Below are 113,515 nucleotides of genomic sequence, written 5' to 3' on the forward strand. Positions count from 1 at the left end.
GCGTCGGAACCGGCGAAGAAGGGGCCCGTGAGGTTGACGACGGCGTCGACTCCCGTCAGGTCCACCTCGCCCTTCGACACGTCGGCGATCCGCCCGGTCACCCGCTCCGGTGCCAGCGATTCCGCGTGCTCGACCGCCTCCTCGGACCGGTCCAACGCCACGAACTGTGCGTCGGGGAGCCGGTCGAGCAGGATGCCGAGAGCGCTGCGGCCCATCTGTCCCAGCCCGACCACCGCGACGGTGCGCGTCATGTGTGTCTCCTTCGATTTCAATGCAGTGGATGTCCCTGCTGGTGCGGTCGTGTGCCGGCTGCTCGTTACGCGAGAGCGCCGGGCGTGACGTAGTTCTGCATCGGCAGCGCCCGGTAGCGGAGCGGGGGCAGCTGGTCCGGGGTCACGAAGCCGGCCGGGGCGTTGATGACGTCCGGGATGCGGTTCACCCACTGCGTACAGGTCGTCGTGTAGCTGGGGACCCGGCCGTTGTCGAGGTAGAGGTCGGGCTCGCCCTTGACGACCCACTGGTTCATGTCGCTCTCGCCCTCACCGAAGACGTAACCCGACATCTCGAAGGTGAAGGTGGGCCCTTCGACGGTGGTCATCACGTCGATGTCCGCGTAGCCGATCACCGTCCCCTTGGAGAGGGTGACGCCGATGCTGTTGGAGTGCCGGTCCTCGTCCGCGACGACCGGGCTGATCTCGGTCTTCCGCTCCTTGGGAGTCAGGCCGGTGGCCTGGGCCAGTGCCGAGAGCAGGTTGCCGCCGAAGGTCGGTGGGCGGTGTTCGGACGCGATGGACTCCTGGAACTGCTCGAGGGTCTCTCCGACGTGTTTGCTCTGGATGATGGCGGCGCCGTATTCGTCGGCGTTCCAAGTGGCCTTCCCGTAGACCGAGTCGATGCGGTGCGCGGTGCCCAGGAGGGCGCTGACCTGGTGGAGCCAGAAGGAGTCCTGGTGGCCGGAGCCGGTGATCGTCACACCGTTCCGCTTGGCCAGCGCGTCCAGTTCGGCGGCGATGCCGGGGGAGGAGGACCAGGGATAGAGGGATTCCTCGGAAATCGTCACCACGTTCGCGCCGCTGCGGACGCACAGCGCCAACTGGTCCTTGATCTCCGGCAGGAAGCTCTGCGTCGCGTGCAGGACGACATCCGGCCTGCGGGTGGCCAGCACCTGTTCCGCGTCCGCCTCGATCGGGACGTTGAGCCGGCCGATTCCGGCGAACTCCCCGAGATCGCGGCCGACTTTATCGGGATTCCGCGCGATGGCGCCGACGATCTCGACGCCCTTCTCGGTCATGAGCCTGGTCGCCAGGGCACCCATGGCGCCGGCGCCGTACACGACCGCTCGAATTCTCCGCATACCGAACTCCTTGGGAATACCGGGGATTTCAGGGGGACATCAAGGGGATTCAGCGCGCGAGACGCACGAGCATCTTTCCGAGGTTGGCACCCCGGAAGACATCGAGAAGTGCGTCCACGGCATTTTCGAGACCGTCCACGTAGGTCTCCTGGTAGGTCAGTCGGCCGTTCGCCAGCCATTCGGCGGCCCGTGCCTGGAATTCCCCGGCCAGGTCGTCGTTGTCGTACACGATGAATCCCTGGAGCTTCAGCCGTCGCACGATGGCGAGTCCCAGATTGCGTGGCCCGTGGATCGCGCTGTCGTCGTTGTACGACGCGATGGAGCCGCACAGGGCGAGCCGGCCGAAGTCCCGCATGTGGGTGAGCGCGCCTTCGAGGTGCTTGCCGCCGACGTTGTCGAAGTAGACGTCGATGCCGTGCGGGGCGTGCCGGGCGAGTTGTTCGGCGACCGGTCCGTCGTGGTAGTCGAAGGCGGCGTCGAAGCCGAGTTCGTCCAGGAGGTAGCGGACCTTCGCCGGGGATCCCGCCGAGCCGATGACCCTCGCGGCGCCCAGGTTCTGGGCGATCTGGCCGACCGCGCTGCCCACCGCGCCCGCGGCCCCGGAGACGAAGACGATGTCGCCCGGCTCCAGTTCGGCGACACGCACCAGGCCCGTGTACGCGGTGAGGCCGGTCATGCCCAGCACCCCGAGGAAGGCCGACGCGGGCGCGCGGCTGATGTCGATCGACGTGGCCCGTACGGCATCGACCACGGCGTGCTCGCGCCAGCCGTAGTCGTGGACGACCATGTCGCCCACCGTGAACGCGTCGTCGGAGGACTTGATCACCTCACCGACGGCCCCGCCCTCAAGGGGCGCGTCGACCGCGAAGGGCGGGACGTAGGACTTGCCTGCGTTCATCCGGCCCCGCATGTACGGGTCGACCGACATGACGGTGTTGCGGACGAGGAGCTGCCCGGGGCCGGGATCCGGCAGTTCGGTCTCGACCAGGCGGAAGTTGTCGTGGGTGGGCCAGCCGTCCGGCCGGGAGGCCAGCTGGATCTCACGGGTCACGAAGGTCATCCGGCCCTCCCGAGGACCTCATGGGTGACGGCCAGCGACCTGTCACCGAGCCCGGCGGCCTGCGCCGCCCGGAGGTTCGCCAGGAATCCGGCGCCGATGTGGGCGGGCTGGCCGATGGCACGGATGGTGTCGGTGATCATCGCCATCGCCGCCTCGTAGGTGTCGACCGCGGCCTGATCGGTCTTGTAGGAGCCGGACTGGATCTGCTGAGCGCCGCCGAGGATTTCCGTGCGCAGCAGATCGAGCCACCGCAGCGCGTGGACGGCGAGCCGGTCCGCCGGAACACCGTGGTGGGAGGCGTAGGCGCTCGCCTCGTAGAAGGCACCGAGGGCGGTGCAGAAGAAACTGCCCGTGGCGGCGGTGTCGATGACATTCGCCTCGTGGATGGCCTCCGAGGTGTGGACCGTTCCCGCACCCATCGCGGCGAGGACGTCGCGGTACCTGTGCCAGGCTGCCTCGGGGCCGGAGACCAGGATGTCCGCCGTGGTGCCGACGTCCTTGGGGTACGCCAGAACCGCCCCGTCCAGGTAGGTCATGCCCGTGGACGCGAAGGCCTTCTCCATGTCCGCCGCCGCGGCGGCATCCCCGGTGGTGAGGTTGAGGAACACCGTTCCGGCAGCCGCGCATCCCGGGGCCACCGACGTCACGACCTCCTCGACCGCCCGGTAGTCGGACAGCACGGCGACCGTCACTTCTCCCCAGGCAACGGCCTCACTCGGCGTCCATACCGTCCGGGCGCCCTGGTCCGCGAGTGCCACGCACTTGGCCGGGGTGCGGTTCCACACGGCCACGTCGTGTCCGGCGTCGAGGAATGCCTTCGCCACCGCCGATCCCATGAGGCCCATGCCGAGCACGCTCACCCGTGTCGCGGTCACAGCGCGATCCAGGTCGTCTTCAGGGCGGTGAACTTCTCCAGCCCGTGCACGCTCTTGTCCGCGCCGTGGCCGGACAGCTTGCGCCCGCCGAACGGGACCGAATAGTCGCCCTCCTCGAAGCAGTTGACCCAGACGAGACCGGCCTCGATGGCCCGCGACATCCGGTGGGCGCGGCTCAGATCCCCGGTCCACACCGACGAACCCAGGCCGTAGTCCGAGTTGTTGGCGATCGAGACGGCCTCGGCCTCGTCGGAGAAGGTGAGAACGGACAGGACCGGTCCAAAGATCTCGTGCTGGGCGAGCCGGTCATCGGGCCGGACGTCGACGAACACCGCCGGTTCGACGTACCAGCCGGGCCGGTCGAGCGGCTCGTCGGTACCGAGGACGAGCTTGGCGGAGGTCTCCGCCCCCTTGGTGATCTCGGCCAGTACGTCGTCACGGTGGCGCCTGCTCGCCAGCGGGCCGAACTGCGTGGCCGGGTCCAGCGGGTCGCCGATGCGGAGAGCCTTGAGGTGCTCGACCACACCCGCGACGACCTCGTCCCGTACCGACTCGTGGACGATGAGCCGGGACCCGGCCGTACACATCTGACCGGAGTTGAATGCGATCGCCCAGGCGGCCGTCCTGATCGCCTCGTCCATGTCGGGGGCGTCCGGGAAGATGATGTTCGGCGACTTGCCGCCGAGCTCCAGCCAGACCGGCTTGGCGTTGGACTCGCCCGCGTAGGTGAGGAGTTGCTTGCCCACGTCGGTGGAGCCGGTGAAGGTCAGCGTGGCGATGTCCGGGTGCCGGCCGAGGGCGGCGCCGGTGACCGGGCCGCTGCCGGTGACGACCTGGAGCACTCCGGCCGGAACGCCGGCCTGGTGGGCGAGTTCCGCCGCGCGGAGCATCGACAGGGGCGACTGGCTGGCCGGCTTCAGCACGACGCTGTTCCCGGCGACCAGGGCCGCGGGCACCTTGAACGTCGACAGGGTCATGGGGAAGTTCCACGGGGTGATGGCCGCGATCACCCCGAGGGGTTCGCGGGTCACCAGCGCCAGCGAGTTCTCCCGGCCGCGCGGCGACTCGTCCATGACCTTGTCGGCGAGTTCCCCGTACCAGCGGATGAGGCCGATGACCGTGCGCATCTCGACGGCCCAGGCGTCGGTGACCGGCTTGCCCATCTCCAGTGCTATGAGGAGGGCGAGTTCGTCGCGGTTCTCCTCCAGCAGGTCCGCCCAGCGGATCAACACCTCGCCCCGTTCCCGGGGTTGGAGGCGTGACCAGTCGCCGCGGAGGAAGGCCTTGCGCGCGCTCTGGACGACAGCGTCTATGTCGGCCTCGTCGGCGGCCGGAAGGTGTGCGACGACCTGGCCGTCACGCGGCGCGGTGAGAGGAGCGGTCGCCCCACTGCGGGCACCTGCCCATGCGCCGTCCACCCACATTCCCTCGGGAACGCGCAGGGAGCCGAGCAGGGCGAGCCATTCGTCCTTCGTCGTGGGTGCGGGCTTGTGTGTGCTGCTCATGGGTATCGCTTTCCTCTCGACGAGCTCAACGGGCCGTGACGGGACCGGCGTTGGGGTGTGTGCCGGATGCGGCTGCCGTCAGCCAGCCGAAGGCGGGGTCGGTGGTCTCCTGCCATTCGGGATGCCACTGGATGCCCAGGACGGGCAGGCCCGGCAGTTCGATCGACTCCACGACACCGTCGGACGCCCGTCCCGAGACGACCAGCCCGCTGCCGAGGGCGTCCACCGCCTGGTGGTGCCAGGAGTTGACCCGCGCGCTCCCGCCGTACACCGACGCGGCCAGCGAGCCGGGCGTGAACGTCACCACGTGGTCGGGCTCGCCGTCGGTCAGGGCCGCGTTCGGCGAGTAGTGCTCGACGGCGCTCGGCGGGAGGTCGGGCACGAGGCGGCCGCCGAGCGCCACGTTGAGGAGTTGGTGCCCCCGGCAGACCCCGAGCACCGGAACGCCGCGGTCGATCGCGGCGCCGATCAGCGCCGCCTCGTACGCGTCGCGCTCGACGTCGTGGGCCATGGTGGCGCAGCGAGGGTCGGCGTCGGCAGGCACCGCGCTCTCGTCCCCGCCCCAGCGACCGGGGTGGACGTCCTGGCCACCTGTGATGATCAGGCCGTCGAGACGCTCCACCGCTTCCGCGCTGCCCGCCTCGAACGGCAGGTGGACGGGGATGCCACCGGCTTCGGCGACACCGCGCGCGTAGTCGGAGAAGAACGAGTCGTAGTGACGCCCGGCGAACCTCTTGTCCATGCCGTGGACCAGGCTCGCGCTCAGCCGGCGCCCGGTGATGCCCACCAGTGGTCGCATCAGCTCTCCCCGATGTCGGCGACCACCCGGGTCGCGCTGCCCGAACTCAGCGTCGCGAAGCCGCTGTTGATGTCGCGCAGGGTGACGCGCTCGGAGACCATCTCGTCGAGCAGCAGCCGTCCCTGCAGATAGAGGTCGACGTACCGGGGCACGTCCACCTTGAACTGGTTCGATCCCATGAAGGAGCCCTGGAGCCGCTTCTCCTGGAGATAGAGCTCCGAGCCCTTGATGGCGATGGGCACGGTGTCCGGCACCATGCCCACGACCGTGGCGAGGCCGCCGGGTCCGAGCATCGAGAACGCCTGCCCCGCCGTGACACTGTTTCCCACGGCTTCGAAGCTGAAGTCGGCGCCGCCGCGCGTGAGTTCGCGCACCGCCTCGACCGGATCCACGTCCCGTCCGTTCACGGTGTGGGTCGCGCCGAACCGCTCCGCCGCCTTCAGTTTCTCCGGGACGATGTCCACGGCGATGACCTGGGCGGCGCCGGCGATCTTCGCGCCCTGGATGGCGGCCATGCCGATGCCACCGGTGCCGATGACCACGACGCTGGTTCCCGGCTGGACCCGCGCACTGCGGAAGACCGCGCCGAGTCCGGTGGTCACCGCGCAGCCCAGAATGCTCGCGGTGGCCAGGGGCATGTCCCGGGGGATGGCCACGAGAGCGTTCTGGTGGACGACCATGGCCTGGGCGAAGGCCCCGATCCCCGCCGTCGGACGGACCGGGTGGCCCGCCGCGTTGAGCAGGCGTGGCCGGGGCCGGTCGTGCGACAGCCCGTTGCGGTTCTCGCACAGGGTCAACTGGCCGTTGGTGCAGTACCGGCACCGCCCGCAGAACACGGACAGGCAGGTCACGACGTGGTCGCCGGTACGCAGCCCGATGACGTTGGAGCCGATGGCCTCGACGACCCCGGAGGCCTCGTGGCCCAGGAGGATCGGCGGTTCGGTCTCGAAGGTCCCGTCGATCTCGTGCAGGTCCGAGTGGCACAGACCCGCGTTGACCACCCGGACGAGCACCTCGTCGGGTCCGGGGTCGTCCAGCTGGAGCCGCTCGATCTCCAGTGCTCCGGGTGCGGTGTTGAGGACCGCCGCCTCGATCGTCGCCCCCATCACGGCAGCTCGAAGTAGCGGTTGGACTCCCACTCGGTGAGACCTGTGTCGGGGTCCCCGCCGGTGGTGTGGAACTGCAGCCATTCCCACCGCCTGGTGCCGAGCCAGTAGTCCACGAGTTCCTGGCCCAGCACACCGGTCAGGAGCGTGTCGGCCCGCAGTGCCTCGGCGGCCTTGCTGATGGTGTTCGGGATCTTCGGCATCCCCGGCGGAAGGCACCAGGCCATGTCGTCGAACGGCTCGGGCGGCTCGATCTTGCCGTCGAGCCCGGCGACTCCGCCGGCCAGCACCGCGGCCAGCACCAGGTAGATGTTGGCGTCGGCGCCGGGCGTCCGGTACTCCAGGCGCGAGTACTTCGGATGCCCTACGACGGCACGTACGGCCGTGCTCTTGTTGGCGACGCCCCAGGCGACCGTCGTCGGCGGTCCCTCCAGTTCCTGGAGGCGGCGGTACGACGTAATCGCGGGCAGCGCGAACGAGGTCGCCGGTGCCAGGGTGGCCATGACACCGCCCAGGAAGTGGGTCATCACCTGCGAGGGGCCGAACTCGTCGTAGAAGGCGTTCTCGCCGTCCCGCTCCAGCGAGACATTGATGTGCGAGGCCTGTCCGTACTCGTCGCACCACTTGGCCATGAACGTCACACAGCGGCCCTGCTCGAAGGCGACCTCCCGCATGACCTGACGGGTCCGTGCCCAGTAGTCCGCGGCCGTCACCGGGTCGGCCGGTGCGACGTTGAACTCGATCTGCCCCGAAGCGGCTTCGTCGCCCCAGGCCTCCCACGGGATGTGCAGTTCCTCCAGCCGGCGGGCGACCGCCAGCATGTAGTCCTCCCAGTCCTTGGACTTGGCGAGGTGGTAGGCCGAACCGGCGTTCCCTCCCAGCGGGGTGAGGTCGCGGTAGCCCTTGCTCCGGGCCTCCTGGATCGACTCCTCGAAGACGGTGGCCTCGATCTCCACCGCGACCTTCGCGTCGTAGCCCCGATCGGCGAGCAGCTTCGTCATCCGCTGCAGGGCGTTGCGCGGACACGCCGAGACCGGATCGCCGTCCGGGGCCCAGAATCCGCCGATGACCGAGGCCCTTCCCGGTGACCATTCGACGAGTGTCGACAGGTCGGCGTGCAGGAAGATGTCGGCCAGGTCGCCCCGCCAGGAGGGCATGGCGAACCCGAACTGCGGCGCGTTGCCCAGATCGAGCCCGAACGCCACGTCGGCGAAGGCGAATCCGGACCTGAGCCCGGACGCGAACTTCCGCGGCGAGACGTTCTTGCCGATGAACGCGCCTTCGAGGTTCGTCCCCTCGATCCGGACGCTCTCGATGCGGTGTTCCGCGAGCCAGCTGTCGATGTTCTCAGGCATGGAACCTCACCTTCAGCGCAGCGCCCGCCATGACGGACAGCTGGGTCATGGTGCCGCGGACGGCGAGCGAGCCCGTGTAGACCTCGTCGAGGAACACGTCGGTCCCCGACAGCACCCGGGCGAGCTTCTCGGCCTCACCGCACAGGACGTAACGCGGCAGACCGCCGCCGAGGACCAACTCCTCCTCCTCGCATACGACGACCAACTCCCGTGGCATTCCGGGGTCCTGGGAGGTCAGCTCCCAGAAACGCGTGGCCGCGTTCCGCCAGTGGGGCAGGGGCGGTCGCAGGACGCGCAGGACGTCGGTCACGAGCGGTGCGTCGGGCTCGGCACCGGCGACCGACCCGACGGCGAAACGGTCGGCCAGGTCCACGGTGAGGACGAGGTCCGCATCGGACGCGCTGCCATGACCGACCCGCACCCGGTTCTCTCCGAACCGGATCGTGACCGACTGCGGGTCGTCCTTCGACCTGACGACGACCGTCTCCCGGAGGGACGCCAGCAGACGACGGGACTCCGGGTCGCGGGCGCCGTCCCGCAGCGTGCGGCCGACCGTCAGCACGAGCGGGGTCGGATCGTCCTCAAGTACCACCGAAACTGCGGGGTCGGGCATGGCCGACTCTCCAATCGTGTCGCTCTCTTGGCGCCTGTTGCCGACGAGAGGAGTCAGAACTTGAGGTACTCGGCGAGCTCGGTGTAGTCGACCTGCCACAGGCCCGGGGAGCCCGTCGGGTACTGGGAGCGGAAGCCGAGGAGACGCTGCACGTGCTCGGGCAGCGACCGGGCGAGCTCGCGGTCGACGATGAAGGGGTAGGCCTCTTCGGGCGTGAGGAACCCGGGCTGGAGAGCGAACGCGACACCACGGCGGTAACAGTCGGTGGTGCGGTTGGCTCCGCCGCCGTGGGCGACCTTGCCGTTGATGAACAGGACGTCACCGGCCTGCATCTCGGCCGGGATGGTCATCTCAGGGGTGCCGCGGTCCTCGTAGTCGGGCCAGTGGTTGCTGCCGGGGATGACGCGGGTGGCGCCGTTCTCCTCGGTGAAGTCGGTCAGCGCGATCAGGAAGTTGATCATGACCATCGGGCCGGCCGGACCCATCCCGACGAACGGGTAGTTGTTCTCCAGGTCCCGGTGGAGCGGCTGCGCCTTGTTCCCGGGCCCGATCTCGATGACCTGGGCCGTCGTCATCCAGTACGAGCCGGACTCCTCGTTGAAGATGGCGTCGGCGAGGGGCTTGACCAGCTCGTGATCGACGATCTCCTCGCGGAACGTCCTGCTCAGGGTGACGAGGTTGGTCAGCCGCTTGGTGTTCGTCCCGTGGAAGTCGGCGATGCCTTCCATGTCGTTCTTCGTGCCGGGGCTCAGCGCCTGCATCGCGGGCTCGACCTCGGCGTTGAACCGGCTGACCTGGTCGGGGGTGAGGAACTGCTTGATGATCACGCCGCCGTCGTCGGCCACGATCGCGAGGATTTCCTCGATCGGGGTGCTGTTCGGCACCGACCGCAGTGTGACGTTCGTGGTGGTAGCACTCATTGCTGATCATCCCTTTTCGAGCCGAGATGGGTGTGTTCGACGGGTGTGACAGGGGGGTGCGGGCCCCGGCCGGCCGGGCACGGCCGCGCTGTCGCGACGGCGCCGGCAGCTTGCGCCGACGGCTTCTGATCAAATGACCAGATCGTATGACCAGAATGATTCACGGCCTTGGACGTGTCAATGGCCCGCCGCGATTCGCCGACGGCGGTCCGTACGGAAGATGAAGTCCACGGGTCCTGGTGGAGGTTTCGGGCGCGTTTCCGACCTCTCGGGACGGCGGGGACCGCCTCCAGCGCGACCTGCGGGAAACGGCGAAGGGCCACCCCCGCCGATGCGGGGGTAGCCCTTGGTGGATCAGTGGTCCGACGGTCGGTTACACGGTGAGTTCCTTGGTGATGCGGTCGAGCATGAACGCCGAGGACTCGCGGGCGCGTTCCTCCCAGGCGAAGACGCAGGCCGTGGCCACGCCGTCGAAGTTGAGCTCCCGGAGGGTGCCGAAGAAGGCGTTCCAGTCGACCTCGCCCTGGTCGATGTCGAGGTGCTGGTGGATGCGGGCGGTGGTGCCCGGCGGGTTGAGGATGTAGCGCAGACCGCTGGACCCCTTGTGGTTGAAGGAGTCCGCGATGTGCACGTGCTGGAGCTTGTCGCCGGCGTAGCGCATCATCGCGGCGATGTCCGCCGTCGGGTCGGAGCCCGAGAGGTGGAAGGAGTGCGGGGCGCAGTAGAGGTAGTTCACCCAGGGCTTGTTGATGGCGCGGACGAGGTCCACGGCGGGGGTGTTCTCCTCGCAGAAGTCGTCCGGGTGGGCCTCCAGGTTGAGGGCGATGCCCTCGCGCTCGAAGACCGGGAGCAGTTCCTCCAGCGAGCGCCAGAAGGCGGCCTCGCTCTCGGCTGCGCGCTCGGGTCGGCCGTTGAACTCCGAGTTCATCAGCGGACATTCGAGCTCGGCGGTGATCTCGATCATCCGCTTCCAGTACCGTACGGCGGTCTGTCGCTCGGTCTCGTCGGGCGAGGACCACTTGTACAGCGGGAGTACGGAGGACAGCTTCACCCCGTGCGTACGCAGCGAGTTCTTCAGCTCCGCCACGCGGTCGTCGTCCGCACGCGGGTGCAGGAAGAACGGCATGAAGTCGTCGCGGGGCGACAACTCGATGTAGCCGTAGCCGAGTTCGGCGACCGTGCGCACCATGTCGTCGATGGGCAGGGCGCGGAACATGTACGGGTCGAGGGCGATCTTCACACGGCACCTCCGTAGAAGGCGGGACGGGGCTTGAGGTCGGTGGCGACGACGTGGCCCGACTCCAGGGCCTCGACGGTAGCGCTGGTGATGACGGTGGCCGCGTAACCGTCCCAGGCGGAGGGGCCGGTGGGCTCGTTGCCGACGGCGATCCCCGCGATCCACTCGCGGAACTCCGTGTTGAAGGCGTCCGCGAAGCGGCCCACCCAGTCGGTGAGCACCTCCGTGCTGTGCTGTCCCGCGGTGCGCACGCCGACGGCGGCCGGGTCGGGCAGCCGGACGAGCCCTTCCTCGCCCACCGCCTCGCACTGGATGTCGTAGCCGTACTGGCAGTTGACGAAGACCTCCAGGTCGATGCGGACGCCCTTGGCCGTCTCGAAGAGCATGATCTGCGGGTCCTTGAGGTGCGCGAACCGTTTGCTCGTGGCGCGCGGGGTGACCACCTGGGTGGAGACGATCTCGTCGTCGAGCAGCCAGCGCAGTACGTCCACCTCGTGCACCGCCGTGTCCAGGGCAGCCATGTCGGACGTATACGACTCCGGGACGGTCGGATTGCGGTGGGCGCAGTGCACGATCAGCGGCTGGCCGATACGGCCGGAGTCGATGACCTGCTTCAACTGCCGGTAACCGACGTCGTAGCGGCGCATGAAGCCGACCTGGACCAGGCGGCGGCCGTGTGCCGTCTCGGCCTCGATGATCCGCAGGCAGTCCTCGGCGTTGGTGGCCAGCGGCTTCTCGCAGAACACCGGCTTACCGGCGGCTATCGCGGCCAGCACGTGCTCGGCGTGGGTCGGACCCCAGGACGTCACGAGCACGGCGTCCACGTCGTCCGCCGCGATCACGGCGGCGCCGTCGGGCAGCACCCGGGCACCGACCGGCGCCGCCGCCTCCTCGGCACGGGCGGCGTCGATGTCGGTGACCGCGGTGACGCGGGCGCCTGTCACGGTGTGGGTGAGGCGCTGGATGTGTTCCTTGCCGATCCAGCCGGCGCCGATGACTCCTACACGTACGGTCATGGTCATTCCTTATGCAGACGAGGTCAGGAGAAGCGCGCCCGGAGTTCGGCTTCGAGGGTTTCGAGGGTGCGGCCCTTGGTCTCGGGGACGTAGAGCTTGACGAAGGTGAACGAGAAGACGCCCGCCACCACGAAGAGGAAGAAGGTGCTGGAGACCCCGATGGCGGAGACCAGGGACGGGAAGACCAGCCCGATCGCGAAGTTGGTCAGCCACAGCACCACGGCCGCGACACCCATCCCGAAGCCGCGCATCCGCATCGGGAAGATCTCCGAGAGCATCAGCCAGGTCACCGGCGAGATCGCCCCCTGCTGGAAGGCGAGGAAGGTGACCGTCATCGCGAGCACCGCGAACGCCCGGCCGTCACCGGAAGGCAGCAGCAGCGAGAAGACACCGATCAGCAACAGGGCTGCTGTCGTACCGATCTGACCGGTCATCAGCATCGGGCGACGGTTGACCCGCCCCAGCAGCCAGATGCCGACGAAGGTGGCGAGCACCGAGATGACGCCGTTGGCGATGTTGGCGGTCAGGGCGCTGTCGGCGGTGAAACCGGCGTCGGTGAGGATCTGGGTGCCGTAGTACATGATCGTGTTGACGCCGGTGATCTGCTGCACGATCGCGATGCCGAAGCCGACGAACATGAGCTTGCGCAGCCACGGCGTGGACTTCATGTCCTGCCAGCCGCCGAGCTTCGCCTGGTCCTCCTTGACGGCGAGCGCGGAGACCTCGGCGAGTTCGGCCTCGGCCCGCTGCTGGGACCGGACCTGCTTGAGCACTTCCAGGGCTTCGGCGAAGCGGGTCTTGGAGGCCAGCCAGCGCGGGCTCTCCGGCATGACCAGCATGCCGAACCAGAGCACGACGGCCGGGATCGTGGCGAGCACGAGCATGTAACGCCACACTCCGCCGGATTCACCGCCCACCCGCGCGATGACGGCGTTGGAGGTGAAGGCCAGCAACTGCCCGCTGACAATCATGAGTTCATTGCGGGTGACCAGTGCCCCGCGCCGCTCGGCGGGCGAGATCTCGGCCAGATAGACCGGCACGGTCACCGAGGCGCCGCCGACCGCGAGGCCCAGCACGAAGCGGGCCACCACCATGACGGCGGTGTTCGGTGCGAGCGTGCAGCCGAGTGCGCCGACGAAGAACACCACGGCGAGGACGAGGATCGTACGGCGCCGTCCGCGCGCGTCCGAGAACCGTCCACCGGTGACCGCGCCCACCGCCGCGCCGAGCAGCAGCGAGCTGGTGACCATGCCCTCGGTGAAGGGGGTCAGGCCCAGGTCGTCGGTCATATAGGGCAGGGCGCCGTTGATGACGCCGGTGTCGTAACCGAAGAGCAGCCCGCCGAAGGTGGCGATGACGGTGATGAGCCGCAGCCGTCGTGACACCGCCAGAGGGGCGTCGTCCGCGAACGCGGTGGCCGGGGCTGTGGTCGTGTCGTCCCTGACGTCCATAGCCACCGCCTCCTATCGGTCGAGGTGCGGGCGGCGGGTACCCGTCAGCCCGCAACCGGCCAGGTGCTCACGGGTGCTGACCGCGATGGGCAAGGGCACCTCGGGAGCGCACGGGTACAGGTCCTGCTCGACGATGACGAACAACTCGGCGTCCAGCCGCGCGAGTTCGGCCACCACGTCGGCCGGATTCGGTACGCCCGCGGGAGGTGACACGCACACCCCGCGCTTGACCGCCTCCCCGAACGACAGGTCCTCGACCGCGACTTGGGCCAGCACCTCGGGATCCATCTGCTTGATGTGGACGTAGCCCACGCGCTCGCCGAAGCGGCGGATCAGGTCGAGGTTGTCGCCGCCGCCGTAGGCCACGTGCCCGGTGTCCAGGCACAGGTTGGTGTAGCGGGAGTCCGACTCGTTGAGCAGCCGCTCGATCTCCGGCTGGGTCTGGATGTGGCTGTCGGCGTGCGGATGGATGACGAGCCGTACGTCGTACTCGTCGAGCAGCAGCTTGCCCAGCCGGTCGGCGGACCGGCCGAAGCCCGCCCACTGGTCGGCGGTCAGCTCGGGCGACTCGGTGAACGCGCCGGTCTTCTCGTCCCGGTACATCGGCGGGATGAGGACGAGGTGGTGCGCGCCGGCGGCCGCCGTCAGTGCGGCGACCTGCCGGACATGGGCGAGCATCTCGTCCCACGCCTCCGGACGGTGCAGCCCGCCGAACGCGGTACCGCCGGAGACCTGGAGCCCACGGGCGTCCAACTCCTCCTTCAGGCGCTGCGGGTCGGTGGGGAGATAGCCGTACGGTCCGAGCTCCAGCCACTGGTAGCCGGCCGCGGCCAGCTCGTCGAGGAAGCGGGTGTACGGCACCTGGTGCTCGTCCTCGGGGAACCAGATGCCCCAGGAGTCGGGAGCGGAGCCCAGGCAGAGGTTGCCCGCGACGGTACGGAGGGGAGTTGGCGCCGTTGCCATGGTCGGTCCTTTGCGAAGGGGGGAGGGGGAACTCTGTGGATCAGCTGGAGGTGGGGAAGTTGAAGCCGGCGGCGACCTGCTGGGCGGGCTGCGGCCAGCGGGTCGTGACGACCTTGGGCCGGGTGTAGAAGCGGATGCCCTCGGGGCCGTGGATGGGGGAGTCGCCGATGAGGGAGTCCTTCCAGCCGCCGAAGGAGTAGTACGACATCGGCACGGGGACCGGCACGTTGACGCCGATCATCCCGACGGTGACCTTGCGCTGGAAGCGGCGCGCTGCCTCGCCGGAGGCGGTGAAGAGGGCGGTGCCGTTGCCGTAGGGGTTGGCGTTGATGACGGCGATGGCCTCGTCGAGGGTGTCGACGCGGACGATCGCGAGGACGGGGCCGAAGAGCTCGTCCTTGTAGGCGTCCATCTCGACGGTGACGTGGTCGAGGAGGGAGGGGCCGGTGAAGAAGCCGTCCTCGTGGCCCTCGATCTTCAGTCCGCGCCCGTCGACGACGACGGTGGCGCCCTGCGTGGCGGCGGTGGCGACGGCGTTCTCGACGCGTTCCTGGGCGGCCTTGGTGATGAGCGGTCCCATCTCCGTGCCCGGGGCGTCACCGGGGCCGACCTTCACCTCGCGCGCCTTGCGCTCCAGCACCTCCACCAGGCCGTCCGCCGCGGCACCCACGGCTACGGCGACGGAGACGGCCATGCAGCGTTCGCCGGCCGAGCCGTAGGCGCCGGCGGTGATGTGGTTGGCGGTGAACTCCAGGTCCGCGTCGGGGAGGACGACGGCGTGGTTCTTGGCTCCGCCGAGGGCCTGTACGCGCTTGCCGTGCGAAGTGGCCTGCTCGTGCACGTACTTGGCGATGGGGGTCGATCCCACGAAGGAGACGGCCTGGATGCCGGGGTGGGTGAGGATCGCGTCGACGGCGTCCTTGCCGCCGTGCACGACGTTGAAGACCCCGTCGGGGAGCCCGGCGCGCTGGTACAGCTCGGCGACGAAGTTCGCGGCCGACGGGTCCCGCTCGCTGGGCTTGAGGATGAAGGTGTTGCCGGTCGCGATGGCGATCGGGTGCATCCAAAGAGGCACCATGGCAGGGAAGTTGAAGGGCGTGATGCCGGCGACGACGCCGAGCGGCTGACGGAAGTTGTGCACGTCGATGCCGCGGGAGACCTGGTCGGAGAAGGATCCCTTGAGTACGTCGCCGAGGCCGCAGGCGAATTCGACGACCTCGCGGCCGCGGGTGATCTCGCCGCGTGCGTCGTCGACGGTCTTGCCGTGTTCGGCGGAGATGATCCGGCCCAGTTCCTCCTCGTGCTCGACGAGCAACTGGCGGAAGGCGAACATCACTTGGGTGCGCTGGGTGAGCGAGGACTCCGACCAGGTCTCGAAGGCGGCGGAGGCGGCCTGGACGGCGGTGTCCACGTCGGCCGGGCCACCCAGGACCACCTGGGCCTGCTCGGCGCCGGTGGCCGGGTCGAACACGGGCTGAGTGCTGGGGGCGGAGCCCTGGGTGGTGCTGCCGTTGATCCAGTGCGGGATGGTCTTCACGTGAGGGTGTCCTTACAGGTAGTGCCGCTGGGCTTGCTTGTGGGCGGCGTACGTCTCGTACGCGGTGCGCGTGGACTCCAGCGCGGAGGTCTGGCTGACGGGCACGTCCCACCAGCCGTGGCCCGGCGGGTTGGGCCCGTAGAGGTCGGTCTCGACGTGGACGACGGTGGTGCGGGTCGCGGCCTTCGCCTTCTCCATCGCGGTGCGGAACTCGTCGACGGAGGTGGCGTGCAGGACGTCCGCGCCCAGGGACGAGGCGTTGGCGGCGAGGTCGACGGGGAGGACGTCGCCGTCGAGCAGGCCCGAACCACCGTTCCGGAAGCGGTAGTTGGTGCCGAACCGCTGTGAACCGAGCGACTCGGACAGGGCGCCGATCGAGGCGAAGCCGTGGTTCTGGACCAGTACCACGATGACCTTCAGGCCCTCGGAGACCATGGTCACGATCTCCTGGGCCATCATCAGATACGAGCCGTCGCCGACCAGGACGACGACCTCGCGCGAGGGGTCGGCCATCTTGGCACCGAGGCCGGCGGCGATCTCGTAGCCCATGCAGGAGTACGCGTACTCGACGTGGTACGCCTTCGGATCCCTTGCCCGCCACAGCTGTTGGAGATCGCCGGGCATGGAGCCGGCGGCGTTGATGACGACGTCACGGTCGCCGAGAACGTCGTTCAGCGCGCCGAGGATCTCCGTCTGCGCGGGGAGCGGGCCGTGGCCCACGGTGAAGCAGCGGTCCTCGATCTCCCTTGTATGGGCGATGAGTTGACGGGTCCGCTCGCGGTACTCCGGGGTGACCTCCCAGCCCTTCAGGGCTGCCGCGAGGGCTTCGATGCCGAGCCTGGCATCGGCCACCAGCGGCTCCGCGGAGTGCTTGACGGCGTCCAGGCGGGCGACGTTGAGGTTGACGAAGGCGACGTCCGGGTTGGCGAAGACGGTGTGGCTGGCGGTGGTGAAGTCGCTGTAGCGGGTGCCGATGCCGAGGACGACGTCGGCCTCCTTCGCCAGTTCGTCGGCCGCGTAGGAGCCGGTCGAGCCGATGCCGCCGACCGCGCAGGGGTGGTCCCAGGGGACGGCGCCCTTGCCGGCGTGGGTGTCGGCGACCGGAATGCCGGTGGCCTGGGCGAAGGCCCGAAGCGCCGTCTCGGCGCCGGAGTAGACGGTCCCGCCGCCCGCGACGATCAGCGGCTTGCGTGCCTTGCGCAGCAGCCGTACGGCCCGCTCGACGGCGGCGGGTTCCGGCACCGGGCGGCCGATGTGCCAGACCCGGCGCCGGAAGAAGGCGACCGGCCAGTCGTACGCCTCCGCCTGCACGTCCTGCGGCAGGGCCAACGTCACGGCACCGGTTTCCACCGGGTCCGTCAGCAGCCGCATCGCGGCCAGCGCGGCGGGGATGAGCTGTTCGGGGCGGGAGATCCGGTCGAAGTACTTCGAGACCGCGCGGAAGGCGTCGTTGACCGTGACGTCCCCGCCCCGGGTGTCCTCCAGTTGCTGGAGGACGGGGTCGGCGGCGCGGGTGGCGAACATGTCGCTGGGCAGCAGCAGGACCGGTATGCGGTTGGTCGTGGCGAGGGCCGCACCGGTGATCATGTTGGTGGAGCCGGGGCCCGTGGAGGCGGTGCAGGCGAAGGTGGCCAGCCGGTCGCGCATCTTGGCGTAGGCCACCGAGGCGTGGACCATGCCCTGCTCGTTGCGGGCCAAGTAGTAGGGCAGATCGGCCTCTTGCGTGACGGCGGCCTGGAGCAGTGCCTGGCCGATGCCGGCCACGTTGCCGTGTCCGAAGATGCCCCAGACGCCGGGGATCAGGCGTTGTTCCTGGCCGTCGCGCTCGCTGTACTGGTTCGCGAGGAAGCGGACCAGGGCCTGCGCGGTGGTGAGTCGGACGGTGTTCATTACTGCGTGAGCCCTTCGAAGGGAAGCCGGTCGTCGACGTCCTGGGACTCCCAGGTCCCCCGCACCCACCCGTGGGCGGGGTCGTCGCAGATCAGCCAGGCGCGGTCCTGTCCAGGGCCCGCCATGACGTTGAGGTAGTAGAGGTCGTATCCGGGCGCCGCGATCGACGGCCCGTGCCAGCCGTGCGGGATCAGCACGGTGTCGCCGGAGCGGACTTCGGCGAGCACGTCGATCGGCCGGTCCTCAGTGCCGTAGACCCGCTGGTAGGCGAAGCCGTCCTCGCCCGCGACCTGGAAGTAGTAGATCTCCTCCAGCTCCGACTCCTGGCCCGGCCGGGCCTCGTCGTGCTTGTGGGGCGGGTAGGAGGACCAGTTGCCGCCAGGGGTGAGCACCTCGCACACCAGCAGCTGCTCGGCCTCGAACGTGCCCGGCAGGCAGTAGTTGTTGACCTGCCGCGAACACGCGCCGGCGCCGCGCAGTTCGACCGGCACGTTCTTTTGGGGCCCGTACCGAGCGGAGAGTGAGCTCCGCTCGGTACGGGCGGAGGGCAGCGCGAACGTCCCGCCGTCCGCGCTGCTGATCAGGGCCACCGACTCGCGGGGGAGGTAGGCGAAGTCGGTGGCGGAGGCGAACACGCCTGTCCGGCCGGTGAGTTCGAGGGCCGTGCCGCCCGTGGTGACGGTGCAGGAGCCCGTCAGCGGGAGGACCAGGAACTCGGAGTCCCCGGTGGACAGGGTGTGTGCCTGGCCCGGGCCCAGGGTCAGGATTCTGAGGCCGGAGTGTCCCCAGCCCGCCGATTCGGGCGTGACCAGGAGGTCGTAGGGGTCGTCGGCCGAAGTCCCTTTGGGCAGGTGGTACTTGCCGGTGTCGCTCACAGCAGGCTCACCGCCCGGTCCACGGCGCCGGCGACGTCGCCGTCCGAGGGGTAGAGCAGGGAACGGCCGACCATCAGGCCCTGTGCGGTGGGGAGTTTGAGGGCTTTGCCCCAGGAGGCGAAGGCCGCTTCGGCGTCCCTGACCTCGCCGCCCAGCAGTAGTGCGGGCAGTGTCGAGGAGGCGAGTACCCGCTCCATGTCCGCCACGACCGGGACCTTCAGCCAGGTGTAGGCGGTGCGGCGGCCGAGGCCCGAGGCGACGGTGACCGACTTGACGACGGCGTCCGTGGAGAGGTCGTTGCGGATCCTGCCGTCGTGCCACTCGGACATGAACGGCTCGATCATGGCGATGAGTTGACGGTCGTTCAGCTCGTTGACGGCGCGGGCGGTGTTCTCCAGGACGGAGGGTGTTGCCGGGTCGTCGAGGGCGATACGGGTGAGCATTTTGCCGCCGTCGAAGCCCATCGCGGCGATGGTCTCGGCGTCGTAGCCGGTGAAGCGGTCGTCGATCTCGAAGACCGAACCGGCAAGGCCCGCGCGGTTCATGGAACCGAAGACACTCTTGCCGTCCAGGACGCCGAGCAGCAGCAGGTCCTCCAGGATGTCCGCGGTGGCCAACACCCCGGTGACACCGGGCCGTTCGAGCGCGCCGCACAGGCGGTCGAGGAGTTCGAAGCGGTCGGCCATCGCGGTGGGGTCGGCGCCGACGCCGTTGGCGCCGCGGGCGGGGTGGTCCGCGGCGACGATCATCGCCTTGCCGTGGGCGCCGAGGAGCGAGGTCGCTTTCACACGGCGTGCTGCCGCCGTCGCGATGGCGCCGGGGTCGTTGACCCGGGCCCCCACGATCCGGCTCACAATGTCGGACGGCACGTCGTCACGCCTTTCGTTCGGTGGAAGCGGTGGTGGCCTCGCGGAGCTTGGCGTCCACCTCGGCCTCGGTGGGCATCGCGTCGGAGCAGGAGAGCCGGCCCGCGACCAGGGCGCCGGCCGCGTTGGCGAAGGAGACCGTGCGGCGGGTGTCCCAGCCGGAGAGCAGACCGTGGCAGAGCGCGCCGCCGAAAGCGTCACCGGCACCGAGCCCGTTGACCACGTCCACCGGCACCGGCGGAATCTCGACGGCCGAACCGTCACGGTCGACGGCCAGGACACCCTTGGGGCCCCGCTTCACCACCGCCAGCTCCACCCCGGCGGCGAGCAGTGCCTTCGCCGCGGCGTACGGCTCGCGCTCACCCGTCGCCACCTCGCACTCGTCGAGATTGCCGACGGCCACCGTGGTGTGACGCAGGGCCTCGGCGTAGTACGCCCGCGCCTGACCGGCGTCGGTCCAAAACATGGGCCGCCAGTCCAGGTCGAACACCGTCGTCCCGGACTTCGCCCGGTGTGCCAGCGCGGCGAGGGTGGCCGAGCGGCTGGGCTCCTCGCTCAGCCCGGTGCCGGTGACCCACAGGATCGAGGCCTCGCGCACCACGTCCAGGTCCAGCTCCTCCGGGCGCAGGTCCAGGTCGGGGGCCTTGGGCAGGCGGTAGAAGTAGAGCGGGAAGTCGTCCGGCGGGAAGATCTCGCAGAACGTCACCGGCGTCGGCGCGATGTCCGACGTACCGACGAACCGGCTGTCGACGCCATACCCCTCCAAGGCCGTGCGGACGAAGTCGCCGAACGGGTCCCGGCCCGTCTTGGTGACCACGGCCGCGGAGTGCCCGTACCGGGCCGCGGCGACGGCGACGTTGGTGGGGCTGCCGCCGAGGTACTTGCCGAACGTGGTGACCTCGGCCAGCCCCACACCGGTCTGGAGCGGATATATGTCCACCCCTACGCGGCCCATGGTCAGCACTTCGAACGGCATCACGCTGGTTTCCCTTTCGTGGCGGAGACGGAGGCGTTCAGGAGATTCACTGCCGCGCTCTACTAGCGCGCTCTAGTCTGTGTACGATGACTCCTGTCCAAATGTCATGTCAATACCTTGTTGCCAGGAGATTTCGAGAGGCCCGTAGGGTTGGCCGCGGCGGAAGGTGGATTCACAGGTGGATGCGTCAGGAAAGCAGCGGCCCACGATGGCGGACGTCGCTGCGAAAGCAGGCGTGTCGCGGGCGCTCGTCTCGATCATCTTCCGCGGCCAGCCGGGCGCGAGCGACGAGACGCGGCAGCGGGTGCTGCGGGTGGCCGACGAGATCGGCTACCACCCCGACAGCGCGGCCAGGCTGCTGGCCCGCGGCCGCAGCCGCACGCTCGGCGTGATGTTCACCGTGCACCAGACCTTCCACGCGGACCTCATCGCGGGGATCTACCCCGAGGCCGAACGCCTCGGCTACGACGTCCTGCTCTCCGCGGCCACCCACGGCCGCAGCGAGGCGAAGGCGGCCGAGGCGCTGCTCAGTCACCGTTGCGAGGCACTGATCCTGCTCGGCCCCGAGTCGGAGGCCACTTATCTCGACGAGCTTGGACACAGAGCGGTGACAGTGTCGGTCAGCCGCCGAGTGCCGCGCGCCCGCGTGGACTTCGTCCACAGCGCCGAGGGCAAGGGGATGCACCAGGCCATGGAGCATCTCGTCGAACTGGGGCACCGTCGAATCGTGCACATCGACGGCGGCCGGGGCCCCGGGTCGGTCGATCGGCGGCGCGCCTACCGGGCCGCGATGCGCCGGCACGGACTGGAGGCCGAGGTTCGGGTCATTCCCGGGGAGCACACGGAGGAGTCGGGCATCGAGTCGGGCCGCCTGTTCCTGGCGGAGCGCGATCGGGGGCAGGACCTGCCGACGGCGGTCCTCGCGGGCAACGACCGGTGTGCGTGGGGCCTGTTGATGGCCCTGACGCGCGCAGGCGTCGACGTCCCGCGTGATGTGTCGGTTGTCGGTTACGACGACAGTCACCTCTCCCATCTCATGCCGATCGGCCTGACCACCGTCCGTCAGGACGCGGCTCTGATGGCGGAACATGCGGTGCGGTTCGCCGTCGAACGGCTGGAGAATCCGGAGCTGGAAGTCCGAGAGGCCGTACTGGATCCGAAGCTCGTGGTGCGCGGTACGAGTGGCAAGGCACCGGAGACGTCGGCCTGAAGCATCGGCGACCGGGCAAGTCCCCCAGCAGTTGGGGCTTTTGGCCTTGCCTGCTGGGGACATGCCGCTACAGCGCTGTCAGGTCTCTCGCGTCGGGGAGTTCTTCGACGTCGACGCCGCGTACCTGGGACAACTCGTGCTTGAGTGCGGCGAGTTCGGTGCCGCCCGCCATGTGGTTGGTCAGCTCTTCCAGCGTGATCTCGCTGCGCTCCGCCGACAACTCCATGGTGCCCAGGCGCAGGACGCTGAAGTGGTCGCCGACCATGTAGGCGTGGTGCGGGTTGTGGGTGATGAAGATGACCCCGAGACCGCGTTCGCGAGCTGCGGCCACGTACTTGAGGACCACGCCGGACTGCTTGACGCCGAGGGCTGCGGTCGGCTCGTCCAGGATGAGGACGCGGGCGCCGAAGTAGACGGCGCGGGCGATGGCGACGCACTGGCGCTGGCCGCCGGAGAGGGTGCCGATGGGCTGGTCCAGGTTGTCCAGGACGATGCCCATGTTGCGCAGTTCCTCGTCCGCGGTCTTCTTCATCTTCTCGATGTCGAGACGGCGGAACGGCCAGGGGCCCTTGGTCATCTCGGAGCCGAGGAAGAAGTTGCGCCACACCGGCATCAGCGGTACGACGGCCAGGTCCTGGTAGACGGTCGCGATGCCGCGGTCCAACGCCTGGCGCGGGGTGGTGAAGTGGACCGGCTCCCCGTCGACGAGGAACTCGCCCTCGGTGTGCTGGTGCAGCCCGGAGATGATTTTGATGAGCGTCGACTTGCCCGCGCCGTTGTCGCCCAGCACGCAGGTGACCTGGCCCGGGCGGACCGCGAGGTCCACGCCGTGCAGGGCACGGATGTTGCCGTAGGACTTGCCCGCGTTGCGGAGTTGGACGATCGGAGCGTCCGCTTCGCTCGGCGCCTTGTCTTCGAGGATGGCGCCGTGAGTGCCGGATTCGTTGCTTGCCATGAAGGTCACCTCCGGGTCGCGGTGCGCTGGACCCACAGATTGATGAGGACGGCGCCGAGCAGCATCACGCCGAGAAACGCCTTGAACCAGTCGGGGTTCCAGCCGGCGTAGACGATGCCCTGCTGCACCATGCCGAACATGAACGCCCCGAACACCGGGCCGATCGCGCTGCCCGCGCCACCGGTCAGCAGACAACCGCCGATCACGGCCGCCGAGATGAAGATCAGCTCCTGGCCGACGCCTTCACCGGACTGCACGGTGTTGAAGGAGAACAGCTGGTGCATCCCGATGAACCAGGCGCCGAAACCGACCAGCATGAACAGCGAGATCTTCGTGAACGCCACCGGCACACCCACGGCCCGCGCGGAGTCCTTGTTGCCGCCGACCGCGAAGATCCAGTTGCCGTACTTCGTGCGCAGCAGCACCCAGGTGGCGATCGCCGCGAACACCAGCCACCACACGATGGTGATCTTCACTTGCACGCCGCCGACGTCAAAGCTCGACGCGAAGACCTTCTTGGCCTGGCTGAAGCCGTCCATGGTGCTGATGTCGTCGGTGGCGACGTTGCCGGTGACCAGCTTGGTCACCGCGAGGTTGACGCCCTGGAGGATCAGGAAGCTGCCCAGGGTGATGAGGAAGCTGGGCAGCCCGGTCTTGACCACCAGCCAGCCGTTGAGGAACCCGATTGCCAGCGACACCAGCAGGGCGGCGATCACACCGACCCATACGTTCATGGTCAGTTGGTAGCTGAGCATGCTCGCGGTGAGCGCGGAGGTGATCACCGCGACACCGGCGGAGAGGTCGAACTCCCCGCCGATCATCAGCAGCGCGACCGGCAGCGCCATGATGCCGATGGTCGACGATCCGTAGAGGATGTTCGCCATCGAGGCGCCCTCGCGCACCGGCGGGGCGGCGATCAGGAAGAACACGTACACCGCGGCCGCACCGAGGAAGACGCCCACCTCGGGGCGGGCCAACAGCCGTAGCGCCTGCGGGCGTTCGGCCGTGCGGCCGTCGACCTCCTTGGGGCCGGGGGCCGGCGGTGAGGTCACCGCCGGCTCGGCGTGCTGGGTCACGCTCATCACCGGGTTCCGTTGGCGGCGAACTTGGCGACGCTGTCGACGTTCGTCTTGTCGATGAAGGCCGGTCCGGTGAGGACGGGCGCGGTGCTGCCGCCGCTGAAGTTGCCGTTGGTCTTGTAGAGCCACAGCGAGTCGACCGCCAAGTAGCCCTGGAGATAAGGCTGCTGGTCCACGGCGAACTCGATCTTGCCGTCCTGGACGGCCGTCACCAGGTCCTTGCTGAGGTCGAAGGTGGCGAGCTTGGCCTTGCTGCCGGAGTCGGACAACGACTGGATCGCCGTCAGCGCGATCGGGGCGCCGAGGGTGACCACCTGGTCGATGGAGGAGTCCTGGCTGAGCTTCGCGGTGATGGTCGACTTCACCGACGGCATGTCGGTGCCGTTGACGTAGAGGATGTCGGTCTTGCCGCTGAAGCCCTTCTTCAGACCGGCGCAGCGGGCCTCAAGGGCGACCTGACCCTGTTCCTGGATGACACAGAGGGCGTGCTTGGCACCGAGCTTGTTGAGGCGTTGGCCGAAGGCCTGGCCGGCGATGTTCTCGTCCTGGCCGAAGTACTCCAGCATGCCGAGCTTCTTCCAGTCGCTTACACCGGAGTTGAAGCCGACCACGGGGATGCCGGCCGACTTGGCCTTGGCCACCACGTCCTTCATGGCGTCCGGCTTGGCCGCGGTGAGCGCGATGCCGTCGACCTTCTGGTCGATCGCGTTCTGCACGAGGTTGGCCTGGTTGCCGGCGCTGGGATCGCTGGAGTAGACGAGCTTGACGTTGTCCTTGGCGGCGGCGGCCTGGGCGCCCTTGCGGACCAGGTCCCAGAAGGTGTCGCCGGGGGCGGCATGGGTGACCATGGCCACCGTCATGCGCGGGGTGGTGGCCTTGCCCGCCGAGGCGTCCGCACCTCCTTCCTCGGACTTCTTGCCGCCCGAGCTGCTGGAACAGCCGGCGGCGAACAGAGTGCCGACCAGAACGGTGGCGGTGAAAACTGCGGCTCGGTGGTTTCTGCGCATGTCCCTTGCACCTCGCTGTGCTTGTCAGGGTGGAGTCTGTGGCGGTCGGAAGCGCGTCCCGCGTCGGCGGCCGATGGATGTTCACCGAGTGGCGACGTGGTGCGCGAGTGGTGTGTATGTGCCGTGCGTGGCGGCTCGTCTTCTGCGGCGGTCGTTGGTGTAGACCGCCTGTTCAGCGACTGGAGCGCTTTAGTAGCGCGCTCTAGTTGGAGAGACTATGAGGCCGTCTCTGCGGGGATGTCAACAGGTATGTCAGGACGTACCAACAAAGTGTTCGGAATGAAATTGAGTCCCGGATCCGGTCATGGGGTTGGCTGTACCGGCCACCTGACCGGCCTGGGCGAAGTGCTGATCGACGCCGGACGGACGGCCAGGGCTCATGGCCTCCGGATCAGAGGTGCGTCGGTGCGGTCGGCGATGTCCTCGGGGGTGACGCCTGGCCCGCATGCCGCGAGGGCGAGGCCCTCCGGTGTGACGTCGAGGTCGGTGATGATGTGGTGGACGCACCGTTCGCCGGTGAGTGGGGGAGTGCACTCCTTGAGGATCTTGGGGGTGCCGCCCTTGGCGGTGTGTTCCATGAGGACGATGACCCGGCGGGCGCCGTGGATCAGGTCCATCGCGCCGCGGAGCCGTCGGTGAGTCCGGTGGCGGCGCGGGCGGCCGTCTGTTCGCGGGTCCAGGCCATCAGGTTCGCACCGTCCACTTCTCGATCTGCTTGTCGGCAGCCTGAGCAGCGGACAACTCCACGACGCGCTGTACGAGCTGCCCGGCAGGTGCACCTCTTCGGGGCTCAACTCGCCCGGTTCCAGGAGCTGTTCGACCTCGGCCACCGTCACGCGCCGGGCCGTCGCGGCGAGTGGGTCGAAGGTGGTGACCGACTTGTGGAGGACGAGGTTGCCGTGGCGGTCGCCGCGTCAGGCGCGTAGGAGGGCGAAGTCGGTGGTGATCCCGTGTTCCAGGACGTACGTACGGCCGGAGAAGTCGCGGGTCTCCTTGGGCGGGGATGCCAGTCCACCGCGGGCGACCTGGGTGCCCACACCTGCGGGGGTGCGGAAGGCGGGGATGCCCGCGCCGCCGGCGCGCAGCCGTTCGGCCAGCGTGCCCTGCGGCACCAGTTCCACTTCCAGTTCGCCCGACAGGTACGGGCGGGTGAACTCCTTGTTCTCGCCCACGTAGCTGCCCGTCACGCGGGCGATGCGGTTCTCGGCAAGCAGGACTCCCAGCTCGTGACCGTCCACACCGCAGTTGTTCGACACGACCTTCAGGCCGGTGGCGCCCTGGGTGTACGGGGCCTGGATGAGCACGTCGGGGAGGCCGATGCCGCCGACGGCCTCCCCGACTCTTGCGCGGATCTCGTCCATGGCGGAAGGGCCCTTCCGTCGTGCGCTGTCGCTGGTTCAGGAGTCCGCGTGCAGGGCGTTCGAGATCGGCTTGGTGTCGCCGTGCGAGGTGGGACCGTCGTCGAACGGAATCTCCGCTCCGGTGATGAAGGACGCGTCGTCGGGCAGCGGGAAGACCACGAGCGGGGTGATGCCGTCGACGGTCCCGGTGCGGCCGAGCGGTGTCTCGCGGAGGTTCGCCGCACGGAACGCGGGCGCGGTGGAGGCGGTCATGTCCGTGTCGATGAACCTGGGGTTGATGGTGTCGACGCGGATCCCGCGACTGCCCTGGCCGCATGCACCCGGGCCATGTCCTCGGGGTGTATGTCGTCGATCCGGACCTACCAGGTGACGCCCGCGTTGTCGACCAGGCCGTGCACCTGGCCGTACGACTCCCTTGGCTCGGCGGCGAGTTGGGCCCACTCCTTGCCGTTGGTGACGTCGAGGCGGCTGCAGCCGGGCGTCTCGGTCGCGTCGGTGGCGATCACCCGGGTGCCCTCGCGGGTCAGGGCGTCGGCCGTGCCCGTCACCACGACGACCTTGCCGAAGAAGCGCTTGGTCATGGCCTCTCCCGGGAGCGACGCCGCGCGGTCGCGACCGGCACGGGATCAACGCCGCTCACCACGGTGTTGGAGACGGACCCGATGCCCTCCACGGTCAGGGTCACCGTGTCGCCGGGTTTCAGCGGCGCCGGGTCCTGCCTGCCGCGTACGCCCCACAGTTCGGCGAGGCAGCCGCCGTTGCCGCAGGTTCCGGAGCCGAGGACGTCACCGGGGCGCACGACGGTGCCCCGCGAGGCGTAGGCGACCATCTCCTCGAAGGTCCAACTCATGTTGGAGAGAAGGTCCTTGCCGACCACCTCGCCGTTGATCTCGGCGGTCAGCGCGAGGCGCAGGAAGCCGTCCGCGTCGCGGTACCTCTCCAGCTCGTCGGCGGTGACCAGGTACGGTCCGAGCGTGGTGGCGGTGTCCTTGCCCTTGCAGGGGCCGAGGCCGACCTTCATCTCGGCGGACTGCAGGTCGCGGGCGGACCAGTCGTTGAGGACGGTGTAGCCGACGATGTGGTCGCGTGCCTGCTCGGGGGTGAGGTCGCGGCCCTCCTTGCCGATCACGGCGGCGACTTCGAGCTCGAAGTCGAGCACGCTCGACCCCGGGGGCACGGGGATGTCGTCGTGCGGGCCGTACACCGCGTAGGGGTTGGTGAAGTAGAACGTCGGGGCCGCGTACCACCGCTCGGGCACACCGGCGGCCCCGTCCACGGACCGTCGTACGCCCTCGACGTGTTCCTCGAAGGTGACGAAGTCCCGCACGGTGGGCGGCTGGAGCGGTGGCAGCAGTCGTACGTCCGAGACGTGGGGGCCGGCCGGGACGTCGAGCGCCGCGGAGCCCGCGTCGAGCAGGCCGGGCAGACCGCCTCCCTCGGTGAGCAGGCCGGTGAGGGAACCGACGCCGGGCAGGGGGTGGAGCGTGCCGTCCTCTTCGACGACGGCCACCTGGCGCCGATTGCGGTACTCGTACGTGGCGAAACGCATGGGAAGGGTCCTGTCGGCGGGAAGGCGGGCGGAACGAGACCGGGGACGCGGCGGGGAGTCAGGGCATGAGGGCATGAGGGCTGCCGCGTCCCCGGTGGACCGGGGGCCCCGGCGGATCAGACCGGCGGGGCGACGAAGCAACCGCGGTCGGGGTCGTTGAAGGACTCCTTGGCGACCAGTTCGTTCATCGGGTTGGCGGTACCCCACTGGTCGGTGATCTCCGGCTGGGAGAAGTCGTAGACGTGGGGGTGCCAGGTGTCCTCGTCCAGGTCCTCCAACTCCGTCGAGTACTCGACGGTGTTGCCGTGCGGGTCGAGGAAGTAGGTGAACGTGTTGTTGCCCGCCAGGTGCCGGCCCGGACCCCAGACCTTCTTGACGCCGGCCCGCATCACGCGACCGGAGCCGCGCATGTACTCGTCGATGCCGCGCATCTCGAAGGAGACGTGGTGCAGCGACGTGTGCGGACCCTTGGCGATGGCCATGGAGTGGTGCTTGCTGTTGATCCGCATGAAGTGCATGACCTCACCGACGTACGGCGAGCTCAGCGTGTCGGAGTGACGGAAGCCGAGGTGCTGCTCGTACCAGGCGCGGGTCCTGTCGATGTCCGGCGAGTTGAGGACGACGTGTGACAGCTTGACCGGGATCGACTCCTTCTCCTCGATCTTGCGGTGCTGCCGTACCTCCACGTCGGCCGAGACCTCGACGGTGCGGCCGTCGACGTCGAAGAAGCGGAAGCCGTAACCGCCCCCGGGGGTGTCCACCTTGCCCGGCTGGGAGATCAACCGCACTCCTCCAGCGAGGAGTTGCTCGGCGAGGGTGTCGACGTCAGCCGCTGAAGCGGCCCCGTAGGAGACCAGGTCGAGGCGCTTCTCGTCGTCCTTGCGCAGCCGTACGACGTACTGCTCGGGGCTGCCCTCGGCGGCGAGGAAGGAGATGCCGGAGTCCTCGGAGACCTTGGTCAGGCCCCAGACGCCGGAGTAGAAGTCGAGCTGCTTGTCGTAGTCGGGCACGGCGAGGTCGACGTGCCGGAGGTGGGTGAGGAGACGCATGGTGTCAGTCCTTCCGGAGGAGGGCGGCGGCGTTGCCGCCCCGTACGGCGTGGAAGTCGTGGTCGGTCAGGTCCGCCGCCCGCAGCGCGTCCAGCGGGTCGTCGGTGCCCATGTCGAAGGGGAAGTCGGAGCCGAGCAGGACGTGGTCGGCGCCGGCGGCCCGGACCAACTCCCGCAGTACGTACGAGTCGTGGACGAGCGAGTCGAAGTACAGCTGCCGCAGGTAGCTGCTCGGCTCTCGTGCGCAGCCGTGTGCGTCGGGGCGGGCCCGCCAGGCGTGGTCGGAGCGGCCGATGTGGGTCGGCAGATAGCCACCGCCGTGTGCCGCGATCAGCTTCAGGCCCGGGTGGCGGTCCAGTACGCCGGAGAAGATCAGGTGGGAGAGGGCCACCGCGTTCTCGGTGGGCTGGCCGACGGTGTTGGACAGGTACCACTGGTCCAGGCGCTCGTCGAGCGTGCAGCCGAACGGGTGCAGGTGGAGGAGGGCTCCTGTCTCCTCCGCCCGGGACCACAGAGGTTCGTACGCCGGGTCCGACAGCTCAAGTCCGGGTGCGTGCGAGGAGATCTCCACGCCCCGCAGCCCCTGGTCCAGCGCGTGGTCGAGCAACTCGACCGCGAGATCCGGGTGTTGGAGCGGAACCAGGCCGAGGCCGTCCAGTCGGTCGGGGGCCTTCGCACAGTGTGCGGCGGTACCTTCGTTGGCCAACTGGCAGATGCGCTCGGCCAGTTGGGCATCGGCCCAGTAGTGGTAGTGCGACGGGGACGGGCTGACCAGCTGGATGTCCACGCCCTGGTCGTCCATGGCCGCCAGGCGTACGGCGACGTCCGTCAGCTTAGGCACGCGTGCGCCGACCATCGGACCGCTCACGGCCAGGGCGGCCGGGCCGTTGCGGCGGGCGTCGAGGGCGCGGGCCGCGGCGAGGCCGGGGCGACCCGCGACGGCCTCCTCGACCTCCGGGAGCAGGAGGTGGGCGTGGACGTCGATCGTCGGTGTCGACAAGGGGTCGATGAGGTCGGTCACGGAAGTTCCTTCAGCGCGCTCAGGGTGCGGCCCATCAGCCCGGGCACGTCCGCGTCGCGCACGCCGTCGAGCAGCCACTGGCCGAGCTGGACGGAGGCGTCGACGACCATGCGCACGCGCGGCAGTCGTCGGGAGTGGTAGTCGGTGAGGAGCCGGTCGAGGGACTGCGCGTCCCAGTCGTCCGGGCCGGCCAGCAGTTCGGCGAGGACCTGGGCGTCCTCCAGGGACATCGCGGCGCCCTGGGCGAAGGTGGGCGGGCAGGCGTGGGCGGCGTCGCCGACCAGCACGATCCGGCCGCGATGCCAGGGGCCCTCCACCAAGTGCCGGTCGAACCAGGCGTAGTTGACGGCCTTCGGGTCGGTGAACGCGGTGCGGAGTTCCGGCCACGCGCCGCCGTAGCCCTCGCTGAGCGCCCGCATCTCGTCGGCGTACGAGTCCGGGTCCAGCGTGGCCCGGTCGCGGGCCCGTTCGGCGAGGTAGACGTAGACCGTGTCCTCGCCGGTCGGGCAGTAGCCGGCGATGAAGCAACGGCCGCCGTAGATCATCTCGGTGCGGTGGACACCGGCCGGGCGGGGTGCGGGGGCACGCCAGATGCCCATGCCCGTGGGTTCGGGTGAGTCGGTGATGCCGATCATCGAGCGGGTGGCGGAGGACAGCCCGTCGGCGCCGGCGACCAGGTCGTAACGCCGGTGTGTGCCGTCCGAGAAGGTGACGTCCACGCCTTCGTCGTCCTGCTCGAACTCCGTTGCCGTGGTGCCGAGTCGGACGTCGGCGCCCGAGGCGCGCACCTTCTCGATGAGGAGTTGCTGGAGCCTGGGCCGTTGCATCCCGACGTGGGAGGGCAGGTCCTCGCCGCCGGTGCGGAGTTCGGGGTGGGCGTGCAGCACGGTGCCGTCGGGGGCGAGGACGGCGACGCCGTCGGCGGCGTATCCGTCCTTCTGGACGCCTTCGAGGACTCCGACCTCGCGCAACACGCGCAGGGCGTTGCCCTGCAGGGTGATGCCGGAACCGGCGGAGGCCTTCCAGTCGGGGCTCACCTCGACGAGGTCGACGGCGATCCCGGCCCGGCGCAGCAGGACGGTCAGGGTGTTTCCGGCGGTGCCGCCGCCTATGACGAGAACGGAACGGGTGGGGTTGTGTGCCACGTCGGGGATACCTCCCGGGTCGGGCCGCGCGGCTTCGGGCGGCGGGGTGCGGGCCGTGCGGCTACTTGACGGCGATCGGGTTCACGGGGGAGCCGACGGCGCCGGTGATGGGGAGGGGAGCGGCGGTGAGCCAGAACTCGTACACGCCGTCCGCCGCACAGTCGGCGGCGAGGGCATCGAGGTCCCACATCTCGCCTATCAGGAGGCCCATGTTGGGGATGGCCACCTGGTGCAGCGGCTGGAAGGCGTTCTCGAACTCGTTGGGCCGCACCTCGAAACCCCAGGTGTCGGTGGCGATCGCGGCGATCTCGGTGCCGTGCAGCCAGCCCGCGGTGGTGAACGACAGCCCGGGCGCGGGGCCGCCCGCGTAGTCGCCCCAGCCGTCCCGCCGGGCGCGCGCGAGCCGTCCGGTGCGGACGAGGACGATGTCGCCGCGGCCGACACTCACCCCGTGGGCTTCGACGGTCGCGGTCAGATGCTCCTCGGTGATCGCGAAGCCGTCGGGCAACTCGCCCTGGTCGCCGACGACTTGGCCGACGTCGAGCAGCACCCCGCGCCCGGCGACGTACGGTGCCATGTGCTCGATGCCGGTGACGAGGTCGCCGTCGGAGGTGACGACCTTCTCGGCCGCCCGTCCGTTCCACGCCTTGCCGTGGTCGAAGATGTGCCCGAGCCCGTCCCACTGCGTGGAGCACTGCAAGGGCATCGATATCACGTCGTCGGCGCCGCCGATGCCGTGCGGGAAGCCCTGGTTGCCGAGGGCGGCGTCGGTGCCGGTGTCGAGCATGGTGTGCACCGGGTTGGTGCGTCGGCGCCAGCCCTTCTGCGGGCCGTCCATGTCGAAGGACTGCGAGAGCGAGAAGCTGACGCCCCGGCGGACCAGTGCGGCCCCCTCGCGGCGCTTGGCCTCGTCGAGGAAGTTGAGGGTGCCGAGCACGTCGTCCTCGCCCCAACGCCCCCAGTTGGAGAACGACTTGGCGGCCTCGGCGATCGCGCCCTCCGGGTCGTGCCGGTCCAGGCTCATGCCGACGCCTCCGCCACACAACGGGTGCGCTGCGCGCCCAGGCCGGTGATGGAACCCTCCATCACGTCACCGTCGCGCAGCAGCCGTCCCCAGTGGATGCCGTTTCCGGCCGGGCTTCCGGTCAACACCAGGTCGCCGGGGAGGAGTTGGGCGCTCTGGGAGGCGTACGACACCAGCCGCGCGACACCGAAGAGCATGTCCTTGGTGGACTCGTCCTGCATGGTCTCGCCGTTGAGCCTGAGGGTGACCCGGAGGTCACCGGTGTCAGCGACCGACTCCGCGGGGACGAGCCAGGGGCCGAGCGGGGTGAAACCGGGCGCGTTCTTGCTGCGCAGCCAGTCGGTGCCGATGGCCTTCATGTCCCGGCGGAAGACGGTGGCGCGGTCGGTGAGGTCGTTGGCGATCGTGTACCCGGCGACGTACTCCAGCGCCTCCTCGACGGACACCCGATGAGCCGGCCTGGCGATGACGACCGCCAACTCCAGCTCCCAGTCCGGCTGTTGGGCCCATGCGGGGAGGACGACATCGTCGTAGGGGCCCGTGATCGCGCTCGGCAGCCCGATGAACACGTACGGAAGGTCCTCGGCGGCCCGGCGGTCCATGACCGCGGCGATCTCCGCGCGTGCCTCCTCGACGGTGCGCGGGTCGTCGGGGGAGCGGTGGGCGACCTCCAGGTCGATCACGTGCTGGCGGTAGTTGGCGCCGGACTGGAAGATCTGGCGGGGCTCGATCGGGGCGTGCACGCGCAGACTGTCCAGCGGTCGCCAGTCGAGGGTTTCGTCGTCCGCGAGGGAGTGCAGGACGGGGAGGGTCTCCTCCCATCGCTCGACCACGGCACGCATCCCGGACGGTGCCCAGCCCAGGGCACTGCTCAGGTCGAGTACACGCTCCTGCACGAGGAGGCCGGGAAACGGATCCCCGTCCTGAGCGGAGAACGTGCCGAGCGCGAACGGGCCGGCAGGTTGCGCATGCGTTGCCATCAGATTTCCTCCTGCTGGGTTGCGGTCTACTCTGACCCTGCTCGGCCAATCACGGAAATCAATCCTGTGGATGCGCCACATCCATGGCGTGGATGGCTTTCGCTTGTATAGGTGGTGCCTGGTGAACCTGTCCCGACTCGACCTCAACCTGGTCCTGGCGCTGCGCGCGCTGCTGGAGGAGCGCAACGTCACCCGGGCCGGCGAGCGCGTCGGGCTGAGCCAGCCCGCGATGAGCGCGGCCCTGTCCCGGCTGCGCCGCCACTTCGACGACGAACTGCTCGCCCGCACCGGCAACAGCTACGAACTGACCCCGCTCGGTGTGGCCCTGCGGGACCGCAGCGCCACCGCGTGCGACCTGCTGGAGCGGGTCTTCGCCAGCCAGGCCGACTTCGATCCGGCCGCCGAGAGCCGCGAGTTCACCCTGCTCGCCTCCGACTACGGGGCGGCCGTGTTCGGCGCCGCGCTCTCCCGCGCCCTGCACCAGGAGGCGCCCGGCATCCGGCTCACCTTCCAGCACTCGACGCCCGCGGCGGTGGAGAACACCGCCACCGTGCTCAGCACCGTCGACGGCCTGCTGCTGCCCCACGGCATCATCGACGGCTTCCCCGCCGTCGACCTCCACCAGGACCGCTGGCTGTGCCTGATCGCCGACGACAACCCGGACGTCGGCGACGAACTCACCCTCGACCAGCTGTCGAGCCTGCCCTGGGCGGTCTACCAGCGTCCCTACGACGCCCCAGCCGCCCGCCAGCTCAGCATGATCGGCATCAGCCCCCGGGTGGAGGTCTCCGTGCAGACCTTCCAGCTGCTGCCCCACATGGTCGAGGGCACCCGCCGGGTCGCGATGATCCAGGAGCGCCTGGCACGCAGAGCGGTCCGCTCGGCCGCGGTACGCGTCCTGCCCTGCCCCTTCGAGGCCGTACCGGTGCAGGAGGCCATGTGGTGGCACCCCGTGCACGCTCAGGACGCGGCCCACATCTGGCTGCGGCAGAAGGCCGCGGAGGTGGGGGCGACGCTCGTGGACGACGGCAACTGAGGGGCGCCGTAAGGGAATTGAGGCCGTGTAGCTGTGCGGCTCCGCCGCGCAGTTCCCCGCGCCCTTGGGTGGGCTCAGGCCAGTTGCTCCGGCAGCGCCCGGGGATCGACCGTGCCCACCCGGCGCCGGGACGCCCACAGCCCCGCCGCGACGAGGGCGGCGACCAGCCCCAGTACGCCCACCGCACCGGCCAGAGTGCCGACCGCCGACTCCCCGGCGAGCAGCACCAGCGGACAGACGAACTCGCCGCCGAAGAACGCCGCCATCCACAGTCCCGTGCCACGACCGCGGTCCTCGAATGCCAGGCGGGACATGGCACTGGTCAGAAGGGCGGGCAGTAGCAGACCGGTGCCCACGCAGTTGACGACCGCGCCCACGACCAGCAGCGGGGCGTTCCCCGCGAGGAACATCAGCCCGAAGCCGACCGCGCAGATCGCGAGAACGGCGGGCAGCATCGGGTCGGGGGAGCGCTTGAGGCGGGCGAAGGTGATCGCTCCGCCCACGGTGGCGGCACTGGCGATCGCGGTGGCCAGGCCGATCACTCCGGAGTTCTTCACGCCGAGGTCGTCGAGGAGGTACGCCATCTCGACCGGGACGGTGTAGAAGACCATCGCTCCGAAGAAGGTGAGGGCGCAGATGCCCGCCAACGGCCGCCAGGGGAAGGGGTGTTGGCCGGGGGCCTCGGTCGGGTTCTGCTTCGCGACCGCGCGGGGCGCCGGGTTGGTCAGGGCGGTGGCCATCAGCGGGGCGAGCACCAGGCTCACGGCGTAGACCCAGAAGGGCACCCGCCAGCCCGCCGATCCGGCGGCGCCGCCGAGCACGAAGAACACGGTGGCGGACGCGGAGGCGCACATGGTCTGCAGGGCTAGGTACTTCACTCGCCGGTGACCGGAGTAGTAGTCGGCGATCAGGGTGGTGCAGCAGGTCATGATGGCGGCCTCGGTGACACCGACCAGGGCGCGGCTGGCGATGATGGCGCCCAGCGAGTCCAGCCAGAGCGGCGCCGTACCGAACACGGCGTACAGGAGGGTCGCCACGATCAACAGGCGTTTGCGGCCCAGCCGGTCCACGATGACACCGGCGAACGGGGCGAGCAGTGCCAGTGCCAACGCCGGAACGGTCAGCGCGAGAGGCACCAACGCCTTGGCCCCCGGGACCGAGGCGAAGTGGTCCTGCATCTTCGGCAGCACCGGGGCGATGAGCACCGCCCCCAGGATCGGCAGACAACTGCCCGTCATCAGCAGGGTCACCCGCAGCAGATGGGCCGGACCCGAGACGGCCACGGACGACGGAGCGGGTTCGTCGACCAGGGCGGGAGACGGCGGCGGAACGGAACCGGGCATGGCGACTCCAGGGACGGTGTACGGGAGCGGGCATGCCTGTCACTGGCGCCGACGGCGCACGGCATGCTGAGGACGGCCGCACGTCGGCGGCTGGTCCGGACAGCGGCGTGCGGGTAGGGACGACTATGGGTCGTGGGGCGTCCGGTCGCCATCCTCCGCGCGATCCGAATCCTCTATCCCGCTCATCCACCCCGTGGATGCGCTTCGCCCGCACCCCCGGTGTCACGCGGGCATGCCGCTGAGCGGGCCCGCCGCAGCCGGCACGGCGGACCCGCTCCTGGATGTCGTGGCCGACGGTCAGAAGGCTCCGGGGCTACGGCCGAGGGTGTTCGTGGGGTCGCCGGGGTCCACGCCCTTGACCTGGCCGAAGTAGAGCTCGACCTGGGAGCGGAAGAGGTCGACGGCGGCGCGGGGGCCTGTTTGAAGATGGCGCCGCGCTGGGCCCAGGAGTTGAAGGTCTCGGTACGGGAGAAGACCTGGTGCCGTTGGGGCTGGCGTCGCCGCCGACTGCGATGGAGGCGAGGTAGTCGCCGCTCGCCACTCCGGCGGCGGATCCGGGCACCCTGCGGATCAGCTTGGGGTTCTGCGGGACCAGCTTGGCCAGCTAGTTCCAGCCGTACTTGTCGACGACTGTCACTGGGCTGAAAGTCCCTGCCCACACAACGAGGTCGCCCGCTCGTGTATCGCATCTCCGCAGCAGGGCAAACCGCAGTCAAGCGACCAATAAAGATGCCGTGGGTCAGATCTCGTTGTTCCACATGCGGAACACGGTGCACTTGCCGCTCTTGTCGAACGTCACCGTCCAGAGGTTGGCGAAGGTGCCCAGCTCCTTGTAGCGGCCGGTGCCTTCGATGGCCGCCGTGTCGCCGTTGATGGTGAGGATGGACCAGTCGAAGTCCCAGCCGCCCTCTTGCCACGGCGCGCGGCCCTGCCAGCCCTCGACGATCGCGTCGCGGCCGATCCAGTCGGTCTCGTACGGCCACTCGTGGTACTCGGCCCGCGGTGTGAACAGTGCGGCGATGTCCTTCTTGCTGTTGGTGGTCCACGCCTGTACGTAGCGCTCGACCCAGGTGCGTACCTGGTCCTCCGTGACCATCGCGGCTTCCTTCTCTCGGCTGGGGGCGTGCGGCTCACCCGTGGGCGCCCAGGCGCTCGACGCGTCGGTCGACCGTATCGGCGACGGGCAGTGCGATGCCTTCAGCATGGGCCCGATCCCGCGGTGTCGGCAGGCAGGAGCTTCCTGGGTGCCGCACTCCTAGGAAGCGGCGACGTACGATCGAGGTATGAGCGGCAACGAACTGGGGGAGTTCCTGCTGGCGCGTCGCTCCCGCCTCAGTCCGCAGGAGGTGGGGTTTCCCCGTTCGGAGGATCGCCGGGTCAGCGGGCTTCGACGCGAGGAGGTCGCCGTGCTGGCCGGGGTCAGCGTCGACTACTACGCCCGCTTGGAGCAGGGCCGCGAACGGAAACCGTCCGGCCAGGTCATCGACGCTCTCGCGCGGGCGCTTCGGCTGGACTCCGACGCCTGCTGGCATGCCTACCGTCTGGCTGGGCTGGTACCGGGACCGGAAGCCCCTGACCTTGATGAGGAGCGCGTGGCGCCCGGACTTCGGCGGCTGATGGACGGCTTCCCGGCGGCCGTCGCCTACGTGGTCAACCGGCGGCTGGAAGTTCTCGCCTCGAACGCGTCGGCCGCCGCCCTGCTCTCCCCGCTGACCGACCCGCGCCACATGGTCCGCTCCCTCTTCTGTGACCCGGCCGCCCGCACGCTGTTCGCGGACTGGGGCACCGTGGCTCGCGACACCGTCGCCGCCCTACGGCTCGCCTACGGCCAGGAGCGCCACGATCCCCGGCTCGCCGCCCTGATCGATGAACTCCGCGCGGAGAGCGACGAGTTCGCGGAACTATGGGGGCGCCAGGACGTCAATCGGCTGGGCAGCAGGGACAAGACCTTTGACCACCCCGTGGCGGGACGGTTGACCCTCTGGTATCAGGCCTTCGAGGTACAGGACGCGCCGGGCCAGTGCCTGCTCGTGGGCACCGCCGAACCGGGCAGCAAGGACGCCGACCGCCTGGCTCTGCTCTGTCCTCCGCAACCGCTCGATGATCGGCAGGCTTCCACCGCCCTCCTGTAACGGAAACTACCGTTTGCGTTTAGGGTGAGGGCATGCCCCGTCTGAGCGAGGCGCTCCGGGAAGAACGGCGGCGCCACATTCTCACCAGTGCCTGGAGTTGCTTCTCCCGCAACGGTTTCCACGCCACGTCGATGGACGACGTCATCGCCGCGACCGGGATGTCCTCCAGCGCCGTCTACCGGTATTTCCGCAGCAAGGACGACCTCATCGACGCCGCCGCGGACGAGGGCCTGACCCTGATCGGCGACCTGTTCCGCCGACTCCTGGAGCGTCGTCCCGCCCCTTCGCCGTCCGAGGTGCTTGAGGCGATGGCGGCTGAGGCCCGCGACCGGGGCGAGGGAGAGTCGTACGACCTGAGCCGCATCGCGATCCAGGCGTGGGGCGAGGCACTGCGCAGTCCGGAACTCGAAGGACGCACCCGGACCTTCTACCTGAGCATGCGGGACAACCTCGTCGAACTGGCCCGCCGCTGGCGCGACGAGGGGCAGGTGCCGCCCACGGCGGACCCGGCGCAGATCGCGGCCGTGCTGATGACGCTCATGCCCGGGCTCCTGGTCGGTCGGCACCTCGTGGAGCCCGTCGCCACCGAGCAGTTGATCGGCGGCCTCTCGTCCCTCGCCTCGGCCTTCGACGACGCGGCGACGTGAGGGCGGAGTCAGATCCGGGTGCAGGGGACGAGAGGTTCCGGGGACGGTGCCACGGCCATGAGATCCGCCGCGCCGGAGCGGAAGGCGTTCACATGGGGCGTCGTGTGATGGGCGTCCAGGGCCTCTTGGCCGGTCCATTCCTCGTAGACGACGAAGGCGTCCTGCTCCTGCCGGCTGCGGTGCACCCGGAAGGCCAGGCAGCCTGGTTCACGGCGGGTGGCGCGCGCCAGGGTCACCAACCGCGACTTCAGCAGATCGCCTCGGCCGGGCAGAGCCGTGCACCTCGCCGCCAGACAGAGTGGCTCACCCCCACTGTTGGTCGCGTCTTCGTCGTCCGGACGAGACTCGGGGCCGGTGCTGAGCCAGGGTGAGGCGTACTCGATCCGGTCGGCGTCCAGTCCGTGGGGCGCGGTGGTGTAGAAGCGCAGGCGCTGTCCGTCGGGGTCGGGGATGACCAGCACCCAGCCCACCAGAGCGACGACCGGTGGCGAGTGGGTGATGCCGAGGCTGTCCAGGTGGGTGATCCAGCGGTCCAGGGCCGCGCGGTCGTCGACGGCCAGGGTGAGGAATTCATACCCCGCCAAGGCGGTCGCGGTCGCCGGATCCAGCCGCAGTTCGAGGCGGGTGCCCAGCCCGGGGACGTCGAGGATGACGGCGAAGAGAGTGCCGTCGGGGCGACGGTGGTCCAGCTGAGTCAGACGGCTGGCGCCCAGTACCGCGCCGTACCACTGGGCACTGCGCTCCAGGTCGGTGACGGGCAGCTTGATGTGGTGGATGCCCGAGAACGCCGGAGCCGCGTAAGGGTGGGCGATGGTCATGGTCACTCCTGACTCTGCGTGGCGAGGTGGGCGGAGCGTTCGACGCGGGCTCCACGACGCCACAGGGCGGTGATGTCGCGCAGAGCGGTGATGTCCCGAGTGGGGTCGCCGTCGACGAGCAGCAGGTCGGCCCGGAGTCCGGGGGCGATCCGGCCTCGGTCGGTGAGGCCGAACGCGTCGGCGGGCGCGGCGGTGGCGGCGGTCAGGGCCTCGGCCGGGGTGAGGCCGGCGGCGATGAGCAGGGCCAGTTCGCCGTGGTAGCTGATGCCGTGGGTGGTGGGGTGCCCGTGGCCGCTGGTTCCGTCCGTGCCGGCGAGCAGTGGTACACCGAGGCGGAACATCCGTACGGCGGCGTCGGCGGCGTGCCGAGGGTCGACCCCGACGGGCCCCACGCGCTGTTCAGGGGCGATGGCGCGGATCTTCTCCAGGTCCGTCAGCCACTGCGGGTCGGCGTAGGGGCGGAGCCTGGGGTCCTCGGCGAGTTCGTACTCGGCCGGGGTGGCGGTCATCCCGGTGAGCGTGGTCAAGGTGGGCACGACGAACACGCCGTTCTCCGCCGCCGCTTCGATCAGGGCCTGGTCGCTGGTGCCGTCGGCGGGGGCGTGGGCCAGGCCGTCGATGCCGCTGGTGATCGCCTGGCGTGCCGCCGTGCGGGTGAGGGTGTGGGCGACGGTCCGCAGCCCGCGATCGTGGGCTGCCCTGATCAGGGCGAGGAGCGTCTCCGGAGACATGAGGGGCAGGGGCTTGCCGATGGCGGTGCCGTCCTCGATGAAGATCTTGAGATGGTCCGCGCCCTCGGCGACCCGGGCCGCGACGAACGCTTCGGCGTCGTTCGGTCCGGCCACGGTGGGGAAGGGCTCGATCATGCCGAGTTCGACCAACTGGCAGGGGTGTCCGCCCGGGGCGGTGGCGCCGGTGGTGGCGACGCGTACGTCGGCCAGGTCGTCCCGTTCGTCGGCGGCGGCGCGCATCCGTCGGGCGGTGTCGGGAGCGCCGCCCATGTCGAGTTCGGTCGTGATGCCGAACACCAGCGCCTGACGCAGCTGCGCCGTGTCGGTGGTGTGGGTGTGGGCGTCGATCAGGCCGGGCAGCAGCGTGCGGCCGATGCCGTCGAGGACCGTCGATCCCGCCGGTGCGACCAGATCCGTGCCGACGGCGGCGATCACGGGGCCGTCGATCAGGACGTCCTGCATCGGCTGCGGTCGACGACCGTCGAAGACGGCGACCTGGCGGATGAGGGTGGGGGAAGCGGTACGAGGGGTCATGTCCGTGTCTCCTTGAACTCGCTGTCTTTCAGGGGGACTTACTGGGTTACGCATTGACCGAGCAGGTCGGTGACGTCGCTCTGGTCCGTCGGGACTCCAACAGCGGCCAGGTAGCCGTCGGGGCGTACGAGGAGCGTGGTCGGCAGACCGGGGACGTGCCGGACGGTCAGTGGCCCGCGCCGGCTCACCTGGTGGTCGGGCTGCGGAGCGCTCGAACCGGGCAGGGCCAGGGTCCAGCGCAGGCCGTCCGGGGGGACGGTCAGGGGCGAGACGCGGGTGCCGATGCGTGGGGCGCCGAGGTCGGGTTCGCGGGTGTAGCTGATGTCGAGCTGGGCGAGGGTGTCGGCCAGCCAGTCGGTGATGCCCGGGGTGGCGGCCGCCGCGGACAGCAGGGCGTTGCGGCGTCGGCCCGCGGCCGGGTCGGCCAGGGTGGCGATCCGTGCGAACTGGCTTGTGGAAGCGACGAGTTGGGCCGCGACCGGCTGCCGCTCGCGGTGATAGCTGTCCAGCAGTTCGTCCGGTGCGGCGCCGGTGAGGACGGCGTGCAGCTTCCAGGCGAGGTTTCCGGCGTCCTGGATTCCGGTGTTCATGCCCTGGCCTCCGGCCGGGCTGTGGGTGTGGGCGGCATCCCCGACCAGGAAGACCGGCCCGGAGCGGAAGCGCTCGGCCAGCCGTTCCTGGGCCCGGTAGGTGGCGGCCGCGACGACCTCGTCCACGGCCGCGCTCTCGCCCGCGGGACCGCGCGCGGCGAGCAACGCTTCGACTTCTCCCGCATCCGGTGCGGCCGAGCCGGGCGGCACCGGTGCGACCAGGCGGTGCAGGCCCTGCATGAGCGGGGACAGGAGCAGCAGCCCGGCGTCGGACAGGAAGAACGTGGCATCCTCGGACGCCGCCGCCAGCGATCCCGGCTTCAGGCGTACGTCGGCGATCGCGAACAACTGCTCAGGAGCGTCCCCCGGGAAGCCGATGCCGGCAGCGGTGCGCACCGTGCTGTGCACGCCGTCGCAGCCGACCAGATACCGGGCCGACACCGCACGCAGTGTCCCGTCCGGCGTGGTGACCGTGGCGGTGACGCCGGGAAAGTCCGGGGCGAAGCCGAGCAGCCGATGCCCTCGGTGGACAGTGCCGCCCAGGTCCTCCAGCCGCCGCGTCAGGTGTTCCTCGGTGGTCTGCTGGGACGCGAGCAGCATGTAGGGGTGCGGCGAGCTCAACCGGTCGTAACTGGTCCGCAGGAGCGCCTTTTCCCGGTCGTGCAGACAGAACCCGCGGCCCTTCTTTCCGCCGTCGACCAGGTCCGCGCTGACACCGATCCGGTCCAGGTACTCCAGTGTTCGCGGTTGTACGGCGGCGGCCTTGGAACCGGGCTGGATCTCGGCGTTCCGGTCGATCAGCACATGGTCCACGCCCAGCTGGGCCAGGCTCGCCGCGAGGGTCAGTCCCGTGGGGCCTGCCCCGGAGATCAGGACATCCGTGCGGCACCGGAGAACAGGGGCAGTTGGCGACTTCGGCATGACGCGCTCCTCGCCGTCCGGTGCGGCGGCGCCCGAAGAGGCTTCGAGGCGTCGGCATCACCAAACGAAAACGTTCGTTTGCGTTTCATGCTGAAAGTAGCACTCGGCAACTCATAGTGCAAACGATCGTTTCTCTTTGGGTGTCGGAGGGCAGACGCCTTGCTGATCGCCGGGACAGTGCCTCAGTACGTCAGATACCGGCGCTGTGCCGTCACGACCTCGCCCAGGGCGGCGGCTGTTTCGCCGAACAGATGGGGGACGTTCGCGAAACCGTGCACCATGCGGGGGTAGTCGAACACGTCCACCGGGACGCCGGCCTGCCGCAGGCGCTCGGCGTACATGGTCCCTTCGTCGTGGAGTGGATCGTGGCCGGCCACGACGACTGTCGTGGGTGGGAGGCCCGCGTGATCGGCTGCGTGCAGAGGGGAGATCCCCGGTTCCAGGGGGTTGGCGTCCTTCGGCAGGTAGTGGTGGTAGGCGTTGCGCACGCCGGCGGCTGTGAGCCAGGGGGCGTTCGCGTTCGTGCGGTACGAGGGTGCTGTCATCGAGGCGTCGGTCGCCGGGTACAGGAGCCCTTGATGGCGGATCGTCGGGCCGCCGCGGTCCCGGGCGAGCAGGGAGACGGCCGCGGCCAGGTTGCCGCCGGCGCTCTCGCCGAGCAGCCCGAGGCGTGTCGGGTCGCCGCCGAGTTCCGCGGCGTGCCCGGCCACCCAGACAAGTGCCGCGTAACAGTCGTCGAGTCCCGCCGGGTAACGGTTTCGGGGAGCGAGGCGGTAGTCGACCGACACGACGAACGCTCCCGTTCCCTCGGCGACTGTCGAGCAGATGAAGTCGGCTTCGCGGGGGCTTCCCGACACCCATCCGCCACCGTGGAAGTGGACGACGACGGCGTGCTTGTCCGGGGCCTCGGTGCTGGGGGTGTGGATGCGCAGGGTGATGTCACCGGCGGGCCCGTCGATGACCCGCTGATGTGTCGAGGGCCCCAGCCGGTCGGCTCTCGCCCGCGTCCGTTCCTGCTGCTTCTCCAGCTGCGCGGCGGTGGCTGTGGCCAGTCGTGGTCCGGCGATGAGCGGGATCTTCCAGATGGCGCGCGCGATCAGCGGTGGCTTGGGGCGAGGACGTGTGGTCCCTGACATGCCATTTCCTCTCTTCGTGGGTCAGGCGGAGCGCAGGTCGAACGTCACCTGGACCGGGACGGAGGCACCCGCGGCCGGCATGCCGACGACCACGCCCTCGCCGGTGATCGTCACGGAGGCCGGTGCCCCGTCGGCGAAGCGGGCGGATCGCGGGTCCACGCGGGCCGTGTCCACGGTGAGCGCCGGGGCGGTTTCGGTGGTCCGGACGAACGCGTGGAGTTGGTCGCCGGTCCGCGTCCAGCGGACCCACGGCGTTTCGCCGGGCTTGGCGAGCTCGGCGGCGACCGGGGTCGAGCCGAAGACGGACGGGCCGTTGGCCGAGTTCCACTCGGCCAGTTCGACGAGCGTCCGCCGCTGCAGGTCGGGGACGGTTCCCTCGGCGGTCAGGCCGATGTTGAGCAGGAGGTTGCCTCCGCGGGAGACGACGTCCACGAAATGGCTGATCGCCTCGGGTCCGCTGAGGGAGGTGCTTTCGTCGTCCAGTTGGTTGTAGCCGAAGGAGTAGCCGATGCCGCGGGTGTTCTCCCACATCTCGCCGCCCTCGACGGCGCCCCCGTGCTGGTATTCGCTCGTCCGGAAGTCCCAGTGCGTCTCACCCCACCGGTCGTTGACGACACCCTCGGGGTTCGCGGCGTAGAAACTCTCGAAGAGGCTCACCAGGCTCTTGGGGCCCTCGGCCTTTCCGGCGTCCGGCCACTCGATGTCGCCCCAGAGCACGTCCGGCCGGTAGCGGGCGATGAGGTCGGCCACGTGGTCGTGGGCGTAGTCCGCGTACGCCCGGTCGACCGGGCGTACGCCGAAGCTCTGGACGTCGACGATGGGTGGCGTGCTCCCGACATGCCAGTCGAGTCCGCCCGAGTAGTACACGCCGAAGCGGACTCCGGCCGCGCGGGCCGCGACGCCGAGCTCGTCGACGAGGTCCCGGCGCGGTCCGCGGTGCACCGTGTTGCGGTCGCCGGTGCCGGGGGCGTCCCACAGGGTGACACCGTCGTGGTGTTTCGTCGTCGGGACGAAGTAGCCGGCGCCGGTGGCGGCGACCAGTTCCATGAGATCGGCGGCGTCGAAGTCCTCGGCCGTCCACTGGTCGAGGAAGTCGTCGTACGGTGCGTCGCCGTACACCTCGCGGTGGTGTTCCGCGGCGGGGCTGCCGGCGATGCGGATGGTGTTGAAATACCACTCCGCGTAAGGGTTGTGGAGGAAGAACCTGTCCGGGTCGATCGTGCCGGAGGTCCCGGTCGGCTCGGCCCAGGCGGGCACCGAGTACGGTCCCCAATGGACGAAGACGCCGAGCTTGGCGTCACGGAACCAGCCCGGTGTCTCCCGCTCGAACCTGCGGTACTGCTCCGGTCGCTGCGGCGCTTCTTGGAACATGGCCACGGAGTGAGCCTCTCAGTGTGTGGTGGGATGCGCCGAACCGGCTTGGAGCCGTTGCCTGAGCAGGAAGCGCTGGGTTTTTCCGCTGGGCGTCCTGGGAAGTTCGGGCACGAAGTGGATCGCACGGGGATAGGCGTGGGCGGCGAAGCCGGTCTTGACCGCTTGCTGGAGTTCGGCGACGAGCTCGTCGCCGGGCCGGGCGTTGGGACGCAGCACCACGAAGGCCACGAGCACTTCACCGCGCAGCTTGTCGGGGGCGCCGACGACAGCCACCTCGGCGACGGCCTCGTGGGCGGCCAGCACGCTCTCCACGTCGAACGGCCCGATGCGGTAGCCGCCCATCAGGATGACGTCGTCGTCGCGGGCGGCGAAGAACAGATATCCGTCCTCGTCCTTCGTCGCGACGTCGCCGGTGTAGTACCAGCGCCGGTCGGGACTGAACCGCTCCGCCGTGCGGCCCTCGGCGTCCTGATAGCCGGTGAACCACATCAGCGGGCTGTGGGCGCAGTCGATGGCGACCCGGCCGGTCACGCCGGTCCCGGCGGGGACGTCGTCGTCCGGCCGGAGGATCTCGACGGTCCAGCCCGGCAGGGCGCGTCCCATGGACCCGGGTCGCACCTCGCCGCGCAGCTCCGGGTGCCAGGCGTTGGCGACCGCCATACCGAGTTCGGTCTGGCCGTAGTGGTCGAGGACCGGGACGCCGAGCGTGCGCTCGGCCCAGGGGATCACATCCTGCGTAAGGGGCTCACCCGCGGACGAGCAGTGCCGCAGGCGCAGGTTCCCGGGGACCGGCGTGTCGGCGTGACGCAGGGCGCGGTACACGGTCGGCCCTGCCGCGAAGTTGGTGACGGCGAACCGCGACAGCACCGACCAGGTCAGCGCGGGGCTGAACCCCGAGTGCAGGAGGACGGCGGTGCGGCCCAGCGCGAGCGGGGCGACGAGCGAGAAGTACAGGCCGTAGGCCCAGCCCGGATCGGCGGCGTTCCAGAACACGTCCGAGGGCCGGTGGTCCAAGCCGTACTCCTGGTACATCGCGAACGCCGCGACGGCACGCAGCGGCACCGGTACGCCCTTGGGCGATCCGGTCGTGCCGGAGGTGAACAACTCGATGACAGGCGCGTCGCCGCCTGCGGCCACGGCGCGTTCCAGCGGTGGATACGCCGCGATCAGGTCGGCGAAGGTCGGCGTCCCGTCGTCGGTCGGCCCGGTCGTGATGATCCGCCGTCCGGCGTCCGCGGGGAACGCCGGGGAGGGGGCGAGCTTGGCACGCTGATCGGCGTCGACGAACACCACCTTGGTGCCGTTGCCGGTGATCCGGACCCCGATCGCCGGCGGCGCGAAGGCCGTGAACAAGGGGACGTGCACCGCGCCGAGGCGCCAGATGGCGAGCAGGGCGATGACCAGCTCGGCGGACTTGCCCATCAGCGTGGCGACTCGGTCGCCGGGGCCGACGCCCAGGTCGGCCAGCGCGCTCGCCATCCGGCCCGAGGACTCCGTCAGCTCTCCGAACGTCAAGTGCCGGGCGGTCAGGTCGGGTTCGACGAGTGTGAACGCGACGGCGTCGGCCGGGTGCCGGTCGCACAGCAGCTCCGCCGTGCACGCCGCCGGCGAACCGAAGATCGCGAGCAGGTCCGCCATGTGCTGTTCCGGGCTGGTCATCTTGCTCCTTGATGGGGGCGTTGATCGGCGCGTACCGTTAACGCGATGTTTCCTCGGACCGCCCCGAGTGCGGCACCCCCGGATGAGGGGGGCGCCGCGGACAGCGCCGCACCGTTTCGAGGAGGCGTCATGACCACCAGACCGACCTCTGTCACCGAGGACAGCAGGCTGATCGGCCGGGCCCTGGCCGAGTTGCGTGACGCCACCGGGCTGGGCCTCGCCTTCGGCGGTGTGGTGACCGCCGAAGGGCAGGTGCGGCTCGACGAGTTCGCCGGAGTCACCAAGGGCGCGCTGCGCGGTGTCGGCCTGGCCTTCGGTCAGGGACTCGGCGGCAAGGTGGTCGCCCTACGGCGCCCGATGGCGGTCAACGACTACGTCGCGAGCGAGCGGATCAGCCACCACTACGACCGGGTGATCACCGCCGAGGGTCTGCGCGCGATGGTGGCGGTACCGGTGGTGGTGTGCCGGACGGTGCGCGGGGTGCTGTACGGGGCGGTCCGCCAGGTCGTGCCGCTGGGAGACCGCGCCGTACAGGCGGTGGCCGACGCGGCCCGCGACCTGGAACGGGAACTCGCCGTACGCGACGAAGTGGCCAGGCGCCTGGCCTGGTTGAGCGAACGGGCGGCTGCGGCGGAGCCGGCGCCGGGGCCGATGACGCCCCAGTGGGAGCTGGTCAGAGAGGCGTACGCGGATCTGCGGAGCCTCGCGGGACAGCTCACGGATTCCGAGGCCAGGCAGCAGTTCGATGTCGCGTGCGAAAAGCTCGCCGCCGCAGGGCATTCGGTTCGCGGGGTTTCCCACGCACCGGTGCTCTCTCCCCGGGAGCTGGACGTCCTGGCGTGCGTCGCCGTCGGGCGGAGCAACGCCGACGCGGCGATCGAACTCGGCATCGGTGTCGAGACGGTGAAGAGCTACTTGCGCAGCGCGACACGCAAACTCGGATCCCGCTCGCGTCTGGAAGCGGTCGTGGCCGCTCGCCGCCTGGGCCTCCTGCCGTGAGATGCGTCGAGTCCTGACGCAGCGGCCTCGTGAGGGTCGAGAGGCGACTGGCCTGCGTGTGAGCGGTGGCCGCAGCAGCTGCCGCGAACCGGGCGCGCCGTTGGGACCTCGCTCACCAGGGTCGGTCGTAGGGTTCGCTGACTCCCGCGTGGACGAACGCCGGGATTTGTTGCACCAGGCCGGTGAGTTGTCCAGCCGTCCTCTCAAGCCCGGAGATCCGTGATGCCGGCCGACGCCGCCAGGCGCGGAGGCGTGCGTCGGCGGAGCGGCCGATGTCCTGATCGATTCCGGCCGCCGCCTGTTCCGGCTCCAGCTCGCAGCGACCCGTGTGGGCGCGGCCCGTTAGCGGTTGTCGGCTGTCCCGTTGAGGGCCCGGTGTCGGCGGATCTCGCCGTGGTGGGTGATGGCCCATTCGATCAGGGAGGCCACGATGTCTTTGAGGCTGGCGCCGAGCGGAGCGAGGGCGTATTCGACCCGTGGCGGCACCTCGGCATAGGCGGTCCGGGTGATCAGGCCGTCATGGTGGAGCTGGGCCAGGGTGCGCGAGAGCATGCGCTGAGAGATGCCGGGGATGGCGTGCAGCAGTTCGGTGTAGCGCATCACGCCGTCCTGCAGGGTCGCGATCACCATCAGCGTCCACTTGTCCCCGACCCGGTCCATGATCTGGCGGACGAAGTCCGCGTCCTCGACCGGGATACGGGAGCAGGGCCCCGGGAGCGCGGCTGTTTCCTCCTGGGCTGCGACGGCGTCCATTACGGACATCCTCCTTCGGTAGCGGACACGGATGTGTGTTTTGTAGGCCCTCTCATACTGGCCTATCGTGGCGCTACATACTAATCGTATGCATCGAGGTCACGCTGTTCTGCCTGGCGCAGGCCAGTCCTCGATCGTGCGCCGCGGCGGCGCCCTGACCCACCATGGAGGCACCACATGACCGGATCCGTACCGACTCCTGCACAGCAGGACGAAACGCCGCTGACGAGTAGCTACCGAGTGGTCGAGACCGGGGTGACCGCGACGGGCCTCTCGACGATCGCCCGGGACAACGTCGTGCCCGTCAACACCGTCCCGGACGGGCGCGGCCTCAGCCGGCTCTGGGAGGCCGACGGGGTGCTGCCGGGCGGTGACGCGGCGACATCAGGGGACGATGCGGGCGAGTCGCCGTTCTTCCCCGAGGCGGGCGGAGTGCGGTTCTGGTCGGTGACCGTGCCCCCTGAGACCCCGGGCACTCCGCCGCCCGCGGAGTTCCACCAGACCTCTTCGCTCGACGTCGGGATCGTCCTCTCCGGACGGATCGTGCTGGAGATGGAGGACGGTACGTCCGCGGAGTTGTCGGCGGGAGAGGCGTTCGCCCAGCTGGGCACCCCGCACAACTGGCGCAATCCGTACTCCGTGGATGCCGTCATCGCGGTCGTCATGATGGGCCGGGACAAATGACGGAACGCCGACGGCCGTCCGTGAGTTGATGTCCGTTGCCAAGTGATTCGGGGCGGGGGTGCGGACCGCGATGCCGCGTACCGCACCCCCCTGTCGACGGTGCGGATGTCGGCTTCGATCAGGATGCCGAGCTACGACAGGGGCCACGCGCCATCGGCCCGTCCGGCATTGCTGCAGTCGTATGAACAGTTCGTGCCAGGACTCCCGCAAGGGCTCCGTGCCGTGCACGATCCATGATCAAGCACGGTCAGTCCGAGGAGCCCGCCATGTGTGCACAGCAGGACCCATCACTGCCGGAACACGCCTTCGCGGCGCAGCCGTTCACCCGGCGTCGGGTCCTGGCACTCGCTCCGGCCGGAGCCGCGGCGCTCGCCCTGGGGGCCCCGGCCCCCGCCGCGTCGGCGGCCGGCACGTCGGCGGCCGGCACGGATCGGGCGGCGTTGGCGCAGGAGGCGTACATATGGGGCTTTCCGCTGGTGATGATGGAGACCTATCTCGCCTCTGCGCGTGAGCAGAAGGTCCCGGTCAACCGCCTGTTCGTCGCCAACTCGCTTGCCACGCCGGCCACGAAGGCCGGCGGCCCGAACAACGACACCCTGTTCGGCTCGGCCTGGCTGGATCTGTCCAGGGAACCGCAGGTGGTGATCGTCCCGGACACCGACGACCGCTACTACTCCATACAGCTGCAGGACGTCTACACCAACACCTTTGCCTACATCGGCCGCCGCACCACAGGGACCCGCGCCGGCGCCTACGCGCTCACCGCACCAGGCTGGAAGGGCAGGCTGCCGCGCGGTGTGACCCGCATCGCCGCGCCCACCGCCCAGGTGCTCGCCCTCACCCGCACCCTGGTCGAGGGCGAAGCCGATCTGCCCGCGGCACGGGCCGTACAGGCGAAGTACGCGCTGGCGCCGCTCAGTTGCTATCCGGAGCGCGCCGTCCCGGCGGAGGCGGTCGACGAGCCGCTCAAGTTCCCCATCCTCGACCTCGGCGCGCAGGGCGCCGCCTACTTCGACAAGCTGTGCCAGGGGTTGGTGGCTGCCCCGCCGCCGCCCAGTGACCGGGCCCGGCTCGCCAGGTTCGCGAAGATCGGCATCGGTCCGGGGCGCAAGCCGACGCGGAACGCGGCCGCCGTCCCCGTCCTGGCCCAGGCGGCGCTCGACGCCAACAAGCGCATCACCCAGTACGTCTTCGCCGTCGGCGTCAACGGCTGGACGGTCGCCACCGGCATCACCGGCTTCATCAAGGACCCGCTGTACCGCGCCGCGATCACCCAGTACGGCCCGGGGACGCATGTGTCCGAGGAAGCGCTGTACTTCACCGCGCACAACGGCCCGGACGGCGAGCCGCTGAACGGTGCGAACCGCTACGCCCTGCGCTTCGCGGCCGGTGAACTGCCGCCGGTCGACGCGTTCTGGTCGCTCACGCTGTACGGCCAGGACTGGCGCCTCGTGGAGAATCCGATCCAGCGCTACTCGATCGGCGACCGCACGGCAGGCCTGGCCTACGGCACCGACGGCTCGCTCGAACTGCTCATCCAGAACGACGAGCCGTCGGAAGGCCGGGCCAACTGGCTTCCTGCGCCGACTGGTTCCTTCATCCTGGTCCTGCGCACCTATCAGCCCGGCGCGGCGCTGCTCGACGGCAGTTATGAAATGCCGCCGATCACGACGGCCGGCTCCCTCTGACGCCGGGATCAAGAAGCCCAGACGCGCTCCGCGTAGTCCGCGAAGTTCTTGCCGAGGATCTTCTCGATGCGTTCCGAACGGTAACCGCGCTTCTCCAACAGCCGGATCAGCTCGCGGAACTGGTCGACACCGCGCAGGTCGACGACGAACGGGTAGACGTCGTCGCCCTCGCCCGTCGCGCTGACTCCGGCCTCGCGGCGCCGGGCGACCTGCTCGGCGAGGTCGGCCCGATAGGCGTCGAGGTCGTCTATGGCGGTGACGGGACCGTCGGTGCCGATGCCGACATGGTCCTCGCCGCAGACGTTGACGGCGTGGTCGATGTGCTCGACGACATCGGCGGCGCGGGCATGGCCGGAGGAGTGGAGGAACGGCATGAAGTAGATGCCGACGAACCCTCCGCGCGAGGCGACCAGGCGCAGTTCCTCGTCCGTCTTGTTGCGCGGAAGGTCGGTGAGCGCGCGGCAGCCGGTGTGGTTGATGGAGACAGGCTGCCGGGAGATCTCGGCTGCCTCCAGGCAGGTCTGCTCCCCGCTGTGGGAGAGGTCGACCATGAGGTGACGGTCGTTCAGGCGCTGGATCACCTCGCGGCCGAAGGGCGTCAGGCCGCGGTTGCGCGGCTCCATCGAGCCGTCGCCGAGTGCGTTCGCCTGGTTGTACGTGAGCTGGACGACGCGGACGCCGAGCCGGTCGAAGGTGTCGACGCGGGTCACGTCGTCGCCGATCGCGACGGCGTTCTGGAAGCCGTAGATGACGCCGATCCGGCCGTCGCGCCGGGCCTGGTGGAGGTCGGCCGCCGTGTGCACCTTGACGAGGTCGTCGGCGTTGTCCCGCAGGATGGTGTCCCAGACCGCTATGTCGTGCAGGGTGTGCTCGTAGGGGTCCATGCCACCCATCACGTATCCGAGCGTGATGTTCACCGCGGTCAGCCCCGAGGCGTGCGCCTCGGCCAGCGTGCGCGCGTCGACGGTGATGTCCTCGCCGGTCTGGACGAGGTTGCCGGCGGTCGCCGACGAGCGGGGCGCGTTGGGGTTGTCCAGCACCCCCAGCGCGTTGATGATCATGTAGTCGTGTGTGAACTGGTCTGTGTCCGCAGGGGGATTGGCGGTCATCGGGCGTCGTGTCCCTTCGGGGTGCGCATGTCTCGTGGCCGGGGTCCGACGGCTGTCAGCGGCTGGGGGCGGCCGGCTGGTAGTCGCTACGGTCGTAGCGGCAGCCGCGTTTGACGACGAACTCGATGTCGGCGAGATGGGCCATGTCGTCGAGCGGATTCGCCGACAGGATCGCGAAGTTCGCGAGCTTGCCTTCCTCAAGCGTGCCCATGACGTCCTGTGCTCCCATGCTCATGGCGCCCACCAGAGTGGCCGAGCGAATGACCTGCGCGGCGGGAATGCCGCATTCCCGCACGAGGAAGGCCATCTCGTCGTGCAGTGCGGGGAAGGCGTGCTCGGGGGCGGTCTCGTAGTCGCTGCCCGCGGAGACGGGGACGCCGACACGGTACGCGTGGGCGGTGATCCGGGCGGCCATACGCGAGTTGGCCCGAACACGCGCCTGTGACTCGGGATCCGTCGCCTCGGCGGCGAAGTAGTTCGCCCACATGCCGGCGGTCGCGTCGAGAATCGTGCCCTGCCCCAGCATGCTCTCGAACAGCCTCTGCAAGTGAGGGTCGTCGCCGTCCGCGAACCGGTCGTACTCGAAAGGCGGCTTGTCCTTGTATGTGGTCAAGGGGTGCCGGGTGCCCTCCTGCGCGAGCGCCGAGGAGTGCGAGACCGTGTCGACGCCGGCGTCGACGACCTCACCGGGGCTCGCGGGATAGACCGTGCCGTGCGCCCAGGCGGCGAGCCCCTGCCGGTGGGCCTCAGCCGTGAGCGCGGCGACCGTGTCCCCGGTCAGGTCTGCGTAGATCTTGACCGCCCGTGCACCGGTGCCCCGAGCCATCGCGATCGCCAGGGGCAGATCGGTCTCGTCGGTGATCGCCTGCATCCACGGCACGGCGCCGGGCGTTCCGCCCTGTGACACCTGCTGGGTGCGGGGGTCGTCGAAGAAGGTCGGCCCGGCCATGAGGGCGGCGAAGTGGATGTCGGGTCCGGGGATCTCGCCGACCAGCGCTGCGCGGGCGAGTTCGGCCACCTGGCGGAGGTCGTCGGCCATGTCCCGGATCGCCGTGACACCGCCGTGGACCTGCCGGCGCAGCACGGCCTCGGCGGCGGCGCGATCGGGCGGCGTCGCGATGTGCTGATGGGAGTCGATCAGGCCGGGGATGACGAAGCGTCCCGTGAGGTCGACGACCGTCGCTGTGCTGTCGGCGATCTCGGCATCGGGGACGACCGCCCGGATGGTCGCGCCGTCGGTGACGATCGACGTCGCCGTCCGCGCCGGACCACCCGTTCCGTCGATCACCGTCGCCCCTCGGTAGACCACCACGGCGCCCGTCGCGGGCGGGGCCCAGGGAGTGGGCGCACCGAGAACCTCATGACCCATCGAATTGACCTCTCCGTGGTGGGGACGTGAGCAGTGGTGTTACGTCAGGCGTAACGTGTGTATCATCACGTGCAACATCGAAAATGTAGCACCGGAGTGTGACAAGGGGCGCCGCGCATGCCGAAGCCAGCCAGTTCCGCTGTCGACAAGGCACTGGACCTGATCGAGGCACTCGCCCGGTCCGACCGCCCACTCCGCCTCAGTGAACTCGCGGTCGAGGTCGGCCTGCATCGCGCGACCGCCTACCGCGTCCTGATCGACCTGATCCGCCGAGGCTGGGTACTGCGCACCGACGACCACTACCTCCTCGGGGCGGCAGCGCTCCAGTTGTCGCACTCGGCGGCACGCAACTCCCTTGTCGCGGTGGGCCGTCCGATGCTGGAGGCACTCTCGGAGCGCACCGGCATGATGGTGAACCTCCAGGTACTGGAGGCCGACCGCTCGCGTGTGATCGACGTCGTACGACCGCTTCGGCTGGAGATGATCAGCCACCTGAGGGACGAGATGCTCCCCGTCCACAGGTTCGCCGGTCCAGTGGCACTTGTGGCACTCCTCGACAAGGACGCACGGCGCCCCTATCTGCGCCTGGCGGAGGAGGCCGGTCATCCGCTCACCGGTCCGGAAGGTCTGCTGGCGGACATCGAGGAGGCCGAGCGCACCGGTTACGCCTTCGAGCGCGGTCGTGCCGAGCACCTCGTCGCGTCGGTGAGCCGGGCCGTGGTCTCCGCGAAGGGGTGGCCGATCTGCGCGCTCACCCTGGTCGGGCTCGACGCCGAGTTCGACGAGCCGCACCTGTCCGAGCTGAAGCGGCAGCTCCGCGACGCGACGGACGCCTTGCAGGACGTGCTGACGGGCCTTTCCTCGTCGCTTCAGGCGGATCCCGCGTGAGCGGCGTACTGGTCCTCGACCGCTCGCAGACCCGGGCTTGCCTCGATCCCGCGCGGGTGCTGACAGCGGTCACTCAGGCGCTCGTCTCGATCAGCCGCGACGAGGTCTCGGCCCCTGCCCGGATCGCCGCGCAAGCACCCGCGGGACTCCTCGGCGCGATGCCGGGATACGTGCCGGGCCTCGGTCTGGCCGCCAAGCTGGTGTCGGTCTTCGCCGTGCCCGGCCGGACGGGCGGCAGCGCGCACCGCGGCGTCGTAGCCCTGTTCGACGAACACGACGGCCGCCCGCTCGCGTTGATGGACGCCGAGCCGGTCACCGCCGTGCGCACCGCCGCCGTCGCGACCATCGCCATGCGCGTACTGGCACGCCCCCACCCGGACCGGATCGCCGTACTGGGTACGGGAGTTCAGGCCCACGCCCAGGTCGAACTGCTCGCGACGATCGACGCCGACGCCCCTCTCGTCGTAGGCGGGCAGGACCGTGAGCGTGCCCGGCGGCTCGCGGAACTGCACCCGAACGCCGCCGCGGGCTCCATCGAGGAGGCGGCCCGCGGAGCCGACGTCGTGTTCTGCTGCACCAGCGCCCGCGAACCCGTGCTCGATCCGTCGTGGCCTGCCGAGGGCGCCCACATCAGCTCCGTGGGCGGTTCCCACGGCCACGAACTCGCCCCTGACACCGTCCGCGCCGGATCCCTCTTCGTCGAATGGCAGGGTGCCGCCGCCTCGGCTCCGCCGGCCGGGGCCCACGAGCTGCAGGGCATCCCGCCGCACCGGATCACCCTCCTCGGCTCGGTCCTCGACGGCCGTCATCCCGGCCGTCGAGGACCGACCGAACTGACGGTCTTCAAGTCGACGGGCCATGCCGCGCTCGATGTCGCCGCGGCGGCGGTGGTCCACGACGTGGCTCGCGCCCATGGCCTGGGTACGACCCTGGAGATGTAGCGGCCATCGGTGCCCTGTGCCGCGACCTCGTCAGCAGGCGTGGAACCTCGTCGGATACGACCTTGGGATGCGTGCGGAGCTGGTCAAGTGTCGGTCCCCCCATAGTCCTTGACCGGACAGTGGGTGCGGCGGCTTCGGCAACAACAGTTCCTCCGCCCTGTCGCGGACACGCCGTCGTGACCGTGGCCGGACCGAGAGGCCGTGGTCCGTTTGTAGTCCGTCTATGAACGCGGGCCCCCGGACCACTCAACAACTTCACATTGGCGGCGGAAAGGCAGACCGCGCCCCGCTCAACTGCCATGCTCACAAGCCTCGATGGAGGTGGCTGTGACCTCGACTGCGGAAACCCTGGGATCGCCCGTGCCTGTGCCTGTGCCTGTGCCCGCGCCCGCCGCACGGAGCACGGCGGCGCGGCTCGCGGATCTCTCCGTCCGGCACCGGCAGGCCCTGGCGGGTGGCTCCGCGTCGGCCGTCGCCCGGCAGACAGCGCGTGGTCGGCTCACGGCCCGTGAACGCGTCGCGAGGTTGCTGGACCAGGGTTCCTTCGTCGAGACCGGCGCGTTGGTACGCGCTCGCACTGGTACCGACGACGCGGCGTACGGCGACGGTGTGGTCACCGGTTCCGGCACCGTCGGAGGGCGTCAGGTGTGCGTCTTCGCGCAGGACGCGACCGTGTACGGCGGCAGTATGGGCGAGGCGTGCGGGGAGAAGGTCGTCGGCACGATGGACCTCGCTCTGAAGATCGGCTGCCCGGTCATCGGTCTCAATGACTCGGGTGGCGCCCGCATCCAGGAGGGCGTGGCCTCGCTCGCCCTCTACGCCGAGTTGGCTCGCCGCAACGTCCAGGCCTCGGGTGTCATCCCGCAGATCTCCGTGATCATGGGCCCGTGCGCGGGCGGTGCCGCCTATTCGCCGGCCATGACCGACTTCACCGTGATGGTCGACGGCACCTCGCACATGTTCGTCACCGGCCCGGACGTCATCGAGGCCGTGACGGGGGAGCGTACGACGGCCGAGGAACTGGGTGGCGCCCGCGCCAGCAACTCCGGGAACGGCAACGCCCATTTCCTCGCCGAGGACGAGGACGACGCCCTGGACCTCGTCCGCGTCCTGCTCGGCTACCTGCCGGCGAACAACCGTGACAGCCCACCCGAGTACGCCTTCACACCCCGCACCCTCGAACCCACCCCCGACGACCTGTGCCTGGACGGTCTCATCCCCGACCGGCCCGAGACGGCGTACGACATGCGCGAGATCCTGCGCACGGTCGTCGACGACGGCGAACTGCTCCAGGTGCACGAGCTGTTCGCGCCCAACATCCTCTGCGGGCTGGCCCGGATCGAGGGCCGTTCCGTCGGCGTCGTCGCCAACCAGCCCCTGCACAGCGCCGGTGCGCTCGACATAGACGCCTCCGAGAAGGCAGCGCGCTTCGTGCGGTTCTGCGACGCGTTCGGCATCCCGTTGCTGACCTTCGCCGACGTGCCCGGCTACCTCTCGGGCACCCGGCAGGAGCAGACCGGGATCATCCGGCGCGGCGCCAAACTGCTGTACGCCTACGCCGAGTCCACCGTGCCCAAGGTCACCGTCGTGGTCCGCAAGGCCTACGGCGGCGGATACGCCGTCATGGGCTCCAAGCACCTGGGCGCCGACGTCAACCTCGCCTGGCCCAGCGCCAGGATCGCCGTGATGGGGTCCGAGGGCGCGGTCACCGTCCTGCACCGCCGTGAACTCGCCGCGGCGGCCGCGGTCGGCGAGCAGAACGCGGCGGACCTGAGGGCGAAGCTCGTAGCGGAGTACGAGACGGCCTGGGCCACGCCCTACACGGCCGCCGCACGTGGCTACATCGACGCCGTCATCGCGCCGAGCACCACCCGGGCGCACATCACCCGGGCCCTGCAGACACTGCGCACCAAACGTGCCGCCGTGCCCGACCGGCGGCACGGCAACATCCCGCTGTGAGTGAAGCGAAGCCCTGACCGCATCACTCCGGACGGGGACACCACCTGTGACGTGAGGAGTTCCCCCATGCCCGCGCGTGCCCTTCCGCATGCCCCCGGCACAACCTCGGCAGCACCGGACCACCCGAAAACGCTCCCCGCCTACCTCGCACACTGGGCCCAACACGCCCCCATCCGGCCCGCGTTCACCTTTGTCGACCACACTTCCTCCGGGGTACGGGGCAGCCACCGCACCCTCACCTGGCAGCGCGTCGACGTACGGACCCGGGCGGTCGCCGCCCGGCTCGCGGACACCGTGGCTCCCGGCGAGCGCGTCGCCGTGCTCTGTCCCCAGGGCACCGAATACGTCATCGGCTTTCTCGCCGCGCTGACCGCCGGCACCGTCGCCGTACCGATGTTCACCCCCGACCTGCCCGGCCACGGCGACCGCTTGGCCGGAGTCCTGGACGACGCGCAGCCCTCGGCCGTCCTCACCACGAGCGCCGCGGCCGAGACCGTAGGCACCTTCCTGGACGCGCACGGCCTGCGCCACCGCCTGATCGTCACCGACTTCGTCTCCGACGACCAGGCCGACGCGTGGCAGCCGCCCGCTCTGGACGAACAGTCGACCGCCTACCTCCAGTACAGCTCCGGATCGACCCGGTTCCCCACCGGCGTCGAGATCTCGCACGCCAACGTCGTCGCCAACGCCGGCCAGGCGCTCACCGCGTACGGCGCCGACGACCGCCGCCTCACCATGGTCGGCTGGCTGCCGCTCTACCACGACATGGGACTGGTGCTCAGCGTCGCCACTCCCGTCGTACGCGGACTGCTGTCCGTCCTGATGGATCCCCTCGCCTTCCTCCAACGGCCCGCCCGCTGGCTGCACTTGCTGTCCGAGCACCCCAACGTCCTCAGCGCCGCACCGAACTTCGCGTACGACTACTGCGCGGCCGTCGTCGCGGAGAAGGACAAGGCCGGGCTCCGGCTGGACCGGGTCGCCGCGCTCGTCAACGGCAGCGAACCGGTGCGGCCCGAAACGGCCGACCGCTTCGGGGCCGCCTTCGCCGGGCACGGACTTCCGGCCGACGTCCACTGCCCGTCCTACGGGCTCGCCGAAGCCACCGTCTTCGTCAGCGCCCACCGGCCAGGGCAGCCGTTGCGCCGATACGCCCTGGACCGCGAGGCACTGGCGGCCGGCAAGGCCCTGCCCGTCCCACCCGGTGACCCCACCGCCGTGCTGCTCGCCGCCTGCGGTGAACCCGTCGGCCAGGCGGTTCGCATCGTCGACCCCGCCACCGCCACCGTCCTGCCCGCGGGGGAGGTGGGCGAGATCTGGGTGCAGGGACCCAACATCGCGTGTGGCTACCTGGAGCGCGGCCCGCAGACCCGCAAGACCTTCCAGGCCCGACTCGCGCACGCCACCGGCCACTGGCTGCGCACCGGTGACCTCGGGACGGTGCTCGACGGTCAACTCGTGGTCACCGGGCGCCTGAAGGACCTGATCATCGTCGACGGACGCAACCACTACCCGCAGGACATCGAGAACACCGCACAGGCCGCCCACCTGGCGATACGCCCCGACCGCCTGGCGGCCTTCGCGGTGCCCGCCGGGCACCTCCCCGGCGCCGGGGCCACCATCGCGGCGGAGAGCGCCGTGATCGTCGCGGAGCATGTACGCGGTCTGGACGCACCGGCCCGTGACCCCAAGGAGGTCTCCGCCGCCGTACGCGCCGCCGTCTCCGCCCGGCACGGCCTGCGACTGGCCGACGTGCTGCTCCTCCCACCCGGCACCGTGCCCCGCACGACCAGCGGCAAGATCTCCCGCACACTGACCCGCGCGCAGTACCTCGACGGCTCCTACGACCGCCCCGAGCGAGGCACGGAATGAGCCCGGTCCCGTCCGACGCCACCGGCCTGCGACGCCTGGTCGTCGAACGGATCGCCCACTGGTCCGGGGTACCCGGCGCCGACATCGCCGCCGACCGGCCGCTGGCGGAGCTCGGGATGTCCTCCCGCGACGCGGTCGCGATCGCTGCGGAACTCTCCCGCACGCTCGGCCGGGAGCTGCCCGCGACCCTGCTGTGGGAGACGTCGACCGTCGACGGTCTGGTCGCCCTGCTCGGCGGGAGTGCGGAGCCCGTTCCGGAGAGCGCGTTCGTCCCGCGGGAGATCGCCGTCGACGACGACGAACCGGTCGCCGTGGTCGGCGTCGGCTGCCGCCTCCCCGGCGGCGTGCGCGGACCCGGTGACTACTGGCGGCTGCTCGTCGAGGGCACCGACGCCATCGGCCGGGTGCCCGAGGGGCGTTGGCGGGACTTCGTCACCGAGGCCCCGGCGGACGCCAACCCGTGGGGCGGATACCTCGACGACGCGACCCTCACCGGGTTCGACTCCACCTTCTTCCGCATCTCCCCGCGCGAGGCCGACGCGATGGACCCGCAGCAGCGCATGCTGCTGGAGGTCGCCCAGGAGGCCCTCGACCACGCGGCCATCCCCGCCGCATCCCTGGCCGGGACCGCCACCGGTGTCTTCGTCGGCATCTCGGCCCACGACTACGGCCACCTCACCGCCGCCGACCCGGCGACCGTCGACCCCTGGGCGACCACCGGGGCCGCCACCTCGGTCGCGGCGGGCAGGCTCAGTTACGTGTACGACCTGCGCGGCCCGAGCGTCGCCGTCGACACTGCCTGCTCGTCCTCCCTCGTCGCCGTCCACCAGGCCTGCACCGCCCTGCGCGGCGGCGAATGCGACACGGCGCTCGCCGCCGGCGCCAACCTGCTGCTCTCGCCGGCCGTCACCGTCGCGTTCGGCCGCGCCGGGGCCCTGGCGCCCGACGGCCGGTGCAAACCGTTCTCCCAGTCCGCCGACGGCATCGGCCGCGCCGAGGGCTGCGCCGTGGTGGTGCTCAAGCGGTTCAGCGACGCGCTGCGCGACGGCGACCGGGTCCTCGCCGTCATCACGGCCACCATCGTCAACTCCGACGGCCGCTCCAACGGCCTCATGGCACCCAGCCCGGCAGCCCAACGTGCCCTCCTGGAAACGGCCTACGCGCGAGCGGGCCTCGATCCGGCGACCGTCGACTACGTCGAGGCGCACGGTACCGGCACGCCCCTCGGCGACCCCATTGAGGCGGGCGCCCTGGCCGACGTCCTGGGCCGCGAACGCCACCCGGACCAGCCGCTGTTGCTCGGCTCGGTCAAGAGCAACCTCGGCCACCTGGAGGCAGCCGCCGGAGTCGCGGGCCTGGTGAAAGCCGTCCTCGCACTCCACCACGGCATCATCCCCGGCTCGTTGCACTGCGCCCGGCCCGCCCTGGACGACGAGCGGCTGCGCGTGGTCACCGAACCCGAACCCTGGCCCCGCTACGGCGGAACCGCGACCGCCGGAGTCTCCGCCTTCGGCTTCGGCGGCACCAACGCACACGCCGTACTGGAGGAGTGGCAGCCGAGCCGTCCCGCCGAACGCGCCCTCAACACCTCTGTGTCCGCAGGCCTGTTGCAGCTCAGCGACGCCGATCCGGCCCGCGTCCGGCATACCGCCGCCGAACTCGCCGACTGGCTCGACACCCCCGCCGGGAGCGCCGCCCGGATCCACGACATCGGCCGCACACTCGCCGGACGCACCGGCCGCGGCCCCGCCCGCGCGGCCGTCGTCGCCCACGACCGCGACGGCCTCACCACCGCACTCCGCGCCTTGGCGGCCGGCCGGCCCCACCCACGCGTCAGCACCGGCGACCGGAACAAGCTCGGCCCCGGCCCGGTCTGGGTCTTCTCCGGCTACGGCACCCAGTGGACCGCGATGGGCCGCCAACTCCTCGGCTGCGAGCCCGCGTTCGCCGCCGCCGTGGAGAAACTGGAGCCGGTGCTCGCGACCGGCTGCGGCATCTCCCTGTACGACCTCCTCGACGACTGCACGGACGACGACCTACGGCATGTCGAAATAGCCCAACCCCTCGTCTACGGCACCCAGTTGGCGCTCGCCGAACTCTGGCGCTCCTACGGCGTGGAACCCGCCGCCGTCATCGGGCACTCCATGGGCGAGGTCGCGGCGGCCGTCGTCGCCGGGGCACTCGATCCCGCCGACGGCGCCCGCGTCATCGCCGTACGGTCCCGGCTGCTCGCCACGTTGCGCGGTGGGTCGATGGCCGTCGTGGACCTGACCGACGACGAACTCGGCGACCTGGAACGGGACTTCCCGGGTGTGTACCTCGCCGTGGACTCCTCGCCCGGGCAGAAGACCGTCACCGGCGAGGCACCCGCCGTCGCGCGGTTCGTCGAACACCTCACCGCGCAGGGCCGAACGGCCCGCGCCATGCCCGTCCGGGGCGCCGGACACTCGCCCCAGGTCGAACCGCTGCTGCCCGAACTGACCGGCGCCCTCGGCGGAATCGGGGGCCGGACCGGCGGCACCGTCCGCGCCTACTCCACCGTCCACGACGACCCCGGCCACCCCTGCACCTTCGACGCCGGGCACTGGGCGGAGAACCTGCGCCGCCCCGTCCGGCTCGCCGGTGCGCTGGCCGCCGCCGCGGCCGACGGGCACACCGCGTTCATCGAGATCTCCCCGCACCCCGTGCTCCTGCACGCCCTCACCGAGACCCTGCCCGACGCCCTCCACCTGCCGACCCTGCGCCGAGGCGACGACCCCGCCCTCACCTTCCGCCTCCAACTGGCCGCCCTGCACGCGGCAGGCCATCCCCTCCCGGCCGACCCCCTCCACCCGCACGGCGAGGTCGTCGACGTTCCCTTCCCGGCCTGGCGGCACACCCGCCACTGGTGGACGAGTGAGCAGCCCCACCTGGACGGCGGGCGCAGCCTCCCCGAACTGCCTGACGTACCAGCCTCGTTGGCCATTGACGGCACTGTCACCGAGCGGCTCATCCGCCATATCGCCGCCGTCGCGGGCCACTTGCCGGAGCGGATCACCCCCGACACCCCGCTCACCGACCTCGGCCTCGACTCACTCATGGCCGTCCGCCTGCGCGCGGCCGTGGAGCGCGAGTTCGGCGCCGCGCCCTCGACAGGCGACCTGATGCGGGCCGACACCGTCCAGGCCGCCGCCGACGCGATCACCCGCGTCGCCCAACACGACTGGCAGCAAGGCCTGTTGGAGTCTCCGGTGACTCCAGTGGTCCCCAGCCCGGCCGACCGGCGCATGCCCTACCCCTTGCGTGCGCTGCGCTCGGGCGGCGACCGTCCGCCGCTTGTCCTGGCCCACGCGGCCGGCGGCACCCCGGACGTCTACCGGCCCCTCGCCGGGCTGCTGGCTCCCGGGGTGCCGGTGTACGGACTGGACCGGGTGGAGGAGGCGGACACGGTCGCCGCGAAGGCGCGGCTGTGCGCGGAGGCGATCCGCAAGGTGTGGCCCGACGGCGGCTATTGCATCGGCGGTTGGTCGTTCGGCGGTTTCGTGGCTCAGGAGACCGCCCGACTCCTGGCCGCCGAGTTCGCACCCCCGGACGCGGTGGTGCTCATCGACGCCGTACGCCCGCTGCCCCGCCCGCCGGGACGGACCGCGTGGGACGTGGCGCGGGAGCACTTCGAGGGCTTCGCCGCGTACGCCTCCCGCACCTATGGCGCGCAACTGGACCTGCCCTACGCCGAGTTGGCCGGGCTCGACGACCGGGCCCGCATCAACCTGGTACTGGAGACCCTGAGCAAGGTCGCCGACGTCCCGCCCGCCGCGCTGCGCCACCAGCGCGACTCGTACCTCGACCTGCGGACCGGCGAGGCGCACACCCCCCGCCCCTACGACGGCCGGGTGATCCTCTACCGCGCCACCGAACCCGCGCCGCACACCGTGCGCGATCCGGCGTACGAGCGCACGGACGAGGCCCTCGGCTGGGACGAGCTGTGCGCGGACCTGGAGATCGTGCGCGTCCCCGGTCACCACCTGTCGCTCCTCGACCCGCCGCACGCCCAGGCCATCGCCGACCACCTGAACCGGGTGCTCGGCTGAACACCCCGCTCCCCGCCGCCACTTCACAAGGAGCCGCCCGCCATGTCCGACCACCCGTCCGTTCCCCGCCGCGGTCCGTCCCGTCGCACCATCGCCAAGGCAGCCGCCCTCGGTGTCGCGGGCATGCTCGTCGGCGCCGGGAGAGCCTCGGCCGCCGACGTCACCGTCACCCAACTGGGCCCGCGTACCTACGACTTGGGCATCCCCTCGGCCGCGCTGGGCCGCACCGCACCCGTACGGATCATCCTGCCGACCTCCTACGCGGCGTTCCCCGGCCGCACTTGGCCGGTGCTCCACCTCCTGCACGGCGCACACGACGACTACAACTCGTGGACCCGTGAGACCGACATCGAGGCGTTCACCGCGAACCGGGACCTGATCGTCGCCATGCCGGACGGCGGGCCCACCGCCATCCCCACGCACTGGCGGACCGGCCTCGACTACGAGACCTTCCAGCTCCAGGAGGTTCCGGCGGTCCTGCGCAGCGGATACCGGGCCTCCACCGTCCAGGCCGTCGCCGGCGTCTCGACCGGGGGATACGGCGCCATGGCGCACGCCGCCCGCCACCCGGGAATGTTCGTCGCGGCGGCGTCGTACAGCGGAATCCCCGACACCACCGTGACCAACATGCCGACGATCATCCAGGGGATCGTCAGACGGGAGAACCTCGATCCCCTGACGTTGTGGGGCGATCCGACGACGGACGCCGCCACCTGGCAGGACTTCAACCCCCGGGCCCGCGCCGCCGCCTTGCGGGGTACCGCGCTCTACGTCTCCGTCGGCAGCGGCAGTCTCGACGGCGGAATCGGCACCATCCTCGCGCTGCTGCAGATCATCGTCAGCGGCACCGCGAATGTGCTGCCCGGAGTCCTGGAGAGCCTGGTCGCACCCGCGACACAGGCCTTCGTCACCGCACTCGGGCAACTGGGCGTCCCGGCCACCCAGCACCTGTATCAGGGCGGCGGGCACCAATGGAGCGACTGGAAGCGGGAGTTCGCCAACTCGTGGCCGGTTCTCGCCGGTGCGCTCGGTCTACCGGCCTGAACCGTACGGATTTGTCGCGCACGGACAAAATCAAAGCTCCGCCCTATAGTCCACGGACAGTCCGACAGGGTCCTGAGGGAGATATCGTCAGCGTCCGGACCGCCTTGACCGAGCGGTTAGGAGCAAGCCGTATGGACCCGTTCGCCGCCGTCCCTCACCGACTGGCAGACTTTTTACGCCCCCATCTCGACGACATGGCCGCGGAGGTGGCGCGCGAGGTACAGCTTCAGGTACCCGAGTACGCGAGACCGGCCGACGACGCCTACGTGCGGACGATAAGAGCCGGCGTCAGGCAGGCCCTGGCCCTGTTCGTGGACCGCATCGCCGACAACGGCCGGGCGGGGGAACACGTCGTCCACACGTACCAGGCGATCGGGCGGGGCGAAGTCGGTGAAGGGCGCGGCCTCGAAGTCCTCCAGGCCGCGCTCAGGCTCGGCGGGCGCGCCGCCTGGCGGCGCATGATGAAGGCCGCCGAAGAACTGGAGCTGGACTCCAGCGAGGTGGCCGCGCTGGCGGACGCGGGCTTCACCCACATGCACGAGATCATGCAGGCGGCCACCGAGGGCCACACCGAGGCGCAGCTGCGCAGCACCGGCGAGTTGCAACGGCGCCGTATGCGGCTGCTGGACCTGCTGTTCGCCGATCCGCCGGCCTCCCCGGAGGTGGTCGCCGAACTCGCCCGCGCCGCGGCCTGGCCCCTGCCGCAGCGGGTCGCCGTCATCGCGGTGGGGGGCACCGAGCAGCAGCAGGGTGACGAACTGCTGTTGCCCACCGCGGTGTTGGCCGACATGACCGCCCGCCCGGCACGTCTGGTCATCCCGGACCCGGACGTGCCCGGCTCCTCGTGGGCACACGCGCTCGCCTCGGCGCTGCGCGGCCGGCCCGCGGCCGTCGGGCCGACGGTCCCGCTCGCACAGACCGCGGACTCGTTACGCCTGGCCGCCCGAGCCCTCTCCCTCATGCGGCGCGGTGTCCTGCCCGGCGAGGGTGTGCTCCGGTGCGCCGACCACCTCACGACGCTGATCCTCCACGCGGACGAGCCGCTGCTCCGGGCGCTGTCGCACCGGGCCCTCGCACCGCTGGCCGGAATCCCGGCGCCACAGCGCGACCGGCTGGCAGAGACACTGCTGGCGTGGCTGCAGTGCGAGAGCAGTGTCAACAGCACGGCCCTGCGTCTGCATATCCATCCGCAGACGGTGCGTTATCGCATGCGGCAGTTGGAGAAACTGTTCGGCGAGAGCCTCCAGGATTCAGAGACCCGTTTCGAACTGGAACTGGCCCTGCGGGCGAATGCCGTCCCCGGCTCACCCCATGAACCCCCTTCCCGTCCGGCGCCGGAATCCGTCCGCCCCTCGGTATCTCCTTTGCGATCCACCGAAGGCTGATTCTCTCGCGCTTACATTTTCCTCGCCCCTTACTCCTGGCCGGACAAGAACCGGGCCTGACTTTGTCACTCCGCTGACTAACGTATGCATGATGGCTCGCCGGTCCATCCGGCGGGCCGTTTCTGCTGTTCAGGGGCCATGCAGTGAAAGCGCGAGGCCAATATCAAGCCGGTTCTGGACACTCTTTTGCGGTATGGACCTTTGATATTTGGCAGGGGTAGCCGGCGGGCTTGCCGACCCATGCAATAGCGCGCTGACCAGCATTCGAATCACTCGCGCCCACCCCGTCCCATCGGCGCCCCTGGCGCGAAAACATCCGAATTGGTTTCCGGCCGATCCGTCGAGCACCGGCGATTTTTCGCCATGGTTCACAGAATGGACACAGGGGCCGCACAAGCTCTCCACTACATTGGCGCACCAGAAAGCGGTTGCGACCGGCCCCTTCGCGGGATGCCGGCGTCCCGTGAGCGAGTACGTCCGCTCCCCGAGAGCCGTACTCACCCCCCATGCCCGGAGAGGGAACTGCACCGCATGAAGCGGACCACACGCACTGCCGTACTGACGGCGGGCGCGCTCGTCGCCGCGCTCGGCCTCCCCGCCGGTACGGCGCACGCCGCCCCCACACCCCGAGTGGACCTGCGGGTTCTCGTGGTGAGTGACGGAGGACCGGCGACCGACGCCATCACGGCGGAACTCGACACCGACGGCACGCCGTACACCGAGATAGACCTCGGTGCGACCGGCCGGCCGACCATCAACGCGGCCTTCCTCGCGGACACCGTGCTCGGCGTACCGCGCGCCAGGTTCCAGGCCGTCGTCCTGCCCAACGACAGCCCGTTCGCGGCCGGTTCGGCCGAGATGGCGGCGCTCGCGGCCTACGAGCAGACGTACGCGATCCCCCAGGTCGACGCGTACACCTACGCACGCCCGGCGGCGGGACTGCAGGACGCCGCCCAGGGCGGCTACTCCGGCGGTGTCGACGGCGTGCGGGCCGCGGTGACCGCCGCCGGCAGGGCGGGCCCCTTCGGCTACCTCGACGGCCCGGTCCCCTTCGAGGACAACGACCCGGCGGTGGGCGAGAGTTACGCGTATCTGTCGACCCCGGCGGCGGGCGCCGACTTCACGCCGTACGTGGACGCCCCGATCCCCGGGAAGACGACGCGGGGCTCGCTGGTGGGGGAGTACCGGCACGACGGACGGCGCGAGCTCGTCGTCACCTTCGTCTACAACCAGTACCAGCAGCAGTTCCGGCTGCTGGCCCGCGGCATCGTGGAGTGGATGACCGGAGGGGTCCATCTCGGCGCCACCCGCAACTACTTCGCCGTGCATGTGGACGACGTGTTCGCGTCCGACGACCGCTGGAACAGCACCCTCAACTGCACGCCCGGTGACGTCGACTGCACCGACCCGAACGCCACCCCCGACCCGATCCGTATGACCCCCGCGGACGTCACCTACGCCACCGACTGGGAGACCCGGCAGGGCCTCACCCTGGACCTGGCCTACAACGCGGTCGGCACCGTCGACCAGCGCGCCGACAACAACGGCGCGGACCCGCTGGCCGACGCGCTCCTCACCAGGAAGAACCAGTTCCGCTGGATCAACCACACCTACACGCACGCCTTCCTGGGCTGTGTGCAGAACATCACCGTGGTGCCGTGGAAGTGCGACACCAACGTCAACGGCACCACCAAGTGGGTCAGCACGGCCGACATCTCCACCGAGATCGCCGACAACCGCGCCTGGGGCCAGACCAACGGACTCCCGCTGAACACCAAGGAGTTGGTCACCGGCGAGCACTCCGGCATGAAGGTGCTGCCGCAGCAGCCCGTCGACAACCCCAACCTGGCCCTCGCCCTCAGCCTGAACGGCATCACCTCGCTCGGCTCGGACAACTCCCGTGAGCCCGCCCAGCGTCAGCTCGGCCCCGCCCTCACCGTCCCGCGTTATCCCGTCAACGTCTTCTACAACGCGGGCCGCGCCGCCGAGCAGGTCGACGAGTACAACTGGATCTACACCAAGCGCGCCCAGGGCGGCAGCGGCATCTGCGAGGACAACCCGGCGACCACCACCTGCCTGCCGGCACCGCTGAACACGGCCACCGGCTACGCCGACCGCATCGTGCCGCTGGAGACCCGCGCCGCGCTCGGGCACGTGCTGTCGGGCGACCCCAAGCCGCACTTCATCCACCAGTCGAACCTCACCGAGGACCGCCTCGCCTACCCGATCCTCGACGGAGTCCTCAACGGCTACCGCGCCCTGTTCGCGGACAACACCCCCGTGGTGAACCTGCGGATGGAGGACATCGGCATCGAACTCCAGCGCAGGGCCGCCTGGCAGAAGGCCCTCCAGGCCGGCCAGGTGACCGCCTACCGCATCGGCAACCAGGTCACCGTCCAGGCGCCGTCCGGGCTGGCGGTCAGCGGCTCCGTGCCGATCGGGACCACCCTGGGCGGCGCCGCCTTCGGGACGCCGTACGCGGGCAGGCTCTCCGGCTGGAACACCTCCGTCGGCCTCCCGGTCACGCTCACCCTCCCGGCCTCCGCCACGGCCACGGCCGCCGTCACCTCCTCCGGGAGTCCCACGGCGACGAAGCCCGCCCCGGACACCCGCGTCCCCGCGGCCGTGACCGAGCGGGTTCCGGACACCGCGGCCAACTGAACGGCGCACAGGACCGGCCGGTGCGCCGCCTCCACCCGGGGGCGCACCGGCCGGGAAACACCCCCACACCTCGGCCGTGGAGCCCATCGATGTACCTTCCCTACGACGCGCGACGCCCCAGCAGCGGCGTACGCGTCACCCTGCTCACCGAAGGCACCTACCCGCACAGCCACGGCGGCGTGAGCGTCTGGTGCGACCAACTCGTCCAGGGCATGCCCGAGATCGACTTCGACGTCATTGCCGTCACCGGCACCGGACGCGAACCGCTCGTCTGGGAGCTGCCCCCGCATGTCTCGCAGGTCCTGTCCGTGCCCATGTGGGGCGACCCGCCCGCGGGCCGTGAGCCCCGGTGGAGCGCCCGCGCCCAACTGGGCGACGCCTACGAGGAGTTCCTCACCGCCCTGCTCGACCCGCGCGCCGAGGCCCGCTTCCCGCGCGCCCTCTATGTGCTTGCCCGGGCGGCGGCGGGCCGGACGCTCAGCGCCTTCCTGCGTGGCGACAAGGCGATCGCGATCCTCACCTCGGTGTGGAACCGGCCGGGACTGGCCGTGCGCGAGGCCGCCCCGAGCCTGCACGACGCGCTCACCGCGACCTCCCTCCTGGAACACGCCCTGCGCCCGCTGGCCGTACCGCTCCCGCGCACCGGCGTCACGCACGCGGTCAGCGGAGGTCTCGCCACCCTGCCGGGCCTCGCGGCACTCGACCAGCACGGTGTGCCCCTGCTGCTGACAGAGCACGGCGTCTATCTGCGCGAGCGCTATCTGGGTTACCGCATCGCGCCCTACCGTTGGCCGGTGAAGGCGGTCCTGCTCGGCTTCTTCCGGCTGCTGGCGCAGGAGAGCTACCGGCGGGCCGCCCTGATCACCCCTGGCAACCGGTACAACCGGGTGTGGGAGGAACAGGGCGGCGCGGCACCGGAGTCGATCCGCACGGTCTACAACGGCGTGGACCCCACGGCCTTTCCCCCCGCCGGACCCGAGCCGCAGGGGTTCACCCTCAGCTGGGCCGGCCGGGTCGACCCGATCAAGGACCTGGAGACCCTGATCCGCGCCTTCGCGTTGGTGCGGGCCCAACTCCCTTACGCCCGGCTGCGGTTGTTCGGCGGCACACCGCGCGGCGGCGAGGCGTACCGAGAGCGCTGCGAGGCGCTGGCCGCCACGCTCGGGCACGCCGACGCCGTCACCTTCGAGGGCCGTGTCGACGACATCCGGGACGCCTACGCGGCCGGCAACGTGGTGATGCTGTCGAGCATCAGCGAGGGCTTCCCGTTCACCCTGATCGAGGCCATGTCCTGCGGGCGGGCGACCGTCTCCACCGACGTGGGCGGAGTGCGGGAGGCGGTCGGTGACACCGGATTCGTGGTGCCACCGCGCGACCCCGCCGCGATGGCCGCGGCGGCGCTGGAACTGCTGGGCGACCCGCAGCGCCGCCGGGCGATGGGCGAGGCGGCGCGGCTACGGGTGATCGACCGGTTCACGCTGCGCCACACCATCGACACCTTCCGCGCGATCTATCGCGAACTGCCTACGCTGCAAAGGGAGTCCGAGCGCATACCGGTCCCGGCGGAACACCTCGTCGCGGTCGCCGGATGAGCGGGCCGATGTCCCTGGAACCGGGCGGTTCCCAGCAGGACACGCTGATGCTGCGGCTCTCGGACATCCATCCGCCACACCGCCGGCCGCGCTGGGCCGTCGACGACTCCACGCTCACCATCCGACTGCCCTGGCAAGGCCCCGACCAGGAGGCGGTCAGCTGGCTCGCCGCCGCACTCGCCGACCGGATCGGACCCGCCGTCCACCCGTACGAGGTGGCCGCTCTCCTGGAGGCGGAGGGCCTGACGGCGCCGATGGTCAGGGAACGGTACGGCCATCCCAGCCTGTTCTCGCTCGCCGCCGCACTGTACGAGCAGGTACCGAGGACGTTCCCGGAACCGGCCCCGGCGGCCGACCCGTGGCGTCCGGACACTGTGCGCTGTCTGCTGCGGGGGGTGCTGTTCGCCCTGCCGGGCCTCGCGTACCTGCTCACCGCGCCGCTGTGGAACCCGAAGGAGCACGCCTCCGCGCTGATCGTGGCCGGGCTGATCTCCTGGGCCTGGGGCCAGGCTTTCGGGCACCGCGCCCACCTGCGGTTGGCGACCGGGCAGCGGGAAGGAGCCCGTACTCTCCTGTCCGGTGCGCCCCTCGGAGCACTGGTGGCCACCGCGGCGGCCGCACCGCTCGCCCACAGCGGGCCGCTGCTCTTCGCGGCGGCGGCGCAGTCGACGTATCTGGCGGCGGCCGGGGTGCTGCTGGTGCTGGCCCGCGAGCGGCTGCTGCTGGCCGCGCTCTCCCCGCTGATCGCCGGGGCCGCCGTCCTGCCCTGGTGGGAGCCGGGCGACCTCGTGAGGGCCGAGCTGCCGACGCTGGCCGTGGTGGCCACGTTCTTCGCGGCCGTCTGGGCGCTCAGGGAGCCCCTCGTGGCGCCCGCCGTGCCCGGTGCGGCCCGGCCGCGCGTGCTCTCCTCCCTGCCGTACGGCCTGTTCGGGCTGGCGGCCGGGGTGCTGGTGCTGCTGGAGGCGCGCCAGGAGCCGTACGCGGTGATCGTGCTGACCGTCAGCATGGGACCCGCGGAGTGGCTGCTCTACCGCTACCGCGGTCTGTCGGTGGCCGCGCTGCGCGCCAGCGCGACACCGGCGGGGTTCCTGCTCCGCACGGCCGACAACCTCACTCTCTGTCTGCTCGGCTACCTGCTGCCGCTGTGGCCGGTGGCCCTGTTCATCGGTGCCGGACCGATCGGACTGCTGTCGCTCGCGGCGGCCCTGTGGACCGCCCTGTTGCTCCAGGCGTTCGGGGCGGCCTGGGTGTCGGCGGTCGTCTCTCTCACTGCGGCGGGAGGCGCCGGGGCGGTGACGTTCCTCCACCTGCAGCCCGGCCCGGCCGCCGCGCTCACCCTGTGCAGCGGCGCCGCCGCGCTGTGCCTGTCGGCGTCCGTGCTGTGGCTGCTCGGCCGACCCGCGCCCCACGCGTAGGCGGCCCACCCCACCCGCGTCCGCCGTCCACCCCCCACCTCAACTCATTGGAAGGACAACAGAGTTGACCTCCGCAGCACTCGCCGCCGTCACCGGAGCCGAGGGGTTCATCGGCTCCCATCTCACCGAGGCACTGGTCGCCTCCGGGCACCGGGTACGAGCCATGGCCCAGTACAACTCCTTCTCCTCCTACGGCTGGTTGGAGACCCTGCACCCGGACGTCCTCGACCAGGTGGAGATCGTCCTCGGCGACGTCCGCGACCCGGGCTCGGTCCGCGGTCTCCTCGAAGGCGCCGACACCGCCTACCACTTGGCTGCGCTGATCGCGATCCCGTACTCCTACCAGGCACCGCACAGTTACGTGGACACCAACGTCACCGGCACCCTCAACGTGCTGGAAGCCGTGCGCGCGCTGGGCACGCCCCGGCTGGTGCACACCTCCACCAGCGAGACGTACGGCACCGCCCGGACCGTACCGATCACCGAGGACCACCCCATCAACACCCAGTCCCCGTACGCCGCTTCGAAGGCGGGCGGCGACCGGCTGGCCGACAGCTACTACGCGAGCTTCGAGACGCCCGTGGTGACGCTGAGGCCCTTCAACACCTTCGGGCCGCGCCAGTCGATGCGGGCCGTCATCCCCACCGTCATCGGCCAAGTGGCCGCCGGGGAACGGACGATCACCCTCGGCGACCTGAGCCCCACCCGGGACTTCACCTACGTCAAGGACACCGCGCAGGCGTTCCTGGCCGTCGGCACCGCGCCCGCCGAACAGGTGGTGGGCCGCACCTTCAACGCCGGTACCGGCAGGGAGATCTCGGTCGGCGACCTGGTCGCGCTGATCGGCAAGGTGATGGACACCGCGCTCGACATGCGCGAGGACACCGCGCGCATCAGACCCGCCAACTCCGAGGTGATGCGGCTGGTCGCGGACGCGAGCCGGCTCACCGCCGCGACCGGCTGGCAGCCCGCGCACACCCTGGAGGAAGGGCTCGCGCACACCGTGGAGTTCTTCCGCGCCCCGGCCAACCTCGCCCGGTACAAGACCGGCATCTACAACATCTGAACCGCCGGGCACCGCCCTCACGAACCCCACGAAGGAGGAGTCCCATGCATGCAGTGATCCTGGCGGGAGGCAAGGGTGTCCGGCTGCGGCCCTACACCACGGCGCTGCCCAAGCCGCTCGTCCCCATCGGCGACCAGCACGCCATCCTGGAGATCGTGCTGCGCCAACTGGCCACGGCCGGCTTCACCCGCGTCACCATCGCCATCGGCCACCTCGGCGAGATCATCCGCGCCTACGTCGGCGACGGCACCCAGTGGGGCATGGACATCGACTACGCCACCGAGGAAAGCCCGTTGGGCACCCTGGGCCCGCTGCTCACGCTGCGCGAGAAGCTGCCCGAGACCTTCCTCGTGATGAACGGCGACGTCCTGACCGACCTCGACTACGCGGACATGCTGCGCACGCACGAGGAGTCGGGGGCGCCGCTGACGATCGCCACGTACGCCCGCAAGGTGCACATCGACTTCGGGGTGCTGACCACCGACCTGTCGAGGGTGACCGCCTTCACCGAGAAACCGAGCATCGACTACCGCGTCTCCATGGGCGTCTACGGCGTCTCGCGCGACACCCTGGACGGCTACACGCCCGGGCTGCCGCTGGGCTTCGACGAGCTGGTCCTGGACCTGATACGGGATCAGAACCAGCCGCACGCCTACGACTTCGGGGGCTACTGGCTCGACATCGGACGCCCCGACGACTACGACCGGGCCAACGCCGAGTTCACGTCCCGCAAGTCCCATCTCCTCAAGGGGGCCTGAGCACCCCATGCGCATTCTCGTCCTGGGTGCCACCGGCTATCTCGGAGCCCATGTCGCCGAACGGCTGCGCACCTTGCGGGGTGCGCAGGTCCTCCGGGCCGGCCGTTCTCCCGGCGCGGACCACGAGGTCGACCTCGCCTCCGTCCGTCCGGCGGAGCTGGCCAAGACCCTGGCCTCGGTCGAACCCGACGCGGTGGTCAACTGCGCGGGCGCGACCGGCGGCGACGCGGTGACCCTCGCCGAGCTCAACACCCGTGGCCCTGCGGTACTTTGCGCCGCGCTGCGGGACGCGGCTCCGACGGCCCGGCTGGTGCACCTGGGCTCGGCCGCCGAGTACGGGCCGGGTGAGCCGGGCAACCCGGTGACGGAGTCCGCGGCGACCCGCCCGGTCGGCCCGTACGGGGCGACCAAGCTGGCGGGCACAGCCGTAGTCACCTCGTCCGGCCTCGACTCGGTGGTGCTGCGCGTCGGCAACCCCGTGGGCCCCGGAGCACCGCCCGCCGGGCTGCCGGGCCGGATGACCGCGCTGCTACGGCAGGCCGGCCGCGACCCCGACACGGTACTGCGGCTCGGTGACCTCTCCGCGCACCGCGACTTCGTGGACGTACGCGATGTGGCGTGGGCGGTCGAATTCGCGGTCACCGCGCCCCAACCGCTGTTGCCGGTGCTGAACATCGGCTCCGGCCGGGCCGTCCCGGTGCGTGAACTCGTGCACCGCCTGGCGGAGTTGGCCGGTTTCCGGGGCCGTATCGAAGAGAAGGCGGGGAGCGGTCGCTCGGTCCGCTCGGGCGAGGTGTCGTGGCAGTGTTCCGCGATCGGCGCGGCGGAGGAGGCGCTGGGCTGGCGCCCCCTCCACACCCTCGACGAGGCGCTCGCCGCCCTGTGGGAAGCCGACGGATCACCGTGAGCCTGCTCGTCCCGCTGTATGTGCACCCCGCCGAAGACCCGGGCGCCTGGCACCAGTTGATCCAGGCGGCCGGGCGCACGTACGGCGTGATCCTCAACCCCGCGAACGGGCCCGGCGAGCGGCCCGACCCCGCGTTCACCGCGGCGGCCGGGGCGCTCAGGGGGGCAGGCGCGCGGATCCTCGGCTACGTCGACACCGACTACGGGCTGCGCGCACAGGCCGAGGTCGCGGTGGACCTGCGCCGGCACCAGGAGTGGTACGCGGTCGACGGCTGCTTCCTCGACCGGGTGACGGCGACACGGCACGCGCTGCCCCGCTGCCGGCGGCTGGTGCGGACGCTGCGCAAACTGGGCGCGGGGACGGTGGTCCTCAACCCCGGGATGTACCCGGCGCGCGGCTACGCCCGCCTGGCCGACCTGACCGTCACCTTCGAGGGCCACTGGTCGACGTACGTCTCGGTGTTCACCCGCCCGTCATGGGCCATGCGCCTGCCGCCCGAGCGGCTGTGCCATCTCGTCTACGGCGTCCCCGAGGTGCTGGTGCCGCTCGCGGTGCGCACCGCGCGTGAGCGGGGCGCCGGGGTCAGCGGCCCCGTGACCGGCGAACTACCCAACCCCTGGGCCGATTTGACGCCCGCACTGACCGGAACGGAACAATGAAGTACACGGCACGAGTGATCCTGTCGGCGCTGACCCTGGCACTCGCGGGCTGTTCCGGCACCGAGCCGGAGGAGAGCCGCTGGCAGCCCCACCCCGGGCTGGCCTGGCAGTGGCAGCTCGACAGCAGGGTCGACCCGTCGGTGGACGTACCCGTCTACGACATCGACGGCTTCGAGAACACGGCGGCGGACGTGGCCCGGCTGCACCGCGACGGCCGCAAGGTCATCTGCTACATCAACGTCGGCGCGTGGGAGAACTTCCGCCCCGACAAGGCCGACTTCCCCCGCTCGCTGCTCGGCGAGCAGAACGGCTGGGCGGGCGAACGCTGGCTGGACATCCGCAAGTTGACCGTACTGCGGCCCATCATGGAGCGGCGCTTCGACATGTGCCGCGACAAGGGCTTCGACGCGGTGGAGCCGGACCTGGTGGAGGGCTACGGCAACGACACCGGCTTCCCGCTCACCGCGCGCGACCAGCTCCGCTACAACCGCATGATCGCGTCGATCGCGCATGAACGCGGGCTGTCCGTGGGCCTGAAGAACGACCTCCCGCAGATCCCCCAACTCCTGCCCGACTTCGACTTCGCGGTCAACGAGGAGTGCGCCCAGTACGACGAGTGCGCGCGCCTGTCGCCCTTCATCGCGGCCGGCAAGGCGGTCTTCCACGTGGAGTACGCGGAGCCGACGAGCCGCTTCTGCGCCGAGTCCCGGAGGCTGAGGCTGTCGTCGATGCGGAAGAGACTGGAGCTGGGGGTGTGGCGCAAGCCGTGCTGAGGCGGGAACACCGGGACGTGCTCAGGCGTCCCGATTCAGGCAGGAGGTGGAGAGGGGGTCGGCGGAGGGCGCCGACTCGGTGAGGCGGGCGGCCGCGTGCTCCGGGCCGAGGAAGGGGGCCAGCACCGAGAAGGTCAGGCCGGGCAGCAGGGCGGGCAGCTCGGCGATCCGGTCGGCGGCGATCCGCCGGTAGATCGCGGAGTAGACCCCGCCGACCACCGTGTCCACCAACTCGTCGGTGGGGATGGGCAGTTCCACTGAGGGCAGGTCGGTGAAGAAGTCCCGGAAGCGGGCCAGCAGTGCCTCGCGCGCCTCCCACCCGGCAGGCCCGACCGCGTCGATCTCCACGATCGCCATCACCGCGAACGAGGGCGCGTCGGCGAGTATGCCGAGCAGCGCGCCGAGCCCGGCTCGGACCGCACCGGGCCAGTCCGGTGCCTTGGCGTGGGCCTCCTCCATGGCGCCGATGACCATGGTCGTGCCGTACCGGTGGGCGGCGAGGAAGGCGTCCTCCTTGCCCTTGAAGAGGTCGTAGAAGACGGGCCTGGTCACGCCCGCGGCCTGGCAGATGTCGCTGACGCGGGTGTGGGCGTAGCCGACCTGGGCGACCGTGCGGACGAAGCCGTCGAGGAGCCGGTCGCGCTGGTTGGCGGCGACCACCTCGGGGGAGGTGCGGCGGGGCCCTCGGCGCAGCGAGCGCTCCGGGTCGCGGGCCATGCGGGTACCGGGCAGTACGAGCGCAGGCGGCACCGACGGGCCAGTTGCCATTCCGCGTCCTTCCTCGGGAACTCGCGCGCACTGTATTGACTTGAATACCCGTCAGGTTTACAACTCTCACAGGTTTTCTTCTTGCGCGGACCTGCGGCGGGACGCCGTCGGCGCCGTCAGTGTCACGCACCCGCAAGGCCGCCAACAAGTGCCCTCGCGTCCCTGACCCCGGGTCGGAGACGTGCACCGGTCCGGCAGTTCCCGCTGTCCCGGGAACCGCCCTGCGCGGATCGCAGCCTTCACCCCCGAGCCGGGGGCAGCGACCCGTCCTCGTCACCAACTCCCTTGTCAGAGGACCCCGCATGCGCAGATACACCGTCCCCGCCCTCGCCGTCACGGCCGCCCTGACGGCCCTGGCCCTGCTCCCCGCCACCGCCGCCTCGGCGGACAGCGCGGTGCTCACCTACGGCAGCGCCGCCGGCACCGCCGTATCCGTCGGCGACATACTCACCGCCTCGCTGGCCGGCGGCACCAAGGCCACCCTCGCCACCAGCAGCGGTGGCAGCTCCGGCATCAGCTGCACCGGTTCGACGCTCTCCGCCACGGTGACGGACAACCCCGCCGCCCCGGGCACCGCCACCGAGTCCGCGACCTCCCAGACGTTCAGCGGCTGCACCAGCAACGTCTTCGGCGTCAACTCGGTGCGGAGCATCACCGTCAACGGCCTGCCCTACAGCACCGCCGCCTCCTCCGACGGCACCGTCACGGTGACCCCCGCCCCGGGCGGCACGATCCAGACCACGGTGGTCCTCTCCACCCTCCTGGGCTCCGTCACCTGCGTCTACCAGGCGCCCGGTCTCTCCGCGGTGAGCTCCAACAGCTCCACCAGCCTGACCTTCACCAACCAGGCGTTCACCAAGGTCTCCGGCTCCCTGCTGTGTGCGGGCAACGGCTACTTCTCGGCCACCTACGCCCCCGTGGCCGACAGCAGCGTCAGCGGTGTCCCCGCCGTCTACACCAACTGACAGCTCGTCCGAGAGGAGTTCCGTGAAACTGCTCCGCCCCCGAGCGCTCATGGCGATCCTCGCGATCGTCACCTCGATCGCCCTCGCCCTCATCGCCCCCGCCCAGGCGGCCGCCGGCAACCCCTACCAGCGCGGCCCGGCCCCGACCGAGGCGAGCGTCACCGCCGAGACCGGCCCGTTCACCGTCGCCCAGGTCAATGTGCCGTCCGGCAGCGGCCCGGGCTTCAACACCGGCACCGTCTATTTCCCCACCGACACCAGCCAGGGCACCTTCGGCGCCGTCGTCATCATGCCGGGCTTCGTCGCGCCGCAGGCGGAGATCGCCTGGTACGGACCCCGGCTGGCCTCGCAGGGCTTCGTGGTGATGACCCTCGACAGCAACGCGTTGTGGGACTTCCCGACCGACCGCAGCAACCAACAACTCGCCGCGCTCAGCTACTTGACGACCAAGAGCGCGGTGAAGAACGAGATCGACCCCACCCGGACGGCCGTGATGGGCTGGTCGATGGGCGGCGGCGGCACGCTGGAGAGCGCGGCGAGCACACCGTCGCTCAAGGCGGCCATCGCGCTGGCGCCCTGGGACATCGTCAACGTAGGTGACCAGATCACGGTGCCCACCATGATCTACGGCGCCGACAACGACAACATCGCCCCCGTCTCCACCTTCACCCTGCCCGCCTACAACGCCCTGACCAACGACCGCGACAAGGCGTTCATCGAACTCAGGAACGCCGAACACTTCACCTTCGCCAGCGCCAACAACACGATCGCCAAATACAGCATCAGCTGGCTCAAGCGCTTCGTCGACAACGACACCCGCTACGACCAGTTCCTGTGCCCGACCCCGAACGACCCCAACACCGTCGCCTTCCAGAACACCTGCCCGATGTAGCCCCCCTCCAGGAAGCGCGGCAGGCACGGGCCCTGACGGCCGCCCGTGCCTGCCGCGTTCTGTGTGCGGGTCACTCGCTGGCCTCCGTCCGGTCGAACCGGTTCGACGGAACCTAGCAGCGCGGAAATCCACCGGCAATACCTCCGACGGAGGCAGTTGCGGCGGCTCCCTCCGCAGCTCCCTCTGGGGTTCCCCTTGGATTCCAGGGGTGTTACGAGAAGTGTCGCGCGAGGTGTTGACAGCGGCTGGGGTTGTTCCTACCTTCACTTCACGCGAACCGGTTCGACAACTGGTTCCGAGTCTCGGAGTCATCGAACCGGTTCGACCCAGCCAAGGAGTGCCCGTGAACATCGGTGAGATCGCCCGCCGGGCCGGTGTCTCGCGGAGCACCGTGTCCGTCGCGCTGAGCGGCAAGCGCCCGGTGTCGGAGGACACCCGCCGGAAGATCCAGCGCGTCATCGACGAGCTGGGCTACCGGCCCAACGCCAGCGCCCGCGCACTGGCCAACGGCCGGACCAACACCATCGGCCTGGTCTTCCCGCCGGCCGGCAATCACTACACCGGTATGCAACTCGACTTCATCGGCAGTGTGGTGGAGGCGGCCGCCGCCCAGGACTACGACGTACTGCTGTCTCCCAGCGGTGTCGACAGCGACCGTTCGTTCCAGCGGATGCTGGGGGAGCGGCGGGTCGACGGCGCGATCCTGATGGAGATCAGACTGGAGGACGACCGGGTCGATCACCTGGCCGCCCTCGACTTCCCCTCCGTCGCCATCGGCCGGACCGCCCGTCCCGAGGGCACCTGGTGGGTCGGCCTTGACCACACCGCGCTGGCGGCGGCGTGTGTCCATCACCTCGCGGACCTCGGCCACCGCAGGGTCGCCTTCGTCAACCGTCCCGAACAGTTGCTGCGGGCCGGATACGAGTCCGCCCACCGAGGGCTCGACGGCTTCACCAAGGCCGCGGCCGAACGCGGGCTCACCGTCCGGACGTACTGCTGCGGGGACGACGCCGCGTCCGGCCAGGCCTGCCTGGAACAGATCCTGCACGACGACCCGGCCACCACGGCCCTGGTCACCCTCAACGAGGCCGCGCTCGGCGGTCTGTACCGCGGGCTGTCCCAGTCCGGCCGTCATGTACCGCGCGACTTCTCCGTCACCGGCGTCGTGGCGGGCCGGTGGGCGGAGACGGTGACCCCGCAGCTCACGGCGGCGGACGTGCCGGCGGAGGAGATGGGCCGACACGCCGTCGACCTCCTCGTCGAGCGGCTCGACCACCCCGACGCACCGCCCCGCCACCACCTGCTGACCCCGCCCATCTCGCTGCGCGCGAGCACCGGGCCCGGCACGCCGTCGTCCACCGAGGCCCGCTGACCTAGCCCCGCACCACCACCTCACCACGGATCACGGGCACCGCCGTCCCCTCATCACCGCCGTGGCTGTCCGGCATGCCCGCTTCCCCCCGCTCGTCACCCTCCCTCGGCACACCCGTGCCCGAAAACGAAGGAACGCGCCATGCACAGCTCCGTCAGACGGCTCCGCCTCACCGCCGTGACCGTGACCGTCCTCGCCGTCGCCGGCACCGCCACCGCCTGTTCCTCCGGGTCGGGCAGCACCGGCACCAAGGCGGCGGACAGCGGCACTTACACGATCTGGGACCCGTACCCGCAGTTCGACAAGAGCTCCGCGTGGGCCAAGCTGCTCGACGCCTGCGGCACCAAGGCCGGGGTGAAGATCAAGCGGACCGCCTTCGACACCAGCGACCTGGCGAACAAGGCGCTGCTCGCCGCCCAGCAGGACAACTCAGCCGACGTCCTCATCGTCGACAACCCGGTGGTGTCGACCCTGGCCGAGGCCGGCGTCCTCACCACGACCGCGGACAACAAGCTGGACACCTCGAAGGTGAACCCCAACCTCCTCGCCGCCGGACAGACGGGCGGCAAGACGTACGGCACCCCGATCGGCGCCAACACCCTCGCCCTCTACTACAACAAGACGGTGCTGAAGCAGGCCGGGGTGGACGTAGCCACCGTCAAGGACTGGAAGTCGCTGACCGCCGCGCTCGCCAAGGTCAAGAAGGCCGGCAAGAAGGGCATCACGTTCTCCGCGATCGGCACCGAGGAGGGCACCTTCCAGTTCCTGCCCTGGTACTGGGGAGCGGGCGCCCAACTGACCGCGCTCGACTCGGACAAGGCCGTCTCCGCCCTGACCCTGTGGAAGGACTGGCTGAAGGACGGCTACGCCCCCAACTCGGTCCTCAACAACACCCAGACGACCAGCTGGCAGGAGTTCGCCACCGGCGACTACGCCTTCAGCGAGAACGGCACCTGGCAGCTCGCCAACGCCAAGAAGGCCGGCTTCGACTACGGGGTCATCCCCGTCCCCGCCGCCGACGGCGGCAACGCGTCCGCCCCGACCGGCGGCGAGTTCGTCACCATCCCGGTCCAGGGCAAGACCGACCGCTACGCGACATCCCAGAAGATCGTGACCTGCCTGACCAGCACCGACAACCTCCTCACCACCGACACCACGCTGTCCTACGTGGCCCCCACCACCGAGGTCCAGGCCAAACAGGTCGCCGCGAACGCCGAGTTGAAGCCCTGGGTCGACGCGGTCAAGGCCGCCAAGGGACGCACCAGCGACGACCTGGGCACCAAGTACCCGAAGATCTCCGAGCAGTTGTGGAAGGCGGTCCAGTCCGCCCTCAGCGGTGCGCAGTCGCCGAAGGACGCCCTGGCCGCGGCGCAGTCCGCCGTCAAGTAGCCGGGAACCAGAGCCTGTTGATGAGCCACACGACGAAACTGCCGCACCGGCGGCCCGCGCGCCAGGCCAGCGGTGCGGCCCCCACCGCACCACCCCGGGCCCGGCGCCGCCCCACCTCCCAGCAGTGGGCCGCCTGGGGCTTCCTCACCCCGGTGACCCTCTACCTCGTCCTCTTCTACGCCTATCCCCTCTACCGCAACATCGACCTGAGCCTGCGCAACTACACGGTCCGGTCCTTCGTCCAGGGCAACGCACCCTTCACGGGCCTGGCCAACTACCGCACGGTCCTTGACGATCCGACCTTCGCCCCGGCCCTGCTGCACACCGTGGTCTTCACGTCGGTGTGCCTGTTCTTCCAGTACGCCATCGGCCTGGCGCTCGCGGTCTTCTTCAACCAGCGGTTCCGGCTCTCCGCGACCCTGCGGGCGCTCTTCCTCGTCCCCTGGCTGCTTCCGCTGATCGTGTCGGCGTCCACCTGGTCGTGGATGCTCAACAGCGACTCCGGTGTCGTCAACGCGGCCCTGCACACCGTCGGCATCGGACCGGTCAACTGGCTGACCACGCCGGGCTGGTCACTGGCCTCGGTGATCATCGCGAACATCTGGATCGGCGTCCCCTTTAACCTGGTCGTCCTCCATAGCGGCCTCCAGTCCATCCCCGCGAGCCTCTACGAAGCGGCCGCCCTGGACGGCGCGAACGCCTGGCAGCGGTTCTGGCGGATCACCTTCCCGCTGCTGCGCCCGGTGTCCGCGATCACCCTCCTCCTCGGTCTCGTCTACACGCTCAAGGTCTTCGACATCATCTGGATCATGACCAAGGGCGGCCCGGCCGACTCCTCCACCACCTTCGCCACCTGGTCCTACCAGCTCGGCTTCGGCAACCTGCTGCCGGCCTTCGGCCCGGGAGCGGCCGTAGGAAACCTGCTGGTGGTCGCCGCCCTGGTGTTCGGACTGGTCTACGCCAGGGTCCAGCGGAAGCAGGCACTGTCATGAACGGCACTGTCACGAACCGACGCACCAACCGCACGTGGTGGCAGACGGCCATCGGCGTCCTGTTCACCGCGGTGATGCTCTTCCCCGTCTACTGGATGCTCAACGTGTCCTTCACCCGCGACCAGGACATGCGCAAGAGCCCGCCGGACCTGATCCCCCTGCACGGCACCCTGGAGGGCTATCGCGCCGTCCTGGACCAGCAGTTGCCCTACCTCGGCACCAGCCTCGTCATCGGTCTTGGCACGGTCGTACTGACGGTGGCCCTGGCCGCGCCGGCCGGCTACGCCCTGGCCAAACTCCGCCCCCGCGGCGGCGGAGTGCTCAGCTTCCTCTTCCTGGTCGCCCAGATGATCCCCGGCATCATCATGGCGATGGGCTTCTACGCCATCTACCTCAGCCTCGGCCTGCTCCAGTCGGTGCCCGGCCTGATCGTCGCGGACTCCACGCTGGCCGTGCCGTTCGCCGTGCTGATCTTCACCGCGTTCATGTCCGGCATCCCCGGCGAACTGCTCCAGGCCGCGAAGACGGACGGCGCCGGGCCCGTACGCGCCTTCTGGTCGATCGTGCTGCCGATGAGCCGCAACTCCATCGTCACGGTGTCGCTGTTCGCGTTCCTGTGGTCCTGGTCCGACTTCGTCTTCGCCAGCACCCTCGCCAACGGCGGCGCCCACGAGCCGATCACCCTCGGCATCTACCACTACATCGGCAACAACAACCAACAGTGGAACGCCATCATGGCAACCGCCGTCGTGGCCTCACTGCCCGCCACGGTGATCCTCGTCCTCGCCCAGCGCTACGTCGCCGCCGGCGTGACCGCAGGCGCCGTCAAGGACTGACGTCTCCCTGATTCCCGCTCGCCCGTGTGCCGATCACCCCTGCCCACGTGCCGATCACCCCTGCTCCAGAAACGAGTCACGCTGCATGACCGCCGCCCCGTCCGGCCCGGCCTTCTCCGTCCACGACATCCCGTTCAGCACGCGCGGGTCATGGTTCGGCATCTCACCCGTGGTGGCGGAGAAGACGTACGCCGAAGACCTGCACCTCGTCTCGCACCAGAACGGCATGCACGCCGTGCTGCGTCTCGTCCCGCTCGACCCGGCCACCGGCGACCGCGCCGCCACCAGCCCGCACGCGACACCGAGTCTGCTCAGCTGGACCGGTGCCGAAGGCCGCATCGACCTCGCCTACGCATCGCCGGACACCGTACGCCTGCGCGGTGCCGGGCTCGGCCTGCGCATCGGCGCGGCGGCGGCCGTACTGACCCCGTTCAGCGGCACGTACTTCTACCGCGAACCCGGCACCGGGGCCTATGTGTTCACCTCGTACGAGACCGGCCGGCGCTACCGCGTCACCGTGCTGTCGGGAACCGTGACCGAGGCGTCCGGCGCACAGAGTCTGGGCAGCGCGGCGCGAGGTGTCACGATCGGCGCCGGGGGCGGCGCGGCCTGGGAGGTCGCGGTCGAGGAGTACGAGACCGCGCGCCGCCCCTACGCCCCGTCGGCATCCTTCGACCAGGTCGTGGACACCGCGCGCGACGCGTTCGGCGCCTTCGCCGATTCGGTCGCACCTTGGCGCACCTCCGACACGCCCGCTGCGGAACTCGCCGCCTACGTGCTGTGGTCCGCGACCGTCCGGCCGCTGGGCTTCGTCACCCGGCCCGCGGTGCTGATGTCGAAGCACTGGATGGACAAGGTGTGGAGCTGGGACCACTGCTTCAACTCCCTTGCCCTGGCTGCCGGAAGCCCCGCACTCGCCCTGGACCAGTTCTCCCTGCCCTTCGACCACCAGGACGAGACCGGCGCGCTGCCCGACTCGGTGACGCACTCGGAGATCCTCCACAACTTCGTCAAACCGCCCATCCACGGCTGGGCCCTGCGCCACCTGCGCCGACGTCTCCCCGAGCCGCTCAGCCGGGCCGAGTTGACCGAGGTGTACGACCGGCTGGTCCGCTGGACGGACTTCTGGCTCACCATGCGACGCGCACCCGGGTCCGCGCTTCCGCACTACCAGCACGGCAACGACAGCGGCTGGGACAACGCCACCACCTTCGACCCCGAGCGCGTGATCGTCAGCGCCGACCTCGTCGCCTTTCTCGTCCTCCAACTGCGCGAACTCGCCGAACTGGCCGACGAGTTGGGGCTGCCGGACGACACACGCAAGTGGACCCGGACGGCCGACGCGACGCAGACGGCGCTGCTCGACGAGCTGTGGACCGGCGACCGGTTCGTCGCCCGCTCGGCGGACAGCGGAGCCACCTGGACCAGCTCCAGCCTGCTCGACCTGATGCCCGTCGTGCTCGGCGAGCACCTGCCCGAGAGCATCGGCGACGCGCTGGCCGAACGCATCGAGGCCCACCTCACCGCGTACGGTCTCGCCACCGAACTGCCCACCTCACCGCACTACTTGGACGACGGCTACTGGCGCGGCCCGATCTGGGCCCCGTCCACCGTCCTGATCGAGGACGGCCTGCGCCGCGCAGGGCACGAGCGCCTCGCGGACGAGATCAGCGCCCGTTTCCGTGCCCTGTGCGAGGCCTCGGGCTTCGCCGAGAACTTCGACGCCCTCACCGGCGCGGGCCTGCGCGACCGCGCCTACACCTGGACCGCCAGCAGCTACCTCCTCCTCGCCGAGGCCCACGAGCTCCGGCGTGCCGAGACCGCCGAGGCCGTCGGCGGCTGACAGACCACCTGGGCGTTCCGCGCCCAGGCAGCACCCCCTCAACCAGGAGCCGCCATGCACACCACACCGCCACCCCGAACAGCACGCAGACACCGCCCCGGACGGCGAGCGGCCTCGGCCCTCGTCACCCTGTTCGCCGCACTGGCCGGGACCCTCCTGCCCGCCGTCCCCTCCCAGGCCGCCGACACCTCCGTCACCGTCGACTTCTCCACCGCCGGCGGCGCCCCCACGTACCACGCCTCCGGCATGATCTACGGGATGACGCCGGACGGCTCGCTGCCGCAGGACCACTTCTTCACCGACATCAAGTGGCACTTCATGCGAGCCGGCGGCGCCCAGCTCAACAGCGGCGGCTACGCCACCAGCCTCGCCGACTACCAGACCCGCTGGGCCTCAACTCTCGCCCAGTACAAGCGCACCGCGGCCCTCGGCGGCACCTTCGTCCTCCTCCCGCACGACCTGTGGGGCGCCGACGGCACCACCAGCCAGGGCTGGCCCGGCGACAACGGCGACTGGACCCAGTTCGACGCCTTCGCCGCCCAACTCATCAGTGACGTCAAGGCCAACAACATGACGGTCCAGTGGGACCTGTGGAACGAGCCCGACGGCAGCGGCTTCTGGGGCGCGTCCCAGACGCAGTACCTCCAGATGTGGTCGCGCTTCTACGCCAAGGTCCGCGCCGCGTTCCCCTCGCAGCTCATCGTCGGCCCGAGCATCGCCGGCCAGCCGAACTCCTCCAACAGCTGGTGGACGACGTATCTGACCTACATCAAGGCGAACAACGTCGCGCCCGACATCTACAGCTGGCACGACGAACCGGGTGACCCCGCCACCGACGTCGGCCGCGCCAACTCCACGCTCGCAGCGGCCGGGTTGACCAACACCCGCGCCTACCAGATCAACGAGTACGCCACCCTGTCGATGCAGTCCCCGGGCGGTGGCGCCTGGTTCATCGGCCGCCTGGAGCGGGCCGGCGCCGACGGTCTGCGCGGCAACTGGGCCTCCGGCACCGCGCTGCACGACAACGAGGCCAACCTGCTCACCAAGAACAGCGCGGGCCAGTACCTGCCGCTCGGCGAGTGGTTCATGTACCGCTACTACGGCTCCCAGACCGGCAACATCGTCAAGCTCACGCCGGGCACCGGTACCGACGGTCTGGCCACCAAGGACAACTCGGCAGGAAACGCGAAGGTGTTGCTCGGCAGCAGCGGCAACACCGGCACCGTCACCGTCAACCTGACGGGGCTCAACACCACGTCGGTCGTGGAGAACAGCCAGGTCCGTGCCGTCGTCCAGCGTGTCCCGTACAACAGCGGGGCCGCCGTGACCGGCCCTGAGACCATCGCCGACACCACCCTCACGGTCAGCGGCAACGCCGCCTCGGTGAGCCTGCCGTGGACGAACGCCAAGGACGGCTACACCGTCACGCTGCTGCCCCCGTCCAACGCCACCGTGTCCACTGTCGCCGTCAGCCAGAACAGCGGCCAGTGCCTGGACGACACCGGAGTCAGCACGGCCAACGGCACGCAGTACCAGCAGTACTACTGCGAGGGCGGCTACCAGCAGATGCTCGACCTCAAGCCGGTCACCGGCAAGACCAACACCTACACCGTGGTCAACGAGTTGAGCGGCAAGTGCCTGGACGTCTCCGGCGCCTCCACCACCGACGGCGCCGCCGTCATCCAGTACACCTGCAACGCCGCCACCAACCAGCAGTTCACGCTCAACCCCGTCACCGCACTCGGCAACACCCACGACTACCAACTGGTCGCCGTCCACAGCGGGAAGTGCGTCGACGTCACCGGCGTCTCGACCACGGCCGGCGCGCTGATCCATCAGTGGACCTGTGACGCGGCGAGCGTACTGAGCACCAAGAAGAACCAGATCTGGCGGCTGCTCGGTAAGAGCTGACCGCTGTCACGTATGACGGTGTGGAGGGGCAGTTCACATGCCGCTCCACACCGTTCGATCGGAACGGACCTCGATTCGCTCTGGACCCAGCGGCTATACACTGAACGTATACGCAATGTGTATAGTGGCCGGCCATGACGACCACGACCACGAGCACAACCGCGTCCCGTCACGACGCCCCCGTCACCGTCCTCGCCGCGACCGCGGCCTTCGGGCTGCTGCTCGGCTGGGCGACGTACGGCCTGCACGGGATGTCACCCCTGCTGGAGCGGGCGACCAACTCGGTGTCCACGTGGATCATCTGGACCGCCGCGGCCGGTGCGCTGATCCGTACCCGGCAATTCGCCCTGTGGGGCGGCGCGTTGATGATGCTCACCACCTGCACCGGCTACTACGCGGCGTCCGCCCTCGGGGACACCTTCGGGGCCGGAGGGCTCGGAACCGCAGCGGTGTGGTCGGTGGCGGGACTGGCCGGGGGACCGCTGCTGGGCTGGGCCGGATGGACGGTACGGCGCGGGCAGGGTGACGTACGGGCCGTGGCCGGGGCGGCCATCGTGATGGTGGTGCTGGGGGAGGGGCTCTGGCTGGGGTGGACGCTCCACTACTGGGGCGAGGCGGCCGTCTTCCTGACCGTCGGCGCGCTGCTCACCCTCCTCCTGACCGTCTATCTGGCGCGTGCCGGAGTGCACCGCTACTGGCTGTGCGCGGCGCTCGCTCCCCTGAGTGGTCTCGCCTTCTACCTCGCCGAGGACGGCATCCTCAACGGCCTGCTCGGCTCGCTGTGACTCCGGCGGACGGCCACCGGACTCACAGCGATCCGAGCTTCTTCAGGAGACCTGCCGGACCGGCAGCACGATCGCGGACGGATGCTCCGGGGCGTGGAAGACCTGCTGAGTGGCGGCGCGGAGCGTGACAGCGGTGGCTCGGGGTTCGCCGGTACCGAGATTGCGGTTGAAGCGGGGGAAAGCGCCGCTGGAGACCTGGACCCGGATGCGGTGGTCGCGCTTGAAACGGTGGGCCGTCGGCCACAGTCGGACCGACGCGCACGTCGTCTCGTCGGCGTCGGTGAGGCTGAGCAGACCGTCGCAGACGTTCGTCGAGCGCCCCTTCTCGTCCACGTCACACAGGCGCACGAACACTTCGGCGTACGGCAGGCTGGAGCGGAAGTAGATCTCGGCGCTCACCTCTCCGACGACCTCGACGTCCTTGTCCAGGGCGGGAGTTGTGTAGGTGAGGACGTCGGGGCGGGCCTCCAGCTTGGCGTTGTTCACGCGGCCGTACTTCTGCAGGGTCCACATGCGGACGCCCCCGACCGCGGGGGTCGGGTCGGCCGGGTCGTAGTGGTAGTCGTCCGGCGTCGAGTCGGCGGGCAGGCCGGTGGCCAGGGCGCCGCCTGGCTGGAGGTGGAAGCGCTGCGGCTCGTATCCCGGGGGCGGCCAGGTGGGGAAGTTGCGCCACTTGTCCTCGCCCATGACGAACAGGCGTACCGGAGCGCGCTCTGGAGGTGTTTCGCCCTTGGCGAGGGCCAGGCCCGATTCCAGTGCCTCGCGGGTGGTCAGTCCGTCCATCGCCCAGTGCGCCCAGGGGTCGATCGTGACGCGGTGCGGGGTGTCCGGTGCGGTCCGGCGCAGGGTCTGGAAGTCGCGCAGCTGGTTGGGCAGGAACAGGTCGTACCAGCCGCCGACGAGGCTCGCCGGGACGGTGATGTCGGAGACCTTGTCGGCGTGGTCCGCCGCCTGCCAGAACGGGCCGTCGCCGTCGTGGTCGAGGACGTCCTGGAAGTAGCTGTTGCGATGGCCCAGGAGGCCGACGTCCGCCTGGCCCAGCGGCAGGGTGCGCATGGCCTGGAGGATCTCCCGCTCCTCCAGCACGTTGCGCACGTTGGCGAACCTGCGCTCCTGCCGTTCGACCTGGACCGCCCAGGTGAATGGGGTCTCCAGGGCGAAGCCGTCCTCGCGGTTGAACGCCATGGTGAAGGTCGCGTTGGACACCACCGGAACCATGGCCTTGACCTGCGGCGGCACGGCGTCCGCCACGGACCACTGCGTGTAGCCGACGTAACTGGCGCCGACGAGCACGATCGACTCACCGGCCCACGGCTGCTTCACCACCCAGTCCAGGACGCCCAGGCCGTCCTCGCGTTCGCACAGGAACGGGTTGAACGGGCCGTCGGAACCGAAGGTGGCGCGCGCGCTCACAATCACCGCCTGTCTCCAGGGGGACGGGCCGGCGGTAGCGCACCTGGAGGGAGACCGTCATGCCGGGCAGTCCGGCGGCGATGCAGGCCCGGCCCATGAGTTCGTCCAGCAGCATCGCGCTCATGCCGCCGTGCCCGTAGCCGGGCGGGCCTTCGTGGGCGATGCCGAGGGCGCAGCGGCCGACGGCGCCACCGCTGTCCGCGGTCACCTGCATGGGCGGGGCGAGAGGGCTCCCGGCTCCCGTCACGGGGCTGTACATCCGTATCTCCCCGGGGAACTCGTCGACGGCCGGGATCTCCGCCCGGGTACGTCGCCGACCGGTCAACTGCCCTCTGAGAAGGCGGACTTCGTCCCTCATCCGGTGCAGGAGTTCGGTTGGGGCCGCGGTGCGTACAGTGGCGTCCACGAGGGCCCGCAGTTCGTCGCCGAGAGCGGCGATCGCCGCGCGTTGGTGGTCCAGTTCCGCTCCTGTCGAGCCTGCTGTGCCGGGGTTCGGCGCGGGGGATTCGGTCGGTATCGCGTTCATCGAGTTTCTCGGTCGGGGTGTCGTCGTCGTGGTCGTACGTGGTCAGGCGTCGGACCGGACGAAGACGGGCTTGAGGTGCTTCTCGGGGAGTGCGTGGGGGAGTTGGTCCCAGTGGAGGACGTGGGAGACGACGCGTGCGGGATCGACTTTGCCTGAGCGGGCGAGTTCGAGGGCGTCGGGGATGTGGTTGCGGACGTTGTCGCGGGCGATGCGCAGGGTGACGCCGGTGAGGTACATGTCGAGCAGGGGCAGTTCGCCGGGGCGGAAGTGGTTGCCGGCTGACTCGCAAATCCCTTCCGGGGCAAGGGACTTGACGGCCAGGGCGAGCTGCTCGACGCGGCCGGTCGCCTCTACGGCGATGTCGAAGCCGTGCCGGACCGGCTCCAGCGTCTCGGCGGTGGCGGCGCCGTAACTGCGGGCGAGTTCGCGGTGTTCGGGGTCCGGGTCGACGTAGAGGACGTCGGAGGCGCCGAGCGCGCGGGCGATGTCGCACACGTACAGACCGATGCTGCCGCGGGCGACGACCAGGACGCGGGCGCCGGGCTTGTTCTTCAGATGGGGTGCCACCAGGCGCCAGGACAGGGACCAGTTGTCGCTGGCCGAGGCCATCGCGACCGGGTTGAGGCCCTCGGGCAGGGGCACCAGCATGGCGTCCGCGTACGGCACCCGGACCAGGTCGGAGAAGAGTCCGCCCCAACTCCCGCCGATCGGCGCGCCGTACATCGCCATGTGCGGTACGGCCGTGCAGTGGGCGGTGAGTCCCGCGCGGCAGTGGTCGCAGGTGCCGCAGTTGATGGACCAGGGGACGACCACGAGATCGCCGGGGGACACAGTCGTCACCGCGTCGCCGATGTCGACGACCCGGGCCACGCACTCGTGGCCGAGGGTGAACGGCGGGTCGATGAAGCCGTGCCCGGCCAGGATCGCGGAGTCGACGTCGCAGGAAGTGGCGGCGACCGGGGTGACGATCGCCTCCTGGTCCGACTGGAGCTTCGGGTCGGGCGTCTCGCGCCACTCGACGGTGCGCTTCGCGACGTAGGTCAGTTCACGCATCGGCGCGCTGCCCCTTCGCCAGTGCCACCAGGTCGGCGTAGCGGATGACCGAGCCGCCCGCGCCCCAGGTGCCCTCGGCCTGCTCGTGCACCAGCACCCACACGCGCATCGCGTCGTCCTGGGACAGGCCGGCGGCGCCCAACACCGTCTTCGTCGCGTCCTCGACCAGGCTGGCCTTCCGACGCTCGGACAGCGCGCCCTGCGGGACGGTGACGTCCACGAGGAAGCGGGGCTCCTCGTCCTCCGCGGTGGTCTGCGCGCCTTCGGGGAGTTCGACGAGGTAACTCCACGCCTGGGCGCGGAAGAACGCGGTGTCGGGCGCTCCCTCCCAGCGGAGCAGGACGGCGGCCAGGTCGCGCTGGACGGTCTTGCGGCCCTCCTCGGTCAGGGAGCCGGGCGGGACGGTGAGGCGGATCATCGGCATGGCGAAATCTCCCTTTGCGCTGCACACACGGTTTATGACAGTCGTTATATCCGGGGCTCACGCTAGACTATGACGAGCGTTATATCCAGAGACATCCAGTGAGGGGCATCGCCGTGGCCGGATCCAGCGCGCCGTCGCGTGACCGCATCGTGGCCGGTGCGGCCGACATGATCAGCAGGCGCGGCCTGAACGCCACGAGCATCCGGGAGCTGGCCAAACACGCCAAGGCCCCGCTCGGCTCGACGTACCACTACTTCCCGGAGGGGAAGCGGCAGTTGGCCACCGAGGCGGTGCGGTACGCGGGTACGGCCGTCGCCCGTCTCCTGCGCAGGGAACTGGACGCGGGACCGGTCGCCGGGGTGCGCGCCTTTCTCGCCCTGTGGCGGGGCATCGTCGTCGAGAGCGACTTCCGCGCCGGCTGTCCGGTGCTGGCGGTCTCCGTCGAGGAACCCCCGGCCGACGAAATCCCGCCGGCGCTCGTCGCGGCGGCCGAGGCGTTCGAGGACTGGGAGCGGCTGCTCACCGAGGCGCTACGGGAACACGGCGCCGACCACGACCGGGCCCCGGGGCTGGCGGCCCTGATCGTGGCGTCCGTCGAGGGCGCCATCGCCATGAGCCGGGCCAAGCGCAGCATGAAGCCGCTGGACCAAGTGGCACAGCAGCTCGAAGCCCTGATCGACGACGCGCTTGCCCGCCGAGCCTGAGGTTCCTCCGGGCGCGGGGCGTTCGGACTCAGGCGTCGAGCGCCGTGCGGATCGCCTTGATCTTCTCCTCGGTGAACACACCGCTGTCGAGGAGGGAGAGGACGGAGAGGACTCCACCGCTGGAGCCCCAGCTGCCCTCGTCGATGACCCGGAAGTTGACCCACCAGGCAGGCGACGGCGCCGGCAGCCCGCAGGCCTCGGCCATCGCGGCCAGGACGCGCTCGATGACCTCGGCCCGGACCTCCTGGTGCCAGTCCCCGTCCATGACCGCCACGTCGATCACCATGACGTCGAGCCTCTGACCGGTGTCCGCCAGCAGGCGGCCGCCGATGGCCATCATGTCCGGCTCACGCTCGACGAAGTGCACCTGGAACCCGACCCGCGCGGCCGGTGCGAACTGGCCGACCTCCGGCACGAGCACCGCGTCCGTCAGCTTCTCGGCCAGCGCGCGACGCTCCTCCAGGCTCAGGCGCCCCGTCGGGGTGTTCACGGTGATGACGGTCATGACTGCCTCCTATAGCGATCGTTATAGGAGGCAACCTGCACAGGGCCTATAACGGACGTCATACCTGCGGTGAGGGTGAGCGTGGCAGTGCTCCTCTTTCACACAGCAGGGGAGCAGCCGTGACGCCACGATCGACACGGACCTCTCGATCCACCTGAGTTGTCGGGTGAGTCGGGACCCTGTGAGCAGTAGCGGACGTCAGTCGTACTTCCGCTCAGGTGCCGTGGACCAGCCGATGAGGGCGCCGCGCAGGGCGGCCACGAGGCGGGACGCCGCCTCGTCCTCGGTGCGGCCGCTCTTGATGATGTCGAGGATGTCGCGGGGGTCGAACAACGCGTTCCACAGGAACAGCGCTTCGTCGCCGAGGTCGCCGAGGCCGAGGTCCTCGGTGGTCTGGCGGAGTGGTTCGGTGAGCGCCTCGGCCTGGGGAGCGAGGTAGCCGGTGTTCTCGCGCAGCCGTTCCAGGTAGCCGCGGTGCGAGCGCATCTGGGCCATGGCGCCGCCGTGTTCGAGGACGAGGGACACCCAGTGACGGGACACCGCTTCGAGGCGCTGCATGCCTCGGGTGGTCTGGGCCGCGCTGAAGTCCCGCAGTTCGGAGCCGACTTGGGCGCGGAAGGCGTGCAGGACGTCCTCGACGGAGGAGAAGTGCCGGTAGGCGGTCGCGGTGGACACCTCGGCGCGCTTGGCGATCTCGGTCAGGCTGACGGGGGTCGGCGAGTTCTCGAACAACTCCGCGGCGGCCTTGATGAGTTGCCTGCGGTTGCGCTGGGTGTCACTGCGCATGGGTCGACTCCCCGTTCGCGTCGTGGCGGTGTTCACCGCAGGGCCGAGAGGCCGTGGGCCAGACGACGGACGCCCTCGGTGATGGACTCCGCGTCGGCAGCGTACGACAGGCGCAGATGCCCCTCGCCCCGGGCGCCGAACTCGCTGCCCGGCCGGACCGCGACGCCGTGCGTGCGCAGTGCCGCCACGACCTCCACGGAGGGCAGGTCGATGTCGTAGCGCGGGAATTGGTAGAAGGCTCCCTCGGGCGTGCTGAGCGCGAGGCCCGTGACCTTGGCCAGTTCCGTCCGCATGAGTTCGCCGCGCCGCTCGTACTCCGCCCGCATCCGTGCGATGTCGGCGTCGCAGGTCCGTACCGCGACGAGCGCGGCGTCCTGGACGACCGTGTTCACCGAGCCGTTGAAGGTGTTGTGGATGCGTGCGGCGGCCTGGATCAGGGGTGTTGGGCCCCAGAGATAGCCGACGCGCCAGCCGGTCATCGCGTAGCTCTTGGAGAAGGTCTGGCAGTAGACCGTACGGTCGCGCAGGCCGTCGAGGGAGATCGCCGAGGTGAACGGGCGGCCGGTGAAGTCGAGGTCGGCGTAGGCCTCGTCGGAGATGACCAGCGTGGGCGTGCCGTCGAGGAGGTCGGCGAGGGTCTCCAACTCGGCCCGGCTGTGCACGATTCCGGTCGGGTTGCTCGGGTTGCAGAAGACGAAGAGCTTCGCCCCGGCGAGGGCGTCGCCCAGGAGGTCGAGGTCCCAGTGCAGGTCGGGGGCGAGCGGGACGGGGACGACGACTCCGCCGGCCATGCTGACGAGGTCGGCGTAGAGGGAGTAGGTGGGGTCGGGGATGACCACCCTGTCGCCGGGGTCGACGAGGGAGAGGATCGACGCGGCGAGACCGGCGGTGCCGCCCTGGGTGATCAGGATGTCGGCGGAGGAGACCGGTGCTCCGGCGATGCCGGTGAGCTTGTCGGCGAGTGCCTCGCGCAGGGCCGGTTCGCCCAGCAGGGGTGAGTAGTGGGTACGGCCGCTGCGCAGGGCGGCGAGGGCGGCCTCGGTCACCTGCTCGGGCGTGTCGAAGTCGGGTTCGCCCATGGCGAGGGAGACCAAGTCGCCCCCGGACTGCGGCTGTTGGGTCCGGCGGGAGGCGGCGGCGATCCGGGCGACGGCCGCGGCGGGCGCGAACGACGACAGTGGGGTGGCGGTGACGGTCGAGGGCATGCGGTTCTCCTGGAGTGGCAGGGGGGTGTCAGCCCTGGGGTGAGGCGTCGGCGGGGGCGCCCGCCCAGCGGCTGATCTCAAGGTCGGCCGAGGTGTCGCGTTGCCGGGTCGGGGCGACGACGATCTCCTGGAGGACGACCCGCTGGGGCAGCGTGATCGCGAGGTGGATCGCTTCGGCCACGTCCTGCGGCTGCAGCATGTGGGCGCGTTCCTCGACGGCCGGTGGCCGGGCGCGGTTGTCGAGGATCGGGGTGTCCGTCTCGCCGGGCAGCACGGTGACGGCCCGCAGCCCCTGGTTGCGGAAGGTGTTGTGCAGAAAGGTCATGAAGTTGCGGACGCCCGCCTTGGCCGCGCCGTAGGCGGCCCCGCCGAGCAGGTTCGGGTTGACGGCGGCGAGCGAGGAGACCGTGACGATCGTCCCGCCGTCACGGTCCAGCATGTCGGGCAGGACGGCCTGGGTGAGCTGGAAGACCGCCGTGAGGTTCACGTCCAGGACCTGGCGCCACTCGTCGTGCGGCAGCCACTGCGGGTTGAGCACCGACGACGCGCTTCCCGCGTTGTTGACGAGGATGTCGACCGGGCCGCATTCGGCGTGGACCCGGTCGAGGAGACGGGTCACGTCGTCGACGCGGGTGATGTCCGCCGCGAGGGCGAGGGCCGTTCCGCCCTCGGCGTGGATCGTGGCCTCGGCTTTGTCGAGCTCCTCCTGGCGGCGGCCGACGAGGACGACGGTGATGCCGTCCCGGGCGAGGAGGCGGGCCGCTTCGAGCCCGATCCCGCTGCCGGCGCCGGTGATGAGCGCGGTCCGCGTCACTGTTGTCCTCCAGGTGAGACGTTCGTATCAATTGAGAATAGTTTCTCGTCTAGGGGTGGATCAAGTGCTCCGCGAAACCGAGCGCGCCGAACGCCTCGCTCGTCGCCCGCTCCAGCGCCCGCAGCTCGCTCTCCCGCTCGGCGGACCGACGTACCGAGGTCTCCCGGTCCACCCACCGGAACCGCAGTTCACGGCCCGGCCCGGCCTGCCCGAGCAGCGGGAGCGACGCCCGCGAGGCGACCCCGACGATCGGGTAGCCGGCCGTCAGGCTCCGGTACCGGCCCAGCACGATCAGCTCGTCGGCGTGCGGGATCTGGAGCGCCCCGACCGGCACTCCGTGCGACACGATCTCGACGTCTGTGTCCGGATGCAGCACCTGTCCGTCGAGGCGCAGGCCGACGTGGTTCGAGCGAGTGGTGACGGTGTACGGCGACCGCGCGATCAGCTCCCGGACCCCGGGGATCGAGCTGGCGCCGTAGCTCTCGACGACGTCGATGACCCAGGGCCCCTCCGGGCAGCGCAGGACGGGCACGGTGAGCCGGAAGAGCGGGGGAGTGAAGTGGCTGTGCCTGAATCCGCGGAACCCGGACTCCAGCAGCACCCGCGCCCCGAGTTCCTGCGTGAATCCCATCCGCGGATCCGGTGCGGCGCTGCCCAGCAGGGTCTTCGCGGCGAGCACACCGCTCACGGCCAGGTAGTTCCGGGCGCCGAGACCCATGTCGGTACGCACGCGGATCTCCTGGCCCGCGGGCACCGGCACTGGCGACCAACCGTCGACGGGCGCGCCGCCGACGGTGACCCGGCAGAGGGCACCGGTCACCGCGACGAGGACATCGGCGTCGGGCACGAAGGCCAGGTCGCCGCCGAGGTTCTCGATCAGGGTGGCGCCTCGCGGGTTGCCCACGAGGATGTTCGCCACGGCCGCCGAGTGCTGGTCGGCCGCGCCGCCGGTGGGGACACCCCGTCGCTCGGCGTCACGGCGCCCGAGGTCCTGGAAGGTCGTGACCCACCCGGTGCGGGTGATGTCGAGGCCCACGGTTCTCATGCGGACACCTCCACCGGCAGCAGGAAGCCCGCGTCCAGCGCGGCCGCCTCGTCCCGCGTGACCGGAACGAACCGCACGATGTCACCCGTGCCGAACGAGACGGGCTCGGGGCGGGAGATGTCGACGATGGTGTGCGGAGTGCGTCCGACCACCCGCCAGCCAGTAGGGCCGGGGAACGGCTGGATGATCGCGTTGGTGCCCGCGATCATGAGCGCGCCGGGGGCGACGTCGGTCCGCGGCTCGGCCCGACGCCGTACCGGTTTGGGAACCCGGAGTCCGTCCATCATCGGGGCCATCGCAGCGCCCAGCAGCGAGATCGTGAACGTGGACTCCGCGATCGCCTCGACGACTTCGGCGGGCGCCACGCCCAACTCCCCGGCGACGGACGCCAGATCGGGCCCGGTCTCCTCGTCGAACACGACGGGCACCGCGAACCGCAGCGCCGTGCGCGTCCGGACCTGCTCCTGGACCGGTAGGCGCTCCGCGAGCAGGCGTACGGCGTACTCCACGTGCGGCAGCGCGGTCTCCAGCGGGTCGAACTCGACGAGCAGCGACTCCAGACCGGAGACCACGTCGAGCACCCCCGGCGGGCGACGCGCCAGGAACCGTTCGCGGAAGGCGACGATCGCGGTGCGGCGGATCACCGGGTCGGGGTGGGGGACGGTCACCATCACCGCCGAGTCCCCGAAGGGCTCGACGGTGACGGCGGGGAACTGTGCGGCGGCCATGGGGAGTTCAGACCAGCGCCTTGGCCTTCTCGGCCAACACGTCTTTCAACCCGGTGACGTTGACATCCGCACCCGTCAACGCGGCCCGCAGCGCGGTGCCGTTGGCGAGCACGGTGGGGTGGTCGCCGTGCAGCAGCAGTACGTCCACGTCGTGGCCCAGCGGTACGACGTCGCCGTCCACCGAGCGCACCGTGCCCTCCCGTACGACCTGGACGCAGCGCTCGCCGATGAGTTCGGGGTCGTAGATCAGACCCTGGGGGTGCGAGCGGGGGACGGGCATGCCGTCGTCGCCGTAGCCGCGGTCGGCGAGGAAGACGTAGCCGACGTCGAGGCCGCGCTTGCGTGACTCCTCGGCGAGGAGGCCGCGTTGACAGATGACGATGTACTCCTTGTCGTACGCGGCGATCGCGTCGGTGATGGCGCGGGCGTGCTTGGCGTCGGTCTGCGCGATCGAGCCCATGCGGCCGTGCGGGGCGACATGGCTGATCGTGCCGCCGTGCACGCGGGCGAAGGCGTCGAGCGCGCCGAGTTGGTAGAGGACGTCGGTGCGGATCTCCTCCTCCGAGGCCTCGATGAGCCGGCGGCCGAAGCCGACGAGGTCGGGGTAGCCGGGGTGGGCGCCCAGCTCGATGCCGCGCTCGACGCAGTCGGCGACGGTCCGGTCCATGATGCGCGGGTCGCCGGCGTGGAAGCCGCAGGCGATGTTCGACGCGGTGACCAGGCCGAGCAGGGCCGCGTCGTCACCGATCGTGTAGTTGCCGAAGCTCTCGCCGAGGTCGGCGACGACGGCCACCGAGTTGATTCCGGATGCCATGGTGTCTCTCCCGAAGTGCGGTTCGGTTCAGTGGGATGCGAGGGGCCGGCCCTTGGTCTCCCGTACGAACGCTACGGAGACCAGGGTGATCGCGGCGGTGATGATCGAGGCGAACGCGGGGATCAGGTTGGACCCGGTCGACTCGATCAGGTCGGTCATCAGGAGCGGCGCGCTGCCGCCGAAGACGACGGTCGAGAGGCTGAAGCCGATGCTGTACGCCGAGTAGCGCACGCTGGTCGGGAACATCTCGGCGAGCACGGTGTGCACGACCGCCGCATGGCCGGAGAAGGCCACGGCGAGGACGACCGTGCCGATACAGGCGAGCCCGAACCGGCCGGTGGTGATGAGCAGGAACATGGGGTACGACACCACGGCCATCGCGATCGCCGAGAAGGCGAGGACGGGCTTGCGGCCGATCCGGTCCGACAGCCGTGCCATGAGCGGGATGCAGATCACGATGGCGACCAGACTGCACGCGGTGACCATGAGCGCCCGCACCATCGAGAAGTTGTGGTCGCCGAGCGAGGTCTTCAAGTACGTCGGCATGTAGACGAACAGCAGGTAGTAGCCGGGGCCGTTGAGTGCGGGCAGGAAGATCGTGAGCGCGATCGCCTTCAGGTGCCGCTTCGAGGTCAGTGCCTCCCTCAGCGGGTTGCGGGCCACGGTCCGCTGCTCGCGCAGGGCCGTGAAGTGCGGGGTCTCCTCCAGCCTGCTGCGGATGTAGAAGCCGACGTAGCCGAGCGGTACGGCGAGCAGGAACGGCACCCGCCAGGCCCAGGAGGTCATCGCGTCGTCGCCGAGGGCCGTGATGAGGACGGCGGAGAAGGCGCTGCCGAACATGAGGGCCACGAACGAGCCGACCGCGATGAAGCTCATCATGTAGTTGCGGCGCGCGTCCGGCGCGTACTCGCCGACGAACGACATCGCCCCGGCCACCTCACCGCCCGCCGAGAAGCCCTGCAGCACCCGGAGCAGGACGAGAAGAACCGGCGCGCCCACCCCGATCGCGGCGTGGGAGGGGATGAGGCCGAGGGCGGCCGTCGCCCCGGAGATGAGCACCAGGAGAGTGGCGAGAAGCTTCTTGCGGCCGAGCTTGTCGCCGAGGTATCCGCAGATCACGCTGCCGAAGGGCCGGGCGAGGAAGCTGACCAGGAAGCCGACGTTGGTGAGGAAGAGCCCTCCGGCACCGGCGTCGCCCATGATGTTGACCGCGAGATAGGTGACGAGCAGGCCGTAGATGCCGTAGTCGTACCACTCCACGAACGAGCCGACGGCGCCCGCGACGGTGGCCTTGCGAACCACCCCGTCCTGAGCGGTGACGGGGATGATGACCGGTGCCTCTGGCTGGTTTGCTGCGGAGTGGAGCCGATCTGACGTTGCCATAGCTTCAACTTTCGGTGTCGCGGACGGCCGAAGCGGTGTCCTGGGGACCGGCGGAGAGGTACTGCTCCAAGCTGCGACTCGAATCGCGAATGAGAATAGGTTCGCATTCTCGGGGCGGTCAAGGGCCGGAGTTGCATCGATGTCAACCTTGCGATTCCGCCATGTTTCCGTGGTTGTTGCAGCTGATCCAGTAGCCGCCACCCCTTGTCCGGCCGTGTGGAGCGATGCACACTGGTTCATCGAAACGCGAAAGATTTCGCACTTACTGGAAGGGGATCTTGATGACCCAGGACAACGTGCGTGTTCGCACGGGGTGGGAGCGCGTCGACTCGCAGGTGCTCGACCAGTTCCGCGAGCACTCCGTGGCCAACCTCGGCGACGCCCTCGACCGGCTGAATATCGTCGATGGAGGCATCGCGCCCGTCTGGAACGGGGCCAGGGCCGTCGGCACCGCGCTCCCGGTGCTCACGGTCGCGGGTGACAACAAGGCCGTGATCGCCGCGCTGGAGCACATCCGCCCCGGGGACATCCTCGTCATCAACGCCTTCGGCTTCGAAGGACGCGCCATCATCGGCGACAACCTCGCCCAGCGGTTTGACGTGTTCGGTGCTGTGGGCGCGGTCGTCGACGGCTATGTGCGCGACGGCGCGATCATCGAGCAGCTCGGGATCCCCGTCTTCGCGCGGGGGCTGACTCCCGCCGGCCCGTTCAAGAACGGGCCGGGCACGATCGGCGAGTCCGTCGCCATCGGAGGGGTGGTCGTCGAACCCGGGGACATCGTCGTCGCCGACGCCGACGGTGTGATCGTGATCCCCCCGCACCGCGCCGAGGAGGCCCTCGCCGCGGTCAAGGAGATCGTCGCGCGCGAGGCGGACCTCGACGCCGAGGTCGAGACGCTCCGGAGGAAGGCCGCCTGATGGCAGCGGAACGGGACATGGACCGACTCCGGCTCCGACTCCGGGTCGCGGTCGCCGCGCCGCTGTCGGAGGAGAACTGCGCCCGCATAAGGGAGTTGGAGCCCCGGATCGACCTCGTCGTCGACCAGGCACTGCTCCCGCCGATGCGCTGGCCCGCCGACTTCGCGGGTGATCCGGCCTGGCGCCGCACACCCCGGCAGCAGGACTCCTACGAAGCGCTCCTCGACTCCGCCGACGCGCTGTACGGCATCCCCGACGTCGACCCGTCCGCGCTGGCCCGCACGGTCCGGGCCAACGCGCGGCTGCGCTGGGTGCACACCATGGCGGCGGGCGGCGGCAGCCAGGTCAAGGCGGCGGGACTCAGCGTCGAAGAACTCGACCGGGTCGCCTTCACCACCTCGGCCGGTGTGCACGGACAGCCGCTCGCCGAGTTCGCCCTCTTCGGTGTCCTCGCGGGAGCCAAGGACCTGCCCCGTCTGAGCCGGCAGCAGCGCGCCCACGAGTGGAGTGGCCGCTGGACGATGAAGCAGGTGAGCGAGCAGACCGTGCTCGTCCTCGGCCTCGGCGGGATCGGCCGGGTCGTCGCCGCGAAACTGCACGCGCTGGGCGCACGGGTCGTCGGCACGAGCAGAAGGGACGTCACCGTCCCCGGTGTGTCCGAGGTGGTGAGCCCCGACCGGCTCGTCGAGGTGGCACCGGCCGTGGACGCCGTCGTCAACACGCTCCCCGGGACCGAGGCGACCGAACACCTGCTGGACAAGCGGTTCTTCGACGCCCTGCGGCCCGGCGTGACCCTCGTCAACGTCGGGCGGGGGAACGTCGTCGACGAGTCCGCCCTGATCGAAGCCCTCGACAGCGGACAGGTGGGCTTCGCCGCGCTGGACGTCTTCGAGGCGGAGCCCCTGCCCGCCGCCAGCCCGCTCTGGGACCACGACCGGGTGCTGGTGAGCCCCCACACGGCCGCGCTCAACGCGGCGGAGGACCGTCTCATCGCCGAACTCTTCGCCGCCAATGCCACGCGCCTTCTGGACGGAGACAGCCTGCTCAACCGCGTGAACACCGTCGAGTTCTACTGACTTCTCGCCATGAGGCTGTGGTCCAGGGGCACCATAAAGTCGAACGGTCCACGGTTACATCGAGAACATCTTGGCGATGCTCGGCTTCAACTGGCGCGCCCACATCGCGTCCTGGTGGACGGCGAACCAGGCCGACAGCTCAGCCGTCCTCTCCCGTCGCTGAGTCGAGAAGCGGGCCGAGTTCACGGGCCACGGTCGTCAGGGCACGGACGTCCCGCTCGGCCCGGGTGATGAGGATGGCCCCCTCCAGGGCGCTGATCATGAGCGTGGCGAGCGAACCCGCCCGCGTCTTGGGTACGCCCATGTCGACCAGGGCTCGGGTCACCGGGCCGGTCCAGGTGGTGAACGCGTCGGCCGCGGCCTCCCGCGTGGAGACGGTCGTCTCCGCACAGTCCACCGTCGCGGCGGCCACCGGGCAGCCGCCCGCGAAACCCGCGCTCTCGTACTCGTCGGTCCACTGGCGCACCATCTCGCCGAACAGCCCGCTCGGCGTCGGCTCGGACAGTGCGGCGAGGAAACGGTCGACGCGCTTGCCCGCGTACCGGCCCGCCCAGCCGACGGCCTCGTTGACCAACTGCTCCTTGCCGCCGGGGAAGTAGTGCTGGAGCGAACCGCGCGGCGCGCCCGCGTGGGCGGCAACCTCGCGCATACCGGTCGAGGCGACCCCGTCGCGCCGGATGAGCTGCGCCGCGCTGAAGACCATCCGCTCGCGCGGACCGTGTCCGGACACTTCTGCCATCGCTCTTCCGACCTCCGTCACCGTTCCGCGCGCTGTCCGTAGTCCACTCTATGACGGCGGTCATAGAGTGGACTACTATGACCGCCGTCATGATCGGCTGCGGCGGAGATGTTCCGGCTTCGCCGCAGGACGGAAACGGTGGTACATCGTGCGTTACGTGGGTTTCGTCGGCCTCGGGGTCATGGGGCAGCCCATGGCGCTCAACCTCGCCCGCGCGGGAACACCCCTCGTGGTCTGGAACCGCACGCCCGGCCGCTGCGAACCCCTGCGTGCCGCCGGGGCCGAGGTCGCGGCGAGCCCCGCCGAGGTCTTCGACCGGGCCGACGACATCGTGTTCCTCATGCTGGCCGACGAGACGGCCATGGACGCGGTGCTGGGCCGTGGCACGCGGGACTTCGCCGCTCGGGTCGCCGGACACACCGTCGTCCACATGGGCACGACCTCCGCCGACTACTCGGCCGGCCTCCAGGGCGACATCCGGGCCGCGGGCGGGAGATACGTCGAGGCCCCCGTCTCCGGTTCCCGAGTCCCCGCCGAACAGGGGAAGCTGGTGGGCATGCTGGCCGGGGACGCCGACGCCGTGGCAGCCGTACGGCCGCTGCTCGCCCCCGTCTGCCGGGAGACGTTCGGCTGCGGCGCGGTACCGGGCGCCCTGCTGATGAAGTTCTCGGTGAACCTGTTCCTGATCACGCTCGTCACCGGACTGGCCGAGGCCTTCCACTTCGCGGACCGGCACGGGCTCGACCAGCGACTGCTCCGGGACGTCCTGGACGCGGGACCGATGGCCAGCTCCGTCTCCCGGGTGAAGGGGCCCAAGCTGGTGACCCGCGACTTCACCGTCCAGGCGGCCGCCGCGGACGTCCTGAAGAACAACCGGCTGATCGCGGAGGCCGCCCGCGAGGCCGGCCTCGCCTCCCCTCTCCTCGACGTCTGCCATGCCCTGTACAGCGAGACCGTCGCGCTGGACCACGGCGGCGAGGACATGGTCGCCGTAGTGCACGCGTTGGAGGCCAGGACCGAGGGCGTCGCAGCAGGCGATGCCCGCACGCACCCCAGGGAGGACCACGGATGAGCTGGACGATCGAACGGCACGGCCGAGTCGCCGTCGTGACGATGACGACCAACCCGGTCAACGCCCAGAACCGCGCCTTCTTCGCCGACCTGCACGAGACCTTCGACCGGCTCGAACGCGACCACGCCGAGTCTCCCGTCGTCCTGACCGGCACCGGCGCCCGGTTCTCGGCCGGCCTCGATCTCGGCGAGCACTTCCCGCTCTTCGCCGGCGACCCGGCGGCCGTCGCCGACTGGTTCCAGGAGTACCGGGCGACGAACATGCGGCTGTTCACCTACCCCCGGCCGACTGTCGCCGCGGTCAACGGGCACGCCTTCGCCGGAGGGCTGATCACCGCCGCCGTGTGCGACTACCGGGTCGCCGTCGCCGACGGATCGGCGCGGTTCGGACTCAACGAGGTACCGATCGGCATCCCGATGCCCGCCGTCTACGTCCGCATGCTCGCCCACGCCTGGGGCGACCCGGTCGCCGCCCGCGCCTGCCTGCTCGGGGAGATCTTCACCCCGGATCAGGCTCACGCGCTGGGCATGGTGCACGAGTTGGCCCCGGCCGGGGAGCTGCTGGAGCGTGCCATCGCCGTCGCCGAGCGGACACCCGAGGACTGCGTCGAGCAGTACGCGTTCACCAAGCGGGCCTGCCAGGCCGCCACGCTGCGCGACATCGCCGAACTCGCCGACCCGCTCGACACCGAACTCCCCGCCGGGATGACGAGCGACCAGGCCCGCCACGCACACCGGCGCTATTGGCAGGAACTCAAGGGGCGCCCCGCCGACTGGTGAGCCGCGTCCGGGACACGCACGCCAACTCGCTTTCCCCGCAGAGAGGTTGACGACGGACGACGATCACGACGAGCGGCTCCCGACCTGGGTGACCTGGCGGCGCAGGCCGTTCCCCGACGCCAACCTGCTCCTGCTGCCCGGCCATCGCCCGGCCCTCGTCGACAGGGGATTCACCGGCCACGCGCAGGAGACCGCCGCGTGGGCCCGAGCCCATGCCGGGCGCGTCGACCTGGTGTGCAGGCCGACGCCCACCACCCCCGTGACCCTCGTATGGCCAACCGGAACATCACCATCAGCGACAACGTGATGCACGATCTCGCCCTGGACCACCGCGACATGACGGCCGTGCTGGTCACCTACGCCACCGACGTCACCGTCTCCCACAACGAGATCCACGACATGCCCTACACCGGCATCGCGATCGGTACGGCTGGGGCACCAACGACCCCGGAGGCAGTGAGGACTACGTCAACCGCGGCCTCTACGACTTCCAGCCCGTCTACGCCACCCCCACCACGTTGAAGAACGTCCGGGTCACCGCCAACCACATCCACGACGTGATGCGGACGATGGACGACGGCGCGTGCATCTACACCCTCTCCGCCGCACCGGGCAGCCGCATCGACCGCAACTACTGCGCCGACAACAACGGCCCCTACGGCATCTACCACGAAGAGGGATCACGCGAGTACGCCGACATCGACAACGTCTTCCGCGACACCGGCGCCCGGGACCACGAGAACTCCAACGCCACCAACAACACGGGCGCCCTCACGGTGACGGACAACTGGACGAGCGACGGCTCCATCAGCCTGAGCGACGGACAGCGCGGCAACGTGGTGACCGGCACGGTCGTCGTGAGCGGCGGCGACTGGCCGCGCGCCGCCAGGCGGGGCATGGATGAGGCTGGTGTGCGGGGGCTCAACGCTCGGGCAGCGGACGGTCGTTGACGACGTGCTTCATGACCAGGGTGGACGTGAGCCGCTGGACGCCGGGCAGGGTGGCCAGCTGCTGGTCGTAGAGCTGCTGGAAGGCTGTGAGGTCGGCCGCGACCACCCGCAGGAGGTAGTCGGGCTCGCCGAACAGGCGCTCGGCCTGGATCACGTGTGTGACGGCGCCGACGGCCTTCTCGAAGGCTGGGACCGTGTCCGGGTCCTCCCAGCGCAGCGTGACGAAGACCAGGGCCTCGAAGTCCAGGCCGACGGCGGCTCTGTCCACGATGGCGCGGTAGCTGAGGATCGCGCCCGACCGCTCCAGATCGCGCAGGCGCCGGTGGCAGGGCGAGACGCTGAGGCTCACGCGGGCGGCCAGTTCGGTCACGGTGAGACGGCCGTCCTGCTGTAGCTCGGTAAGAATCTTCCGATCCAAGTCATCCACGGGGAAATTATGCCCCGAGAAGCCAGAATGTGGGAAAGATATGGAAACAATTACGCCTTAAGTCGGACTAATCTTCCCTCGTGTCGGGGTGAGTGGAAGAAAGAGCAAGTGATCATGACTGCAAGCACGTTGATGGCATTCCTGGCCGTGGACCTGCTGTTGGTGTTCACCCCCGGGGCGGACCGGGCCTACACGATCTCGGCCGGGCTGCGAGGGCGGTCGGTGGTTCCCGCGGTGGCGGGGCTGGTGGCGGGATACGCCGGGTACACCCTGCTCGCCATGGCCGGCCTCGTCGTGGTCGTCGCGAGTTCCGCGACGCTGCTCACCGTGCTGACCGCTCTGGGGGCCGGTTACTTGATATGGCTCGGCTGGACGGTCCTGAAGTCGCCGGTCGCCCTGAGTGCCGGCACGGAGGTCATGGCCTCCTCCCGCCGTCAGGTGATCCTCAAGGGCGCCGGCATCAGCGGTCTGAACCCCAAGGCGCTGCTGCTGTACTTCTCCCTGTTCCCCCAGTTCGTCGACCCGGGGGCGGGCTGGCCCGTCGCCGTGCAGACCGGCATGTTCGGGACGCTCCATATGCTGCTCTGTGCGGTCGTCTACCTCACGGTCGGAGTGCTGTCCCGCACCGTGCTGCGGACCCGGCCGACAGCGGCCCGCGCCGTCACCCGCGTCAGCGGCGCCATGATGATGGTCATCGGCGGGTTCCTCCTCGCGGAGCGGCTGCTCGGCTGACGGACGGTCACCAGGCGGGGTTCCATCCGCCCGTGCCGGCCAGGTACTTCTCGGCGGTTAGTCGGCCGCCTCGGAGTCGGTCAGCTGCGGGACGTTCGAGCCGTAGCCGGCTCCGGGTCCGGTGTTGTCGTAATCCTTGAACCGGGCCCACAACCACGGGTGGTCGGTGGTCATATCGGTCCAGGGGTGCGCGGCCGTGATGCCCGAGCGGATCTCGTTCTCCCGGACCACCGCCTGGGGCGAGGCGTCCTGCGAATTGTGCGACGGTCGCGGTCTCCCTAGGTACATCGTGTTCGCCGGCACGCCGGGCGTGTAGATGTCGCTGCCGACGATCAGGATCCCGTACTTCTGCCGCCAGTCGGGGTTCGGTGTCAGCGCTGTGCCGCGCACCCGGTTGTTCACCTGGATGCTGCACCGGTCGATTGATCGGTGGCAACTATGGTTCACGTGGCGTCCTCGCAGAAGGCCACGAACGTTCACCGCGGAAAAATTGGATGTTCGTCCAAGCCGGAAGAAGGTGACACGACCGCGCCCTGCTCGCCGGGCGCGGTCGTGAACTTCTTTACCTGCGGGGGGAGTTGGCCCTAGAGGGCGGCCGCCGCGGCGTGCAGGTTCTTCGCGGCCAGGGCGAGGCCCTCGGTCTGGGAGTAGGCGGCGTCCTCGTGCTCGATGTTCACGGCCATGTCCGGGTCGACCTCGGCGAGGGCGCGCAGGAAATCCGTCCAGTACGCGACGTCATGGCCGACACCGACGGCGACGAACTTCCACGCCGGGTTCTCGGGCCAGGAGTTGCACCAGAAGCCGTAGCCGGTGGGCACCTTGTCCGGCGCGTCGGCGGGCACGCGGGTGAACGACGTGTCCAGCACACCACGGATGTCGGCGCCGGGGCAGAGCGTCGCGTCCTTCGCGGCGGCGTGGAACACCAGCGGGCCCAGCCACTTGATCGAGGCGACGATGTCCATGCCCTGCCACATGAGATGCGAAGGGTCCATCTCCGCACCGACGTTGGTCGCGCCGGTCGCGTCGACGAGCCGCTTCAGGGTGACCGGGGAGAAGACGAGGTTGTGCGGATGCATCTCGATGGCGACCCGAACGTCGTTCTCCCGGGCCAGCGCGTCGATCTCCTTCCAGAACCCGACCGCCACACCCCACTGGTAGTCCAGGACGTCCATGTACACGCCGTCCCACGGATTCACCACCCAGGACGGGTACTTGGCGTCCGGGTCCGAACCCGGCGTACCGGACATGGTGACCACGTGCCGCACCCCGAGCAGCCCCGCGAGGCGGATCGTACGGCGCAGGTCGTCCGCGTGCTTCGGGCCGACCCCGGGGAGCGGATTGAGCGGATTCCCGTTGCAGTTGAGGCCGGTCAGCTCCATCCCGCGGTCGGCGAAGGCCGCCAGGTACTCCTCGCGCGCGGCCGCCGAGGACAGCAGCAGGTCGACCGGGCAGTGCGGGGAGGGGATGAACCCGCCGGTGTTGACCTCGACGGAGGTCAGGCCGTTCTCCTTGAGGATGTCGAGGGCCTGGGCCAGCGGGCGGTCGTGCAGACAGGCGGTGTAGGCGCCGAGCTTGAGGGACATGCGGGTGCTCCTTGGATGAGTGCGGGAGGTCAGACGGCGGGCGGGACGGTGACGGCGGCGCCGCCGGCCCGCGAGGACTCGACGATCGCGCGGATGATCTCGATGGTCCGCAGTCCCTCGGCGAACGTGGCGCAGGCCGGCAGCGGGTCGGCGACCCCCGCCACCTGGTCGAGGAACGCGCGGGCCTGGTAGGTGAAGTTGTCGGCGTTGCTCGCGCCCACACCCGGCGCCTCCATCGGCACCCCGCCCGCGAAGTACGGCAGTTGGGGGCCGGCGATGATCTGCCGGGCGCCCCGCGTACGGGCGTCGGGCTGGGCGTCGTCGAAGAGGTACTCGGCCGGCCGGTGCTGGTCGAACGCGGCCCGGCCGCCGACCCCGAGCACGTCGAACGCGAGCCCGTTGGGCAGCCCGAAACCGGTGCGGGTGACGGAGAAGGTGCCGACGAGCCCGGACTCGAAGCGGGCCGTGAAGGACGCGGTGTCCTCGTTCTCCACCTCGCCGAACTCGTCGGAGACGGGAGCGGCGTTGTGCCCGACGACCGCGCCCAGCGGCAGCGGACGCTTGGCGATCTGCGTGGACAGCGTGGCGCCGGAGACCGACGTGATGGGCCCGGCGACGTACTCGGCGGCGTCGATGACGTGCGAGCCGACATCACCCAGCGCGCCGGAACCGGCGCCCCCCTTGAAACGCCAACTCAGCGGCCCCTTGGGGTCGGTGGCGTAGTCGCACCAGTAGCGCCCGCTGAACAGGGTGAGGTCGCCCAGCTCGCCGCGCCGCACATGGTCGCGGATCGCGGCGATGCCGGGGGAGCGGCGGAAGGTGTACCCGACGGCGGTGACGACATCGGCGTAACGCTCCAACTCGGCCATCGCACGGGCGTCTTCGAGCGAACCGGCCAGCGGCTTCTCGCACAGCACGTGCTTCCCGGCGGCGACCAGCGCCTCGGCGATCGGCCGGTGCAGCGCGTTCCCCACGACGATGCTGACGGCGTCGATCGTCGGGTTCTCGGCGACGGCCTCCCAGCTCGGCAGCGCCTTCTCGAAGCCGTAGCGGCGCGCGGCGTCCTCGGCGAGCGCGGTGTTGGCGTCGGCTATCGCGGCCAGCCGGACCGGCGGCAGACCGTCCCCGAACACGGTGTTGACGTTGCGGTATCCGGCGGCGTGGCTGCGGCCGGCCATACCGGCTCCGATCACCGCGACGGACAAGGGCTTGGCGGAGGAGGTCATGAGGGGTCCCTTGGGAAGAGAGGTCAGCTGGAGGTGGGGAAGTCGAAGCCAGAGGTGACCTGTTGGGCGGGTTGTGGCCAGCGGGTGGTGACGACCTTGGGGCGGGCCTCGTCCTGCTTGTGGGGCGGGTACGAGGACCAATTGCCGCCGGGCGGGCAGTAGTTGTCGACCTGGCGCGAGCACGCGCCGGCGCCGCGCAGTTCGACCGGCACGTTCTTTTGGGGCCCGTACCGAGCGGAGAGTGAGCTCCGCTCGGTACGGGCGGAGGGCAGCGCGAACGTCCCGCCGTCCGCGCTGCTGATCAGGGCCACCGCTTCGCGGGGGAGGTAGGCGAAGTCGGTGGCGGAGGCGAACACGCTTGTGCGGCCGGTGAGTTCGAGGGCTGTGCCGTCCGTGGTGACGGTGCAGGAGCCCGTCAGTGGCAGGACCAGGAACTCGGAGTCCCCGGTGGACAGGGTGTGCGTCTGGCCGGGCCTCAGGGTCAGGATTCTGAGGCCGGAGTGTCCCCAGCCCGCCGATTCGGGCGTGACCAGGAGGTCGTAGGGGTCGTCGGCCGAAGTCCCTTTGGGCAGGTGGTACTTGCTCGTGTCGCTCACAGCAGGCTCACCGCCCGGTCCACGGCGCCGGCGACGTCGCCGTCCGAGGGGTAGAGCAGGGAACGGCCGACCATCAGGCCCTGTGCGGTGGGGAGTTTGAGGGCCTTGCCCCAGGAGGCGAAGGCCGCGTCAGGGTCTCTGACCTCGCCGCCGAGGAGGAGCGCGGGGAGGGTGGAGGAGGCCAGGACGCGTTCCATGCCGTCGACCACGGGCAGCTTGAGCCAGGTGTAGGCGGTGCGGCGGCCGAGGCCCGAGGCGATGGTGACCGACTTGACGACGGCGTCCGTGGAGAGGTCGTTGCGGATCCTGCCGTCGTGCCACTCGGACATGAACGGCTCGATCATGGCGATGAGTTGGTGGTTGTTCAGTTCGTTGACGGCGTGGGCGGTGTTCTCCAGGGCGGAGGGGGTCGCGGGGTCGTCGAGGGCGATGCGGGTGAGCATTTTGCCGCCGTCGAAGCCCATGGCGGCGATGGTCTGGGCGTCGTAGCCGGTGAAGCGGTCGTCGATCTCGAAGACCGAACCGGCAAGGCCCGCGCGGTTCATGGAACCGAAGACACTCTTGCCGTCCAGGACACCGAGCAGCAGCAGGTCCTCCAGGATGTCCGCGGTGGCCAACACCCCCGTGACACCCGGCCGTTCGAGCGCGGTGCACAGGCGGTCCAACAGCTCGAAGCGGTCGGCCATCGCGGTGGGGTTCGCGCCGACGCCATTGGCGCCGCGTGCGGGATGGTCCGCGGCGACGATCATCGCCTTGCCGTGGGCGCCGAGCGGTGAGGTGGCCCTGACCCGGCGCGCGGCGGCGGCCGCGACGGCACCGGGGTCGCCCACCCGGGCGGACACGATCCGGCTCACCTTGTCGGACAGCACGTCATCACACCCTTCGTTCGTCGGTGGGGGATGCGTAGGCGAGGGACGCCTCGCGGAGCTTGGCGTCCACCTCGGCCTCGGTGGGCATCGCGTCGGAGCAGGAGAGCCGGCCCGCGACCAGGGCGCCGGCCGCGTTGGCGAAGGAGACCGTGCGGCGGGTGTCCCAGCCGGAGAGCAGACCGTGGCAGAGCGCGCCGCCGAAAGCGTCACCGGCACCGAGCCCGTTGACCACGTCCACCGGCACCGGCGGAATCTCGACGGCCGAACCGTCACGGTCGACGGCCAGGACACCCTTGGGGCCCCGCTTCACCACCGCCAGCTCCACCCCGGCGGCGAGCAGTGCCTTCGCCGCGGCGTACGGCTCGCGCTCACCCGTCGCCACCTCGCACTCGTCGAGATTGCCGACGGCCACCGTGGTGTGACGCAGGGCCTCGGCGTAGTACGCCCGCGCCTGACCGGCGTCGGTCCAAAACATGGGCCGCCAGTCCAGGTCGAACACCGTCGTCCCGGACTTCGCCCGGTGTGCCAGCGCGGCGAGGGTGGCCGAGCGGCTGGGCTCCTCGCTCAGCCCGGTGCCGGTGACCCACAGGATCGAGGCCTCGCGCACCACGTCCAGGTCCAGCTCCTCCGGGCGCAGGTCCAGGTCGGGGGCCTTGGGCAGGCGGTAGAAGTAGAGCGGGAAGTCGTCCGGCGGGAAGATCTCGCAGAACGTCACCGGTGTCGGTGCGATGTCCGACGTACCGACGAACCGGCTGTCGACGCCATACCCCTCCAAGGCCGTGCGGACGAAGTCGCCGAACGGGTCCCGGCCCGTCTTGGTGACCACGGCCGCGGAGTGCCCGTACCGGGCCGCGGCGACGGCGACGTTGGTGGGGCTGCCGCCGAGGTACTTGCCGAACGTGGTGACCTCGGCCAGCCCCACACCGGTCTGGAGCGGATACACGTCCACTCCGACACGGCCCATGGTCAGCACTTCCAACGGCATCGGATCGGGTTCCTTTCGATGGCTTTAAAGCGCTTTAAGGAAAGGGTGTAGTTCTCCGCACTCGGTTGTCGTGCGGAGGGGGTGCCGCTCTCAGGCGGCGAGATACCCGGCGATCTTCTCGCGCATGAGGACGGACGACTCCTTGGCCCGTTCCTCCCAGGCGAACACGCAGGCCGTGAGGGTGCCGTCGAAGCCGTTCGCGCGGAGCTCGCGGAACAACTCGTCGAAGTCGACCTCGCCCTCGCCCATGTCGAGGTGTTGATGGATGCGCGCGGTGGTGCCCGGCGGGTTGAGGATGTACCGGTTGCCGGAGGACGCGGTGTGGTCGAAGGCGTCGGCGAGGTGGACGTGGGTGAGCAGGTCGCCCGCGTGCCGGATGATGCCGGGGGCGTCGTTCCCGATGTGGAAGGTGTGCGGGGCGCAGTACAGGAAGCTGACGCTCGGGTGGTTGATGCCCCGGATGAAGTCGACCGCCTGATGGCCGTCCTCGATGAAGTCGTCGGGGTGCGGTTCCAGGGCCAGCCGGATGCCTTCCTGCTCGAACAGCGGGAGGAGTTCGTCCATCGACTTCCAGAACTGGGCCTCGCTGCGGTCCGCTTCCTCGGGCCGGCCGTTGAACTCCGAGATCATGCTGTCCACGCCCAGCTCGGAGGCGATCTGGATCGACCGCTTCCAGTAGCGCACGGCGGCCTGCCGGGCGTCCTCGTCAGGGCCGGACCAGCGGAACAGCGGCAGCAGGGAGGAGATCCCGACACCGGCGGCGTCCAGCGCCTTGCGGAACTTGCGCACGGTGGCGTCGTCCACCCGGGGGTGCCGGAAGAACGGGATGAAGTCCTCGCGGGGCGACAGCTCGATCCACTCATAGCCCAACTCGGCCACCACGCCGGGCAGTTCGAGCAGCGGGACATGACGGATCATGTACGGGTCGAGGGCGATCTTCATGAGGGAATGCCTTCGGGTATAGAGGAACGGGGGTGCAGGGAGAGGGAGTTGGGGCCCGTCAGTCGGTCGTGCCGGCCGAGGCCGTGACGTCCTCGTCCTCCGGCAGCTCGTCGACGTCGACGCCGCGTACCTGGGACAACTCGTGCTTGAGTGCGGCGAGTTCGGTGCCGCCCGCCATGTGGTTGGTCAGCTCTTCCAGCGTGATCTCGCTGCGCTCCGCCGACAACTCCATGGTGCCCAGGCGCAGGACGCTGAAGTGGTCGCCGACCATGTAGGCGTGGTGCGGGTTGTGGGTGATGAAGATGACCCCGAGACCGCGTTCGCGAGCTGCGGCCACGTACTTGAGGACCACGCCGGACTGCTTGACGCCGAGGGCTGCGGTCGGCTCGTCCAGGATGAGGACGCGGGCGCCGAAGTAGACGGCGCGGGCGATGGCGACGCACTGGCGCTGGCCGCCGGAGAGGGTGCCGATGGGCTGGTCCAGGTTGTCCAGGACGATGCCCATGTTGCGCAGTTCCTCGTCCGCGGTCTTCTTCATCTTCTCGATGTCGAGACGGCGGAACGGCCAGGGGCCCTTGGTCATCTCGGAGCCGAGGAAGAAGTTGCGCCACACCGGCATCAGCGGGACGGTCGCCAGGTCCTGGTAGACGGTGGCGATCCCCTTGTCGAGTGCCTGCCGGGGGGTGGTGAAGTGCACGGGTTCGCCGTCGACGAGGAACTCGCCCTCGGTGTGCTGGTGCAGGCCAGAGATGATTTTGATGAGCGTGGACTTGCCGGCGCCGTTGTCGCCCAGCACGCAGGTGACCTGGCCCGGGCGGACCGCGAGGTCGACGCCGTGCAGGGCGCGGATGTTGCCGTAGGACTTGCCCGTGTTCTGCAGCTCAACTACCGGGGCAGTGCTGCCCGTTGCGGGGTCCGTGAGAGTGGTCGGGTGGGTGGTGGTCACTTGGTTCACCTCCGGGTCGCCGCGCGGCTGACCCACAGATTGATGAGGGTGGCGCCGAGGAGCATCACGCCGAGGAAGGCCTTGAACCAGTCGGGGTTCCAGCCGGCGTAGACGATGCCCTGCTGCACCATGCCGAACATGAACGCGCCGAAGACCGGGCCGATCGCCGAGCCGGCGCCGCCGGTGAGGAGACAACCGCCGATGACCGCCGCGGCGATGTAGATCAGTTCCTGTCCCACTCCCTCACCGGACTGGACGGTGTTGAAGGAGAACAGCTGGTGCATGCCGATGAACCAGGCACCGAACCCGACCAGCATGAACAGCGAGACCTTGGTGAAGTTCACCGGGACGCCGACGGCGCGGGCGGAGTCCTTGTTGCCGCCGACCGCGAAGATCCAGTTGCCGTACTTCGTGCGCAGCAGCACCCAGGTGGCGATGGCCGCGAAGACCAGCCACCACACGATGGTGATCTTCACTTGCACGCCGCCGACGTCGAACGAGGACGCGAAGACCTTCCTGGCCTGGTCGAAGCCGTCCATGGTGCTGATGTCGTCGGTGGCGACGTTGCCGGTGACCAGCTTGGTCACCGCGAGGTTGACGCCCTGGAGGATCAGGAAGGTGCCCAGGGTGATGAGGAAGCTGGGCAGGCCGGTCTTGACGAGCAGCCAGCCGTTGAGGAACCCGATTGTCAGCGACACCAGCAGGGCGGCGATCACACCGACCCATACGTTCATGGTCAGTTGGTAGCTGAGCATGCTCGCGCTCAGCGCCGACGTGATGACCGCGACACCGGCGGAGAGGTCGAACTCCCCGCCGATCATCAGCAGCGCGACCGGCAGCGCCATGATGCCGATGGTCGACGATCCGTAGAGGATGTTCGCCATCGAGCCGCCGTCCCGCACGGGCGGGGCCGTGATCAGGAAGAACACGAAGACGGCGGCGGCGCCGAGGAAGACGCCTATCTCGGGACGCGCCAACAGCCTTATCACCAAGGGGCGTTCAGCGGTCCGGCTGTCGCTCTCCTGCGGGCCGGGGGCCGGCGGTGTGGTCACCGCCGGCTCGGCGTGGTGGGTCGTACTCATTACCTGGTGCCCTTCGCGGCGAACTTGGCGACGGCGTCGACGTTGGTCTTGTCGACGAAGGCCGGGCCGGTCAGTACGGGCTGCTCACCGCCGCCGCTGTAGTTGCCGTTCGTCTTGTAGAGCCACAGGGAGTCGATCGCCAAGTAGCCCTGGAGGTAGGGCTGTTGGTCCACGGCGAACTGGATGGTGCCCTTCTCGATCGCGGAGATGAGGCTCGCGTTGAGGTCGAACGTGGCGACCTTGGCCTTGCTGCCCGCGTCGGACAGCGACTGCACGGCCGTCAGCGCGAAGGGCGCGCCGAGGGTGACCACCTCGTCGATGGACTTGTCCTGAGTGAGCTTGGCGGTGATCGTCGACTTCACCGACGGCATGTCCGTGCCGTTGACGTAGAGGATCTCGGTCTTGCCGCTGAAGGTCTTCTTCACGCCGGCGCAGCGCTGTTCGAGGTTGACGTCGCCCTGGGCCTGGATCACGCACAACGTGTGCTTGACGCCGGTGGAGTTGAGCTTGGTGCCGAGCGCCTGCCCGGAGACGGACTCGTCCTGGCCGAAGAAGGAGAGCAGGCCCTGCTTCTTCCATTCGCCCAGCCCGGCGTTGAAGCCGACGACGGGGATGCCGGCCTGTTCGGCCTTGGCGACGACGGCCTTCATGGCGTCGGGCTTGGCGAGGGTGACCGCGATGCCGTCGACCTTCTGGTCGATCGCGTTCTGCACCAGGTTGGCCTGGTCGGCGGCCGTCTCGTCGTTGGAGTAGATGAGCTTGACGTTGTCCTTGGCCGCGGCGGCCTCGGCGCCCTTGCGGATGGTGTCCCAGAACGTGTCGCCGGAGGGGGCGTGGGTGACCATCGCGATCGTCAGGCGCGGAGTGGTGGCCTTGCCCGCCGAGGCGTTGCCGGTCGACTCCTCGGACTTCTTGCCGCCGGAGTTGCTGGAGCAGCCCGCGAGAGCGAGGGCGGCCACGGTGGCGGCGGCCACGACGGGGAGGACTCTGCGGGAGCGGGGGAGGGATGTACGGCTCATGGTTCGTGCACCTCGCTGTGCGACTGAAAGAGGTAGCAGGGCGGTGGGTCCGCGGCTGCTTGATGGGCCGGGGTCGGGGTGTGAACGGAGGATCGGAGTCGGCTCGCAGGGAGCTCTGGCGGCCGGAAGTGCCG

General features: G+C 70.1%; 102 protein-coding genes and 4 pseudogenes (1 of these 106 running past the window's edge). 39 read left to right on the forward strand and 67 right to left on the reverse strand.

The genetic code is table 11. The annotated features are described in order from the left end of the window. The 19 genes from OG496_RS50255 to iolC (OG496_RS50345) form a co-directional block, all read right to left on the reverse strand. Nucleotides 1-251, reverse strand: the beginning of a protein-coding gene (locus OG496_RS50255; protein WP_405975712.1) for a saccharopine dehydrogenase family protein. Its footprint begins 898 nt before the window's first position; only the first 251 of its 1,149 coding nucleotides appear in the window; the start codon lies at nt 249-251; its stop codon lies off the left edge, out of view. 65 nt (nt 252-316) lie between these two features. Next, nucleotides 317-1,354, reverse strand: coding sequence for a dihydrodipicolinate reductase (locus OG496_RS50260; RefSeq protein WP_405975713.1), 1,038 nt, complete (start codon nt 1,352-1,354; stop codon nt 317-319). 49 nt (nt 1,355-1,403) lie between these two features. Further along, nucleotides 1,404-2,414, reverse strand: a complete 1,011-nt coding sequence (locus tag OG496_RS50265; RefSeq protein ID WP_405975714.1) for an NADP-dependent oxidoreductase — start codon at nt 2,412-2,414, stop codon at nt 1,404-1,406. Continuing rightward, nucleotides 2,411-3,301 carry an NAD(P)-dependent oxidoreductase gene (locus tag OG496_RS50270; RefSeq protein ID WP_405976862.1) on the reverse strand — a complete coding sequence of 297 codons (891 nt, stop codon included), beginning with the start codon at nt 3,299-3,301 and terminating at the stop codon, nt 2,411-2,413. The genes OG496_RS50265 and OG496_RS50270 overlap by 4 nt, the downstream gene beginning before the upstream one ends. Next, nucleotides 3,286-4,794: an aldehyde dehydrogenase family protein gene (locus OG496_RS50275; protein ID WP_405975715.1), complete on the reverse strand. Its 1,509-nt coding sequence runs from the start codon at nt 4,792-4,794 to the stop codon at nt 3,286-3,288. Before OG496_RS50275 ends, OG496_RS50270 begins: the two co-directional genes overlap by 16 nt. A gap of 25 nt (nt 4,795-4,819) precedes the next feature. Next, the gene (locus OG496_RS50280; RefSeq protein ID WP_405975716.1) at nt 4,820-5,593 is read right to left on the reverse strand and encodes a gamma-glutamyl-gamma-aminobutyrate hydrolase family protein; all 774 of its coding nucleotides are present in this window, start codon (nt 5,591-5,593) and stop codon (nt 4,820-4,822) included. Beyond that, nucleotides 5,593-6,699, reverse strand: a complete 1,107-nt coding sequence (locus OG496_RS50285) for a Zn-dependent alcohol dehydrogenase (RefSeq protein ID WP_405975717.1) — start codon at nt 6,697-6,699, stop codon at nt 5,593-5,595. Before OG496_RS50285 ends, OG496_RS50280 begins: the two co-directional genes overlap by 1 nt. Beyond that, the gene (locus OG496_RS50290; protein ID WP_405975718.1) at nt 6,699-8,054 is read right to left on the reverse strand and encodes a glutamine synthetase family protein; all 1,356 of its coding nucleotides are present in this window, start codon (nt 8,052-8,054) and stop codon (nt 6,699-6,701) included. Before OG496_RS50290 ends, OG496_RS50285 begins: the two co-directional genes overlap by 1 nt. Beyond that, nucleotides 8,047-8,667, reverse strand: a complete 621-nt coding sequence (locus OG496_RS50295) for an SCP2 sterol-binding domain-containing protein (protein ID WP_405975719.1) — start codon at nt 8,665-8,667, stop codon at nt 8,047-8,049. Before OG496_RS50295 ends, OG496_RS50290 begins: the two co-directional genes overlap by 8 nt. A 53-nt stretch (nt 8,668-8,720) precedes the next feature. Further along, nucleotides 8,721-9,587, reverse strand: coding sequence for a phytanoyl-CoA dioxygenase family protein (locus OG496_RS50300; RefSeq protein ID WP_405975720.1), 867 nt, complete (start codon nt 9,585-9,587; stop codon nt 8,721-8,723). Between the two features lie 373 nt (nt 9,588-9,960). Further along, on the reverse strand, nt 9,961-10,827 hold the full coding sequence (locus OG496_RS50305; RefSeq protein WP_405975721.1) for a sugar phosphate isomerase/epimerase family protein: 867 nt from the start codon (nt 10,825-10,827) through the stop codon (nt 9,961-9,963). Continuing rightward, complete coding sequence (locus tag OG496_RS50310) at nt 10,824-11,840, reverse strand: Gfo/Idh/MocA family oxidoreductase (RefSeq protein ID WP_405975722.1); 1,017 nt, start codon at nt 11,838-11,840, stop codon at nt 10,824-10,826. The genes OG496_RS50305 and OG496_RS50310 overlap by 4 nt, the downstream gene beginning before the upstream one ends. Before the next feature lie 23 nt (nt 11,841-11,863). Beyond that, nucleotides 11,864-13,291, reverse strand: a complete 1,428-nt coding sequence (locus tag OG496_RS50315; protein ID WP_405975723.1) for a sugar porter family MFS transporter — start codon at nt 13,289-13,291, stop codon at nt 11,864-11,866. 12 nt (nt 13,292-13,303) lie between these two features. After that, nucleotides 13,304-14,254 (reverse strand): TIM barrel protein, encoded by a 951-nt coding sequence (locus OG496_RS50320; protein WP_405975724.1) that lies wholly within the window; start codon nt 14,252-14,254, stop codon nt 13,304-13,306. A 40-nt stretch (nt 14,255-14,294) separates the two neighbouring features. Continuing rightward, nucleotides 14,295-15,791 (reverse strand): CoA-acylating methylmalonate-semialdehyde dehydrogenase, encoded by a 1,497-nt coding sequence (locus OG496_RS50325; protein ID WP_405975725.1) that lies wholly within the window; start codon nt 15,789-15,791, stop codon nt 14,295-14,297. A gap of 12 nt (nt 15,792-15,803) precedes the next feature. Then, nucleotides 15,804-17,681, reverse strand: a complete 1,878-nt coding sequence (gene iolD, locus OG496_RS50330) for a 3D-(3,5/4)-trihydroxycyclohexane-1,2-dione acylhydrolase (decyclizing) (protein WP_405975726.1) — start codon at nt 17,679-17,681, stop codon at nt 15,804-15,806. Then, nucleotides 17,681-18,556 (reverse strand): 5-deoxy-glucuronate isomerase, encoded by an 876-nt coding sequence (gene iolB, locus OG496_RS50335; protein WP_405975727.1) that lies wholly within the window; start codon nt 18,554-18,556, stop codon nt 17,681-17,683. Before iolB ends, iolD begins: the two co-directional genes overlap by 1 nt. Next, nucleotides 18,553-19,425: an aldolase gene (locus tag OG496_RS50340; protein WP_405975728.1), complete on the reverse strand. Its 873-nt coding sequence runs from the start codon at nt 19,423-19,425 to the stop codon at nt 18,553-18,555. Before OG496_RS50340 ends, iolB begins: the two co-directional genes overlap by 4 nt. A gap of 4 nt (nt 19,426-19,429) precedes the next feature. Continuing rightward, nucleotides 19,430-20,398, reverse strand: a complete 969-nt coding sequence (gene iolC, locus OG496_RS50345; protein ID WP_405975729.1) for a 5-dehydro-2-deoxygluconokinase — start codon at nt 20,396-20,398, stop codon at nt 19,430-19,432. A 208-nt stretch (nt 20,399-20,606) separates the two neighbouring features. Between iolC (OG496_RS50345) and OG496_RS50350 the strand changes: the two genes are divergently transcribed. After that, a complete protein-coding gene (locus OG496_RS50350) occupies nt 20,607-21,608 on the forward strand; it encodes a LacI family DNA-binding transcriptional regulator (protein WP_366498854.1) in 1,002 nt (333 codons plus the stop codon). A gap of 67 nt (nt 21,609-21,675) precedes the next feature. Here the strand turns inward: OG496_RS50350 and OG496_RS50355 are convergent, their stop codons facing one another. From OG496_RS50355 to OG496_RS50410, 12 genes and pseudogenes are all read right to left on the reverse strand, one after another. Next, a complete protein-coding gene (locus OG496_RS50355) occupies nt 21,676-22,563 on the reverse strand; it encodes an ATP-binding cassette domain-containing protein (RefSeq protein WP_405975730.1) in 888 nt (295 codons plus the stop codon). 5 nt (nt 22,564-22,568) lie between these two features. Then, a complete protein-coding gene (locus tag OG496_RS50360) occupies nt 22,569-23,645 on the reverse strand; it encodes an ABC transporter permease (RefSeq protein ID WP_366498852.1) in 1,077 nt (358 codons plus the stop codon). Next, the gene (locus tag OG496_RS50365; protein ID WP_405975731.1) at nt 23,645-24,649 is read right to left on the reverse strand and encodes a sugar ABC transporter substrate-binding protein; all 1,005 of its coding nucleotides are present in this window, start codon (nt 24,647-24,649) and stop codon (nt 23,645-23,647) included. The genes OG496_RS50360 and OG496_RS50365 overlap by 1 nt, the downstream gene beginning before the upstream one ends. Before the next feature lie 377 nt (nt 24,650-25,026). Continuing rightward, nucleotides 25,027-25,272: pseudogene (locus OG496_RS50370) on the reverse strand (CoA-transferase); the annotation flags it as partial. Between the two features lie 61 nt (nt 25,273-25,333). Continuing rightward, a pseudogene (locus OG496_RS50375) lies at nt 25,334-26,010 on the reverse strand (CoA transferase subunit A). 36 nt (nt 26,011-26,046) lie between these two features. Beyond that, nucleotides 26,047-26,591: pseudogene (locus OG496_RS50380) on the reverse strand (SDR family NAD(P)-dependent oxidoreductase). Then, nucleotides 26,588-27,559: a fumarylacetoacetate hydrolase family protein gene (locus OG496_RS50385; protein ID WP_405975732.1), complete on the reverse strand. Its 972-nt coding sequence runs from the start codon at nt 27,557-27,559 to the stop codon at nt 26,588-26,590. Before OG496_RS50385 ends, OG496_RS50380 begins: the two are co-directional and overlap by 4 nt. Before the next feature lie 116 nt (nt 27,560-27,675). Next, complete coding sequence (locus tag OG496_RS50390) at nt 27,676-28,608, reverse strand: VOC family protein (RefSeq protein WP_405975733.1); 933 nt, start codon at nt 28,606-28,608, stop codon at nt 27,676-27,678. A 4-nt stretch (nt 28,609-28,612) separates the two neighbouring features. Beyond that, nucleotides 28,613-29,608 (reverse strand): amidohydrolase family protein, encoded by a 996-nt coding sequence (locus tag OG496_RS50395; protein WP_405976863.1) that lies wholly within the window; start codon nt 29,606-29,608, stop codon nt 28,613-28,615. Nucleotides 29,609-29,625: 17 nt separating this feature from the next. Then, entirely contained in the window at nt 29,626-30,774 is a 1,149-nt protein-coding gene (locus OG496_RS50400; protein WP_405975734.1) for an FAD-dependent oxidoreductase, read from the reverse strand. Nucleotides 30,775-30,835: 61 nt separating this feature from the next. Next, nucleotides 30,836-31,798 carry a cyclase family protein gene (locus OG496_RS50405; RefSeq protein ID WP_405975735.1) on the reverse strand — a complete coding sequence of 321 codons (963 nt, stop codon included), beginning with the start codon at nt 31,796-31,798 and terminating at the stop codon, nt 30,836-30,838. Next, nucleotides 31,795-32,778 carry a fumarylacetoacetate hydrolase family protein gene (locus tag OG496_RS50410; RefSeq protein WP_405975736.1) on the reverse strand — a complete coding sequence of 328 codons (984 nt, stop codon included), beginning with the start codon at nt 32,776-32,778 and terminating at the stop codon, nt 31,795-31,797. The genes OG496_RS50405 and OG496_RS50410 overlap by 4 nt, the downstream gene beginning before the upstream one ends. Nucleotides 32,779-32,899: 121 nt before the next feature. Between OG496_RS50410 and OG496_RS50415 the strand changes: the two genes are divergently transcribed. Next, nucleotides 32,900-33,814, forward strand: coding sequence for a LysR family transcriptional regulator (locus OG496_RS50415; RefSeq protein ID WP_405975737.1), 915 nt, complete (start codon nt 32,900-32,902; stop codon nt 33,812-33,814). A gap of 74 nt (nt 33,815-33,888) precedes the next feature. On the opposite strand, the gene OG496_RS50420 is transcribed toward OG496_RS50415, so the two are convergent. Beyond that, a complete protein-coding gene (locus OG496_RS50420) occupies nt 33,889-35,157 on the reverse strand; it encodes an MFS transporter (protein ID WP_405975738.1) in 1,269 nt (422 codons plus the stop codon). Between the two features lie 739 nt (nt 35,158-35,896). After that, nucleotides 35,897-36,361: a nuclear transport factor 2 family protein gene (locus tag OG496_RS50425; RefSeq protein WP_405975739.1), complete on the reverse strand. Its 465-nt coding sequence runs from the start codon at nt 36,359-36,361 to the stop codon at nt 35,897-35,899. Between the two features lie 79 nt (nt 36,362-36,440). Between OG496_RS50425 and OG496_RS50430 the strand changes: the two genes are divergently transcribed. Continuing rightward, nucleotides 36,441-37,289: a helix-turn-helix domain-containing protein gene (locus OG496_RS50430; RefSeq protein ID WP_405975740.1), complete on the forward strand. Its 849-nt coding sequence runs from the start codon at nt 36,441-36,443 to the stop codon at nt 37,287-37,289. A 32-nt stretch (nt 37,290-37,321) separates the two neighbouring features. Beyond that, complete coding sequence (locus OG496_RS50435) at nt 37,322-37,936, forward strand: TetR/AcrR family transcriptional regulator (protein WP_405975741.1); 615 nt, start codon at nt 37,322-37,324, stop codon at nt 37,934-37,936. 8 nt (nt 37,937-37,944) lie between these two features. Here the strand turns inward: OG496_RS50435 and OG496_RS50440 are convergent, their stop codons facing one another. The 6 genes from OG496_RS50440 to OG496_RS50465 form a co-directional block, all read right to left on the reverse strand. Further along, nucleotides 37,945-38,754: an antibiotic biosynthesis monooxygenase gene (locus OG496_RS50440; RefSeq protein ID WP_405975742.1), complete on the reverse strand. Its 810-nt coding sequence runs from the start codon at nt 38,752-38,754 to the stop codon at nt 37,945-37,947. A gap of 2 nt (nt 38,755-38,756) precedes the next feature. Next, nucleotides 38,757-40,019 carry an amidohydrolase family protein gene (locus OG496_RS50445; RefSeq protein WP_405975743.1) on the reverse strand — a complete coding sequence of 421 codons (1,263 nt, stop codon included), beginning with the start codon at nt 40,017-40,019 and terminating at the stop codon, nt 38,757-38,759. A 38-nt stretch (nt 40,020-40,057) separates the two neighbouring features. Continuing rightward, nucleotides 40,058-41,530 (reverse strand): FAD-dependent monooxygenase, encoded by a 1,473-nt coding sequence (locus tag OG496_RS50450; RefSeq protein ID WP_405975744.1) that lies wholly within the window; start codon nt 41,528-41,530, stop codon nt 40,058-40,060. A gap of 182 nt (nt 41,531-41,712) precedes the next feature. Next, nucleotides 41,713-42,666: an alpha/beta hydrolase gene (locus OG496_RS50455; protein WP_405975745.1), complete on the reverse strand. Its 954-nt coding sequence runs from the start codon at nt 42,664-42,666 to the stop codon at nt 41,713-41,715. A gap of 21 nt (nt 42,667-42,687) precedes the next feature. Then, nucleotides 42,688-44,037 (reverse strand): alpha-L-fucosidase, encoded by a 1,350-nt coding sequence (locus OG496_RS50460; RefSeq protein WP_405976864.1) that lies wholly within the window; start codon nt 44,035-44,037, stop codon nt 42,688-42,690. A gap of 18 nt (nt 44,038-44,055) precedes the next feature. Beyond that, entirely contained in the window at nt 44,056-45,699 is a 1,644-nt protein-coding gene (locus OG496_RS50465) for an AMP-binding protein (RefSeq protein ID WP_405975746.1), read from the reverse strand. A 129-nt stretch (nt 45,700-45,828) separates the two neighbouring features. Between OG496_RS50465 and OG496_RS50470 the strand changes: the two genes are divergently transcribed. Then, nucleotides 45,829-46,698: a LuxR C-terminal-related transcriptional regulator gene (locus OG496_RS50470; protein ID WP_405975747.1), complete on the forward strand. Its 870-nt coding sequence runs from the start codon at nt 45,829-45,831 to the stop codon at nt 46,696-46,698. 342 nt (nt 46,699-47,040) lie between these two features. Here the strand turns inward: OG496_RS50470 and OG496_RS50475 are convergent, their stop codons facing one another. Then, nucleotides 47,041-47,451, reverse strand: a complete 411-nt coding sequence (locus OG496_RS50475) for a winged helix-turn-helix transcriptional regulator (RefSeq protein ID WP_405975748.1) — start codon at nt 47,449-47,451, stop codon at nt 47,041-47,043. 177 nt (nt 47,452-47,628) lie between these two features. Here OG496_RS50475 and OG496_RS50480 point away from each other — a divergent pair, with 177 nt between their 5' ends. Together OG496_RS50480 and OG496_RS50485 are read left to right on the forward strand one after the other, a co-directional pair. After that, nucleotides 47,629-48,135, forward strand: a complete 507-nt coding sequence (locus tag OG496_RS50480; RefSeq protein WP_405975749.1) for a cupin domain-containing protein — start codon at nt 47,629-47,631, stop codon at nt 48,133-48,135. A gap of 266 nt (nt 48,136-48,401) precedes the next feature. Then, complete coding sequence (locus tag OG496_RS50485; protein WP_405975750.1) at nt 48,402-49,823, forward strand: DUF1254 domain-containing protein; 1,422 nt, start codon at nt 48,402-48,404, stop codon at nt 49,821-49,823. A gap of 8 nt (nt 49,824-49,831) precedes the next feature. On the opposite strand, the gene OG496_RS50490 is transcribed toward OG496_RS50485, so the two are convergent. Continuing rightward, entirely contained in the window at nt 49,832-50,932 is a 1,101-nt protein-coding gene (locus OG496_RS50490) for a dipeptidase (protein WP_405975751.1), read from the reverse strand. A gap of 55 nt (nt 50,933-50,987) precedes the next feature. Continuing rightward, nucleotides 50,988-52,301, reverse strand: a complete 1,314-nt coding sequence (locus OG496_RS50495) for an amidohydrolase family protein (protein WP_405975752.1) — start codon at nt 52,299-52,301, stop codon at nt 50,988-50,990. 117 nt (nt 52,302-52,418) lie between these two features. Between OG496_RS50495 and OG496_RS50500 the strand changes: the two genes are divergently transcribed. The 15 genes from OG496_RS50500 (at nt 52,419) to OG496_RS50570 (ending at nt 74,288) form a co-directional block, all read left to right on the forward strand. Beyond that, nucleotides 52,419-53,189 carry an IclR family transcriptional regulator gene (locus OG496_RS50500; protein ID WP_405975753.1) on the forward strand — a complete coding sequence of 257 codons (771 nt, stop codon included), beginning with the start codon at nt 52,419-52,421 and terminating at the stop codon, nt 53,187-53,189. Then, complete coding sequence (locus OG496_RS50505) at nt 53,186-54,130, forward strand: ornithine cyclodeaminase family protein (RefSeq protein ID WP_405975754.1); 945 nt, start codon at nt 53,186-53,188, stop codon at nt 54,128-54,130. Before OG496_RS50500 ends, OG496_RS50505 begins: the two co-directional genes overlap by 4 nt. Nucleotides 54,131-54,457: 327 nt before the next feature. After that, nucleotides 54,458-56,089, forward strand: coding sequence for an acyl-CoA carboxylase subunit beta (locus OG496_RS50510; protein WP_405975755.1), 1,632 nt, complete (start codon nt 54,458-54,460; stop codon nt 56,087-56,089). A 66-nt stretch (nt 56,090-56,155) separates the two neighbouring features. Continuing rightward, a complete protein-coding gene (locus OG496_RS50515; RefSeq protein ID WP_405975756.1) occupies nt 56,156-57,958 on the forward strand; it encodes a fatty acyl-AMP ligase in 1,803 nt (600 codons plus the stop codon). Next, nucleotides 57,955-62,028, forward strand: coding sequence for a beta-ketoacyl synthase N-terminal-like domain-containing protein (locus tag OG496_RS50520; RefSeq protein ID WP_405975757.1), 4,074 nt, complete (start codon nt 57,955-57,957; stop codon nt 62,026-62,028). Before OG496_RS50515 ends, OG496_RS50520 begins: the two co-directional genes overlap by 4 nt. A 42-nt stretch (nt 62,029-62,070) precedes the next feature. Next, on the forward strand, nt 62,071-63,072 hold the full coding sequence (locus OG496_RS50525) for an alpha/beta hydrolase (RefSeq protein ID WP_405975758.1): 1,002 nt from the start codon (nt 62,071-62,073) through the stop codon (nt 63,070-63,072). Between the two features lie 131 nt (nt 63,073-63,203). Continuing rightward, nucleotides 63,204-64,457, forward strand: a complete 1,254-nt coding sequence (locus OG496_RS50530; RefSeq protein ID WP_405975759.1) for a PucR family transcriptional regulator — start codon at nt 63,204-63,206, stop codon at nt 64,455-64,457. A 531-nt stretch (nt 64,458-64,988) separates the two neighbouring features. Continuing rightward, entirely contained in the window at nt 64,989-67,118 is a 2,130-nt protein-coding gene (locus OG496_RS50535) for a hypothetical protein (RefSeq protein WP_405975760.1), read from the forward strand. A gap of 89 nt (nt 67,119-67,207) precedes the next feature. Next, nucleotides 67,208-68,710, forward strand: coding sequence for a GT4 family glycosyltransferase PelF (pelF, locus tag OG496_RS50540; RefSeq protein ID WP_405975761.1), 1,503 nt, complete (start codon nt 67,208-67,210; stop codon nt 68,708-68,710). After that, nucleotides 68,707-70,125, forward strand: a complete 1,419-nt coding sequence (locus OG496_RS50545; protein ID WP_405975762.1) for a hypothetical protein — start codon at nt 68,707-68,709, stop codon at nt 70,123-70,125. Before pelF ends, OG496_RS50545 begins: the two co-directional genes overlap by 4 nt. Nucleotides 70,126-70,189: 64 nt before the next feature. Beyond that, complete coding sequence (locus OG496_RS50550; protein ID WP_405975763.1) at nt 70,190-71,191, forward strand: GDP-mannose 4,6-dehydratase; 1,002 nt, start codon at nt 70,190-70,192, stop codon at nt 71,189-71,191. A 44-nt stretch (nt 71,192-71,235) separates the two neighbouring features. Beyond that, a complete protein-coding gene (locus OG496_RS50555) occupies nt 71,236-71,949 on the forward strand; it encodes an NDP-sugar synthase (protein WP_405975764.1) in 714 nt (237 codons plus the stop codon). A 7-nt stretch (nt 71,950-71,956) separates the two neighbouring features. Further along, the gene (locus OG496_RS50560; protein WP_405975765.1) at nt 71,957-72,856 is read left to right on the forward strand and encodes an NAD-dependent epimerase/dehydratase family protein; all 900 of its coding nucleotides are present in this window, start codon (nt 71,957-71,959) and stop codon (nt 72,854-72,856) included. Beyond that, nucleotides 72,853-73,515 (forward strand): spherulation-specific family 4 protein, encoded by a 663-nt coding sequence (locus OG496_RS50565; protein ID WP_405975766.1) that lies wholly within the window; start codon nt 72,853-72,855, stop codon nt 73,513-73,515. Before OG496_RS50560 ends, OG496_RS50565 begins: the two co-directional genes overlap by 4 nt. After that, a complete protein-coding gene (locus tag OG496_RS50570; RefSeq protein WP_405975767.1) occupies nt 73,512-74,288 on the forward strand; it encodes an endo alpha-1,4 polygalactosaminidase in 777 nt (258 codons plus the stop codon). Before OG496_RS50565 ends, OG496_RS50570 begins: the two co-directional genes overlap by 4 nt. Before the next feature lie 21 nt (nt 74,289-74,309). On the opposite strand, the gene OG496_RS50575 is transcribed toward OG496_RS50570, so the two are convergent. Next, nucleotides 74,310-75,056, reverse strand: a complete 747-nt coding sequence (locus OG496_RS50575) for a TetR/AcrR family transcriptional regulator (protein ID WP_405975768.1) — start codon at nt 75,054-75,056, stop codon at nt 74,310-74,312. Nucleotides 75,057-75,358: 302 nt separating this feature from the next. Here OG496_RS50575 and OG496_RS50580 point away from each other — a divergent pair, with 302 nt between their 5' ends. From OG496_RS50580 to OG496_RS50620, 9 genes are all read left to right on the forward strand, one after another. Continuing rightward, nucleotides 75,359-76,021, forward strand: a complete 663-nt coding sequence (locus tag OG496_RS50580; protein ID WP_405975769.1) for a Tat pathway signal sequence domain protein — start codon at nt 75,359-75,361, stop codon at nt 76,019-76,021. Nucleotides 76,022-76,070: 49 nt separating this feature from the next. Continuing rightward, entirely contained in the window at nt 76,071-76,913 is an 843-nt protein-coding gene (locus OG496_RS50585; RefSeq protein WP_405976865.1) for a dienelactone hydrolase family protein, read from the forward strand. A gap of 343 nt (nt 76,914-77,256) precedes the next feature. Next, a complete protein-coding gene (locus OG496_RS50590; protein WP_405975770.1) occupies nt 77,257-78,285 on the forward strand; it encodes a LacI family DNA-binding transcriptional regulator in 1,029 nt (342 codons plus the stop codon). A 141-nt stretch (nt 78,286-78,426) separates the two neighbouring features. Continuing rightward, nucleotides 78,427-79,674, forward strand: a complete 1,248-nt coding sequence (locus tag OG496_RS50595) for an extracellular solute-binding protein (protein ID WP_405975771.1) — start codon at nt 78,427-78,429, stop codon at nt 79,672-79,674. A 20-nt stretch (nt 79,675-79,694) separates the two neighbouring features. Next, entirely contained in the window at nt 79,695-80,666 is a 972-nt protein-coding gene (locus tag OG496_RS50600) for a carbohydrate ABC transporter permease (protein WP_405975772.1), read from the forward strand. Further along, complete coding sequence (locus OG496_RS50605) at nt 80,663-81,502, forward strand: carbohydrate ABC transporter permease (RefSeq protein WP_405975773.1); 840 nt, start codon at nt 80,663-80,665, stop codon at nt 81,500-81,502. The genes OG496_RS50600 and OG496_RS50605 overlap by 4 nt, the downstream gene beginning before the upstream one ends. 85 nt (nt 81,503-81,587) lie before the next feature. Next, nucleotides 81,588-83,345 carry an amylo-alpha-1,6-glucosidase gene (locus tag OG496_RS50610; protein WP_405975774.1) on the forward strand — a complete coding sequence of 586 codons (1,758 nt, stop codon included), beginning with the start codon at nt 81,588-81,590 and terminating at the stop codon, nt 83,343-83,345. Between the two features lie 54 nt (nt 83,346-83,399). Next, nucleotides 83,400-85,256 carry an RICIN domain-containing protein gene (locus tag OG496_RS50615; protein WP_405975775.1) on the forward strand — a complete coding sequence of 619 codons (1,857 nt, stop codon included), beginning with the start codon at nt 83,400-83,402 and terminating at the stop codon, nt 85,254-85,256. Between the two features lie 134 nt (nt 85,257-85,390). Then, the gene (locus tag OG496_RS50620; RefSeq protein WP_405975776.1) at nt 85,391-86,041 is read left to right on the forward strand and encodes a DUF6518 family protein; all 651 of its coding nucleotides are present in this window, start codon (nt 85,391-85,393) and stop codon (nt 86,039-86,041) included. Nucleotides 86,042-86,083: 42 nt separating this feature from the next. Here the strand turns inward: OG496_RS50620 and OG496_RS50625 are convergent, their stop codons facing one another. Genes OG496_RS50625 through OG496_RS50640 form a run of 4 tightly spaced genes read right to left on the reverse strand, consistent with a single transcriptional unit; the run spans nt 86,084 to nt 89,457 of the window. After that, nucleotides 86,084-87,460: a CocE/NonD family hydrolase gene (locus OG496_RS50625; RefSeq protein WP_405975777.1), complete on the reverse strand. Its 1,377-nt coding sequence runs from the start codon at nt 87,458-87,460 to the stop codon at nt 86,084-86,086. Further along, nucleotides 87,342-87,980 (reverse strand): PaaI family thioesterase, encoded by a 639-nt coding sequence (locus OG496_RS50630; RefSeq protein WP_405975778.1) that lies wholly within the window; start codon nt 87,978-87,980, stop codon nt 87,342-87,344. The genes OG496_RS50625 and OG496_RS50630 overlap by 119 nt, the downstream gene beginning before the upstream one ends. A gap of 42 nt (nt 87,981-88,022) precedes the next feature. Beyond that, nucleotides 88,023-89,033, reverse strand: coding sequence for a zinc-binding dehydrogenase (locus tag OG496_RS50635; protein WP_405975779.1), 1,011 nt, complete (start codon nt 89,031-89,033; stop codon nt 88,023-88,025). Continuing rightward, complete coding sequence (locus OG496_RS50640; protein ID WP_405975780.1) at nt 89,026-89,457, reverse strand: tautomerase family protein; 432 nt, start codon at nt 89,455-89,457, stop codon at nt 89,026-89,028. Before OG496_RS50640 ends, OG496_RS50635 begins: the two co-directional genes overlap by 8 nt. 113 nt (nt 89,458-89,570) lie before the next feature. Between OG496_RS50640 and OG496_RS50645 the strand changes: the two genes are divergently transcribed. Beyond that, entirely contained in the window at nt 89,571-90,161 is a 591-nt protein-coding gene (locus OG496_RS50645) for a TetR/AcrR family transcriptional regulator (protein WP_405975781.1), read from the forward strand. A gap of 28 nt (nt 90,162-90,189) precedes the next feature. On the opposite strand, the gene OG496_RS50650 is transcribed toward OG496_RS50645, so the two are convergent. The 8 genes from OG496_RS50650 to OG496_RS50685 all read right to left on the reverse strand — a co-directional run bounded on the left by OG496_RS50650 (nt 90,190) and on the right by OG496_RS50685 (nt 97,441). Next, nucleotides 90,190-90,666, reverse strand: a complete 477-nt coding sequence (locus OG496_RS50650) for a 4-oxalocrotonate tautomerase family protein (protein ID WP_405975782.1) — start codon at nt 90,664-90,666, stop codon at nt 90,190-90,192. 198 nt (nt 90,667-90,864) lie between these two features. Then, nucleotides 90,865-91,452 carry a TetR/AcrR family transcriptional regulator gene (locus OG496_RS50655; protein ID WP_405975783.1) on the reverse strand — a complete coding sequence of 196 codons (588 nt, stop codon included), beginning with the start codon at nt 91,450-91,452 and terminating at the stop codon, nt 90,865-90,867. Between the two features lie 32 nt (nt 91,453-91,484). Continuing rightward, a complete protein-coding gene (locus tag OG496_RS50660; RefSeq protein WP_405975784.1) occupies nt 91,485-92,657 on the reverse strand; it encodes a pyridoxal phosphate-dependent aminotransferase in 1,173 nt (390 codons plus the stop codon). Nucleotides 92,658-92,685: 28 nt separating this feature from the next. Further along, nucleotides 92,686-93,471, reverse strand: coding sequence for an SDR family oxidoreductase (locus OG496_RS50665; RefSeq protein WP_405975785.1), 786 nt, complete (start codon nt 93,469-93,471; stop codon nt 92,686-92,688). Nucleotides 93,472-93,520: 49 nt separating this feature from the next. Further along, nucleotides 93,521-94,516, reverse strand: a complete 996-nt coding sequence (locus tag OG496_RS50670) for a biotin-dependent carboxyltransferase family protein (protein WP_405975786.1) — start codon at nt 94,514-94,516, stop codon at nt 93,521-93,523. Next, nucleotides 94,513-95,244, reverse strand: coding sequence for an allophanate hydrolase subunit 1 (locus tag OG496_RS50675; RefSeq protein ID WP_405975787.1), 732 nt, complete (start codon nt 95,242-95,244; stop codon nt 94,513-94,515). Before OG496_RS50675 ends, OG496_RS50670 begins: the two co-directional genes overlap by 4 nt. Nucleotides 95,245-95,251: 7 nt before the next feature. Next, on the reverse strand, nt 95,252-96,058 hold the full coding sequence (locus OG496_RS50680; protein WP_405975788.1) for a 5-oxoprolinase subunit PxpA: 807 nt from the start codon (nt 96,056-96,058) through the stop codon (nt 95,252-95,254). A gap of 27 nt (nt 96,059-96,085) precedes the next feature. Next, nucleotides 96,086-97,441, reverse strand: a complete 1,356-nt coding sequence (locus tag OG496_RS50685) for an MFS transporter (RefSeq protein ID WP_405975789.1) — start codon at nt 97,439-97,441, stop codon at nt 96,086-96,088. 281 nt (nt 97,442-97,722) lie between these two features. Between OG496_RS50685 and OG496_RS50690 the strand changes: the two genes are divergently transcribed. After that, nucleotides 97,723-98,358: an RraA family protein gene (locus OG496_RS50690; RefSeq protein WP_366498814.1), complete on the forward strand. Its 636-nt coding sequence runs from the start codon at nt 97,723-97,725 to the stop codon at nt 98,356-98,358. Then, nucleotides 98,358-99,434 (forward strand): D-2-hydroxyacid dehydrogenase, encoded by a 1,077-nt coding sequence (locus tag OG496_RS50695; RefSeq protein ID WP_405975790.1) that lies wholly within the window; start codon nt 98,358-98,360, stop codon nt 99,432-99,434. Before OG496_RS50690 ends, OG496_RS50695 begins: the two co-directional genes overlap by 1 nt. Before the next feature lie 139 nt (nt 99,435-99,573). Here OG496_RS50695 and OG496_RS50700 read toward each other — a convergent pair whose 3' ends face one another. After that, nucleotides 99,574-100,173 carry a TetR/AcrR family transcriptional regulator gene (locus tag OG496_RS50700; protein ID WP_405975791.1) on the reverse strand — a complete coding sequence of 200 codons (600 nt, stop codon included), beginning with the start codon at nt 100,171-100,173 and terminating at the stop codon, nt 99,574-99,576. A 148-nt stretch (nt 100,174-100,321) separates the two neighbouring features. Here OG496_RS50700 and OG496_RS50705 point away from each other — a divergent pair, with 148 nt between their 5' ends. The 4 genes from OG496_RS50705 to OG496_RS50720 all read left to right on the forward strand — a co-directional run bounded on the left by OG496_RS50705 (nt 100,322) and on the right by OG496_RS50720 (nt 102,974). Then, complete coding sequence (locus OG496_RS50705) at nt 100,322-101,245, forward strand: NAD(P)-dependent oxidoreductase (protein WP_405975792.1); 924 nt, start codon at nt 100,322-100,324, stop codon at nt 101,243-101,245. Beyond that, nucleotides 101,242-102,024, forward strand: coding sequence for an enoyl-CoA hydratase/isomerase family protein (locus tag OG496_RS50710; protein WP_405975793.1), 783 nt, complete (start codon nt 101,242-101,244; stop codon nt 102,022-102,024). The genes OG496_RS50705 and OG496_RS50710 overlap by 4 nt, the downstream gene beginning before the upstream one ends. A gap of 270 nt (nt 102,025-102,294) precedes the next feature. Then, nucleotides 102,295-102,546, forward strand: coding sequence for a hypothetical protein (locus tag OG496_RS50715; protein WP_405975794.1), 252 nt, complete (start codon nt 102,295-102,297; stop codon nt 102,544-102,546). Beyond that, nucleotides 102,543-102,974, forward strand: a complete 432-nt coding sequence (locus OG496_RS50720; protein ID WP_405975795.1) for a hypothetical protein — start codon at nt 102,543-102,545, stop codon at nt 102,972-102,974. The genes OG496_RS50715 and OG496_RS50720 overlap by 4 nt, the downstream gene beginning before the upstream one ends. Here the strand turns inward: OG496_RS50720 and OG496_RS50725 are convergent. Further along, the gene (locus OG496_RS50725; RefSeq protein ID WP_366498806.1) at nt 102,946-103,401 is read right to left on the reverse strand and encodes an Lrp/AsnC family transcriptional regulator; all 456 of its coding nucleotides are present in this window, start codon (nt 103,399-103,401) and stop codon (nt 102,946-102,948) included. The genes OG496_RS50720 and OG496_RS50725 overlap by 29 nt on opposite strands. A gap of 114 nt (nt 103,402-103,515) precedes the next feature. Between OG496_RS50725 and OG496_RS50730 the strand changes: the two genes are divergently transcribed. After that, nucleotides 103,516-104,133, forward strand: coding sequence for a LysE family translocator (locus tag OG496_RS50730; protein ID WP_405975796.1), 618 nt, complete (start codon nt 103,516-103,518; stop codon nt 104,131-104,133). 57 nt (nt 104,134-104,190) lie between these two features. Here the strand turns inward: OG496_RS50730 and OG496_RS50735 are convergent, their stop codons facing one another. From OG496_RS50735 to OG496_RS50780, 10 genes and pseudogenes are all read right to left on the reverse strand, one after another. Further along, entirely contained in the window at nt 104,191-104,523 is a 333-nt protein-coding gene (locus tag OG496_RS50735) for a hypothetical protein (RefSeq protein ID WP_405975797.1), read from the reverse strand. Between the two features lie 194 nt (nt 104,524-104,717). Then, nucleotides 104,718-105,716 carry a sugar phosphate isomerase/epimerase family protein gene (locus tag OG496_RS50740; protein WP_405975798.1) on the reverse strand — a complete coding sequence of 333 codons (999 nt, stop codon included), beginning with the start codon at nt 105,714-105,716 and terminating at the stop codon, nt 104,718-104,720. 29 nt (nt 105,717-105,745) lie between these two features. Further along, the gene (locus tag OG496_RS50745) at nt 105,746-106,942 is read right to left on the reverse strand and encodes a Gfo/Idh/MocA family protein (protein ID WP_405975799.1); all 1,197 of its coding nucleotides are present in this window, start codon (nt 106,940-106,942) and stop codon (nt 105,746-105,748) included. 98 nt (nt 106,943-107,040) lie between these two features. Beyond that, nucleotides 107,041-107,538, reverse strand: a pseudogene (locus tag OG496_RS50750) (5-deoxy-glucuronate isomerase); the annotation flags it as partial. Beyond that, entirely contained in the window at nt 107,535-108,407 is an 873-nt protein-coding gene (locus OG496_RS50755; protein ID WP_405975800.1) for an aldolase, read from the reverse strand. The pseudogene OG496_RS50750 and the gene OG496_RS50755, both read right to left, overlap by 4 nt. 4 nt (nt 108,408-108,411) lie before the next feature. Then, nucleotides 108,412-109,392: a 5-dehydro-2-deoxygluconokinase gene (gene iolC, locus OG496_RS50760; RefSeq protein ID WP_405975801.1), complete on the reverse strand. Its 981-nt coding sequence runs from the start codon at nt 109,390-109,392 to the stop codon at nt 108,412-108,414. 90 nt (nt 109,393-109,482) lie between these two features. Beyond that, on the reverse strand, nt 109,483-110,334 hold the full coding sequence (locus tag OG496_RS50765; protein WP_405975802.1) for a sugar phosphate isomerase/epimerase family protein: 852 nt from the start codon (nt 110,332-110,334) through the stop codon (nt 109,483-109,485). 58 nt (nt 110,335-110,392) lie between these two features. Beyond that, entirely contained in the window at nt 110,393-111,280 is an 888-nt protein-coding gene (locus OG496_RS50770; RefSeq protein ID WP_405975803.1) for an ATP-binding cassette domain-containing protein, read from the reverse strand. Between the two features lie 5 nt (nt 111,281-111,285). After that, complete coding sequence (locus tag OG496_RS50775; RefSeq protein ID WP_405975804.1) at nt 111,286-112,362, reverse strand: ABC transporter permease; 1,077 nt, start codon at nt 112,360-112,362, stop codon at nt 111,286-111,288. After that, complete coding sequence (locus tag OG496_RS50780) at nt 112,362-113,381, reverse strand: sugar ABC transporter substrate-binding protein (protein WP_405975805.1); 1,020 nt, start codon at nt 113,379-113,381, stop codon at nt 112,362-112,364. The genes OG496_RS50775 and OG496_RS50780 overlap by 1 nt, the downstream gene beginning before the upstream one ends. Nucleotides 113,382-113,515: the final 134 nt, after the last annotated feature.

The organism is Streptomyces sp. NBC_00988, from assembly GCF_045162645.1.
GTDB lineage: Bacteria > Actinomycetota > Actinomycetes > Streptomycetales > Streptomycetaceae > Streptomyces.

Excerpts from the sequence above, each read along its gene's own strand:
- OG496_RS50260 (WP_405975713.1), bottom strand. The coding sequence starts at position 1,354 with ATGCGGAGAATTCGAGCGGTCGTGTACGGCGCCGGCGCCATGGGTGCC.
- OG496_RS50265 (WP_405975714.1), bottom strand. The coding sequence starts at position 2,414 with ATGACCTTCGTGACCCGTGAGATCCAGCTGGCCTCCCGGCCGGACGGC.
- OG496_RS50275 (WP_405975715.1), bottom strand. The coding sequence starts at position 4,794 with ATGAGCAGCACACACAAGCCCGCACCCACGACGAAGGACGAATGGCTC.
- OG496_RS50280 (WP_405975716.1), bottom strand. The coding sequence starts at position 5,593 with ATGCGACCACTGGTGGGCATCACCGGGCGCCGGCTGAGCGCGAGCCTG.
- OG496_RS50285 (WP_405975717.1), bottom strand. The coding sequence starts at position 6,699 with ATGGGGGCGACGATCGAGGCGGCGGTCCTCAACACCGCACCCGGAGCA.
- OG496_RS50290 (WP_405975718.1), bottom strand. The coding sequence starts at position 8,054 with ATGCCTGAGAACATCGACAGCTGGCTCGCGGAACACCGCATCGAGAGC.
- OG496_RS50295 (WP_405975719.1), bottom strand. The coding sequence starts at position 8,667 with ATGCCCGACCCCGCAGTTTCGGTGGTACTTGAGGACGATCCGACCCCG.
- OG496_RS50300 (WP_405975720.1), bottom strand. The coding sequence starts at position 9,587 with ATGAGTGCTACCACCACGAACGTCACACTGCGGTCGGTGCCGAACAGC.
- OG496_RS50310 (WP_405975722.1), bottom strand. The coding sequence starts at position 11,840 with ATGACCGTACGTGTAGGAGTCATCGGCGCCGGCTGGATCGGCAAGGAA.
- OG496_RS50315 (WP_405975723.1), bottom strand. The coding sequence starts at position 13,291 with ATGGACGTCAGGGACGACACGACCACAGCCCCGGCCACCGCGTTCGCG.
- OG496_RS50320 (WP_405975724.1), bottom strand. The coding sequence starts at position 14,254 with ATGGCAACGGCGCCAACTCCCCTCCGTACCGTCGCGGGCAACCTCTGC.
- iolD (WP_405975726.1), bottom strand. The coding sequence starts at position 17,681 with ATGAACACCGTCCGACTCACCACCGCGCAGGCCCTGGTCCGCTTCCTC.
- iolC (WP_405975729.1), bottom strand. The coding sequence starts at position 20,398 with ATGCCGTTCGAAGTGCTGACCATGGGCCGCGTAGGGGTGGACATATAT.
- OG496_RS50350 (WP_366498854.1), top strand. The coding sequence starts at position 20,607 with ATGGCGGACGTCGCTGCGAAAGCAGGCGTGTCGCGGGCGCTCGTCTCG.
- OG496_RS50355 (WP_405975730.1), bottom strand. The coding sequence starts at position 22,563 with ATGGCAAGCAACGAATCCGGCACTCACGGCGCCATCCTCGAAGACAAG.
- OG496_RS50360 (WP_366498852.1), bottom strand. The coding sequence starts at position 23,645 with ATGAGCGTGACCCAGCACGCCGAGCCGGCGGTGACCTCACCGCCGGCC.
- OG496_RS50365 (WP_405975731.1), bottom strand. The coding sequence starts at position 24,649 with ATGCGCAGAAACCACCGAGCCGCAGTTTTCACCGCCACCGTTCTGGTC.
- OG496_RS50385 (WP_405975732.1), bottom strand. The coding sequence starts at position 27,559 with ATGCGTTTCGCCACGTACGAGTACCGCAATCGGCGCCAGGTGGCCGTC.
- OG496_RS50390 (WP_405975733.1), bottom strand. The coding sequence starts at position 28,608 with ATGCGTCTCCTCACCCACCTCCGGCACGTCGACCTCGCCGTGCCCGAC.
- OG496_RS50405 (WP_405975735.1), bottom strand. The coding sequence starts at position 31,798 with ATGAGCCTGGACCGGCACGACCCGGAGGGCGCGATCGCCGAGGCCGCC.
- OG496_RS50410 (WP_405975736.1), bottom strand. The coding sequence starts at position 32,778 with ATGGCAACGCATGCGCAACCTGCCGGCCCGTTCGCGCTCGGCACGTTC.
- OG496_RS50420 (WP_405975738.1), bottom strand. The coding sequence starts at position 35,157 with ATGCCCGGTTCCGTTCCGCCGCCGTCTCCCGCCCTGGTCGACGAACCC.
- OG496_RS50425 (WP_405975739.1), bottom strand. The coding sequence starts at position 36,361 with ATGCTGAAGGCATCGCACTGCCCGTCGCCGATACGGTCGACCGACGCG.
- OG496_RS50430 (WP_405975740.1), top strand. The coding sequence starts at position 36,441 with ATGAGCGGCAACGAACTGGGGGAGTTCCTGCTGGCGCGTCGCTCCCGC.
- OG496_RS50435 (WP_405975741.1), top strand. The coding sequence starts at position 37,322 with ATGCCCCGTCTGAGCGAGGCGCTCCGGGAAGAACGGCGGCGCCACATT.
- OG496_RS50440 (WP_405975742.1), bottom strand. The coding sequence starts at position 38,754 with ATGACCATCGCCCACCCTTACGCGGCTCCGGCGTTCTCGGGCATCCAC.
- OG496_RS50445 (WP_405975743.1), bottom strand. The coding sequence starts at position 40,019 with ATGACCCCTCGTACCGCTTCCCCCACCCTCATCCGCCAGGTCGCCGTC.
- OG496_RS50450 (WP_405975744.1), bottom strand. The coding sequence starts at position 41,530 with ATGCCGAAGTCGCCAACTGCCCCTGTTCTCCGGTGCCGCACGGATGTC.
- OG496_RS50455 (WP_405975745.1), bottom strand. The coding sequence starts at position 42,666 with ATGTCAGGGACCACACGTCCTCGCCCCAAGCCACCGCTGATCGCGCGC.
- OG496_RS50460 (WP_405976864.1), bottom strand. The coding sequence starts at position 44,037 with ATGTTCCAAGAAGCGCCGCAGCGACCGGAGCAGTACCGCAGGTTCGAG.
- OG496_RS50465 (WP_405975746.1), bottom strand. The coding sequence starts at position 45,699 with ATGACCAGCCCGGAACAGCACATGGCGGACCTGCTCGCGATCTTCGGT.
- OG496_RS50470 (WP_405975747.1), top strand. The coding sequence starts at position 45,829 with ATGACCACCAGACCGACCTCTGTCACCGAGGACAGCAGGCTGATCGGC.
- OG496_RS50475 (WP_405975748.1), bottom strand. The coding sequence starts at position 47,451 with ATGGACGCCGTCGCAGCCCAGGAGGAAACAGCCGCGCTCCCGGGGCCC.
- OG496_RS50480 (WP_405975749.1), top strand. The coding sequence starts at position 47,629 with ATGACCGGATCCGTACCGACTCCTGCACAGCAGGACGAAACGCCGCTG.
- OG496_RS50485 (WP_405975750.1), top strand. The coding sequence starts at position 48,402 with ATGTGTGCACAGCAGGACCCATCACTGCCGGAACACGCCTTCGCGGCG.
- OG496_RS50490 (WP_405975751.1), bottom strand. The coding sequence starts at position 50,932 with ATGACCGCCAATCCCCCTGCGGACACAGACCAGTTCACACACGACTAC.
- OG496_RS50495 (WP_405975752.1), bottom strand. The coding sequence starts at position 52,301 with ATGGGTCATGAGGTTCTCGGTGCGCCCACTCCCTGGGCCCCGCCCGCG.
- OG496_RS50500 (WP_405975753.1), top strand. The coding sequence starts at position 52,419 with ATGCCGAAGCCAGCCAGTTCCGCTGTCGACAAGGCACTGGACCTGATC.
- OG496_RS50515 (WP_405975756.1), top strand. The coding sequence starts at position 56,156 with ATGCCCGCGCGTGCCCTTCCGCATGCCCCCGGCACAACCTCGGCAGCA.
- OG496_RS50520 (WP_405975757.1), top strand. The coding sequence starts at position 57,955 with ATGAGCCCGGTCCCGTCCGACGCCACCGGCCTGCGACGCCTGGTCGTC.
- OG496_RS50525 (WP_405975758.1), top strand. The coding sequence starts at position 62,071 with ATGTCCGACCACCCGTCCGTTCCCCGCCGCGGTCCGTCCCGTCGCACC.
- OG496_RS50530 (WP_405975759.1), top strand. The coding sequence starts at position 63,204 with ATGGACCCGTTCGCCGCCGTCCCTCACCGACTGGCAGACTTTTTACGC.
- OG496_RS50535 (WP_405975760.1), top strand. The coding sequence starts at position 64,989 with ATGAAGCGGACCACACGCACTGCCGTACTGACGGCGGGCGCGCTCGTC.
- pelF (WP_405975761.1), top strand. The coding sequence starts at position 67,208 with ATGTACCTTCCCTACGACGCGCGACGCCCCAGCAGCGGCGTACGCGTC.
- OG496_RS50545 (WP_405975762.1), top strand. The coding sequence starts at position 68,707 with ATGAGCGGGCCGATGTCCCTGGAACCGGGCGGTTCCCAGCAGGACACG.
- OG496_RS50555 (WP_405975764.1), top strand. The coding sequence starts at position 71,236 with ATGCATGCAGTGATCCTGGCGGGAGGCAAGGGTGTCCGGCTGCGGCCC.
- OG496_RS50560 (WP_405975765.1), top strand. The coding sequence starts at position 71,957 with ATGCGCATTCTCGTCCTGGGTGCCACCGGCTATCTCGGAGCCCATGTC.
- OG496_RS50570 (WP_405975767.1), top strand. The coding sequence starts at position 73,512 with ATGAAGTACACGGCACGAGTGATCCTGTCGGCGCTGACCCTGGCACTC.
- OG496_RS50575 (WP_405975768.1), bottom strand. The coding sequence starts at position 75,056 with ATGGCAACTGGCCCGTCGGTGCCGCCTGCGCTCGTACTGCCCGGTACC.
- OG496_RS50580 (WP_405975769.1), top strand. The coding sequence starts at position 75,359 with ATGCGCAGATACACCGTCCCCGCCCTCGCCGTCACGGCCGCCCTGACG.
- OG496_RS50585 (WP_405976865.1), top strand. The coding sequence starts at position 76,071 with ATGGCGATCCTCGCGATCGTCACCTCGATCGCCCTCGCCCTCATCGCC.
- OG496_RS50595 (WP_405975771.1), top strand. The coding sequence starts at position 78,427 with ATGCACAGCTCCGTCAGACGGCTCCGCCTCACCGCCGTGACCGTGACC.
- OG496_RS50600 (WP_405975772.1), top strand. The coding sequence starts at position 79,695 with ATGAGCCACACGACGAAACTGCCGCACCGGCGGCCCGCGCGCCAGGCC.
- OG496_RS50605 (WP_405975773.1), top strand. The coding sequence starts at position 80,663 with ATGAACGGCACTGTCACGAACCGACGCACCAACCGCACGTGGTGGCAG.
- OG496_RS50610 (WP_405975774.1), top strand. The coding sequence starts at position 81,588 with ATGACCGCCGCCCCGTCCGGCCCGGCCTTCTCCGTCCACGACATCCCG.
- OG496_RS50615 (WP_405975775.1), top strand. The coding sequence starts at position 83,400 with ATGCACACCACACCGCCACCCCGAACAGCACGCAGACACCGCCCCGGA.
- OG496_RS50620 (WP_405975776.1), top strand. The coding sequence starts at position 85,391 with ATGACGACCACGACCACGAGCACAACCGCGTCCCGTCACGACGCCCCC.
- OG496_RS50630 (WP_405975778.1), bottom strand. The coding sequence starts at position 87,980 with ATGAACGCGATACCGACCGAATCCCCCGCGCCGAACCCCGGCACAGCA.
- OG496_RS50635 (WP_405975779.1), bottom strand. The coding sequence starts at position 89,033 with ATGCGTGAACTGACCTACGTCGCGAAGCGCACCGTCGAGTGGCGCGAG.
- OG496_RS50640 (WP_405975780.1), bottom strand. The coding sequence starts at position 89,457 with ATGCCGATGATCCGCCTCACCGTCCCGCCCGGCTCCCTGACCGAGGAG.
- OG496_RS50650 (WP_405975782.1), bottom strand. The coding sequence starts at position 90,666 with ATGACCGTCATCACCGTGAACACCCCGACGGGGCGCCTGAGCCTGGAG.
- OG496_RS50655 (WP_405975783.1), bottom strand. The coding sequence starts at position 91,452 with ATGCGCAGTGACACCCAGCGCAACCGCAGGCAACTCATCAAGGCCGCC.
- OG496_RS50660 (WP_405975784.1), bottom strand. The coding sequence starts at position 92,657 with ATGCCCTCGACCGTCACCGCCACCCCACTGTCGTCGTTCGCGCCCGCC.
- OG496_RS50670 (WP_405975786.1), bottom strand. The coding sequence starts at position 94,516 with ATGAGAACCGTGGGCCTCGACATCACCCGCACCGGGTGGGTCACGACC.
- OG496_RS50675 (WP_405975787.1), bottom strand. The coding sequence starts at position 95,244 with ATGGCCGCCGCACAGTTCCCCGCCGTCACCGTCGAGCCCTTCGGGGAC.
- OG496_RS50680 (WP_405975788.1), bottom strand. The coding sequence starts at position 96,058 with ATGGCATCCGGAATCAACTCGGTGGCCGTCGTCGCCGACCTCGGCGAG.
- OG496_RS50685 (WP_405975789.1), bottom strand. The coding sequence starts at position 97,441 with ATGGCAACGTCAGATCGGCTCCACTCCGCAGCAAACCAGCCAGAGGCA.
- OG496_RS50690 (WP_366498814.1), top strand. The coding sequence starts at position 97,723 with ATGACCCAGGACAACGTGCGTGTTCGCACGGGGTGGGAGCGCGTCGAC.
- OG496_RS50695 (WP_405975790.1), top strand. The coding sequence starts at position 98,358 with ATGGCAGCGGAACGGGACATGGACCGACTCCGGCTCCGACTCCGGGTC.
- OG496_RS50700 (WP_405975791.1), bottom strand. The coding sequence starts at position 100,173 with ATGGCAGAAGTGTCCGGACACGGTCCGCGCGAGCGGATGGTCTTCAGC.
- OG496_RS50710 (WP_405975793.1), top strand. The coding sequence starts at position 101,242 with ATGAGCTGGACGATCGAACGGCACGGCCGAGTCGCCGTCGTGACGATG.
- OG496_RS50715 (WP_405975794.1), top strand. The coding sequence starts at position 102,295 with ATGGCCAACCGGAACATCACCATCAGCGACAACGTGATGCACGATCTC.
- OG496_RS50730 (WP_405975796.1), top strand. The coding sequence starts at position 103,516 with ATGACTGCAAGCACGTTGATGGCATTCCTGGCCGTGGACCTGCTGTTG.
- OG496_RS50740 (WP_405975798.1), bottom strand. The coding sequence starts at position 105,716 with ATGTCCCTCAAGCTCGGCGCCTACACCGCCTGTCTGCACGACCGCCCG.
- OG496_RS50745 (WP_405975799.1), bottom strand. The coding sequence starts at position 106,942 with ATGACCTCCTCCGCCAAGCCCTTGTCCGTCGCGGTGATCGGAGCCGGT.
- iolC (WP_405975801.1), bottom strand. The coding sequence starts at position 109,392 with ATGCCGTTGGAAGTGCTGACCATGGGCCGTGTCGGAGTGGACGTGTAT.
- OG496_RS50765 (WP_405975802.1), bottom strand. The coding sequence starts at position 110,334 with ATGAAGATCGCCCTCGACCCGTACATGATCCGTCATGTCCCGCTGCTC.
- OG496_RS50775 (WP_405975804.1), bottom strand. The coding sequence starts at position 112,362 with ATGAGTACGACCCACCACGCCGAGCCGGCGGTGACCACACCGCCGGCC.
- OG496_RS50780 (WP_405975805.1), bottom strand. The coding sequence starts at position 113,381 with ATGAGCCGTACATCCCTCCCCCGCTCCCGCAGAGTCCTCCCCGTCGTG.